General features: G+C 62.0%; 110 protein-coding genes, 1 tRNA gene and 6 pseudogenes (1 of these 117 cut by a window edge). 71 read left to right on the top strand and 46 right to left on the bottom strand.

The annotated features are described in order from the left end of the window. From X739_RS149385 to X739_RS149405, 5 genes are all read left to right on the top strand, one after another. Positions 1-377, top strand: the 3' end of a protein-coding gene (locus tag X739_RS149385; RefSeq protein ID WP_023771579.1) for a LysR substrate-binding domain-containing protein. Its footprint begins 520 nt before the window's first position; the window shows 377 of its 897 coding nt (coding positions 521-897); the start codon falls outside the window, past its left edge; its stop codon occupies positions 375-377. Between the two features lie 122 nt (positions 378-499). Next, positions 500-1,594 carry an ABC transporter ATP-binding protein gene (locus X739_RS149390; protein WP_023771580.1) on the top strand — a complete coding sequence of 365 codons (1,095 nt, stop codon included), beginning with the start codon at positions 500-502 and terminating at the stop codon, positions 1,592-1,594. 70 nt (positions 1,595-1,664) lie between these two features. Further along, positions 1,665-2,777, top strand: a complete 1,113-nt coding sequence (locus tag X739_RS149395) for an ABC transporter substrate-binding protein (RefSeq protein ID WP_023771581.1) — start codon at positions 1,665-1,667, stop codon at positions 2,775-2,777. A gap of 22 nt (positions 2,778-2,799) precedes the next feature. Further along, entirely contained in the window at positions 2,800-3,633 is an 834-nt protein-coding gene (locus tag X739_RS149400; protein WP_023771582.1) for an ABC transporter permease, read from the top strand. Beyond that, positions 3,633-4,448, top strand: a complete 816-nt coding sequence (locus tag X739_RS149405) for an ABC transporter permease (protein ID WP_023771583.1) — start codon at positions 3,633-3,635, stop codon at positions 4,446-4,448. The genes X739_RS149400 and X739_RS149405 overlap by 1 nt, the downstream gene beginning before the upstream one ends. Here X739_RS149405 and X739_RS149410 read toward each other — a convergent pair. Next, a complete protein-coding gene (locus X739_RS149410; protein WP_023794921.1) occupies positions 4,445-5,233 on the bottom strand; it encodes a fumarylacetoacetate hydrolase family protein in 789 nt (262 codons plus the stop codon). The two genes, X739_RS149405 and X739_RS149410, sit on opposite strands and share 4 nt — an antisense overlap. Before the next feature lie 322 nt (positions 5,234-5,555). Here X739_RS149410 and X739_RS149415 point away from each other — a divergent pair, with 322 nt between their 5' ends. The 14 genes from X739_RS149415 (at position 5,556) to X739_RS149480 (ending at position 21,089) form a co-directional block, all read left to right on the top strand. Beyond that, positions 5,556-5,963, top strand: coding sequence for a DUF3168 domain-containing protein (locus tag X739_RS149415; protein ID WP_023771584.1), 408 nt, complete (start codon positions 5,556-5,558; stop codon positions 5,961-5,963). Between the two features lie 171 nt (positions 5,964-6,134). Next, positions 6,135-6,434, top strand: a complete 300-nt coding sequence (locus X739_RS149420) for a hypothetical protein (RefSeq protein ID WP_023771585.1) — start codon at positions 6,135-6,137, stop codon at positions 6,432-6,434. Positions 6,435-6,511: 77 nt separating this feature from the next. Continuing rightward, a complete protein-coding gene (locus X739_RS149425; protein ID WP_015318627.1) occupies positions 6,512-7,177 on the top strand; it encodes a response regulator transcription factor in 666 nt (221 codons plus the stop codon). Next, on the top strand, positions 7,161-8,594 hold the full coding sequence (locus tag X739_RS149430; RefSeq protein ID WP_023771586.1) for an ATP-binding protein: 1,434 nt from the start codon (positions 7,161-7,163) through the stop codon (positions 8,592-8,594). The genes X739_RS149425 and X739_RS149430 overlap by 17 nt, the downstream gene beginning before the upstream one ends. 187 nt (positions 8,595-8,781) lie before the next feature. Beyond that, positions 8,782-9,222 carry a hypothetical protein gene (locus tag X739_RS149435; protein ID WP_023771587.1) on the top strand — a complete coding sequence of 147 codons (441 nt, stop codon included), beginning with the start codon at positions 8,782-8,784 and terminating at the stop codon, positions 9,220-9,222. Between the two features lie 123 nt (positions 9,223-9,345). Next, complete coding sequence (ccmI, locus tag X739_RS149440; protein ID WP_023771588.1) at positions 9,346-10,482, top strand: c-type cytochrome biogenesis protein CcmI; 1,137 nt, start codon at positions 9,346-9,348, stop codon at positions 10,480-10,482. 8 nt (positions 10,483-10,490) lie between these two features. Further along, complete coding sequence (gene ccmE, locus X739_RS149445) at positions 10,491-10,934, top strand: cytochrome c maturation protein CcmE (protein WP_015318623.1); 444 nt, start codon at positions 10,491-10,493, stop codon at positions 10,932-10,934. A gap of 32 nt (positions 10,935-10,966) precedes the next feature. After that, complete coding sequence (locus X739_RS149450; RefSeq protein WP_023771589.1) at positions 10,967-12,952, top strand: heme lyase CcmF/NrfE family subunit; 1,986 nt, start codon at positions 10,967-10,969, stop codon at positions 12,950-12,952. Further along, positions 12,949-13,413: a cytochrome c-type biogenesis protein gene (locus X739_RS149455; protein WP_023771590.1), complete on the top strand. Its 465-nt coding sequence runs from the start codon at positions 12,949-12,951 to the stop codon at positions 13,411-13,413. Before X739_RS149450 ends, X739_RS149455 begins: the two co-directional genes overlap by 4 nt. A 132-nt stretch (positions 13,414-13,545) precedes the next feature. Next, positions 13,546-15,096: a Do family serine endopeptidase gene (locus X739_RS149460; RefSeq protein WP_023771591.1), complete on the top strand. Its 1,551-nt coding sequence runs from the start codon at positions 13,546-13,548 to the stop codon at positions 15,094-15,096. A 350-nt stretch (positions 15,097-15,446) separates the two neighbouring features. Beyond that, positions 15,447-16,121 (top strand): response regulator transcription factor, encoded by a 675-nt coding sequence (locus X739_RS149465; RefSeq protein WP_023771592.1) that lies wholly within the window; start codon positions 15,447-15,449, stop codon positions 16,119-16,121. Between the two features lie 8 nt (positions 16,122-16,129). Next, positions 16,130-17,605, top strand: coding sequence for an ATP-binding protein (locus tag X739_RS149470; RefSeq protein ID WP_023794920.1), 1,476 nt, complete (start codon positions 16,130-16,132; stop codon positions 17,603-17,605). Beyond that, entirely contained in the window at positions 17,605-20,565 is a 2,961-nt protein-coding gene (locus X739_RS149475; protein ID WP_023794919.1) for a bifunctional [glutamine synthetase] adenylyltransferase/[glutamine synthetase]-adenylyl-L-tyrosine phosphorylase, read from the top strand. Before X739_RS149470 ends, X739_RS149475 begins: the two co-directional genes overlap by 1 nt. Positions 20,566-20,615: 50 nt before the next feature. After that, positions 20,616-21,089 carry a hypothetical protein gene (locus X739_RS149480; RefSeq protein ID WP_023794918.1) on the top strand — a complete coding sequence of 158 codons (474 nt, stop codon included), beginning with the start codon at positions 20,616-20,618 and terminating at the stop codon, positions 21,087-21,089. Between the two features lie 45 nt (positions 21,090-21,134). Here the strand turns inward: X739_RS149480 and X739_RS149485 are convergent, their stop codons facing one another. Beyond that, positions 21,135-23,456, bottom strand: coding sequence for a PAS domain-containing sensor histidine kinase (locus tag X739_RS149485; protein ID WP_023771595.1), 2,322 nt, complete (start codon positions 23,454-23,456; stop codon positions 21,135-21,137). Between the two features lie 195 nt (positions 23,457-23,651). Continuing rightward, positions 23,652-26,373, bottom strand: a pseudogene (gene pepN, locus X739_RS01000000166190) (aminopeptidase N). Positions 26,374-26,521: 148 nt separating this feature from the next. On the opposite strand from pepN, the gene X739_RS1000000171190 reads away from it, so the two are divergent. Then, complete coding sequence (locus X739_RS1000000171190) at positions 26,522-26,647, top strand: hypothetical protein (protein ID WP_023794917.1); 126 nt, start codon at positions 26,522-26,524, stop codon at positions 26,645-26,647. Further along, complete coding sequence (locus tag X739_RS149490) at positions 26,644-27,609, top strand: DMT family transporter (protein WP_023794916.1); 966 nt, start codon at positions 26,644-26,646, stop codon at positions 27,607-27,609. Before X739_RS1000000171190 ends, X739_RS149490 begins: the two co-directional genes overlap by 4 nt. Here the strand turns inward: X739_RS149490 and X739_RS149495 are convergent, their stop codons facing one another. From X739_RS149495 to X739_RS149505, 3 genes are all read right to left on the bottom strand, one after another. Further along, positions 27,610-28,422: a helix-turn-helix transcriptional regulator gene (locus X739_RS149495; RefSeq protein WP_023771599.1), complete on the bottom strand. Its 813-nt coding sequence runs from the start codon at positions 28,420-28,422 to the stop codon at positions 27,610-27,612. A gap of 53 nt (positions 28,423-28,475) precedes the next feature. After that, on the bottom strand, positions 28,476-29,342 hold the full coding sequence (locus tag X739_RS149500; protein WP_023794915.1) for a uracil-DNA glycosylase family protein: 867 nt from the start codon (positions 29,340-29,342) through the stop codon (positions 28,476-28,478). Positions 29,343-29,432: 90 nt separating this feature from the next. Beyond that, positions 29,433-30,077: a hypothetical protein gene (locus X739_RS149505; protein WP_023794914.1), complete on the bottom strand. Its 645-nt coding sequence runs from the start codon at positions 30,075-30,077 to the stop codon at positions 29,433-29,435. 220 nt (positions 30,078-30,297) lie between these two features. On the opposite strand from X739_RS149505, the gene X739_RS149510 reads away from it, so the two are divergent. Both X739_RS149510 and X739_RS149515 read left to right on the top strand, forming a co-directional pair. Then, a complete protein-coding gene (locus X739_RS149510) occupies positions 30,298-31,977 on the top strand; it encodes an electron transfer flavoprotein-ubiquinone oxidoreductase (protein WP_023794913.1) in 1,680 nt (559 codons plus the stop codon). A 137-nt stretch (positions 31,978-32,114) separates the two neighbouring features. Beyond that, positions 32,115-32,711: a DUF922 domain-containing protein gene (locus tag X739_RS149515; RefSeq protein ID WP_023794912.1), complete on the top strand. Its 597-nt coding sequence runs from the start codon at positions 32,115-32,117 to the stop codon at positions 32,709-32,711. Positions 32,712-32,774: 63 nt separating this feature from the next. On the opposite strand, the gene X739_RS149520 is transcribed toward X739_RS149515, so the two are convergent. The 4 genes from X739_RS149520 to X739_RS1000000169965 all read right to left on the bottom strand — a co-directional run bounded on the left by X739_RS149520 (position 32,775) and on the right by X739_RS1000000169965 (position 35,899). Then, the gene (locus X739_RS149520) at positions 32,775-33,785 is read right to left on the bottom strand and encodes an endonuclease/exonuclease/phosphatase family protein (RefSeq protein WP_023794911.1); all 1,011 of its coding nucleotides are present in this window, start codon (positions 33,783-33,785) and stop codon (positions 32,775-32,777) included. Between the two features lie 145 nt (positions 33,786-33,930). After that, the gene (locus X739_RS149525; RefSeq protein ID WP_245273873.1) at positions 33,931-35,391 is read right to left on the bottom strand and encodes an AMP nucleosidase; all 1,461 of its coding nucleotides are present in this window, start codon (positions 35,389-35,391) and stop codon (positions 33,931-33,933) included. A gap of 117 nt (positions 35,392-35,508) precedes the next feature. Then, the gene (locus X739_RS149530; RefSeq protein ID WP_015318605.1) at positions 35,509-35,703 is read right to left on the bottom strand and encodes a hypothetical protein; all 195 of its coding nucleotides are present in this window, start codon (positions 35,701-35,703) and stop codon (positions 35,509-35,511) included. A gap of 40 nt (positions 35,704-35,743) precedes the next feature. Further along, positions 35,744-35,899 carry a hypothetical protein gene (locus X739_RS1000000169965; RefSeq protein WP_023794910.1) on the bottom strand — a complete coding sequence of 52 codons (156 nt, stop codon included), beginning with the start codon at positions 35,897-35,899 and terminating at the stop codon, positions 35,744-35,746. Between the two features lie 675 nt (positions 35,900-36,574). Here X739_RS1000000169965 and X739_RS149535 point away from each other — a divergent pair. Continuing rightward, positions 36,575-38,338, top strand: coding sequence for an AAA family ATPase (locus X739_RS149535; RefSeq protein WP_198026147.1), 1,764 nt, complete (start codon positions 36,575-36,577; stop codon positions 38,336-38,338). A 105-nt stretch (positions 38,339-38,443) separates the two neighbouring features. Then, positions 38,444-40,054 (top strand): AAA family ATPase, encoded by a 1,611-nt coding sequence (locus tag X739_RS149540; RefSeq protein ID WP_084056321.1) that lies wholly within the window; start codon positions 38,444-38,446, stop codon positions 40,052-40,054. Positions 40,055-40,110: 56 nt separating this feature from the next. Here the strand turns inward: X739_RS149540 and X739_RS149545 are convergent, their stop codons facing one another. The 3 genes from X739_RS149545 to X739_RS0134460 all read right to left on the bottom strand — a co-directional run bounded on the left by X739_RS149545 (position 40,111) and on the right by X739_RS0134460 (position 42,361). Continuing rightward, on the bottom strand, positions 40,111-41,088 hold the full coding sequence (locus X739_RS149545) for a DUF4238 domain-containing protein (RefSeq protein ID WP_023794907.1): 978 nt from the start codon (positions 41,086-41,088) through the stop codon (positions 40,111-40,113). Positions 41,089-41,109: 21 nt separating this feature from the next. Next, a complete protein-coding gene (locus X739_RS149550; protein ID WP_023794906.1) occupies positions 41,110-41,748 on the bottom strand; it encodes a DUF4145 domain-containing protein in 639 nt (212 codons plus the stop codon). 214 nt (positions 41,749-41,962) lie between these two features. Beyond that, positions 41,963-42,361 carry a hypothetical protein gene (locus tag X739_RS0134460; protein ID WP_156939871.1) on the bottom strand — a complete coding sequence of 133 codons (399 nt, stop codon included), beginning with the start codon at positions 42,359-42,361 and terminating at the stop codon, positions 41,963-41,965. Between the two features lie 30 nt (positions 42,362-42,391). On the opposite strand from X739_RS0134460, the pseudogene X739_RS149555 reads away from it, so the two are divergent. The 3 genes and pseudogenes from X739_RS149555 to X739_RS149560 all read left to right on the top strand — a co-directional run. Further along, positions 42,392-42,780 (top strand): annotated as a pseudogene (locus X739_RS149555) (IS5 family transposase); the annotation flags it as partial. A 22-nt stretch (positions 42,781-42,802) separates the two neighbouring features. After that, positions 42,803-43,326, top strand: a pseudogene (locus X739_RS1000000169345) (IS5 family transposase); the annotation flags it as partial. Between the two features lie 389 nt (positions 43,327-43,715). Continuing rightward, on the top strand, positions 43,716-43,979 hold the full coding sequence (locus X739_RS149560; protein ID WP_023794901.1) for a hypothetical protein: 264 nt from the start codon (positions 43,716-43,718) through the stop codon (positions 43,977-43,979). A gap of 136 nt (positions 43,980-44,115) precedes the next feature. Here the strand turns inward: X739_RS149560 and X739_RS149565 are convergent, their stop codons facing one another. From X739_RS149565 to X739_RS149590, 7 genes are all read right to left on the bottom strand, one after another. Beyond that, positions 44,116-44,655, bottom strand: coding sequence for a cell division protein ZapB (locus tag X739_RS149565; RefSeq protein ID WP_023794900.1), 540 nt, complete (start codon positions 44,653-44,655; stop codon positions 44,116-44,118). Positions 44,656-44,744: 89 nt separating this feature from the next. After that, complete coding sequence (locus X739_RS149570; protein WP_156939869.1) at positions 44,745-45,482, bottom strand: hypothetical protein; 738 nt, start codon at positions 45,480-45,482, stop codon at positions 44,745-44,747. Positions 45,483-45,495: 13 nt separating this feature from the next. Then, a complete protein-coding gene (locus X739_RS1000000167110; protein WP_023794898.1) occupies positions 45,496-46,071 on the bottom strand; it encodes a hypothetical protein in 576 nt (191 codons plus the stop codon). A 216-nt stretch (positions 46,072-46,287) separates the two neighbouring features. Then, entirely contained in the window at positions 46,288-46,740 is a 453-nt protein-coding gene (locus tag X739_RS149575; protein WP_156939868.1) for a hypothetical protein, read from the bottom strand. Between the two features lie 136 nt (positions 46,741-46,876). Further along, the gene (locus tag X739_RS149580) at positions 46,877-47,794 is read right to left on the bottom strand and encodes a ParB/Srx family N-terminal domain-containing protein (RefSeq protein ID WP_023794896.1); all 918 of its coding nucleotides are present in this window, start codon (positions 47,792-47,794) and stop codon (positions 46,877-46,879) included. Between the two features lie 832 nt (positions 47,795-48,626). Further along, entirely contained in the window at positions 48,627-50,162 is a 1,536-nt protein-coding gene (locus X739_RS149585) for a recombinase family protein (RefSeq protein ID WP_023794894.1), read from the bottom strand. 54 nt (positions 50,163-50,216) lie between these two features. Continuing rightward, positions 50,217-50,558, bottom strand: coding sequence for a DUF2147 domain-containing protein (locus tag X739_RS149590; RefSeq protein ID WP_023794893.1), 342 nt, complete (start codon positions 50,556-50,558; stop codon positions 50,217-50,219). 439 nt (positions 50,559-50,997) lie between these two features. Between X739_RS149590 and X739_RS149595 the strand changes: the two genes are divergently transcribed. Both X739_RS149595 and X739_RS149600 read left to right on the top strand, forming a co-directional pair. Further along, positions 50,998-51,264, top strand: a complete 267-nt coding sequence (locus X739_RS149595; protein WP_010915070.1) for a sel1 repeat family protein — start codon at positions 50,998-51,000, stop codon at positions 51,262-51,264. A 425-nt stretch (positions 51,265-51,689) separates the two neighbouring features. Then, complete coding sequence (locus X739_RS149600; RefSeq protein WP_023794892.1) at positions 51,690-52,811, top strand: branched-chain amino acid ABC transporter substrate-binding protein; 1,122 nt, start codon at positions 51,690-51,692, stop codon at positions 52,809-52,811. 77 nt (positions 52,812-52,888) lie between these two features. Here the strand turns inward: X739_RS149600 and X739_RS149605 are convergent, their stop codons facing one another. The 7 genes from X739_RS149605 to X739_RS149635 form a co-directional block, all read right to left on the bottom strand. Then, positions 52,889-54,874, bottom strand: coding sequence for an acetyl/propionyl/methylcrotonyl-CoA carboxylase subunit alpha (locus X739_RS149605; protein ID WP_023794891.1), 1,986 nt, complete (start codon positions 54,872-54,874; stop codon positions 52,889-52,891). A gap of 49 nt (positions 54,875-54,923) precedes the next feature. Next, positions 54,924-55,298 carry a hypothetical protein gene (locus X739_RS149610; RefSeq protein WP_023794890.1) on the bottom strand — a complete coding sequence of 125 codons (375 nt, stop codon included), beginning with the start codon at positions 55,296-55,298 and terminating at the stop codon, positions 54,924-54,926. A gap of 120 nt (positions 55,299-55,418) precedes the next feature. Next, complete coding sequence (locus X739_RS149615) at positions 55,419-55,949, bottom strand: O-acetyl-ADP-ribose deacetylase (RefSeq protein WP_023794889.1); 531 nt, start codon at positions 55,947-55,949, stop codon at positions 55,419-55,421. 1 nt (position 55,950) lies between these two features. Continuing rightward, positions 55,951-57,558, bottom strand: coding sequence for a carboxyl transferase domain-containing protein (locus X739_RS149620; protein ID WP_023771612.1), 1,608 nt, complete (start codon positions 57,556-57,558; stop codon positions 55,951-55,953). Position 57,559: 1 nt separating this feature from the next. Further along, entirely contained in the window at positions 57,560-58,723 is a 1,164-nt protein-coding gene (locus X739_RS149625; RefSeq protein ID WP_023771613.1) for an isovaleryl-CoA dehydrogenase, read from the bottom strand. 74 nt (positions 58,724-58,797) lie between these two features. Beyond that, positions 58,798-59,445: a TetR/AcrR family transcriptional regulator gene (locus X739_RS149630; protein WP_023794888.1), complete on the bottom strand. Its 648-nt coding sequence runs from the start codon at positions 59,443-59,445 to the stop codon at positions 58,798-58,800. Between the two features lie 60 nt (positions 59,446-59,505). Beyond that, entirely contained in the window at positions 59,506-59,790 is a 285-nt protein-coding gene (locus tag X739_RS149635) for an acylphosphatase (protein ID WP_023771615.1), read from the bottom strand. A 141-nt stretch (positions 59,791-59,931) separates the two neighbouring features. On the opposite strand from X739_RS149635, the gene X739_RS149640 reads away from it, so the two are divergent. Continuing rightward, a complete protein-coding gene (locus X739_RS149640; protein ID WP_023771616.1) occupies positions 59,932-60,237 on the top strand; it encodes a winged helix-turn-helix transcriptional regulator in 306 nt (101 codons plus the stop codon). On the opposite strand, the gene X739_RS149645 is transcribed toward X739_RS149640, so the two are convergent. Beyond that, positions 60,234-61,346: a pyridoxal phosphate-dependent aminotransferase gene (locus X739_RS149645; RefSeq protein WP_023771617.1), complete on the bottom strand. Its 1,113-nt coding sequence runs from the start codon at positions 61,344-61,346 to the stop codon at positions 60,234-60,236. The two genes, X739_RS149640 and X739_RS149645, sit on opposite strands and share 4 nt — an antisense overlap. 598 nt (positions 61,347-61,944) lie before the next feature. Between X739_RS149645 and X739_RS149650 the strand changes: the two genes are divergently transcribed. Together X739_RS149650 and X739_RS149655 are read left to right on the top strand one after the other, a co-directional pair. Then, positions 61,945-62,035: transfer RNA gene (locus X739_RS149650), tRNA-Ser, on the top strand. A 309-nt stretch (positions 62,036-62,344) separates the two neighbouring features. Next, a pseudogene (locus X739_RS149655) lies at positions 62,345-62,677 on the top strand (tyrosine-type recombinase/integrase); the annotation flags it as partial. Between the two features lie 58 nt (positions 62,678-62,735). On the opposite strand, the gene X739_RS149660 reads toward X739_RS149655, so the two are convergent. Continuing rightward, the gene (locus X739_RS149660) at positions 62,736-63,623 is read right to left on the bottom strand and encodes an alpha/beta hydrolase (RefSeq protein WP_023794887.1); all 888 of its coding nucleotides are present in this window, start codon (positions 63,621-63,623) and stop codon (positions 62,736-62,738) included. Between the two features lie 107 nt (positions 63,624-63,730). Next, complete coding sequence (locus X739_RS149665; protein WP_023794886.1) at positions 63,731-65,761, bottom strand: lytic transglycosylase domain-containing protein; 2,031 nt, start codon at positions 65,759-65,761, stop codon at positions 63,731-63,733. Between the two features lie 410 nt (positions 65,762-66,171). On the opposite strand from X739_RS149665, the gene dapA reads away from it, so the two are divergent. The 3 genes from dapA (at position 66,172) to X739_RS149680 (ending at position 68,468) form a co-directional block, all read left to right on the top strand. Further along, a complete protein-coding gene (gene dapA, locus X739_RS149670; protein ID WP_023794885.1) occupies positions 66,172-67,053 on the top strand; it encodes a 4-hydroxy-tetrahydrodipicolinate synthase in 882 nt (293 codons plus the stop codon). Between the two features lie 151 nt (positions 67,054-67,204). Further along, a complete protein-coding gene (gene smpB, locus X739_RS149675; RefSeq protein WP_006202221.1) occupies positions 67,205-67,684 on the top strand; it encodes an SsrA-binding protein SmpB in 480 nt (159 codons plus the stop codon). 73 nt (positions 67,685-67,757) lie between these two features. Beyond that, complete coding sequence (locus X739_RS149680; RefSeq protein ID WP_023771622.1) at positions 67,758-68,468, top strand: GH25 family lysozyme; 711 nt, start codon at positions 67,758-67,760, stop codon at positions 68,466-68,468. A 61-nt stretch (positions 68,469-68,529) separates the two neighbouring features. On the opposite strand, the gene X739_RS149685 is transcribed toward X739_RS149680, so the two are convergent. Continuing rightward, positions 68,530-69,447 (bottom strand): DMT family transporter, encoded by a 918-nt coding sequence (locus X739_RS149685; protein ID WP_023794884.1) that lies wholly within the window; start codon positions 69,445-69,447, stop codon positions 68,530-68,532. A 145-nt stretch (positions 69,448-69,592) separates the two neighbouring features. On the opposite strand from X739_RS149685, the gene X739_RS149690 reads away from it, so the two are divergent. Continuing rightward, a complete protein-coding gene (locus X739_RS149690) occupies positions 69,593-70,066 on the top strand; it encodes an Lrp/AsnC ligand binding domain-containing protein (protein WP_023771624.1) in 474 nt (157 codons plus the stop codon). A gap of 33 nt (positions 70,067-70,099) precedes the next feature. Here the strand turns inward: X739_RS149690 and X739_RS149695 are convergent, their stop codons facing one another. After that, positions 70,100-70,756 carry a uracil-DNA glycosylase gene (locus X739_RS149695; RefSeq protein WP_023771625.1) on the bottom strand — a complete coding sequence of 219 codons (657 nt, stop codon included), beginning with the start codon at positions 70,754-70,756 and terminating at the stop codon, positions 70,100-70,102. Positions 70,757-70,767: 11 nt separating this feature from the next. Next, a complete protein-coding gene (locus X739_RS149700; RefSeq protein ID WP_023794883.1) occupies positions 70,768-71,349 on the bottom strand; it encodes an NYN domain-containing protein in 582 nt (193 codons plus the stop codon). A gap of 320 nt (positions 71,350-71,669) precedes the next feature. Here X739_RS149700 and rpoZ point away from each other — a divergent pair, with 320 nt between their 5' ends. The 19 genes from rpoZ to X739_RS149785 all read left to right on the top strand — a co-directional run bounded on the left by rpoZ (position 71,670) and on the right by X739_RS149785 (position 89,999). Continuing rightward, complete coding sequence (rpoZ, locus tag X739_RS149705) at positions 71,670-72,071, top strand: DNA-directed RNA polymerase subunit omega (protein ID WP_023794882.1); 402 nt, start codon at positions 71,670-71,672, stop codon at positions 72,069-72,071. A 129-nt stretch (positions 72,072-72,200) separates the two neighbouring features. Continuing rightward, entirely contained in the window at positions 72,201-74,429 is a 2,229-nt protein-coding gene (locus X739_RS149710; protein WP_023771627.1) for a bifunctional (p)ppGpp synthetase/guanosine-3',5'-bis(diphosphate) 3'-pyrophosphohydrolase, read from the top strand. Positions 74,430-74,453: 24 nt separating this feature from the next. Continuing rightward, positions 74,454-75,032 (top strand): orotate phosphoribosyltransferase, encoded by a 579-nt coding sequence (gene pyrE, locus X739_RS149715; protein ID WP_023771628.1) that lies wholly within the window; start codon positions 74,454-74,456, stop codon positions 75,030-75,032. A gap of 13 nt (positions 75,033-75,045) precedes the next feature. Then, entirely contained in the window at positions 75,046-75,426 is a 381-nt protein-coding gene (locus X739_RS149720; RefSeq protein WP_023771629.1) for a VOC family protein, read from the top strand. Between the two features lie 334 nt (positions 75,427-75,760). Further along, entirely contained in the window at positions 75,761-76,360 is a 600-nt protein-coding gene (locus tag X739_RS149725; RefSeq protein WP_023771631.1) for a DUF2062 domain-containing protein, read from the top strand. After that, the gene (acpS, locus tag X739_RS149730) at positions 76,357-76,770 is read left to right on the top strand and encodes a holo-ACP synthase (RefSeq protein ID WP_023771632.1); all 414 of its coding nucleotides are present in this window, start codon (positions 76,357-76,359) and stop codon (positions 76,768-76,770) included. Before X739_RS149725 ends, acpS begins: the two co-directional genes overlap by 4 nt. A gap of 78 nt (positions 76,771-76,848) precedes the next feature. Then, positions 76,849-77,598 carry a signal peptidase I gene (gene lepB, locus X739_RS149735; protein WP_023794881.1) on the top strand — a complete coding sequence of 250 codons (750 nt, stop codon included), beginning with the start codon at positions 76,849-76,851 and terminating at the stop codon, positions 77,596-77,598. A 75-nt stretch (positions 77,599-77,673) separates the two neighbouring features. Next, positions 77,674-78,390: a ribonuclease III gene (gene rnc / locus X739_RS149740; protein WP_023771634.1), complete on the top strand. Its 717-nt coding sequence runs from the start codon at positions 77,674-77,676 to the stop codon at positions 78,388-78,390. Beyond that, entirely contained in the window at positions 78,387-79,307 is a 921-nt protein-coding gene (gene era / locus X739_RS149745; protein WP_023771635.1) for a GTPase Era, read from the top strand. Before rnc ends, era begins: the two co-directional genes overlap by 4 nt. A gap of 750 nt (positions 79,308-80,057) precedes the next feature. After that, positions 80,058-81,221, top strand: coding sequence for a porin (locus X739_RS149750; RefSeq protein WP_023771636.1), 1,164 nt, complete (start codon positions 80,058-80,060; stop codon positions 81,219-81,221). Between the two features lie 131 nt (positions 81,222-81,352). Continuing rightward, positions 81,353-82,129: a DNA repair protein RecO gene (recO, locus tag X739_RS149755; RefSeq protein ID WP_023771637.1), complete on the top strand. Its 777-nt coding sequence runs from the start codon at positions 81,353-81,355 to the stop codon at positions 82,127-82,129. Positions 82,130-82,211: 82 nt separating this feature from the next. Beyond that, positions 82,212-82,463 carry a PaaI family thioesterase gene (locus X739_RS1000000170555; RefSeq protein WP_245273872.1) on the top strand — a complete coding sequence of 84 codons (252 nt, stop codon included), beginning with the start codon at positions 82,212-82,214 and terminating at the stop codon, positions 82,461-82,463. 47 nt (positions 82,464-82,510) lie between these two features. Then, positions 82,511-82,636, top strand: a complete 126-nt coding sequence (locus X739_RS1000000171185) for a hypothetical protein (protein WP_263486561.1) — start codon at positions 82,511-82,513, stop codon at positions 82,634-82,636. 82 nt (positions 82,637-82,718) lie between these two features. Beyond that, the gene (locus X739_RS149760) at positions 82,719-85,472 is read left to right on the top strand and encodes a DUF2339 domain-containing protein (protein ID WP_023771638.1); all 2,754 of its coding nucleotides are present in this window, start codon (positions 82,719-82,721) and stop codon (positions 85,470-85,472) included. A 162-nt stretch (positions 85,473-85,634) separates the two neighbouring features. Continuing rightward, entirely contained in the window at positions 85,635-86,153 is a 519-nt protein-coding gene (locus tag X739_RS149765) for an RNA polymerase sigma factor (protein WP_023771639.1), read from the top strand. Next, on the top strand, positions 86,150-86,941 hold the full coding sequence (locus tag X739_RS149770) for an anti-sigma factor (protein WP_023771640.1): 792 nt from the start codon (positions 86,150-86,152) through the stop codon (positions 86,939-86,941). The genes X739_RS149765 and X739_RS149770 overlap by 4 nt, the downstream gene beginning before the upstream one ends. Positions 86,942-87,149: 208 nt before the next feature. Then, entirely contained in the window at positions 87,150-88,247 is a 1,098-nt protein-coding gene (locus X739_RS149775) for a peptidase C39 family protein (RefSeq protein ID WP_023771641.1), read from the top strand. Continuing rightward, a complete protein-coding gene (locus X739_RS149780; protein WP_023771642.1) occupies positions 88,247-89,710 on the top strand; it encodes a RimK family protein in 1,464 nt (487 codons plus the stop codon). Before X739_RS149775 ends, X739_RS149780 begins: the two co-directional genes overlap by 1 nt. Positions 89,711-89,726: 16 nt before the next feature. Then, complete coding sequence (locus X739_RS149785) at positions 89,727-89,999, top strand: DUF3303 family protein (protein ID WP_023771643.1); 273 nt, start codon at positions 89,727-89,729, stop codon at positions 89,997-89,999. Between the two features lie 15 nt (positions 90,000-90,014). Here X739_RS149785 and X739_RS149790 read toward each other — a convergent pair whose 3' ends face one another. Beyond that, a complete protein-coding gene (locus tag X739_RS149790) occupies positions 90,015-90,932 on the bottom strand; it encodes a LysR substrate-binding domain-containing protein (protein ID WP_023771644.1) in 918 nt (305 codons plus the stop codon). Between the two features lie 110 nt (positions 90,933-91,042). On the opposite strand from X739_RS149790, the gene X739_RS149795 reads away from it, so the two are divergent. Then, positions 91,043-91,933: a fatty acid desaturase family protein gene (locus X739_RS149795; protein ID WP_023771645.1), complete on the top strand. Its 891-nt coding sequence runs from the start codon at positions 91,043-91,045 to the stop codon at positions 91,931-91,933. Positions 91,934-91,949: 16 nt separating this feature from the next. Here X739_RS149795 and X739_RS149800 read toward each other — a convergent pair whose 3' ends face one another. From X739_RS149800 to X739_RS149810, 3 genes are all read right to left on the bottom strand, one after another. After that, on the bottom strand, positions 91,950-94,091 hold the full coding sequence (locus X739_RS149800) for an EAL domain-containing protein (protein WP_023771646.1): 2,142 nt from the start codon (positions 94,089-94,091) through the stop codon (positions 91,950-91,952). A 65-nt stretch (positions 94,092-94,156) separates the two neighbouring features. Next, positions 94,157-94,792 carry an HD family hydrolase gene (locus X739_RS149805; protein ID WP_023771647.1) on the bottom strand — a complete coding sequence of 212 codons (636 nt, stop codon included), beginning with the start codon at positions 94,790-94,792 and terminating at the stop codon, positions 94,157-94,159. Beyond that, entirely contained in the window at positions 94,792-95,652 is an 861-nt protein-coding gene (locus tag X739_RS149810; protein WP_023771648.1) for a folate-binding protein YgfZ, read from the bottom strand. Before X739_RS149810 ends, X739_RS149805 begins: the two co-directional genes overlap by 1 nt. 76 nt (positions 95,653-95,728) lie before the next feature. On the opposite strand from X739_RS149810, the gene X739_RS149815 reads away from it, so the two are divergent. From X739_RS149815 to X739_RS149825, 3 genes are all read left to right on the top strand, one after another. Continuing rightward, positions 95,729-97,060 (top strand): dihydroorotase, encoded by a 1,332-nt coding sequence (locus tag X739_RS149815; protein WP_023794879.1) that lies wholly within the window; start codon positions 95,729-95,731, stop codon positions 97,058-97,060. Between the two features lie 83 nt (positions 97,061-97,143). Beyond that, positions 97,144-97,350, top strand: coding sequence for a hypothetical protein (locus X739_RS149820; RefSeq protein WP_245273871.1), 207 nt, complete (start codon positions 97,144-97,146; stop codon positions 97,348-97,350). Between the two features lie 69 nt (positions 97,351-97,419). After that, positions 97,420-98,157, top strand: coding sequence for a nucleotidyl transferase AbiEii/AbiGii toxin family protein (locus X739_RS149825; protein ID WP_023771650.1), 738 nt, complete (start codon positions 97,420-97,422; stop codon positions 98,155-98,157). A 53-nt stretch (positions 98,158-98,210) separates the two neighbouring features. On the opposite strand, the gene X739_RS149830 is transcribed toward X739_RS149825, so the two are convergent. The 4 genes from X739_RS149830 to X739_RS149845 form a co-directional block, all read right to left on the bottom strand. Then, on the bottom strand, positions 98,211-98,996 hold the full coding sequence (locus X739_RS149830; RefSeq protein WP_023771651.1) for a hypothetical protein: 786 nt from the start codon (positions 98,994-98,996) through the stop codon (positions 98,211-98,213). Between the two features lie 70 nt (positions 98,997-99,066). Beyond that, positions 99,067-99,324 (bottom strand): hypothetical protein, encoded by a 258-nt coding sequence (locus X739_RS149835; RefSeq protein ID WP_015318556.1) that lies wholly within the window; start codon positions 99,322-99,324, stop codon positions 99,067-99,069. A gap of 350 nt (positions 99,325-99,674) precedes the next feature. Beyond that, the gene (locus tag X739_RS149840; RefSeq protein ID WP_023771652.1) at positions 99,675-100,052 is read right to left on the bottom strand and encodes a TIGR02301 family protein; all 378 of its coding nucleotides are present in this window, start codon (positions 100,050-100,052) and stop codon (positions 99,675-99,677) included. Between the two features lie 129 nt (positions 100,053-100,181). Further along, positions 100,182-100,604 carry an NUDIX domain-containing protein gene (locus X739_RS149845; RefSeq protein WP_023771653.1) on the bottom strand — a complete coding sequence of 141 codons (423 nt, stop codon included), beginning with the start codon at positions 100,602-100,604 and terminating at the stop codon, positions 100,182-100,184. A gap of 128 nt (positions 100,605-100,732) precedes the next feature. Between X739_RS149845 and X739_RS149850 the strand changes: the two genes are divergently transcribed. After that, positions 100,733-101,494 carry an SOS response-associated peptidase gene (locus X739_RS149850; RefSeq protein WP_023771654.1) on the top strand — a complete coding sequence of 254 codons (762 nt, stop codon included), beginning with the start codon at positions 100,733-100,735 and terminating at the stop codon, positions 101,492-101,494. A gap of 75 nt (positions 101,495-101,569) precedes the next feature. On the opposite strand, the gene X739_RS1000000168065 is transcribed toward X739_RS149850, so the two are convergent. Next, on the bottom strand, positions 101,570-101,725 hold the full coding sequence (locus tag X739_RS1000000168065) for a hypothetical protein (RefSeq protein WP_023771655.1): 156 nt from the start codon (positions 101,723-101,725) through the stop codon (positions 101,570-101,572). 414 nt (positions 101,726-102,139) lie between these two features. Between X739_RS1000000168065 and cysS the strand changes: the two genes are divergently transcribed. The 8 genes from cysS to rarD all read left to right on the top strand — a co-directional run bounded on the left by cysS (position 102,140) and on the right by rarD (position 109,097). Then, the gene (cysS, locus tag X739_RS149855; RefSeq protein WP_023784356.1) at positions 102,140-103,591 is read left to right on the top strand and encodes a cysteine--tRNA ligase; all 1,452 of its coding nucleotides are present in this window, start codon (positions 102,140-102,142) and stop codon (positions 103,589-103,591) included. 177 nt (positions 103,592-103,768) lie between these two features. Continuing rightward, positions 103,769-104,167 (top strand): endonuclease domain-containing protein, encoded by a 399-nt coding sequence (locus X739_RS149860; protein ID WP_023784357.1) that lies wholly within the window; start codon positions 103,769-103,771, stop codon positions 104,165-104,167. Continuing rightward, positions 104,164-104,550, top strand: coding sequence for a VOC family protein (locus tag X739_RS149865; RefSeq protein WP_023771658.1), 387 nt, complete (start codon positions 104,164-104,166; stop codon positions 104,548-104,550). The genes X739_RS149860 and X739_RS149865 overlap by 4 nt, the downstream gene beginning before the upstream one ends. A gap of 6 nt (positions 104,551-104,556) precedes the next feature. Continuing rightward, entirely contained in the window at positions 104,557-105,048 is a 492-nt protein-coding gene (locus X739_RS149870) for a GFA family protein (RefSeq protein ID WP_023771659.1), read from the top strand. After that, entirely contained in the window at positions 105,045-105,521 is a 477-nt protein-coding gene (locus tag X739_RS149875; RefSeq protein WP_023794878.1) for a GFA family protein, read from the top strand. Before X739_RS149870 ends, X739_RS149875 begins: the two co-directional genes overlap by 4 nt. Further along, positions 105,518-106,468, top strand: a complete 951-nt coding sequence (gene pip / locus X739_RS149880) for a prolyl aminopeptidase (protein ID WP_031252064.1) — start codon at positions 105,518-105,520, stop codon at positions 106,466-106,468. The genes X739_RS149875 and pip overlap by 4 nt, the downstream gene beginning before the upstream one ends. Next, complete coding sequence (gene cimA, locus X739_RS149885) at positions 106,465-108,087, top strand: citramalate synthase (RefSeq protein ID WP_198026146.1); 1,623 nt, start codon at positions 106,465-106,467, stop codon at positions 108,085-108,087. The genes pip and cimA overlap by 4 nt, the downstream gene beginning before the upstream one ends. Before the next feature lie 83 nt (positions 108,088-108,170). Beyond that, complete coding sequence (gene rarD / locus X739_RS149890) at positions 108,171-109,097, top strand: EamA family transporter RarD (RefSeq protein ID WP_023794876.1); 927 nt, start codon at positions 108,171-108,173, stop codon at positions 109,095-109,097. Here rarD and X739_RS149895 read toward each other — a convergent pair. The 3 genes and pseudogenes from X739_RS149895 to X739_RS149900 form a co-directional block, all read right to left on the bottom strand. Further along, a complete protein-coding gene (locus X739_RS149895) occupies positions 109,075-110,073 on the bottom strand; it encodes a transporter (RefSeq protein WP_023794875.1) in 999 nt (332 codons plus the stop codon). The genes rarD and X739_RS149895 overlap by 23 nt on opposite strands. Before the next feature lie 105 nt (positions 110,074-110,178). Next, positions 110,179-110,960: pseudogene (locus X739_RS01000000166170) on the bottom strand (glucose 1-dehydrogenase). 158 nt (positions 110,961-111,118) lie between these two features. Next, complete coding sequence (locus tag X739_RS149900) at positions 111,119-111,409, bottom strand: muconolactone Delta-isomerase family protein (RefSeq protein WP_023771667.1); 291 nt, start codon at positions 111,407-111,409, stop codon at positions 111,119-111,121. Between the two features lie 117 nt (positions 111,410-111,526). Between X739_RS149900 and X739_RS149905 the strand changes: the two genes are divergently transcribed. Continuing rightward, positions 111,527-112,414: a LysR substrate-binding domain-containing protein gene (locus tag X739_RS149905; protein WP_023794874.1), complete on the top strand. Its 888-nt coding sequence runs from the start codon at positions 111,527-111,529 to the stop codon at positions 112,412-112,414. 50 nt (positions 112,415-112,464) lie between these two features. Here X739_RS149905 and X739_RS149910 read toward each other — a convergent pair whose 3' ends face one another. Further along, positions 112,465-113,076: a TIGR00730 family Rossman fold protein gene (locus tag X739_RS149910; protein WP_023784364.1), complete on the bottom strand. Its 612-nt coding sequence runs from the start codon at positions 113,074-113,076 to the stop codon at positions 112,465-112,467. 127 nt (positions 113,077-113,203) lie between these two features. Between X739_RS149910 and X739_RS01000000166165 the strand changes: the two are divergent. Further along, positions 113,204-113,413, top strand: a pseudogene (locus tag X739_RS01000000166165) (peptigoglycan-binding protein LysM); the annotation flags it as partial.

Below are 113,413 nucleotides of genomic sequence, written 5' to 3'. Positions count from 1 at the left end.
AGGTCGGCGGCTTTTCCCGGCCGGCGGACGTGCTGCGCGCCAATCTGCTCCATCTCGACGACACCGAGGATTGGGCACGCTGGCTGGCGCTGTCCAAGGTCGAGAACCCGGACACCGAAGGCGGCATCGTCTTTTCCGACATGAACCTCGTCTTCTCGGCGGCGATTGCCGGGCAGGGGATCGCCATGGGTGACGAACTGACCAGCCGCCGTGCGCTGAGCGAAGGCCGTCTGGTCAGGCCTTTCGACATCGCGATCAATTCGCCGCGCTCCTATTTTCTGGTCTCCGAACACGCCAAGGCCTCGCACCCGGTCCTGCAAGCGTTCGCGGGATGGCTGAGGTCGACTCTCTCCGAGAACCGCATTCAGCCTTATTGAGAGGCAGGGTGGCGCCAGCCCGCCATAGATGAATGAAATTTGCCGATCAGGCGAAAACTATTTGGTTGCGGTGAGCTTCGGCCCTGCCTACGATTTGGCTCAACGGTAAGGATAGAGGCAGGATGCAGCAACCCGGCCGGGCCGCAGAGATCAAGGCAATCGGGATCGGCAAGAGCTTCGGCTCGTTCCGTGCGCTGGACAATCTGACGCTCGACATAGGCCGCGGCGAATTCCTGACGTTGCTTGGGCCCTCCGGCTCCGGCAAGACCACCTTCCTGATGATCCTGGCCGGCTTCGTGCAGCCGACCGAGGGCAGGCTTTTCAGCGACGGCGCCGATATCACCCGCCGCCCGGCCGAGCAGCGTGCCGCCGGCATGGTGTTCCAGGGCTATGCACTTTTTCCGCATATGAGCGTCGAGGCCAACATCGCCTTCCCGCTCAAGGTCCGCAAGAAATCGGCCGCCGAGATCAAAAAGCGTGTCGGCGAGATGATCGAGCGCGTCGGTCTGGTCGGCCACGAGAAGAAATTGCCCTCGCAGCTTTCCGGTGGCCAGCAGCAGCGCGTCGCGCTGGCCCGGGCGCTAGTGTTCGAGCCGGGCGTGCTCCTGCTCGACGAGCCGTTTTCGGCGCTGGACAAGAGCCTGCGCGGCCAGATGCAGGCAGAGATGAAGCGCCTGCACCAGGAGACTGGCACCACCTTCGTCTTCGTTACCCACGACCAGAGCGAGGCGCTGGCGCTGTCTTCGCGCGTGGCCATCTTCAATCATGGCAAACTGCTGCAGGTCGGCGCGCCGGACGAGGTCTACGACCGGCCGGACAATCGCTTCGTCGCCGAGTTCCTCGGCGAGATCAACATGCTGCCGCTGAAAGGGGTTAAGCCCCTCGACAACGGCTCGACCGGCCTCTGTGAGGACCGCGCGGTCAGCATGCACTGCAAGGCTGAGAAGGTCCGTGGCGACGCCATCCTGGCGATCCGGCCCGAACACATGTCGATAGCGCGCGAGGCCGCCGCCGGAGAGAACGGCATTGCCGCGACGGCAATCGCCTCGACCTACCTGGGGGCGGCGACCAAGCTCGACCTCACCACGCGCCAGGGTGCCAAAGTCACCGTCTCGGTGCCCAACGAGGTCGCGGCGGCGGCGCTCAGCAAGGGCAACTCCGTGTGGCTGACATGGCCGGCGGAAAAGGGTTTCCTCCTTCCGGACGGAGGACAATGAGCGCCGGCGCGGCCTGATCCGCCGCACCGGCTTCCGGAATTAAAATCAACGAAAACAAAGGGGAACTGACATGAACGACACCAAGAAACAGGCCATCGAAACGCTGTCCGAAAGGACGAGGCGCGGCGAGATCTCGCGTCGTCAATTCACGCAACTCGCTGCCCTCGTGCTCGCCGGCACGCCGATGCTGCTGCGCTCGACCGGCGCCTTTGCCGCAGCGAAGGAACTTGTGCTGGTCAACTGGGGCGGCGATGCCATCACGGCCTACGACGCGGCCTATGGCCAGGCCTTCACCAAGGACACCGGCATCACCGTCAAGATGGACGGCTCGGGCCCGACCGAAGGCGCTATCGCCGCGCAATCCAAGAGCGGCGCCCCGACCTGGGACCTGGTCGACGTCGACCCGTTCTCGGCCATTACGCTCGGCGCCCAAGGCATGCTCGAGCCGATCGACTACAACATAGTCGACAAGAAGAAGATGCGGCCGGGCTTCGGCTGGGACTATGCCGCCTCGACCTATTTCTTCTCCTATGTCATCGCCTACGATTCCGAGAAATACGGCAAGGATGCACCGACCGGCATGGCCGATTTCTTCGATGTGAAGAAATTCCCGGGCAAGCGTTCGCTCTACAAATGGGGCGTGTCGAGCTGGGAAGCGGCCCTTTTGGCCGACGGCATCGCGCCGGCTTCGCTCTACCCGCTCGACCTAAAACGTGCGCATGACAAGATATCGGCCTTCAAGGAAAACGTCGTCGCCTATTGGGGCGGCGGCGCCGAGAGCCAGAGCGTGCTGCTCAATGGCGAAGCCTCGATGGCGATCGTCTGGTCGACGCGCGCCTCGCTGATCGAGCAGGATTCCGGTGGCAAGATCAAGTTCATCTGGGACCAGGGCCTGATCTCGCCCGGCGCGCTGGCCGTGCTCAAGAACAACCCAGGCGGCAAGGATGCGGCGATGAAGTTCATCGCCAGCGCCCAGGATCCGGAAAAGCAGCTCGTCATGTTCGACAAGCTCGGCCAGGGCCCGGCCAATCCGGCGACTGACGCGCTGATCCCCGCCGACAAGAAGCGCATCAACCCCGTCGATCCCGAGAACATGAAGAAGCAGATCGCGCTCGACATGGACTGGTACGCCAAGAACTATGGGCCGGCGCTCGACGAATACACCAAGATCATCTCCGCCTGAGCGGCGGCGATGCTGATCTGACATGAGAGGCGTTCTCTCCGACAGGATGGGCGCGGCGCTGTTGATGGCGCCGCTGCTCCTTTTTCTCGGCCTTGCCTATGCCTGGCCATTTCTCGGCGTGGTGAAATGGAGTTTCACCTTGCCGACGCCCGGGCTTGGCCAGTACCAGGCATTGCTCACCGACGATCTGGTCCAGTCGGTGTTCATCCGCACGCTACGCATCGCCGCGATTGTCACTATTGTGTCGGTCGCCGCCGCCTATGCCATCACGCTCGTCTGGGTTCGCGGCAGCCCGGCGCAGCGTCTCATGGCCGAATTCTGCATCCTGGTGCCGTTCTGGATCTCGGTGCTGACACGCGCCTTCGGCTGGGTGGCGCTTCTGTCCAATCGCGGCCTGATCAACACCTGGCTGCAGTCGATCGGTTTTATCTCCGAACCGCTGACTTTGGTGCGCAACGAATTCGGCGTCATTGTCGGCATGACGCATTTCCTCATTCCTTTCGCCGTCTTTCCGCTGGCTTCGGCCATGCGCAGCCTTGACGACCGTGTGCTGCTCGCCGCGCGCGGCCTCGGCTCCAGCCGCATGCGCACCTTCTGGACGGTGTTCGTGCCGATGACGCGCTCCGGCATTATCGGCTCCGCGATGATCGTGTTCGTCTTCTCGCTCGGTTTCTTCGTCACGCCGGCGATTCTCGGTGGCGGGCGCAGCGTGATGATCGCCGAACTGATCTATCTCAGGATCTTCCAGAGCCCGGACTGGGGGCTGGGGGCTGCGATCAGCGTCGTGCTGGTATTGTTCGTCGGCGCGCTGATGGCGCTCTTGTTCCGTTATGTCAGACCGAAGCAGCTGATCTGATGCCGACTTATCGCCCCGGTCCTGTCTCGCTGGTTATCGCCGCCCTGGTGGCGCTGTTCCTGCTGTTGCCGCTGCTTGCCGTCATTCCCGTGTCGCTAACGCCGAGCCGCATGCTGGCTATGCCGACCGGGGAATTGTCGTTGCGCCACTACCGATCGCTGATCGAGGATCCGCGCTGGCTCCAGTCGATCCTGCTTTCGATCCGGATCGGCATCGTCAGCAGCGCCATTTCAACTGTGCTGGCGCTCTGCTTCAGCCTCGGCGTCTGGATGTTCCAGCCGCGCTTCACCGCGACCCTGGTCGGCTTCGTGCTGTTGCCGATGGTGGTGCCGCCGGTGGTTTCGGCGGTCACGCTGTATTTCCTGCTCACCTCGATCTCGGGCGTCAGTTCCTTCTTTGGCTACGACACCTGGCTTGGCGTTGCGATGGCGCATTCGGTGATGACGGTGCCGTTCGCGACGGTGCTGATCCTGGTCTCGCTTAGCCAGCTAGACCGACGCATCGACCTTGCCGCGCGGGGGCTTGGCGCAAGTGTCTGGGAGCGCGCCACGCGCGTCATCATGCCCAACATCAAGTTCGGCATCGTCACCGCGGCACTGCTGTCTTTCGTGCTGTCCTGGGAAGAGATCGGCGTCACCTTGTTCATCACCTCGGTCAACGCCATCACGCTGCCGCGCCTGATGTGGATGGGACTACGCGACAACATCGACCCGGCGATCGCCGCACTTTCCGTGATTTTGATCATCATCACCGTGCTGGTTCTGGCGGTGAGGAGCGTCGTGGTCAGGCTGAACCGGGGGAGCAGGCCGCTCTAGACGAACCGCACCGAGACTTTGCCAAACCTGCCCAAATCGCCAATGACTTCGTCACCGGCGGCGACGCTGATCGGTGTCACGCAAGTTCCGGTGATCACCACCTGTCCCGGCTGGAGCGCTATGCCAAGCCCCGACAGCTCATTGACGATCCATGTGAGCGCGATACGCGGGTCTCCCAATACAGCCGCGCCCGTTCCATCGTGCCGCGACTTACCCGAGACGAGACCGGTCACGGGGTGCTCCGCGAGGTTCACGTCGCGCCAATCACCTTCCGCGGGCTGGCCGATGACAAACAGATTGGCGCAGGCATTGTCGGCGATCAGCTGCGGCGCGCCGACAGCGCGGAAATCATCATATCGTGAGTCCGGTATTTCGATCGCCGGATGCAAGGTCGCCACGGCGTCCATGACTTGAGCGATTTCATAAGGTGCCGCGCGAGGTGGGATCTGGCGGCTGAAACGGAACGCGAATTCGACCTCGGCGACCCGCATCTTGCTGGTCGCGAGCGAGACGATCCCGCCGATCTCGACCGCTTTTTCTGCAAGCAGACGCCCGGCCATCGGGCCGTCGACATTGATATGCCTTTGACCGGCCAGGCTGGTTGCCGCGATCTTCCAGCCGAAAAGCGGGGCCGCCGAACGCTCCATGACATGCGACTGGATGGCGTAACCTTCGGTGCGTGTTTTCGGCCGCTGTTCCTCGGGTATGGCGTTGAGATGGGTGCCGTTGTCCCAATGGCCTACCAGCAGACGTGACGCGGCCCTGGCCTTTTCTGTATCGAGCATGGTCAGCTCCGGAAACCGGGAACATGCCTTCTGTCCGGCCAAGCCGGCAAGGAACATTCCGTCGCATGGACCAGCCTATATGGGGCAAGATCGCGTGACCAGACAATCGGAGGCAAGCTCATGGTCAATCTGCCAGGCTCTACCGCGCCGGCTGACGAGATTGTCGGCAAGTCGTATTTTCGAGATCATCGGCGTTCATAATTCTGATGACGAATCGCCATCGTCTTCGCGTGGCGAACCGCTATATCTGAGAAGGGATGCGGACATGGGCAGGCTTTACGAAAAGCATTGTCGATGGCGCAACGGCTTAAGGAAATGGACGATGACCGCGCCCGGCGATTTGCAGCAGGCCCTGTTTCTGAGACTGAAAAGCGATGCGTCGCTATCGGCGCTGCTGGGCGGCGCCGGACTGCTCGAGCGGGCAACCGACAACGTAGCCTTTCCCTACGTGACTTCAGGCCAGACGTCTGCCTTCGAATGGGACACCGGCGCCGAGAACAACGACGACCAGCTGATCACGCTGCATGTCTGGTCGAAGGCGCATCGCGAGGACGAGACGCGGGCGATCATGGATGCCATCAAGGCGCGGCTTGCCGGAGCGGTGTTGGTTATAGGCCCGCGTGGCCAGACGCGGCTGTCGCTGGAATTCAGCGAGGCGCGCTATGATGAGGAACTCCTTGTCCACCATGGGCTGCTGCGATTCCGTGCGCTGACGCAGGAAAACGCGTGACGCACTTTCAATATCACCGAAACGGAGTCTAGATTGAGCTTTCGCGGGTCTCACTGGCGGGGCGGTGAAATCCAAGGTGTCTGTCTCGCGTTGCAGAGGGGTGGCGAGCATGGTTTCAGCGCGGTTCACTGTTCATTTCACGTTCAGCACCGATGCGTTACAACGCGGGTCATGAAAACGCTTCGCTTCCATTTCCGAACCGCGACCCTGGCGCTTAGTGCCGCCGGGCTGTTTGCGTCGCAGGCAATGGCGATACCGGTCATCGAGCCCGATCAGGCCAGCCCGATCGTCCTGGCTGCATCCGACTGCTATGCGATCGGTCAGCAGGTGGCTCAGCAGAATGGCGGAACGCTCGCCAAGGCCTCGGCATCGACGCGTGGCGGTCAGCCGGTCTGCGTCATCGTCGTTCTCGTGCCCGGCAAGGACGGACAACGTCCGCGCCGCTCCGAAATCGTCGTTCCACAGAACTGACCGGTCTCCCTCCGTTTCCCAGGCCGGCGGAATCGGCCTATACCTGAAATCTTCAATCAACAGGCATTGGTCCCCGTATGCGCGTACTCGTCGTCGAGGATGACAAGGATCTCAACCGGCAGATCTCGGATGCGCTGGTCGATGCCGGCTATGTCGTCGATCGTGCCTTCGATGGCGAGGAGGGCCATTTCCTCGGCGACACAGAGCCTTACGATGCCGTTGTGCTCGACATCGGCCTGCCGCAGATGGACGGCATCAGCGTGGTCGAGCGCTGGCGTCGCGGCGGCCGCAAAATGCCGGTGCTGATCCTGACCGCTCGTGACCGCTGGAGCGACAAGGTCTCCGGCATCGACGCGGGCGCCGACGACTACGTCACCAAGCCGTTCCACATCGAGGAGGTGCTGGCGCGCGTCAGGGCCCTGATCCGCCGCGCGGCCGGCCACGCCTCGTCGGAACTGACCTGCGGGCCGCTGCGTCTCGACACGAAGGCTTCGAAGGCCGATGTCAACGGCGTGCCGCTGAAATTGACGTCGCACGAATTCCGGCTGCTTGCCTATCTGATGCACCACATGGGCGAGGTCGTTTCGCGCACCGAACTGGTCGAGCATCTCTACGACCAGGACTTCGACCGTGATTCCAACACCATCGAGGTCTTTGTCGGGCGGTTGCGCAAGAAGATGGGCATCGACATGATCGAAACGGTACGCGGCATGGGCTACCGCATGCGTGAGCCGGAGGCGTAAGGCGGAACCGCTCCCCACCAACCCGACCGTGGACGGACGGCTCTCGCTGCGCGCGTGGCCGCGCTCGCTGACGTTCCGCGTCATCGCCTTCTCCACGGTATGGGCGATCCTGACCCTGGTCGTTATCTTCACCCTGATCACCACCCTCTACCGGCAGGCCAGCGAGCGGGGCTTCGACAGCCTGTTGTCGGCGCATCTGTTCAACCTGATCGGCTCCATCGGCATCTCCGACAGCGGCGCGTTGACGGGCTCCCCCGATCTTGGCGATCTCCGTTTCTCGGAACCGAATTCGGGCTGGTACTGGTCCGTCGAGCCCGCCTCGGAAGGCGTTCACGGCGATCTCCACTCGTCGTCCATGACCCGGACCATCCCGTCGCCGGACGTGGCGGATGTTCCCTTCAACGCCAATTTCCAGCGCAGCTATGCCGCGCAAGGCATCAATGGCGAGGAACTGGTGGTATTCGAGAGCGAATTCGTTCTCGATGCGAAGAACCGCGCCGCGCGCTTCCGCGTCATGGGCAACAAGACCGAGTTGGAGCAGGAAATAGGAACGTTCCAACGCCGCTTGCTGACCTATCTCAGCCTGTTCGGCATCGGCATGATCGCCATCAACGCCATTGCCATCCTGCTCGGACTGCAGCCGCTGCGCCGGGTCCGGAACGCGCTTGCCATGGTGCGGGAGGGCACCGCACAGAAGCTCGACGGCCGCTTCCCGGCCGAGATCGAACCGTTAGCCAACGAAACCAACGCGCTGATTGAAAACAACAAACGCATCGTGGAGCGCTCTCGGACCCAGGTCGGCAACCTCGCCCATTCCCTGAAGACACCGCTCGCCGTTCTGCTCAACGAGGGCCGGGCGCTTGGCGGCGCCAAGGGACAGTTGATCGCCGAGCAGGCCGCCTCCATGCAAAAGCAGATCGACCATTACCTGCAGCGTGCCCGCGTCGCGGCGCAGCGCGACAGCGTCGTCTATCGCACGCCGGTGGCACCGCTGGTGCAGCGCATGGTGCGCGTTTTGCAGAAGCTGAACCCGCAGACCAGCCTTTCGCTGTCGCTGCCGGCTACCGAGATCGTCTTTGCCGGCGAACGCGAGGACCTCGAGGAACTGCTTGGCAATCTTCTCGAAAATGCGGTGAAATGGGCAAGGAGTGCTGTCGCGGTCTCGGTCGTGCCCTTGGCCGGCAAGGATGAGAGCCTGTTCGAGATCAGCATCGAGGATGACGGACCGGGTATTCCCGAGGACAAGGCCCGTGAAGCGCTGAAGCGGGGGCGGCGCCTCGATGAGACCAAGCCTGGGACAGGCCTGGGCCTTGCCATTGTCGCCGATCTCGTCAACGAGTATGGAGGCGCCCTGGCGCTCGATCGGTCCGGCATGGGAGGACTGAAGGCGGCGGTGCGATTGCGGAGCCTGCAGTAATGCTACCCAAGCCAATCGGCAGCAATGGAAGGCGCATGTTGTGGCGGCATATCGATTGACCCCGGAGCAGCCGCCAGCGGCCAAATTTCCGACAAATATCAACACTATCGCCACGCCTACTTTCTCCGATGACGCGGCCCCCGGCGCATCCATGGCAGGCTCCAACTCAAGAAAACCGGTTGTTGGCATGAAGATTCGCGTCGCGCTTGTTTCCGCATTGCTGGCCGTGTCGGGCTGCACCACCTTCAGCGGCAAGGGCCCGACCGTGGCGGCGACACCGGCCTCGACGCCTCCGGCCGGCGGCAAGGTCGTCACCAAGTCGATCATTTCCGCCATGGGCGGCGGCCTCATTGGCGGGTCGATCGGCAACGGTCTGAGCGACACGGAGAAGCGCAGCGCGCTCGAGGCCGAATACAAGGCGCTCGAATACAACACCAGCGGCCAGAAGGTGACCTGGAAGGGCGATCAGGCCTCGCGCTATGGAGAGGTCGTCCCAGCCCAGCCTTACCGCGTCGGTTCGCAGGATTGCCGCCAATACACGCAGACGGTGTTCGCGGGCGGCGCCAGCGTCACGGCGCACGGAACAGCCTGTCGCAATGCCGACGGCAGTTGGACGCCATTGACCTAGCCAACCGGGTCCCGTTGCGATCCGGCCGGTGGATTTCGATCGCGACATTCGGCGCGCGTGCCGTCAAAGCGTCGCAGGATGCCTGTGTTGGCAGGGCAGGGCTCTGCCGTTATTGGAAGAACCATGCTGTTCTGGGTCATAGCCGCAATTCTCACGCTGGGCGCCAGCCTGGCGGTGCTTTTGCCGTTGGCCGGTGCCTCCGAGGGCGCATCATCGAGCGGCGATCACGATCTGGAAGTGTATCGCGATCAACTGTCCGAACTCGACCGCGATGCCGCGCGTGGCTTGATAGGGCCCGCCGAAGCCGCGGAGGCGCGCGCCGAGATCGCGCGCCGCATCCTTCGCCTGGGCAACGCGGACCTGGCGGCCAAGACGTCCGGCAGGCCATCGGGCAGCGTGCGGCTTCTCGCGACCGTTGCGGTGCTGGCGGTTCCGTTGGTCAGTTGGGGCCTCTACAGTCAGATCGGCTCGCCTGACCTGCCATCGCAGCCGCTCAGCGAGCGGTTGGCCAAGAACCCCGCCGACAGTTCGGTCGATGAGCTGGTGGCGCGAGCCGAGGCCCATCTTGCCGCCAATCCTTCCGACGGCAGGGGCTGGGACGTGTTGGCGCCGGTCTATCTGCGTATGCAGCGCTTTGCCGACGCCGCGGCGGCCTACCGCAACGCCATTCGCCTCGACGGCGACAGCGCTGTCCGTCAGGCCGGTCTCGGCGAGGCGATCGCCGGTGCGGCGGGCGGCATTGTTTCGGCCGATGCCCAGGATGCCTTCGAGGCGGCCTTGAAGCTTGACCCGGCCAATGCGAAAGCCGGCTTCTATCTGGCCATGGCACTGGCGCAGGAGGGCCGTGCCAAGGAAGCGGGGGCGGCCTGGCAGGCAATGCTTGGTACTCTGCCGCCGGATTCGCCATGGCGCGGCGCTGTCGAACAGGCGCTGGCCAAATCCGGCGGCCCGGAAGTCGCCTCTGGCACGGCCGCGAAAGGCCCCGATGCCGCCGATGTCGACGCGGCGTCCTCCATGTCGCAGCAGGACAGGGAAGCCATGATCAACACCATGGTCGCCGGCCTGGACGACAAACTTCGTCAAAATCCGCGCGACCCGGAAGGATGGATGCGGCTGGTTCGTTCCTATGTCGTGCTGGGCAAGGCCGATCAGGCGCGCGATGCGCTGGGCCGCGCCATTGCGGTCTTTGGGGTCGATAGTGACGAAGCCAAGAAATTCACCGCCTTTGCCGCCTCGCTCGGCTTGACGGCGACGGAGTAGAATTGGGTATGACGCGCAAGCAGAAACGATTGTCGGTGATCGCGGGCGGATTGGTTTTTCTGGGTGCAGCCACCGGGCTGACCTTCTATGCGCTTGGCCAGAAAGCGTCCTATTTCTACATGCCGGCCGATCTGACCACGGCGAGCGTTCAGCCGGGCCAGCGCATCAGGCTCGGCGGTTTGGTCGAAAAAGGCACCATCCAGCGCGGCCAGGGCGCAACGGTTGCCTTTTCGGTCACCGACACCCACAAATCGGTCAAGGTGACCTATACCGGCATCTTGCCCGACCTTTTCCGCGAGGAGCAGGGTGTCATCACCGAGGGTACCTTCGGCCCTGACGGCGTCTTTGTCGCCGACAGCGTTCTGGCCAAGCACGACGAGCGCTATATGCCCAAGGAAGTAGCCGACGGCCTGAAGGCCAAGGGCGTCTGGCAGGAGAGCAAGAGTGAATAACTCTGGCAGAACAGCAAGCGTGAGTCGCGCGAATGGTTGAAACCGGACATTTCGCCCTGGTTCTGGCGTTCGCGCTTTCACTGGTGCAGACGATCGTGCCGCTGTTTGGCGCGCGGCTGAACAACCAGCGCCTGATGGCGGTTGGCGGTCCGGTCGCGGTCACCGGTTTCGCGTTGACGGCGTTGTCCTTCGCGGCCCTTGCGAGCGCCTATGCAAGCTCTGATTTTTCCCTGGCGAACGTCTGGGAGAATTCGCATTCGCTGCAGCCGCTGATCTACAAGATCACCGGAACCTGGGGCAATCACGAAGGCTCGATGCTGCTCTGGGTGCTGATCCTGACCTTCTTCGGCGCGCTTGTCGCCGCTTTCGGCTCCAACTTGCCGGCGACGCTGCGCGCCAATGTGCTCGCCGTGCAGGGCTCTATTGGCGCTGCCTTCTTCCTGTTCATCCTGGTGACCTCCAATCCTTTCATCCGGCTCAATCCGGCGCCGATCGAAGGCCGCGATCTCAACCCGATCCTGCAGGATCTTGGCCTCGCCATTCATCCACCGATGCTCTATCTCGGTTATGTCGGCTTCTCGATCTGCTTTTCCTTCTCGGTCGCCGCCCTCATCGAGGGTCGCATCGATGCCTCCTGGGCGCGCTGGGTACGGCCATGGACGCTGGTCGCCTGGATGTTCTTGACCGGCGGCATCGCCATGGGATCGTACTGGGCCTATTACGAACTCGGCTGGGGCGGTTTCTGGTTCTGGGATCCGGTCGAGAACGCTTCCTTCATGCCGTGGCTGGCGGGCACCGCGCTGCTGCATTCGGCCATCGTCATGGAAAAGCGCTCGGCGTTGAAGATCTGGACGCTGCTGCTCGCCATTCTCACCTTCTCGCTGTCGCTGCTCGGCACCTTCCTGGTGCGTTCGGGCGTCCTGACTTCCGTCCACGCCTTTGCGACCGATCCGACGCGCGGCGTCTTTATCCTGTGCATCCTGACGCTGTTCATCGGCGGCTCGCTGGTGCTGTTTGCGCTGCGCGCCTCGAAGCTGACGGCAGGCGGCCTGTTTCACCCGGTTTCGCGCGAAGGCGCGCTCGTCCTCAACAATCTGTTCCTGACCACGGCGACCGCCACGGTGCTCGTCGGCACGCTCTATCCGCTGGCGATCGAGGCTTTTTCGGCCGACAAGATTTCGGTCGGAGCGCCGTTCTTCAACCTCACCTTCGCCCCGCTGATGGTGCCGCTGCTGGTGATGGTTCCCTTTGGGCCGCTGCTGGCCTGGAAGCGCGGCGATGTCTTCGGCGTCGCGCAGCGTCTGATGGCCGCGTTCGCGGCCGCGCTTCTTGCGACGCTGGTTACGGTCCTGTTCATCGACGGCGCTTCGGTGCTTGCCGCGGTTGGCGTCGGCCTCGGCGTCTGGCTGATCCTCGGCGCGCTGACCGACCTTGCTATCAAGGCGGGGATTGGCAGTGTCGCAACGCCGACAATGGTCAGGCGTCTGGTTGGTTTGCCACGCTCGGTTTTCGGGACCGCTTTGGCGCATCTTGGCCTCGGCCTGACCGTGCTCGGCATCGTTGGCACGCTCTGCTTCGGCACGGAGAAGATCCTGTCCATGCATGCCGGCGAAACCGTCGAAATCTCCGGCCGCATGGTGCGGTTCGTCGGGCTCTATCCTGCGCAGGGACCGAACTACAACGAGGATCGCGGGCGTTTCGAGCTGATCGGCGTCAGCGGCAGCCCTGTCAGCGAAGTCAGCTCCGCCAAGCGTTTCTATCCGGTGCGGCAGATGACGACGACGGAGTCCGGCATCAAGACCATTGGCCTTTCTCAGCTCTACATTTCGCTCGGCGACGAGGGCAAGGACGGCTCGGTCGTGGTGCGTCTGTGGTGGAAGCCGCTGGTGACACTGATCTGGGGTGGCGGCCTGGTGATGATGGCGGGTGCGGCGATGTCGCTGATGGACAGGCGCCTGCGGGTCGGCGCGCCATCGCGCCGTCGCAAGCAGGCGGTGGCGCCTGCAGGCCTGCCATGAGGGCAAGGCTTTCGTTGACGTCGATAGTCCTGTTGCTGGCGTTGTTCTTCGCCGGAACGGCAATGGCGGTGAAGCCCGACGAGATGCTGGCCAACCCGGCACTCGAGGCGCGGGCGCGGGCGCTGTCGGAGGGCCTGCGCTGCATGGTCTGCCAGAACCAGTCGATCGACGAGTCCGATGCCGACCTTGCCAGGGACCTGCGTATCCTGGTGCGACAACGCCTTGTCGCGGGCGATACCGACCGCCAGGTGATGGATTATGTGGTTTCGCGTTATGGCGAGTTCGTGCTGCTGAAGCCACGCTTCGATCTGCGCAACGCGATGCTGTGGGGCACGCCGGTTCTCCTGCTTTTGGCCGGCGTGTTCATAGTGCTCAGTGCACGGTCACGCCGGCTTCCAGCAACGGCAGCGCTTTCGGTCGAAGAGCAGGCGGCATTGGATGCGATCCTCCGCCGCGACTGACGGTTGCCGTCGCCCGCCAACATTACCAAAGTTTCATGTGCCGGAAATGGCGTCGTAATGTGCGCTTCCCTAATTGTTGTTCCTTGAGGATGCCGATCAAGGCGCGTCCGTTTGAAAGAGGATAAGAGATCCATGAATATTGCCCCCGATTCATATTTCCGCACCCGCAAGCGTCTTCTGGCTGCTGCCGCGTCTGTCGCGGTCGCCGGTGCGATCGGCGTTGGCGCGTTGACCAGCGGAACCAGCCCCGTTCTCGCTGACGCCGTGCGCGTCGAAGCCCCGCAGGTTCTGAGCTTCGCCGATGTCGTGGAGCGTGTGTCGCCGGCCGTGGTCAGCGTCAAGGTCAAGGCCAAGATTCAGCCGACCGCCGATGATGGCTCCGACGATCAGGACGGCCTCGACAATCTTCCCAACAATCCGCAGCTGCGTCGTTTCTTTAAGGAATTCCGTGGCTTTGGCGACCAGGGCGGCCAGAACGACGAAGGTCATCGTCGCTTCGGTCATCGCGATCGCAACAACGGCGAGCCGCGCCCGGTAGCGCAGGGCTCCGGCTTCTTCATCTCCGAAGACGGTTACCTCGTCACCAACAACCACGTCGTCGAAGAGGGCACCGCCTTCACCGTTGTGACCAATGACGGCAAGGAACTCGACGCCAAGCTGGTCGGCACCGATCCGCGCACCGATCTCGCCGTGCTCAAGGTCGATGGTGGCGGCAAGTTCACCTATGTCGACTTCGCCGACGATTCCAAGGTTCGTGTCGGCGACTGGGTCGTGGCTGTCGGCAATCCGTTCGGTCTCGGTGGCACCGTCACCGCCGGCATCGTCTCGGCGCGCGGCCGCGATATCGGCGCCGGCCCCTATGACGATTTCCTCCAGATCGACGCCTCGGTCAACCGCGGCAATTCAGGCGGCCCGACCTTCAATCTCAACGGCCAGGTGGTCGGCATCAACACCGCCATCTTCTCGCCTTCGGGCGGCAGTGTCGGCATCGCCTTCGACATTCCGGCCTCGACCGCCAAGCAGGTCGTGGGCGACCTGATGAAGAGCGGTGCGGTGCAGCGCGGCTGGCTCGGCGTCGAAATCCAGCCGGTCACCTCCGACATAGCCGAATCGCTCAGCCTGAAGTCCAACAATGGCGCGTTGGTGTCCAGCGCCCAGGACGATGGCCCCGGCAAGAAGGCCGGCATATCAGCCGGCGACGTGATCACCCAGGTCGACGGCAAGGACGTTGCGTCCCCGAAGGAACTCGCCCGCCTGATCGGCGCCTATTCGCCGGGCAAGTCGGTTGATGTGACGGTTTGGCGCGACGGCAAGAGTCAGACGGTCAAGGTCGATCTCGGCAAACTGCCGGCGAGCGACAAGCAGGCCTCGAACGACCAGCAACAGCAGCCTGCCGCTCCCGCAAAGCCTGACACGCTGGCCGATCTTGGCCTCACCGTCACCAAGTCTGAAAACGGCAAGGGTCTGGTGGTGACGGACGTCGACCCCGACAGCGCCGCCGCCGATCGCGGCATCCAGCCGGGCGACGTCATCACCGCGGTCAACTCGGCGGAGGTCAACGGCACCGAAGACGTCACCAAGGCCATGGCCGATGCGGTCAAATCCGGACGCAAGGCGGTGCTGATGCAGATCACCCGTGACGACAACAACCGCTTCGTCGCGGTGCCGGTGGCCAAGGGCTGAGACGACTTTTCCAATGCGGCGGTTTCAACACCCCCGAGTCGCCGCATGGGAAAGTAGGAGGAGAGCCCGTTAGTCAGTCATCGTGCTCTTTCTCAGCGGCAGCGGGCTTCCCATCGCCCGTTGCCGCGCCCGCATGTGGCTGCCCACTCAGGCCTCGTGCCCGATGCCGGTTGGTCCCGGTTGCAGGTAACGACATGACCGGAAACTGGCATGTTCGGCCTAACGACGCCACGGAACAAAGATTTTGTCGCGTACGCTCTCGATCGTCTTGATCGCGATGCGCTTTGGCTAAGGCTAAAATGCAGATGCCGGCTACTCAACCTTCAAGCGAAATCGCGTATAACGGCCCTATGAAGATTCTCGTCATAGAAGACGATCGCGAGGCTGCGGATTATCTGCAGAAAGCCTTCACCGAAGCCGGTCATACCGCGCATGTTGCGGGTGACGGCGAGACCGGCTTCGCGCTTGCCGATGCGGGTGACTACGATGTGATGGTCATCGATCGGATGATGCCGCGCCGCGACGGCCTGTCGGTCATTGCCGCTCTCCGCTCCAGGGGCAACACGACGCCGGTGCTCATCCTTTCGGCGCTGGGCGAAGTCGATGACCGGGTCACCGGCCTCCGCGCCGGCGGCGACGATTATCTGACCAAGCCCTATGCCTTTTCCGAACTTCTGGCTCGTGTCGAGGTGCTCAACCGACGCGCCAGCGCCAAGGAGGCCGAGACCGTCTACCGGGTTGGCGATCTTGAACTCGACAGGCTCTCGCATTCTGTCCGCCGGGCGGCGCGTGAGATCACGCTCCAACCGCGCGAATTCCGCCTGCTCGAATATCTCATGCGCCATGCCGGCCAGGTTGTGACGCGCACGATGCTGCTCGAAAATGTCTGGGACTATCATTTCGATCCGCAGACCAACGTCATCGACGTCCACGTCTCCCGGCTGCGCGGCAAGATCGAAAAGGGCTTCGACAAGCCGATCCTGCATACCGTTCGCGGCGCCGGCTACATGCTGAAGGGCGGCTAGGCGGCGGCATGGCGCTTTCCGTGCCCGCCATCATGAAGACGACGGCCGCGCGGCTTTCGGCGCTATATCTCTTGCTCTTCGCGCTCTGCGCGGTGCTGCTCGTCCTCTATATGACTTCGCTTTCGGCGCGCATGCTGACCGGGCAGACGCAGGAGACCATCAACGACGAGGTGCTCGGCCTTGCCCGCGCCTATCAGCGCGGTGGCCTTCCGGTATTGGTCCGCGTGGTCGAGGCCCGCTCGCGGCAGCCCGGCGCCAATCTCTATCTGATCGCCGATGCCAACGGCCAGATCCTGACCGGTAACGTGCAGAGCCTCGAGCCGGGCGTTCTCGAAAACGAAGGCTGGACCACCAGCCCATTTTCCTATCAGCGCTTTGGCGAGGGAGAACTCGATCGTCTACGCAACTTGCCTGCCGACAAGGGGACCGCACAGCCCGACCAGAGCGACACGCAAGCGCAGGGCGAGAAGGGCCACAACGCCATTGCCCTGGTGCTTCGGCTGCCGAACCAGATGATCATGCTGGTCGGCCGCGATCTCGGGGAACCAGAGCGGTTCCGTGCCGTCATACGCCGTTCGCTGATGCTGGCGCTCGGCATGATGGCCCTGGGTGGCATCCTGATCTGGTTCTTTGTCGGCCGCGCGGCGCTGAAGCGTATCGATGGCGTGTCGGAGGCAAGCCGGCGCATCATGGGCGGGGATCTCTCCGGCCGGCTGCCGGTGACCGGCACCGGCGACGAGTTCGACCGGCTTTCGGAAAACCTCAACGCCATGCTGGCCAGGATCGCCACGCTCAACGAAGGCCTTAAGCAGGTTTCCGACAACATCGCGCATGACCTTAAGACGCCGCTGACCCGGCTGCGCAACCGGGCCGAAGCGACGCTTTCCGGCAAGCAGAAGACATCGGACTACAGGCAGGCGCTGGAAGGCACCATCGCCGAGTCCGACCAGCTGATAAAGACCTTCAACGCCATCCTGATGATCTCCCGGCTGGAGGCGGGCTATTCTTCCGAGCACACCCACCGCGTCGATCTGGCGGCGGCCGTACGTGATGTCGTCGAACTCTATGAGCCGGTGGCCGAGGAGGCTGGCGTTTCGCTGGACACCGACGTGAATGGTGTTTTTGTCGTCGACGGCAACCGCGAGCTGATCGGCCAGGCGCTCTCCAACATCGTCGACAATGCGATCAAGTACTCGACCGATTCGACGTCCAAGCCGGCGGTCCGTGTAAAGCTCGAACGCACGCACGGCGAGATCAGGCTTTCCGTCACGGACAATGGCCAGGGCATTCCAGACGACGCCGATCGCGCCCGGGCGACGGAGCGCTTCGTGCGGCTGGAGAAGAGCCGTTCGCAGCCTGGTTCTGGCCTTGGCCTCAGTCTCGCCAAGGCGGTCATGACATTCCATTACGGGCGGCTTGACCTGCTGCCTGGCAATCCAGGACTATCCGTGGCCATGAGTTTCCCGGCGCGCGAGGATCACTGATGGAGGCCGTCGCCAAGCGGAGCAAGACAGACTGGCTGCTCAGCCTGGAAACCCCGCTTGTCCCGCTCGACGAGGCCCGGGCACGACAGGAGCTCACCGAAATCGCGGACGCAGCGCGCGAAGAGGGGCTGACACGGGTGGCCAAATTCCTGGCCGGCAAAGGCAAGGCGCAGGATCTCCTCGCCGCTGTCTTCGACCTTTCGCCATTCCTGCGCGATACGGCGCGCCGCCGGCCCCAAATCCTGGACGGGCTGTTCGACCTGCCGATAGAGGCCCGTCTGAAGGCGATCACCGCCGCGATCGACAAGGCGCCCTTGGCCGAAACAGTCTCGGAATCCGGCCTGATGATGGAGCTGCGCCGGCATAAGGCCGAGGCACATTTCCTGATCGCGCTCGCCGATCTTTCGGGCGAGGCCGAAACCTCGCTGACCGTAAGGCGGTTGAGCGATCTCGCCGACGCCTGCACCCGCGCGGCAGTCGATTTCCTGCTGCGTGACGCGCATGGCTTGGGCAAGCTCAAGCTGCCCGACCTCGACAACCCCTCGCATCGATCGGGCTGGATCCTGCTCGGCATGGGCAAGCTCGGCGCGCATGAGCTGAATTTCTCGTCCGACATCGACCTCGTCGTGTTCTTCGATCCGGAGGCACCCGCCGTGGTCGATCCTCTCGACGTCACCGACCTGTTCTCACGCCTGACGCGTCGGCTGGTTCGCATCCTGCAGGACCGCACCGAGCACGGCTATGTCTTCCGTACCGATCTGCGGTTGCGTCCCGATCCCGGCTCCACCCCGCTGGCTATCCCGGTTGAAGCCGCGCTTCGCTATTACGAAGCGCGTGGCCAGAACTGGGAACGCGCCGCGATGATCAAGGCGCGCCCGGTGGCCGGCGATCTCGCCGCGGGCGATGCATTCCTCAAGGAACTCCAGCCCTATATCTGGCGCAAATACATGGACTACGCGGCGATTGCCGACGTCCATTCGATCAAGCGCCAGATTCATGCCCACAAGGGCCATGGCGAGATCGCCGTGAAAGGGCACAACGTCAAGCTTGGGCGCGGCGGCATCCGCGAGATCGAGTTCTTCGTCCAGACCCAGCAGCTCATCGCCGGCGGCCGCTTTCCGGAGCTGCGCGGCCGCGAAACCGTGCCGATGCTCGGTCAGCTCGCGGCCCGAGGCTGGATCACATCGGACGCACGAGACGCACTCGCCCTCCAGTACTGGTTCCTGCGCCGGGTCGAACACGCCATTCAGATGGTGGCCGACGAGCAGACGCACACGCTGCCGGAAGACGATGAAGGGTTGGAGCGCATCGCCCGCATGCTGGGCTTTGCCGGTGCCGCCGAGTTCGCCGGGGCCTTCCGTGCCTCGCTGCAGCAGGTCGAGCGCCACTATGCGGCGCTGTTCGAAACCGCGCCCGAGCTTTCGGCCGGCATCGGCAACCTGGTCTTCACCGGTGACGTCGACGACCCGGACACGCTGCAGACCCTGCACGGCCTCGGCTTTCAGCGGCCGAGCGATATCTGCCGCGTCATCCGCGGCTGGCATTTCGGCCGCTATCGCGTCACCCAGTCGGCGGAGGCGCGCGAGCGGCTGACGGAACTGACGCCGGCACTGCTCAAGGCCTTTGGCCAGACGCGCCGGGCCGACGAGGCGCTGGTCCGTTTCGACGAGTTCCTCGCCGGCCTGCCGGCCGGCATCCAGCTGTTTTCGCTGCTGCAGTCGAATCCCGCACTGCTCAAGCTGATGGCGACGATCATGGGCGCGGCACCAAGGCTGGCGGCCATCATCACTCGCCGGCCGCATGTGTTCGACGGCTTGCTCGACCCGGCGTTGCTGACCGAGCTGCCAGACCGCGCCTATCTCTCGGGGCGGCTTTCCGCCTTCCTCGAGGGCGACAGGGCCTATGAGGACGTGCTCGACCGCTTACGCATATTTGCTTCCGAGCAGAAATTCCTGATCGGTGTGCGGCTGCTCGCGGGCTCGATCGATCCGGCCCGCGCCGGCCGTGCTTTTTCAGATCTTGCTGACCTGACCATTGCGGCGGCCTTGCAAGCGGTGATGGCCGAATTCGCGGTGCGCCACGGCACGATCGCCGGTGGCGTGGTTTCGCTGCTTGGGATGGGCAAGCTTGGCAGCCGCGAATTGACGGCCGGATCGGATGTCGATCTCATCCTGCTTTACGATCACGACGCGGACGCCGAGGACTCTGATGGCGAAAAGCCGCTGGCGCCGTCGCATTACTACACCCGCTTGACGCAGCGGCTGATATCCGCGGTATCGGCACCGACGGCGGAAGGGGTGCTTTACGAGCTCGACCTGCGTTTGCGGCCGTCCGGCAACAAGGGACCGGTCGCCACCCATATCGATGCCTTCAAGAAATACCAGCGCAAGGAAGCCTGGACCTGGGAACACATGGCGCTGTCGCGGGCGCGGCCGATTGCTGGCGACGCCGGCCTCTGCGCCGAGGTTGAAGCGGAAGTCGCCGCGCTGCTCGGCCAGCCACGCGACGCGGCGAAGGTGAAAACCGAAGCTTCCGACATGCGCGCCATGATCGAGCAGGAAAAACCGCCCCGCGACCTGTGGGACATCAAGCTGATCCCGGGCGGTCTGATCGATCTCGAATTCATCGCCCAGGTGGCTGTCATCACTGGGCAGGTCGAGGCCGGGCCGCGCGCCACCGGTACGGCCGAGATCCTGTCTCGTCTGACGCCCCGTTTCGCCAATGCCGTGATCAGTCAGGACCTCGGCGAGGCTTACACCCTTTATCTGGCACTGACCCAGATGACGCGGCTGTGCCTCACCGGACCGTTCGAACGTGACGACGTTCCGCCGGGGCTTTCGGATCTGCTTCTGGCGGTCACCGACCTGCCGGATTTCGGTGTGCTGGAAGCACATCTCAAGGAGACGTCGCAAAAGGTTAGGAAGGATTTCGACCTTCTGCTTCGTACCGGAGGGTCGTGACCAACGACCGTTCGGCCGCATCGGGGGTGACGATGCAACAGGAGAAAACCATGAGAAAGACAACCAAGCTTGCACTTGCCTACATCGCCCTGGCCGGAGCCGTCGGCGGCGCGGCCTATGGCGAGAACCTCGACAGCGCCAACGTGCGTGAGCGCACCATGATGCGGCTCGACAAGGCAATGAAGGACAATGACGGCAAAATCACCTTCGAGCAGTTCTCCGATGTCATGGACGCGCGGCTCAAGAAGCTTGTCACTGACAATGGCGGCAAGCTGACTGTCGCTCAACTCGCCGACGCGCTGGAGAAGGCGCGCTTCGAACGCATGGCCAGACGCATCATCGCCCGTTACGACAGCAAGGGCGACGGCACGCTGACATCGGATGACATCACCGGCCGCGAAAAGAAGCTTTTCGCGATACTCGACAAGAACAATGACGGCAAGATCGAGAAGGGCGAACTGCCGAAGGACGGGCGCGATGACCGTCAATGGGATGACGAAGGCAACGACGGGGGCGTGCAGTAAGATTTGGTTGAGGCGGGCTCCGAGTCGTCGACCGGAGCCTGTCGCTCAGGCCGCGGCCTTGACCGCCGTTGGCGCCTTCTTCACGGGAATGCGCACCGATACGATCGTGCCGACACTTTCGGTCGAGCGGATCTTCAGTGCACCGCCTTGCAACTCGGCCAGCGAGCGCGAAATGGCAAGGCCAAGGCCGGAGCCGGCATGGTTCTTGGAAAACTGGTTCTGCACCTGCTCGAAGGGGCGCCCCAGTTTGCCGAGGGCTTCCTTCGGGATACCGCATCCATTGTCCTCGATCGTCAGCACCAGCGCGCCTGATGTGTTGCGGGCCCTGACCGATATGTGGCCGCCCTGGCCGGTGAATTTCACCGCGTTGGACAGGAGATTGATGACGATCTGCTTGATCGCCCGGCGATCGGCAAACAAAGTCAAGGCGTCGGCAATGCGCGTTTCCACGGTGATCGCCTTCTGCGCCGCCTGCAGCGAGACGACACGCACCGTCTCGCTGATCAGCGGACCGAGGTCGATCTGTTCCTGGTCCAGCGAGAACTGGCCGGCTTCGATCTTGGACATGTCGAGAATGTCGTTGATGACGCCGAGCAGATATTTGCCGCTGCTGTTGATGTCGGTGGCGTACTCCTCGTAGCGCTCCGAGCCCAACGGACCGAACAGCCCCTGTTCCATCAGCTCGGAGAAGCCGATGATGGCGTTGAGCGGTGTGCGCAGCTCATGCGACATGTTGGCCAGGAATTCGGATTTGGCGCGGTTCGCCGCTTCGGCGCGCTCGGTTTCCTTCATGTATTTGCGGTTGAGGTCGACCAGTTCGCGCGCCCGTTCCTCTTCGGCCCGGCGGGCGAGGCTGAGATCATGGATCGTCGCCATCAGCCGGCGTTCGCTGTCGACGAGTTTCTCCTGGTGCAGTTTGATCTGGGTGATATCGGACCCGACCGAGACGATGCCGCCGTCCCTGGTCCTGAGCTCGTTGACCTGCAGCCAGCGGCCGTCGGACAGCTGCCGCTCGAACGTGGCGCCGCCCTGCGGACCGTTGGTATTGGCCAGCCGGCGTTCCGAAGCGAAGGCCAGCATCCGCTCTTCCAGGGAAGCGCGCGTCACACCCGGCATCACGTCGCGGTCCGAGAGCCCGTTGTCCTGCTGGTATTTGGAATTGCACATGATCAGGTTCTGAGCCGAATCCCACAGCACGAAGGATTCATTGATGTTCTCGATCGCGGTCCTCAGGCGAAGATCTGCCGCTTCGGAGCGCAGCGCCAGATGGCGCTGCTCGGTGACGTCGACGGCGATGCCGATGAGCTGGATCTCCGGCGCTTCCGGGTCCATGACCTGGGCGCGGGCGCGCATCCACACCCACTGGCCATCGGCATGCCGCATCCGGAACACCTGGTCGATGTGGTCGATCTCGCGCGCGACGATCCTGTTGGCGAGTTCGAACAGGTCGCCGTCCTCGGGATGGATGATCTCGTCGACCTCGCCGAAGGACAGCATCGCCTCGCAGGGCTCATAGCCCAGCATGTCGTACATCGAGCGTGACCAGTACATCTTGCCGCGCACCATGTCCCAATCCCACAGGCCGCACCGGCCGCGAACCAGCGCCATGTCGATACGCTGATGCGCTTCGACATAGATGCGGTCGGCTGCTTGCGCGCGCGCCGCCTGACCGAAATAGGCATAGAGAATGATGATCAGCACGCCGGCCGTCAGCACGAACAGGGTGACGTTGAGCGAGACGGTCTTGCGCCACGTGTCGAAGACCGCCTCTTGGGGGACGAGCGCCGCCGCGGCTCCCTTCCTGTCCTTGCTCAGGCTGACCGCCGCGTACCAGTCCTGCCCGCCAATGTTGACCTCCATGACGCCAGCCCGGTCGCCGAACATGAACAGAGGTTGGCCGCCCTGGACGAGGCCGTCGAGCGAATGGCCTTGCCAGGGCACCGAACGCGGCGTCACCGCGGTGATCCTGAAAGCGCTGTCGGTGACGACCAGCACATGGCTGCGGCCCATGGCGCCCTGGCGGCTGGTGGTCTCCAGCAGGTCCTGCGTGGCGCCCGGCAGCGTGTCTGATGTGGTGGCGAGCGAACTGGCGAGCTGCGCGGCCGCCAGCGTCAGGATAGCCTTGGCATCGCGCTCCACGTCGTCGCGCTCGTTCATCAGCGAGATTACACGCAGCGCCGCAATGACGAGCAGGAAGATGACGATGAGGGCCGGTATCGACCGGCGCAGCAGCGGTTCGGCCGCCAGAAGCCGCTTGTAGGCCGGTTCGGCAATGAGCCGCGTATTCCCGGCAAGGCCGTCGCCGCGCGTCTCGCGACGCGCAAAAACCATCCCGCCGGGCGCGCCCCACGCGTCCGCCTTTGCCATAAATGGCACTCCCCGATTTCAGTATGCCGCATTTCTATGTGCTGGTGATCCGGCAACACCGCACTTCCGAATCGCCATTAAAGAATCAAAGGTGATTCGCCTTGTCCAGTGGTCCGGCGAAAAAAGATTAAAAATCGACTAAAATAGTGGGCTTTTGAACCCGGCCTTCTCCCGCGGGGAAGAAGGCGGGAGCGCCTAAGCCAGCGTGCGCTCGACGATGTCGCGCAGATCCGCCGACAGATTTTCGGCATTGGCGATCGAAACCAGCACTTCTCGGGCCTTGGCTTGCCGGCCCGGTTCGAGCGAGCGCCATGACCTGAGCGCCGTCGCCAGCCTTGCCGCCACTTGCGGATTGCGCTTTTCAACCTCAAGCACCGTTCGTGCGAAGAAGCGGTAGCCTTCGCCGTCGGCGCGGTGAAAGCCGGTCTGGTTGGCGCTGGAGAATGTGCCGATCAACGAGCGCACCCGGTTCGGATTGCCCATAGAGAAGCCGGCATGAGCGGTCAGGGCGCGAACCGTGTCCACCGCCTGCGGCCCAGGCACGCTGGCCTGGATCTGGAACCATTTGTCCATCACCAGCGGGTCCGACGCATATGTCTGTTCGAAAGCCACCAGCGCCTCGCCTGCCTCCGGCGATCCGTGGTGACGATGCGCAAGCACGGCCAATGCGGCTGCCCGGTCGGTCATGTTGGTCGCGGAGTGGAAATGCCCGGCAGCCAATGCTGCTCCACCCGGCAGCAGCGAGAGATAATCCAGCACAATGTTGCGCAAGGCGCGCCGTCCCGCACTCGCCGCATCCGGGCTGAAAGCGCTCTTGTCGGCAAGGCTGTCGTAGAGGCCGGAAAAGGCCTCGCCATTGGCCATGCCGATCGCCCGCGCAAGCGCCTGTCGGGCCGCATGGATGGCATCGGGATCGATGTTCTTGCCGATGTCGCGGGCGATGTCGGCATCCCCCGGCAGCGCCAGCGCCAGGGCCCGGTAGGCTGGCTCCAGCGTCTCGTCGCTGGCGATGCTGCCGGCAAGCTCGGTCAGCCGTGGGGCGAAGTCCGGCTGTTTGCCGCCGAGGATCTGGCGGAAGGCAGCGATCAGCGCATCGGTCAGCAACGTGTTGAAGGCCTGCCAGCGCGAGAAGGCGTCGCTGTCATGGCGGGCGAGGAAGTACTGGTCGGCCGCCTTCTGCTCGACCGACAGCGTCACCGGCGCCGAAAAGCCACGGTTGAGCGACACCGCCGGGCGCTCGGCCACGCCCGAGAAACGCACCACATGGCGACGCTTGCGGACGTGGATGACGCCGTCCTCGACGCTGGCGCCCTCGACGTCGCTATATGCGACAGGTTTGCCGCCGGCGCCGATCAGGCCGAAGGCGAGCGGGATATGCATCAGCCGCTTGCGGCTTTCGGAGGGTGTCGGCGGCACCGACTGCTCGATCTCGAGCGTGAATTCCTGTGCGGCCGGATTGTGGGTCGAACTGACCGTAAGGTTGGGTGTGCCAGCCTGATGATACCAGAGCGCGAATTGTGACAGGTCGCGGCCGGACGCGTCCTCGAACACCTTGATGAAGTCCTCGATGGTCGCGGCCTCGCCGTCGTGGCGTTCGAAATAGAGGTCCATGCCGGCGCGAAAGACTTCGGGTCCGAGAATGGTGCGGATCATGCGCACCACTTCGGAGCCTTTCTCGTAGACCGTCGCCGTATAGAAATTGTTGATCTCGCGGTAGCGGCGCGGCCGCACCGGATGCGCCAGCGGGCCTTGGTCCTCGGGAAACTGGTGGGCCCGCAGCGTGCGCACCTCGGCGATGCGCTTGACCGCGCGCGAGCGCTGGTCGGCGGAGAACTCATGATCGCGGAAGACCGTTAGCCCTTCCTTCAGGCAAAGCTGGAACCAGTCGCGGCAAGTGATTCTGTTGCCTGTCCAATTGTGGAAATATTCATGCGCGATGATCGCCTCGATATTGGCGAAATCGGCGTCCGTCGCCGTCTCCTGGTCGGCCAGCACGTATTTGTCGTTGAAGATGTTGAGGCCCTTGTTCTCCATCGCGCCCATGTTGAAGTCCGACACGGCGACGATGTTGAAGACGTCGAGGTCGTACTCGCGGCCAAACGCCTCCTCGTCCCATTGCATCGACCGCTTCAGCGCGTCCATCGCGTAGCCGGCGAGCGCCTCCTTGCCGAGCTCGACATAGATGCCGAGCTCGACCTTGCGGCCGGACATAGTGATGAAATTGTCGGCGACCTGGCCGANTGCCGAGCTCGACATAGATGCCGAGCTCGACCTTGCGGCCGGACATAGTGATGAAATTGTCGGCGACCTGGCCGAGATTGCCGGCCACCAGGGCGAACAAATAGGACGGTTTGGGGAAGGGGTCGTGCCATTTGGCGTAGTGCCAGCCTTCGGCGAGATCGCCGCTCTCGACCGGATTGCCATTCGACAGGAGCAGCGGCGCCTCGTCGCGTCGCGCCTCGATGCGCACCGTGTAGACCGACAGGATATCGGGGCGGTCGAGGAAATAGGTGATGCGGCGAAAACCCTCCGCCTCGCATTGCGTGCAGTACACGTTATTCGAGCGGTAAAGGCCCATCAGGGCCTCGTTGCCGGCTGGGGCCAGCTCGGTTTCGATCAGCAGTTGGAAACGAGGTGCCGCCGGCGGTTTGAGCAGGGTAAGTTGGTCGGGGCTCGCCAGCAGATCCGCCGGTCTCACCATCTTGCCGTCGACCTCGATGCGTTTGAGCGTCAAACCATCGCCGTCGAGCACCAGCGGAGCCGACGTGGATATGTCCTCGCGGCGTTCGACGATCAGTATCGCGGTGACGACCGTTGCCTGCGGCGAAAGACGGAATTCAAGGTGGGTTTCCGGAATGAGGTAGTCGCTGGGGCGATAGTCCTCGAGTTTGAAGACCTGGCCGGTATCGGTGCGCATTCCCTGGCTTTTCCTGTCTTTTCCGGGGACCGGACATGATCTGACTGGTCCAAAAATTCGAAGTCCGCGCTCTTTACACGAAACACTCCCTCGACAAAACTGTGGCGGGGCCTAATTCAGGTCATCCTTTCCTTGTCGCGAGGCAGTCATGACGGCCGTCACACCGAAATTCGGGATGGGCGCTTTCGTTCGGCGCGCCGACAATTTCCCGTTCTACCGTTCCGAGAGCCGCAACGTGCCCTCGACCGCGGGCAGAGACGCATTGCCAAAGTGACATCAGGAGCGGGGGCGCAACCAGAGACGACGGGCGGCCACGGTACGCTGAGAGGCATCGTGCTGAAGATCGTCTCCGTTGCGGTTTTTGTCGGCATGCAAACCTGTATCAAGGCGGCAGGCGATGTGCCTGCCGGGCAGATCGTCTTCTTCCGTTCCTTCTTCGCCATCTTCCCGATCATTGTCTTCCTGACGTTGAAGGGACATCTGGCCACGGCGTTCGTCACGAAACGCCCCTTCAACCACGTCGCGCGTGGCGTCGTCGGCGTCGGTGCCATGGGGCTCGGCTTTTTCGCGCTCACCAGGCTGCCTCTTCCCGAGGCGATCACCCTGAACTATGCACAGCCGCTGTTGGTCGTGGTGTTCTCCTCGGTCTTCCTTGGCGAGACGATCCGCGTCTATCGCTGGAGCGCTGTCGCCATCGGCCTCATTGGCGTGCTCGTCATTTCCTGGCCGGAACTGACGCTGCTCAATTCGGATGAAGGTCTCGACGACCAGGAGGTCCTGGGCGTCATGGCCGCGCTGGCGGCCGCGGCAATCTCGGCTGTCGCCATGCTACTCGTGCGCAATCTGGTGCAGACGGAGAAGACGGCGACCATCGTGCTGTGGTTCTCGTCGACGGCAAGCGTGCTCTCATTGCTGACGCTGCCCTTCGGCTGGCAGTCGCTGACGTCGATACAAGCCACGTTGCTCATCCTCGCCGGCTTTTGTGGCGGCCTCGGCCAGATTTTGATGACCGCGGCCTATCGTCATGCCGAAGCCTCGGTCGTGGCGCCTTTCGAATACACCTCGATGATCCTCGGCGTCGTCGTCGGCTATTTCGTTTTCGGCGACGTGACCTCACCCGGCACGCTGGTCGGTGGCATGATCGTGGTCGCCGCCGGCATCTTCATCATCTGGCGCGAACGGCAGCTGGGTCTGGAACGAACGCGCACCCGCAAGGCTGCGCTGCCGCAAGGGTGATCAGGACCGTTCCGACCGCTCGTTTGCCAAGCGTACCAGCACCACCCGTGTCTGCTCATCGGCCGGGAAAAAGGATTCGATCGCCAGTTCCGAAAGGGTGACATCCAGTGGCGTGCCAAACACGGTAATGGTGCTGATGAAGGAAAGCACCGTATCCCCATGGGCAAGCCGCAGCGGATGCACGATCGCATTCGGCTCGACCGGCTTCGGCCGGCTGCTCTGCAGGCCAGAGGGATAACCGCGAAGCTCTTGCTCCAATGCCACCAGCACCGGGTCACCGGCGGCATCGTTCTGATGTTTCAGCCGTTCGAGCAGGTGGGTGCGCCATTCCTGAAGGTTCACGATGCGCGGCGCGACACCACCTGGGTGCAGGCTGAGCCGCAGCACATTGACGGGTGGCTGGAGCAGCGAGGGTTCGGAAACATCGGCCAGGAATGGCCCGATCGCCGTGTTCGCCGCAACCAGGTTCCAGTGCCGGTCCACCGCCAATGCCGGAAACGGCTCATGCCCCTTGAGCACCATCTCGACCGCCGCCATTGCCGGTGCCAGCGTCGTATCGGTGAGCGGCCGTTCGCTGAAGCTCGGCGCGAAGCCCGCGGCCAGCAGCAATTGATTGCGCTGCCGCAGCGGGATCGCAAGCTGCTCGGCCAGATGCAGCACCATGTCGCGCGAGGGCGCGGCACGCCCGCTTTCGACGAAGGAGAGATGCCGTTGCGAAATCTCCGCTTCCATGGCGAGGTCGAGCTGACTCATGCGGCGGCGCGTGCGCCATTCGCGGATCAAGCTACCGGCGGAGGCTTGGGGCGTTGTCATGCAGGACGACTAGGCTGACGCTGAATGCATTTCAATTACCCGCGAGGTCATCGCTAGCTCACTTCCCGCAGCTTCGCCTTCACTTCGAGAAAATCCCGCCATGCCAGCTTCTTGTGCGCGGGCGTGCGCAAGAGATAGGCCGGGTGCAATGTCGGCATGGCCGGGATGGCAACTCCGGAACCCGTTGTGTGGACGCGCCAGTTGCCGCGCAGCCGCAGGATTCCTTCCGAGGTGTTGAGCAAGGTCTTGGCCGACGGGCCGCCGAGATTGATCAGCACCTTGGGATTGACCAGTTCGATCTGGCGCTCGATGAACGGCCGGCAGATCTCGGTCTCGTGCGGCGTCGGCGTGCGGTTGCCGGGTGGGCGCCAGGGAATGACATTGGCGATGTAGACCGAGCTGCGGTCGAGGCCGATCGCGGCCAGCATCCGGTCGAGCAGGCGGCCCGAGCGGCCGACGAAGGGCAGTCCTTCAATGTCCTCGTCGCGGCCGGGGGCTTCACCGACCAGCATGACAGCGGCTTGCGGGTTGCCGTCGGCGAAAACGAGGTTCTTGGCGGTGGCCTTGAGATTGCAGCCCTCGAAAGCGGCCATGTGCTGGCGTAATTCGTCCAGCGACATTGCCGCGTTTGCCAGCTGGCGCGCCAGTGCCGCCTGCGCTTCGTCGGGCACGGCCGAGGTGGGCGGGCGCGGGGCCGGAGCATCTGGCACGGCGCGCCCATCGAGGCGGGGCGGAGCTGTGCGCGGCTCCGGTGCGCTGCTTTCGCGTAGCGCCGTCGGCATGCGCTCCGCCGGCTTCGGCACGGCCTCAGCGAACCGATTGACCGGCACATCCTCCAAAGCCTCGTCTACACCCGCGCTAGCGTAGAAGGCGAGCAGATCGGCCAAATCGACCGGATTGTTGGGAGAGGCGGCAGTCATGGCCGCACCATCGTCCGGGCCGGATCAATTTGCAACCTCGGCGAAGTCGGTGGCGGCAGCCAATCCCGCTTGCCAAGGCGAGGTCGCGGTCTAGCCAGTGGGTATGCGTGGATCCTGCACCAGATAGAAGGTCCATCGCGGCGTGTAGTCGGTCATCAGGAATTCGAAGCTGGCGGTCTTCAGCGGGTCCACCTTGCCGTTTTTGAACAGCAACCGGTCATAGGGCTCGAAATCGCGGTCGAAATCGGCGAAATTGCTCGACCAGATATTGTCGGGCGTCTTGTTGCGCTGGTCGAACGAAAGCCCGTCTCCGAACACGCTTGGCTGGTCCAGTATTTCCTGAAGCTCGAACTGGAACTCGATCCAAGCCTGGCCGCTGTTGTTGAGGACGTCAATGCGCATATACATGATGCCGTTGGCGAACTCGCCTGCTCTGCCGAATGCCTGGATCGGCTTTGTGGTGCGGATGGTCAGCGTCACGGGTGTCGCCGAATTCAGCTCTTCGGTGATGACCAGCGGATCGTCCTTGGTTCCGATGCCGGAGGCTCCGGTGATGCGGAAACCGCCAAGCTCGTCGGAGAACGAGTACGCGCCTGTCGCCCAGACCTTCACTTCATCCGCGACGGCATGATCCGGGCTCAACGCCAGAAGGGCCAAAGTAAGCGCCCGGCAGGCCCGGCCGGGCGTTGATGGAAAGCGCGTCGAAGAGAAGCCGCCTGGCCCGGGAATGCGCATGGCGGGAAGTATGGCCGATAAGCAAGCCGTCGAACAATAAAAAACGCAAGCCTGGCGGGTCGCGCCGCGCGGAAATGGCTTCTCTGCCGCGCAAAGCGCGACTTTTTGGCCAATTCGGCATTGTCACGTATGCGCCGGTTTCCTGTCGCCAATTGATGCGCTATGCAGCGCAGGAGCCAGCAAGATACGCCAACGGCGGCAAGCCAGTGCGGAGGGGTTGATGAGCGATATCGAACGCGAGAGCATGGAATTCGACGTGGTCATCGTCGGCGCCGGACCGGCCGGCCTCGCCGCGGCCATCCGCCTCAAGCAGGTCAATCCCGAGCTCTCCGTCGTCGTGCTGGAAAAGGGCGGCGAAGTCGGCGCCCACATCCTGTCGGGTGCCGTCGTCGATCCGATCGGCATCGACCGGTTGCTGCCTGGCTGGCGCGAGGAGGATGGTCATCCCTTCAAGACGCCGGTCACGGCGGACCATTTCCTGGTGCTCGGCCCCGCCGGTTCGTTCCGCCTGCCCAACATCTTCATGCCGCCGCTGATGAACAACCACGGCAACTATATCGTCTCGCTCGGCAATGTCTGCCGCTGGCTGGCTGGCAAGGCCGAGGCGCTCGGCGTCGAGATCTACCCGGGCTTTGCCGCGGCCGGCCTGCTCTACAATGAAGAAGGCGCCGTCACCGGCGTCGTCACCGGAGACATGGGCGTCGAGAAGGACGGCACGCATGGTCCGGGCTTCGCGCCGGGCATGGCGCTGATGGGCAAATATGTGCTGATCGGCGAAGGCGCGCGCGGTTCGCTGGCCAAGCAGTTGATCGCTAGATATAAACTCTCCGATGGCCGCGAGCCCGGCAAATACGGCATCGGCCTCAAGGAACTCTGGCAGGTCAAGCCGGAGAACCATCGGCCGGGTCTGGTGCAGCATTCCTTCGGCTGGCCGCTGGACATGAAGACTGGCGGCGGTTCGTTCCTCTATCATCTGGAGGACAACCAGGTGGCGGTCGGCTTCGTCCTCCACCTCAATTACAAGAATCCCTATCTGTCGCCTTTCGAGGAATTCCAGCGCTTCAAGACCCATCCGGCGATCGCGGGCACGTTCGAGGGCGCCAAGCGCCTGGGCTACGGAGCGCGCGCCATAACCGAGGGCGGCTGGCAGTCGGTGCCGAAATTGTCGTTCCCGGGCGGTGCGCTGATGGGGTGCGCGGCGGGCTTCGTCAACGTGCCGCGCATCAAGGGCTCGCACAATGCGGTGCTGTCGGGGATGCTGGCGGCCGAGCATGTCGCCAAGGCGATCGGCGCCGGCCGTGCCAATGACGAGCTTTCAGCCTATGAGGATGCCTGGCGGGCGACCGACATCGGCAAGGACCTGAAGAAGGTGCGCAACGTCAAGCCGCTCTGGTCGCGGTTCGGCACCATCATCGGCGTCAGCCTGGGCGGCCTCGACATGTGGCTGAACACGCTGTTCGGCGTCTCGCCCTTCGGCACGCTAAAGCACGGCAAGGCCGACTACGCGACGCTCGAGCCTGCCGCCCAGCACAAGAAGATCGTCTATCCAAAGCCGGATGGCGTGCTGACCTTCGACCGCCTCTCCTCGGTGTTCCTGTCCAACACCAATCACGAGGAAAACGAGCCGGTCCATTTGCTGGTCGGCGACATGGACCTGCAGAAACGCTCGGAACATGATGTCTTTGCCGGACCTTCCACACGCTATTGCCCGGCCGGCGTCTACGAATGGGTCGACAAGGACGGCAACGCCGCCGCCGATCCGCGGGCGAAGGACGTGCGCTTCGTCATCAACGCGCAGAACTGCGTCCACTGCAAGACCTGTGACATCAAGGACCCGAACCAGAACATCAACTGGGTGCCCCCGCAAGGCGGTGAAGGCCCGGTCTACCAGGGTATGTGACCCCTGCGCGCCGGGCCGTCCAGGGCGTGGCAGCAAAATTGAAGCGGAGTTCTGGCTGCAAGAGCATGCAGCACAGCAGAACCGTTGAAACTATCACCGGCTTATGGTTCCCTTCTCCGGGGACAAGGAGAAGGCCGATGCGCCGGACAGTTCTGACATGCCTCATCGTCATCGGGACACTGTGCGCGCCGGAGGCCCTGGCCGGCACCAGGGCAATCGTCCAGACGCGGACCTACGACATCACGGGAAGCTCGGGTACGGCCTTCATCGACGCGATGGACAGCAAGGGCCCCAAGCATGGCTTCATGACGCATGCCATCGCCACAACCGCCTATACGGTCGACTGGGATCTCGGCGGAGGCCAGGAGAACGGCGTCTGCCGGCTGCGGCGGGTCAACGGCACGCTCAATCTGTTCTACACCTTCCCTCGCGTAGGCTCGCCCATGGCGCCGACGTTGAAGAGGCGTTGGAACAGATTTTCCGCGGGTGTTCGCGCCCATGAGGAAACACATGGGCGCATCGCCAGGGAGATGATGCGCGTGACAGAAAGGTCGATAACTGGCCTGCGGGTCGCCAACGACCCATCATGCAACAAGGCGCGCCGCGAGGCTCGGCTTCGCATCAAGACCGTTTATGCAGAATATGAGGCGAGACAAAACGCCTTCGATCGGCGCGAGCATAGCGATGGCGGCCATGTCGAACATTTGATCGCTGCCTTGATCGGGAAACCTTGAACGAGTGATCCGTTCGCCATCTCAACGCTTCGCCGCGGCGCGGGTGCTCCATTCGTTGACGCGTCAGCTGTGCGGCTCAGCAGGCAAATCGTGCGCCGCGAGCGCAGTGGCGTGCCCATCGTCAGGCTGCTTCTCATCGGACCGGACCGAAAATTCGACCAGCACCGGCAGGTGGTCGGAGCCGGTATCTTCCAGCCGCGTCGAAGACAGGATCGTCACGCCGCCTTTGCTGAACACCTGGTCGATCGGCAGGCCTGCATAGCGGCGCAGGAAGTCCGGCAGTGTCCGGTGGATCCAGGTCGGGCCGGCGGAAGGCATGAGTGTCAGACCGCCGAGAGCCGCGACCCGCCGCACCGCGGCACTCCACGGCACGGCGTTGCAATCGCCCGCCATGATCGCGGTCTCGGCGAGCGCGGCGAGTGGCTGCGCCAGTTCGCCGATCTGCCAGTATTGCTCCTTCGGCCAGGGCCAGCTCAAATGGATCGCGGCGACATCGACATCGGTGCCGCCGAAGTCGACCGTGGCGATAGCCATCGCGCCGCGCGGCTCGCAGCGCGGCGCGGCGTCGGCGGCAAAGGGCCGGCGCGACAGCAGCGCCACGCCGAACATGCCGTTTGGGTAGGGGCAGAGGATTCGGTAGGGGTAGGCGGTGGCGATGTAGCCAAGCTCGGTCGTCCACATCTGCGACACCTCGTCGAGCGTGATCACGTCCGGATTGGTGCGGCCGATCAGTGAGAGCACTTTCTTCGGTGTCGGGTTGTTGAAGCGAAGATTCATCTGCAGCAGGCTGTAAACGATCTGGCCGGTCGGCTTGGCGGCCGCCTGTTGTCGCCACCCTTTGGGCAGCGCACCCGTCGTTGTGGCCAGGCAGGAAATGGCAAAAAGCAGCCCGGCCGCCGCTTGCAGCCGAAACGGGCTGGCGAGCAGCGGCAGCGCCAGAAGTGCCATCAGCACGCTGAGATGAATACGGAAATGCGAGAAGGAATCGAACGCCGGGTGCAGCGCGCCGAAAAATCCGGCCAACAAAGCGGCGGACAATGCCGTCATCGCCAGGAATGCCAGCCCAGCCGTCATATTCAAGCGCGCGCCTGTTGTCATTGAGGTCGTGTCTGCGAGGTCGTATCCGCTGAATGTCGCCTGTCGGTCCGTTCGATCTGATATCGGCCAAATTGCGGCCTGAGCAAGACGACGAATTGCCTCGCCGAGGCTTCGCGGTCGCCTACTGGAATGCCGTTTCCGAAAAGCTCCGGAGCTTGCGCGAATGCAGCCGCTCCATCGGCATCTCCGCCAGCTTCTCCATCGCCCTGATACCGATAGTCAGGTGCTGCGCCACCTGCCGCTTGTAGAACTCGGTCGCCATCCCAGGCAACTTCAACTCGCCATGCAGCGGCTTGTCGGAAACGCACAGCAGCGTGCCGTAAGGGACGCGGAAGCGGAAGCCATTGGCGGCGATAGTCGCCGATTCCATATCGAGTGCGATGGCGCGCGACTGCGACAGGCGCTGCACCGGTCCGCGCTGGTCGCGCAGTTCCCAGTTGCGGTTGTCGATGGTGGCGACGGTGCCGGTACGCATGATGCGCTTCAAATCATAGCCCGACAGGCCGGTGACCTCGGCGACGGCTTCCTGCAGCGCGACCTGGATCTCGGCCAGCGGCGGGATCGGCACCCAGACCGGAAGATCGTCGTCCAGCACGTGGTCCTCGCGCACATAGGCATGCGCCAGCACATAATCACCCAGCGCCTGGGTGTTGCGCAGCCCGGCGCAGTGACCAAGCATCACCCAGGCATGTGGCCGAAGCACTGCGATATGGTCGGTGATGGTCTTGGCGTTGGAAGGACCCACGCCGATGTTGACCATGGTGATGCCGCCATGGTTCGGCTTCTTCATATGATAGGCCGGCATCTGCGGCAGGCGCTGTGGCGCTACGCCTTCGCTAGGCGCGCTCTGTCCGGCCCGGGTGATAACGTTGCCAGGTTCGACAAATTCCGTGTAGCCGTCACCACCCTTTTCCATCAGGTCGCGGGCGCGGGCGACGAACTCGTCGATATAGAACTGATAGTTGGTGAACAGCACGAAGTTTTGGAAATGCTGCGGGCTGGTTGCGGTGTAGTGCGTCATGCGGTGCAGTGAATAATCGATGCGCTGCGCCGTGAAAGGCGCCAGTGGCCGGGGCTCGCCGAAGGCCACTTCGAACGTGCCATTGGCGATCTGATCGTCGGTGCCGTCGAGATCCGGCACATCGAACAGGTCGCGGATCGGCCGCTTGATGCGTTCGGCGGCGGCGCCGTCGACATAGGTGCCTTCCAGAAAAGCGAAATGCAGCGGGATCGGCGTGGTCGATTCCGAGACGGTTACCGACACGCCATGATTGCGCATGATCAGCCGAAGCTGCTCGATGAGGTAGGTCTCGAACAGGTCCGGCTGGGTAACCGTGGTGGCGAAATGCCCTGGTGTTGGCATGTGGCCATAGGCCTGGCGCGAGTCGACCTGGGTGAACGAACTCGTGGTGACGCCGATCTCGGGGTAGAAGGCCCGGTAGCGCTTGCTGCTGTCGCCGCCGGCGGCTAGGGCCGCGAAGGAATCGCGCAGAAACTTGGTATTGCGTTCGTAGAGCACCTGCAGCGCGGCAACGGCCTTCTCGGCGTTATCGAAGCTTTGCCGGCCAAAAGGCTCGGGCATGACGACAGATTCGATGGCCTGGGGATAGATTCGCTTTTCCATGGCTCAATATAGAGACTTGGACGGGCGGTTGGGAGGGGGCTCGCCGCCGAAGGCGCTCAAAGCGCCCTTTTTTCTTCAACCCCGCTGCAGGCTGACCAGCAGTACGAACCCGACGCCGGACTTTCTGAGCGCCGGCGCCTCGATCGTCGAGCCGCTATCGGCGCGCATCATCGGCACCGCCAGGACCGGGGCGGCCAGCAGTATCAGGATGAGCGCCGCCCGCGGCAGGAGCCGGAGGGTCTTGGAGAGGTTGGCGGCGATGCGGTTCATGATCTCTATGCTTTTCTTTTCGAGGTCCGGGTTCTCTGTTTCAGTGACGAAAATCGGTCGGGCAGGCGAGGTGGCACATTCTGTTGGCTTCGTCCCAGGAGCGCGGGGAACGGCCCGCTTCGGCGACGAGGATGGCGAAGAACATTCCAAACAGGCTCGTCAGCAGGCAGACAATGGTGAAGCGGCGAGCAAGCATTGGGTCCGTGTCTCCTTCACACACGTATGAGAATGCCCTGACGCCTCTGAACCGGCTCTGATGCCGGCGTTCATCTGCCGTTCAAATTGATTGAAGAGATGTTGACTGGGTTGCGGGCAACCAGAATGCCGACCGAGCGCTGCCTGCTCGTCGACAACACGAAAACGGGGCCCGCCGGGCCCCGTTGGAGATCACAAGGAAATGGTCGCTTAGAGCTTGTGCCAGACTTAGCTTTTATTTTACGGAATGTGTTGGACGCATAGCTCTGCCGCGACGTTCCAGCTCTGCAAATCCCGTGTAGCAGCTTCATGGGAAATCTATTCTGCGGATAAGAGCCTCTGACGCCTGCTGGCGACCTTGCGCGACAAGGCTTTGTGCGCAGTCCGATGTCCCGTGATGTACATGTTTTTTGCACTTACTCAGGTACCCTACGGGGGGAGTTGCGGCTCCCTCATGTATGTAATACGCAAACGAATTTTTTGAAAAAATGGTCGCCGTCGAAGCCTAATGTCTGATGACGCTCCCCTCTAAGCATCCAAACAGTGCAGGCGAATCTCATCCATTTCTAGGCAAATCGAGAGAGGCGTTCATTTATTGATCCACTGTATAGACTGTGGAAACAGCGGTACTGCTAGGCTGTTGAGCTGATTGGCAATCCTACTGGGGAGTCTCCAAGTGCGCATCGCACGATTAGAAATAGAAGGTTTTCGTTCAATCAAATCCTTGGGCATTGAGATTCCCAAGATTTGCGCTTTGGTCGGCCCAAACAACGCTGGCAAGAGCAACATTCTGGAGGCGATTCGCCGAGTCCTTGGCTTCGAGTTTGGTCCGCGCACATCGAATTTTACAGAGGATGATGTCTACCTACGCGATCCTGAAGGAGACATCGAGATACGCCTGACCTTCGATAAACCAATTGAGTTCCGAAAGCTCCAGAAGGCGGACCCGGTTGGCATCGATACTCTTAGCTTTAGCTGGACCCGCTACAAGGTGACCGAAAGGAAAGGCCAACGGCGGCTGGAGCAAAGCTGTCTCCGCAACGGTAAGGTGCCGGTAGTTCAAACAGGTTGGGGCAAGGCCGGACGAGGACCTGTCTTCGAGCCTGTAGTGGGCATACCGGCGGACGTGCGCGATCAAATTCCTTTCATCCACATCGGGATCGACCGATCACTTAAGGAACAGCTCCCGAGCGCTCGGTGGTCTCTACTGCGGCGCGTGTTCGAGGACATTGATAGAGGGCTCAATGCCTCAACTGAGCTGTTGGATGTCCCGTCCCACGACGGCTCCCACCCTCCTGTCCGCCGTGTAGATCGCTTCAGAGAACTCATGAGGGAAGCCATGAAACTCCTACGCACCAAGGAGTTCGATACGCTTGAGGCGTCCATAAAGAAGCATGCCCTAGAACAACTGGGCATGGACGACGAGGATGGGGCGATCGATCTCTACTTCACGCCGATGGATACCATGGATTTCTACAAGTCGCTCTCTCTTGTGGTGAAGGAGAGCGGTTTCACGACCAACGCAGCAGAGATGGGTGGAGGGATGCAGAACGCAATCGTCTTGGCTGTGCTTCGGGCCTTTGAGGAAACTAGGCGTCAGGGCGCAATCATTTTGATCGAGGAACCCGAGATGTTCTTACACCCGCAGATGCAGCGGAGTCTCTATTCAGCCATTGAGCGGTTGGGGGAGACCAATCAGGTAATTTATACGACGCACTCGCCGCACTTCGTCTCAATTCCCGACTACCGCAATGTTGCCCTCGTTCGCAAGAAAGAGGCGGTTGGGACGACGGTGGTGCAGTCGCATCTCCAAGCCACTGCTACCCGCCTAGAGAAGCTTCGGCAGTCCATAGACAGCGAGCGGGGGGAGCTGTTCTTTGCGAAACGCGTCCTAGTCGTTGAGGGAGATACTGAGAAGTTGGTAATCCCTGCGTTTGCCCGCAGGATAGGTGTCGACCTCGACGCGGCCGGGGGGACCATTGTTGAGGCAGGTGGCAAGCGCGCGCTGATCGACTTTGCCGAACTAGCGATCTCTTTCGGTATACCAACCGGCATAATCTATGACCGAGATAGCAAGGAGATCACCAACAAAGAGGAGGAGGGTATTTATAACGCTCGCCTCGATGGGATGGCCAGCGCCGATGGCCAAGCGCGGGTTTGGTGCCTCGACCCTGACTATGAGCAAGCGATAATTGCCGAGATGGGAGAAACGAAGTCTCGCGAGATTTTGGACCGGTATCCTCCCTCCATCTATGGAAAGGGTAGGGCACGACGCGCACGGATGGCTGCGACTGATTCCGAGATGCGCGCTCCGCCAAAGCTAATGGAAGCAATCCGGTGGCTGGGCGCCGTTAAGCCTAAGCAACCGCACGAGCCTAAGCCCATGACACCTGAAGACCGCGAATGGGAAGCGGCGGCCCGTGGAGAAGGGCTTGGCTAGAAAGGAAAAGGAAGGGCTGGAAGCCGAAATGCGGCAATCTTTCCGGTATTCTCGCACTATCACCGTCAGTCGCGTTCGAAACCTCAAATTTTCAGCAGGTACAGTATGCCATTTAATTTTGATGTTCCCGGCGAGCGTGGACCCACGCGCCTGTCGGCAAGCTCAAATCGGCCGTTGCTTATCATTGGCCGGAACGGAACGGGAAAATCTGCAATAGTGCAACTTCTAGTGTCGAACTTGGGTGATGAAGCGATTTATCTGCCTGGTTCGAGACCAAGCTATTTTGATAGTGAAAGCCTATCTCTGACACCGGCTAGTCGCCGTCAACTTGGGGATCGATTACGCAGTTGGGATCGCCAAACAGACGTTCGCTGGAAATCTCACGCTGGCACTTCGAGAAACGAAAAAGCCATTCACGACCTCACTGCTGCCGAAACTCAGTACAAGCTTGACGCAGCCAACGAGATCCAGCGCTACGGGAAGGAGTCAGCTGCTATAGCAAGATTGCAGGGCAGCGATTCGCCGGTGGACAATGTCAACGTGCTTCTTGCCCAAGCAAATTTGCCTTTAAGGGTTGTTGTTGAGAAGGCCGAGATAAAGGCTTCCCAAAACGGCTCGACTTATAGCGTCGCACGGATGTCAGATGGTGAGCGCACCGCATTGGTCACGATTGCAGAGGTGGTATCAGCACCTGCTGGCGCAGTGTTTGTCATAGACGAGCCAGAGCTGCATTTGCATCGGGCGATTATTGTACCACTTATCAAATCCCTAGTCGTGAAGAGACATGACTGCACATTTGTCGTAAGCACACATGAGCTTGACCTTGCTGCCGAGCTGCCGGGCGTAGAGGTGGCAATTGTCCGAGGCTGCCACTGGAAGGATGGAATTGTCTCCACTTGGGACATCGATTTGATCCCAACAACCAGTTCGATCCCCGAAGACGTCAGAGTTGACGTTCTTGGGTCGCGGCGGAAAATTCTCTTCATAGAGGGTACCGTCTCGAGCCTCGATCATCCGATGTATGCGTTACTTTTTCCGGCAGTGTCGGTGCGTGCCCGGGAGAGCTGCCGCGAAGTCATGAGAGCGGTGGCTGGCTTGCGAGGCACCGAGGACCTTCATAGGGCCCGCGCTTTCGGCTTAATTGACAGCGACGGAATGGACAATGGGCAGGTGAGTACCTTCGAGGCGCAGGGCATCTACCCGCTAGGGGTATTTTCTATAGAAAGCCTATACTATTCCCCTGAGCTTATTAACGCATTGGCAGAGCGGCAGGCCGAGACGGCTGCAACCGATCCCCAAGCATACATAGACGATGCAAGGGCGAGAGGGTTGGTCGCACTGACATCTGGAGATAGACCTCAATACCTGGCAAGCCGCGTCGCTGAGAGGAAGCTGCGGGACGCGTTCTTGTCCGCACTGCCAGTCCGCGAGGAATTGACCTCGGGAAATCTGGCGGAAATTTCCGTGTCTGTCCCTTCGACCTACCCGGCTGAATTAGATCGACTGAAGGAAATGGCGTCGACTGGCGATTTGGATGCTGCAATAGAGCGTTATCCGGTACGAGAGTCCGGCGTTCTCGATGCGATTGCCAAAGCCCTCCATTTCCCAAGTCGTGCAGATTATGAAAAGGCAGCGTTGGCGCGTTTGTCAGTCGATTCTGATCTTCTCGCTGCAATGCGTTCGAAACTGGGGGCATTGGCAACGGTATTGCTATAGGAGGCGGGCCGCCCATGGAGCAGTTGCCGGGTAACCTTTGCGAGAGTCAGACCGGGTTATTTAGAAGTTTCGGACAAACCAGGAGCTGTTCGAATCCTTCCAACCGTGGTTTCGCTTTTTCGGAGCACCAGTTCGCGCCTGCGGCTTTGTAGTCGGTCCAAATAGGACGGTCGCCGGTCTTTACCGATTCTATTTTCAATGAACCGGAATTGACTTTCATCCCGCCCATAAACGAGGTCATTAGCATTCCCTACTACGGCTCGATTCACGAAAGTCGCGAGCTGTTGATAGGTCATTCTTCTGAGCTTCCGTGAATGGTTTGGGTCTTGCACGGCTGCGAACAGGTGTCGGGGACCGACCGGCAGCAGAATGTGTGAATCCGGCCGTTTCAGTTGTTCCGTCATAATTACTGGCCGGTCAGACGTGAGAAGCTGAAACGGTGATTTCTCGAGTTCCACGAGAGACCATTTCATGTCTAGGATTGTGCGAGCGACGTTCTGGTGTCCGATCATCCGCATTGCAATATCCATAGCGGACTGCTCGTAAACCGAGTTCTCTTGCTGATCGAGGAAGTCCACAAGTGACTCCGGGTCAGTTTCGCGTCTGACCTCGGCGTACCGTTCCTGCATGTCGGGCACTGAAAGAATCCAATCGTCGCGGACGTTCGCCTTCAACTTTCGAATATCGTCCGGCATCCGAAATAGCAGGCTGAGGATAAAGCGTGTCCAGGCGAGCCGACGACCTGCCTTCCATGGATCGCCAGCTTTGAACTCAAGTATCTGCTTCAGCGCATCGGCAGCCTGGCTATCAACTGGCGAGAAAAAGGTTTCTTCAACCTTCTGGGCCAACTCCGGAGAAAGGCCGCGTATTTCATAGAGTCTCTTTATGAAGCCAGTAGCCTCGGGGTGTACAAACCGGGTCTTCAGCTTGTCTTTATACGGTCTGCTGAATTCCACGAGTTTTCCATCGGATTCGCGGGCCCAGGCTTTTAGGTAAAAAACGGGTAGAAAATGATGTTTATTCGGCTTGCCCATTGGCTGACTCACGCAATCCCGTCACGTCCCGTATTTCCCCTTTGTATCGATCAGCCTCTGTACCTTCGCGTCGATAGCCGCTTTTTCTCTCCCGTAAAAATTTCGCAGCCAGTAGTCATAGACTTCGTATGCATCAAGTAGCGCTTCTCGGCTCACGTCGTCATCATGACTTCCAACGTTTCCGACCCATCTGAGAGCTTCCAAAGTATCTTTTTGATCGGGATACTTTTGTGCGAACCTTTCAATCCGTGGGGCCAACCTAAATCCGAGTTTTGGAATGCCCTCGTGGTCAAGAATGCGCTCGACGCTCATCCGAAGGCGATTGGCTGCCGCAGCGCGGTCGCTCCAGAATACCGAGAATGACGAGACAATCGCCGCCCTAACCGCATCCGGTGTCTGGCGGGGAATCTTTATGATGGGCGAGCCGGGTATCATGCTCAGCGGGTTTAGCTCCGCAGACTCGATCAGGTCCCCATCGTTGTCGTGGAATTGCTGAAAAGTGATATTGCCGGTGAGCGCAACCACCTCGGCGCAATGAGGTTTATCGCAAATCAGAAGGCAGGAGAATCGCGCACGCTGGAACATCGGATCGAAATCGTCATCGCTGACGTATGGAAACCTTTTTAAGTATGTTTCCTTGTCCCTTTTCAGAATCCCCATGTTGCATGTTGGACACGGGAATTTTGGCAACGCGTTTTCGCCGTATCGCCCTCGCCAAACGCCACGATTAAACATGTTCCTGCCCTGAGTGTCTCTTTCAGCTCACCGACTCTTGGCAGGTTTCCATGTGAATTCCCAGCCGCAACGGACTAGATCGTAAACTCATAAATGCGGTATGACCGAGAGGGGTGGGAAGCAGAGTAAAGGGGTTGGTTCAGCCATCCACTTCCCATTTTAGTTGGCTGGCATCGACGGCGTCTGATCCCATATGCTCAACAAAAAAGTCTCGTATCCTCTGGCGATGCCGATCCCATCTTGGAGACATTCGCTCACTCTCATTCTCGTACTCAGCTAGAAATACCCATTCGACGAATTGATCCGCTGTAACATGACCGGATTGAGGAATAAAATCCCTGACATCCATGAACTTGTCGCCGTGCATTCCTCCACAATAGCCATGACCAGCACAGACCGCGTGCATGAGCGAGTAGAATCTCTTATTTTCTTTCATGAAACATGCGCGATGGTGAAGCGGAATGCCTACGCGCGCTGCCTCAACATATCCTTCTTGGGCGTAGGTCCGCAATGGGCCGTTTTCGACCGAGACTTTCATATTGCGGCGGAATCTGATTCAGGCTCAGCAATGAGCCGATATGACCTGACCGATTTCGAATGGCGCGTGATCGAGCCCCTGTTGCCCAACAAGCCGCGAGGGGTGCCGCGCGTAGATGACCGGCGGGTGCTGAACGGCATCTTCTGGGTGCTGCGATCCGGTGCGCCATGGCGCGATCTGCCAGAGCGATACGGCCCACGCACCACCTGCCACAATCGCTTTGTCCGATGGCGGAAAGCAGGTGTGTGGGACCGCCTCATGGCCAACATTACCAAAGCCCATGACGGCACGGTGCAGATGATCGACACCTCCATTGTTCGCGTCCATCAGCAGGGCGCGACGGCAAAAAGGGGGATCGAGATCATTGTCTCGGTCGTTCCCGAGGCGGCCTGACAACCAAAATCCATGCTCTTGTCGACAGATCGGAAGAGCACACGTCNCAAAGCCCATGACGGCACGGTGCAGATGATCGACACCTCCATTGTTCGCGTCCATCAGCAGGGCGCGACGGCAAAAAGGGGGATCGAGATCATTGTCTCGGTCGTTCCCGAGGCGGGCTGACAACCAAAATCCATGCTCTTGTCGACGCCCAAGGCAGGCCGATCAAGCTGACGCTCACGGCTGGCCAGATGAGTGACATCGCCTCCGCAGCGGACTTGATCAAGGAATTGCCGGAGGGTGCCATGCTTCTCGCCGACAAGGGCTATGATGCCAACGCCTTGCGCAATGCTGTCACCGAGCGAAAGGCATGGGCCAACATCCCGCCCAAGGCCAACCGCAAGGACCCGATCTGCTTCAGCCCCTTCCTCTACAAGGCTCGCAACCTCGTCGAGCGCTTCTTCAACAAGGCCAAGCAGTTCCGCCGTATCGCCACCCGCTACGACAAGCTGGCTGAGAACTACCTTGCCGCCCTCAAACTCGTCTCAATCCGCATCTGGTTGCGCGGTAATGAGTCTACGTCCTAGGGGACTTCAGGGGCGAGAATGCATATACCAACACGGTTGGTAGAGGGACAGTTATCTCAGTAGCGTCCACTCCAAATTCGCCTACGTAGCTGGATAAGTAAGCCCAACCACTGAAGAACACGATCGCAATGGGTAGCACGTCGGTCAGCGCGCCTCTGATCCCATTCATCTTGATCCCCCCGTGAAACGTTTAGCATTTTCGTTTCGTTCGGACTACAGATAGATGATAGAAACGCCGTTACTATCCCTTACTGGTCATTCACCTCGCAAATGCCTTCGTTAGCGTAGATTTTCCGCTATCAGGACGTCTGCGCAAGAACCTATTTTTTTGGGAGTTGATTTGTGAAACATGGGCATCGGCAATCATGCCATTGTGGAAAGCCGATGCTATGACAAACTTCAAAATCGTATTTTTTGGGAACCACGGCCAGATTGTTGCCCAACGCACCGTCCCTTGCGAAAGCCATTGGGACGCCTGCCAGTGGGGCTGGAAGAATATGCCGTCAACAGCAAGGGACTTTCACGCCGAAGAAGCCTCCTCAGAAGAGATTTTAGAAGAGACCGACAGGGAAGACGACAAGGTCATCCTCAGGGCATTCCATATTCTTAGAAAACGGGCTGGGTTGACCAAGCCTCTACCGCAGAGAGATTGATGGACGCACGCCCATGCGCAAACCGCAAGTTACACGCATGGGGACAAGAATTGCGGCGTCACGTCCTGCCTCCTTCGAGACCCTTAAGACAAGAAGGATGGGCAGGACGGGACAGCTTTATCTTGACCGCTACGACTTAGTTGCCGGTGGCAAGGTCCAAGGCAGTCTTGTGTTCCGACAGATGGGCATCGAGCAGGGCGTCGGCGGTGACCGTCACGTCTACCTCGGGGCCACTGAGGGACGGGAAGAAAGACGCCAGTTCCGTATCGGTCACCTTGGGTGCCCCGGCGGCCAAAACGCGCTGTGGTCTGGTGTCGGCGGTATACGGCAAGCCGGTTGCGGGATCATGGGTGCCCTTCTGGACGCCAAGCCGCACCGTGGTCAATTCAAGGCGACTGGCCCGTGCCGCTGCTTCTTGCATCTCGGCATAGCCAGGGCGATCCGCGCTGAGTGGACGGGTCTTGATGTCCACCGTGCGGAGCGCGTCGCGAATGATCTGGACGGCGTCCCGTTCCTGCTTAAGCTGACGCTCAAGCTCCCGGCGCTGAGACACGAGGGAGGTATTCTCCTCGGTTAGTCGAGACACCTCGGCATTGAGCCTGTTGATTTCGGTGGAGTTGTCGAGGGTTTCGAGTTGAGCGAGGAGTTCCTCGCGGGTCGTTGGCTTCTTGGCCATGGTGGCTATTCCTTTCGTTAAATGAGTGAGTAGAGGCAGAGGCCGCATATCGATGCGACGTACAGGACAACGGTGAGGTTCAGCATCGATCAGCCCTCGGCGTCGGGCAGCGACTGGAACCAGAGGTCATAGGCGTTCGCCAGTCGGGTAGGGTCCAGCCGCCCGGTGACCACATCCGAGACGATGCGACGGGCCAAACGGTCGTCGGTTCGGGAGGCCGCATACAGCATGGCATGCCAGCGGTCCTCGCCGATCTGTTCACACGCAATGGGGGCGGCTTCCATCACGGTTGTTTCGACAAGGGTCGACGCCGTGGCCGCATCCACCCCGGTGGCCTCGGAGAGCCGAGCAATCGTGTCGTTGAAGTCGCCCGTCTCCACCATGGTCTCCACGCCATCCACGAAGGCCTCGGGGGTGAAGCATTCGGCGATGGTGTCGAGGGTTGCGGACAGTGACGGGGCTTCGTCGTCATCCTTGATCTCAAGTTCCTGCTGGAGGGCCTCAAGGTCTGCGTCGGACAAGTCGTCAATGGCGATGTCTTCAAAGGGATCATCACCGGCAGGGATGGCGCGGGGATCGAAGACGGCTTGGGCGGCTTCCGGGCTCTGACCACTCAGGTTGCCCTGAGGGGCCATGAGGCCAAGCTGTTCGGCAATGTCGAGATCGACGTAAGTGTTCATGCCCGGAACAAACACCTTGCCCTCGGGTGCAGGACCGGCAGCGGAGCCGGTGGCATAGTTGGGGTTGTCGGAGCGTTCGGTCCAGCCAGAGCGGCTGTCCATGGGGTTGGGCAGACGGAGCATTCCGTCATCGTATGAGTAGGGCATGTGATTGGTTTCCTTAAAGGAGACCAGCGGCCTTGAGGGCTCGCTTGGTGCAGTCGAGGATGGTCATGGATTGACCGTCATGGGTGGAGACGGCTGAGGACCAGAAGTCCTTGCCGTAGATGTGTTGGGCGTGTCGGACGAAGTCGCGGCCAAGGTGCCTATGGGTTGCGCCTGAGGCCTTCTTGATGAGCGCGGTAGTGCCGATGGTCCTGCGAAAGTCACCCATGAGGGCACCCGCGCGGGTCTCAAGGAACCTCTGGTGGTTCACCCAGAGGCCCCCGGCAGGACCGGGATGGAAATAGACTTGCATCCACCCAATCAAGGCCACAGTGCGGATGACTGCCTCGGTATAGGTGCGCTTGTCCTTATGCTGCCAGTTGGCCAGGAGACCCTTGGCCTTGGCGATGGCCGGGAGCTTAGGGTGCAAGTCAGCGACACCGAGGCAGAAGGATTGAGGCAGGACCATGCGCCGCTCAAGGGACCTGAGGTCGAACGCCACACGCGCGGCGAACTTGGGGTCCGTGTGTATGTAGATGCCGATAGCCTTCTTGAAGATGGCAAGTTCGTTACGAGCCGGAAGGCGAGCCAAGGGGTCACCCCGAGAACTCGCGGCATCCCGGTGAGGTCCACAGTAACGGGAGACCCCGGAACGCTTGCGAGCGCAGCCGGGACAATCGCAGGGTCTCGTTTCGTTGAGGACTTGACGGCACCGCAGCTGGTGACCGTGGTCAGGAGATTGAATGCCCACACGCCAGTCGCGCGGGTGTCCCCGAGTGACGGGAGATGCCATGGGGTTTCCTTGGGTTTACGTGAAGGCGCCGTAGCCCTTGAGGCCCGACGAGGTGATGTCCATGAGCGAGGCCATGGGGTTTGGACGCAGGCTGTTGATAGTCTGCTGGGTTTGCATCTGCTGGGACTTGCCCGCCATCACATAGTTGGCTTTTGCACCCTCACGATGGTCCTTGGCGTTGGCGATGGACAATGCGGTCTGGCGGGACTGTTCGGCCACACGCAGGCCGGGGGCTGCGCCGGTCATGCCAGCGCCCGACGCGACCGCAAGGGATTTCGCGCGGTCCCCCTCAAGGGTCGCCTGATAGCCCTCCTTGTTTGCGGCATTGGTCTTGACGATGAACTCGCGTTCATTGACGGCTTGGTCAAGCTGGTAGTTGGAGAGAGCAATCTCTTGTTTCTTGCTCGCGGTAGCTACCTCGCTGGCAGCACTTGCGGCCCCGGCAGCTAAGCCGAGGAACATTCCCATGTCACACATGGTGTTTCCTTTGGTTGGATAGAAAGAGGCTACGAGGATACTCGGGGTGGCAACTGGGGTGTTGGGAAGATGCACAAGGGCTAAGGGTGTGCATCCCATACACCGTGCAAATGCACACCCTGAGTGGTTAGTAGTCGTCGTGCGTGGCATTGCCGTCGAGATACGAGGCGGCAGCCAGTGAGGCCTCGGTATCCTGCTCATCCCGCAACGCGATCACTGCGTCGTGGAAGGCTTCACGCCATGCTGCTGTCTGCATGAGTGCTGCCGGGAACCGTTCATCCGAGCGAAGCAACGCCAGGGCGAACGCCTCGGGGTCCGTGTGGGGTTTGTTGCCGAGTGCCTTGTAGAGACGGTCCCTGTAGATGTCTGCCCGTCTCGTGATTGCTTCGTCGTGATCATAATTCGACGCGTCAAACGTGATGCCACGCGCCAGTGCATCGCACCGCTTCCATCCCCACACCAACAGATCTTCCAGGCAGTTCTCGGGGTCGGACAAAAGCGCGGCTTTGACTATGCGCATGTTCGCGACGGTGCGCTTGGCGCAGGACGATGCCTGGGCAATCTTCGTTTTAGACAGATCGGTAAGCAGTTCGAGACGCCAAGCATAGTTCAGCTTGTCGGTCTTGCTCATCGGCAGACGATCCTTGGAGTTGGCCAGCCCTGAGAAGGCCATTGCGTCGTCAAGGGACCCTGCGAAGGCACGGCAGGGGATAGCGTCTCGAACAGCGCGAGCAGCGTAAGCTTCAAGACGATGGTGACCGTCGATAACATACCAGCGGTCCCCACCCCACCAAACCGTGATGCGATCGAGATAGTGAGGCTTACTTGCGTTCCTTCCGATGGCATCTGCGAGCGATGCAATGTGTCGCTTGTCGGCCACGTACATCCGGTCCAGGTCGCGGGGCTGGAAGATTTCGGCCATCATGGAAATCTCTTTCCGGTTGAGGCTGAGATCGGTGTTAGGGGTAGGCGGCGTGGAGCCGTGTTTGTCGAGAGCCGAGCGGATGAATTCGAGGGCTTCGGTAGCTTCGATAAGACTGCTCATGGAAATTCCTTTACTGGATTGGATAGGCCCTCCTCGGGTCACAGGTGACTCAGGACAGGCGATAGCATTTGATGGGCATAGGAAGGCGGGGTGCTGTGACGGCACTACAAGGCGCGTCCGCAACTCGAGGAGACGCTATGCGTCATTGCCGTCCCGAAAGACCTTGAGTTCATCTACTGAGTAGCGGCGGGTGAACCACTGGGGCATGAGTTCTTGCGTGTCCTTGGGGCGGCGGGTGCCGGTCGTGACGAACTCCGCTATCTGTTCATACTCCAGATAGTTGGTGTCCGATGGGAGCCACCCGAGGAGGCGGAAGGCCCAAAGCGTGGTGAGGACGCCCTTTATGCTTTCAACGTTGAGCCGGTGATTGTCCCGGATACGTTGAAGGTCTCTGGGAGAGCAGCCCTCGGGAGCCATGGCCCCACAATGGGCCGCCCTGCGGGCAGTTCGGGTGTAACGCACGGGCAGCGGGGCATGTCGGCTTTGATGCCAGTGGCGGGCGAGTGGGAACGTTGAGGCAAGTGAGGGGACTTTGGGAGCCGAGCGCATAGCGTCAACGGCAGCGGCGATGTCTGCGGTGTAGGTCATGTGTCCAGATATTGTATGTGATGCGCGATATAGCGCGAGATATAGACGAGGGGCCTCGGCGGACAGAACGCACCACCGAGACAAAAACAGGGAACAGAGAGGGAAAGGAGTGAGTGAACGTGAGCGAGGCCGTTCGCATGTATCTATATGAGGCGGTAATTACTCGCGGGTGGTTCGCATGTCTCTATATGACGACTCTAGACGTCGCTAATGTTCACTTTCTATTACCTGAATGGGGCTCTGATTATGCCGGCTCTCCCGTGTCATCGAAAACGAGTGCGTGGGTGTAGCCATTCCGCATGGTGACTGAGGCGCGGCGCAACCCCTTTCGAGACCGGGCGCTTAGGTCGTCGCTCTCAAGGTCAATGCGTGACACAAGATTGGAGATGAGTTTCTGTGCTCCCTTCCGGTCTTCCTTGGCCAGCCGCCCAATCTCTTCCTGGTACTCCTCAAAGTCGATGACAGCCGCCGCGCTCTCACGGCACCGCGCGTCATTCTCGCGGATGGCTATGATCTCCCGACGCTTGGCCTCCATCTGGCGGGTGAGTTCATCGGCCTTCCCCGAGAAAGCCTTACGGGTTTCGGCGGTTTCAGCGTCGAGGGCACCAGCAAGGGCGTTCTCGCGCTTGGCCTCAAGGGCACCTATGGTTTCCTCAAGTCCCTTCGACAGATCGGGGGCCGTTTGGTCCTGCGGTATAGGAACGGCAAGGAAGCCGAGACGGTCGAGCATCTCCCGCTCGAATTGGTCATAGCGCCAGTTGGGCGCGGTGCAGACCCTACTCTTGAACGCCTTGCCTGTGCAGATGAAATAGCCCCACGATACACCACCCTTCTTGGAGGACGTGAGGGCCATTGAGGAGCCGCAATGGCCGCAATGGACCATGCGAGAAAACAGGTTTGACGTGCGTCCAACCTGTCTGCTGTGCAGCCGGGCTTTGGTGCGCTGACGTGTGGCCAACCATTCCGTCTCACTGATCAGGGCAGGGAAGTAGCCCGGCACCTCCTCGCCCTTGAGGACAAGGCACCCGTAGGCGGCTGGAGAGCGGAGGACATCGCCGACCACAACCTGAGCCCAAGAGTTCCCTGCGGGTGATGGGATGCCGCGAGAGTTCAGAATTTGTGTGATGGCTTGCTGGCCGTGGCCTTCCTTAGCAAGCTCGAAGATCAGCCGCGCGTCGTCGGCACGGGCGTTGAGGCCGTAGGTTTCCCGGTCGATCCAGAAGGGCAGCTTGGCAACCTTGACCCTACTCGCGCCACTGGCGACTGCCTCACGGGCCTTCTCTGCCTTACGCGACCACGCCGCGCCCACTCGATCAGACAGCTTGGCGCTGTACTCATAGGCCGCCTGCATGGACATGAGGGACATCATGATATGCATCGTGTTGTCTGCGTAACCAACGCGGGTATGCACACGCTCGTCTTGAAGGGTTACCAAGGTCAGGCCGGTCTTGAGCAGTTCCAGCAACACAGGCAGAGCATCAACGGGATTGATGCGGGTGAAGCGGTCGAGGTTCTCAAGTATCAACACGACATTGCTGGGAATCTTCCCTGCCTTCACATCGCTTATGAACTGGCCAAGCCTTGCCTCAAGGTTCAAACCTTTGAAGGCAGAGATGCCTTCATCAACAAGCTGGTCGTCCAGGGTGAGCCCATAAGCCGAACAGAACTTCTTGGCGTTCTCCGACTGTCGCGCCGCGCTGTCGCCCTGGGACTGCTTGCCGGATGACCAGCGAGCATAGGAAATCGCGTTGCGTCCCTTGAGGTCTCTGGGCTGAAGCATGGCTGGACGGTCTCCGTTGGCACCTTGGAAACCGTCCGATAACACTATGCAGAGTTACAGTCTATGCCAGGTCTGGCTCTTGCAGATCAATCCGCCGAGCACGCAACCGCTCATCTTGAGCGACGCGCCCGACAAGGTTGCCTTGCCCGAATAGGTCTTGTCATTTGCCGGATCGGTGATGTTGCCGGTGTATTTGTTGTCCCCGGCCGCCTTGAGCGAGCCAATGGTCTTGCCGGCATATTTGCCTGACTTGAGCGTGATGGAGAACGAGCTGCTGCCGGAAATGGCAGCGGTGTCGCCGGCTTGCGTTTTCCAGTTGCCCTCGATTGGATCGGCCCACGCCCCTCCGCTCAGGATCAAAGCGGCCGCCAGGGCCAGGCTCACTTTTCGAAACATGTCTTACTCCCTTTGGATAGCCAGCCGGATGCTCCGCCTCGCCGGTCTGCCGCTTACGCAAACGTAAGCTAATCCAGCTTCCGTCAAAACGAAAGCGGTGCCGCGACGGAAGGCTTTGGCATTTCGAAAGCGCCTGAATTCGCCCTGTTGGCCCGGAAATGAAAACGACCGGCGCCTCGTGTTTGTTTTCTAGGGTTAGCAGAGTGTTGACCGCGCGCTCGAAAATTTTCCTCAAATTTAGCGAAAAACAGCTGAATTGCTGGCTTCGTATCCTTAACGAATTTACGCGTTTACCTCTTGTTTTAGCTTTGTTTTCCTCAAATTAAGCACGCCATTTAACGACGGATTCAAGCCTGAGCGGCATTCTCGAAAGCATCGAAAGAGCGGCCCGGACAAGACGAACGGAGGCAGCTCTCGGGAGCCAGACAGGGGACTAAAAATGGCACGTTTTGAAATGCTTGAAGCAGGCTTCGGCGCCATGGGGGCAACTGCCCAGGCCGACATTCTCTTCGAACTGGGCATGATGTATGCGACCGGCCGCGATTGCGAAACCGACGTCGTTGCCGCCCACAAATGGTTCAACATCGCCGCCATCAAGGGTTCGGCCCGCGCCGCCGAACTGCGCTCGGAACTCTCGGCGGCCATGTCGAAGGTCGAGATCGCCAAGGCGCTGCGCGAAGCCCGCGAATGGATGACCATGCACTGAGTTCCGCCAGACGGGGACGCTCCGGCCAAGACCGCAGAAGACGGTCGGGCCAACAGGGACAAGGCTGCGCAGACAGCCAGGCCACGGCCATCGACAACGAGAACGCGGCACGCCGACAGGTCCAAGCCGCGCAACGAACCATGATCCCGAACACTCCGGTTTCGCAACGATCATGGTCAACAGGAAGACAGGGAAGGTGGGTTGGGTTCACAGCGCGGGGGCGCTGGGGAAACAGCCTGACAGGCAAAAAAGCCATGACCAGCCGAAACAAGGCTGGGGTGGCTTTTTTGCGTGGATGAGGCCACGCAGGCCCAATCGAGTGGCGCCAATGCGCCTAGACAGGTCCGATGAAGGATGAAATTGTCCCGCCTCTCTGGAAGAAGCGCGGCCGGGCGGCCGCGCGTGAGTGGAGGAGTTCTATCATCATGAAAAAAATGAGTGTTTTGAGCGCGGCCATTTTCGGCCTGATGATGAGCGCGCCGGTCGCGTTCGCCGATGACATCACCATCTCGGTGGTCGGCCCGATGACGGGACAGCTCGCCACCATCGGCGATCAGTTCAAGCAGGGCGCACAGGCCGCCGCCGCCGCCATCAACGCGGCTGGCGGCGTCAACGGTTCCCAGATCAAGCTCGACATCGAGGACGACCAATGCGATCCCAAGCAGGCGGTGTCGGTCGCCAATCGCATCGTCGCCAACAGCGTCAAGTTCATCGACGGGCATGCCTGCTCGGGTTCGAGCATTCCGGCCTCGGCGGTCTATGCCGAGGCCGGCGCGCTGATGATGAGCCCGGCTTCCTCGAACCCGGTGCTGACCGATGCGGCCGCCAAGTCCGGCTGGTCCACGATCATGCGTCTCTATACGCGTGACGACGCACAGGGCGCCTTCATCGGCCCGTGGATCGCCAAGAAATACGCCGGCAAGAACGTCGTCATCCTGCACGACAAGAGCGCTTACGGTCAGGGCGTGGCTGATGCCGTCAAGGCAACCATGAATACCGGTGGCCTCAAGGAGGTCTATTATGACGCCATCAACCCGGGCGAGAAGGACTATTCGGCGCTTGTCACCAAGCTGAAGGATCTCAAGGCCGACGTCGTCTATTTCGGCGGCTACCACCCTGAGGCGGGTCTGATCCTGCGCCAGTCGGCCGAACAGAATTTCAAGTTCCAGCTGATCATGCCGGATTCCATCGCCTCGCCGGAGTTCTGGCAGGTTGCCGGCCCGGCCGGCGAGGGCACGATGTTCGTGTTCCCGTCGGATCCGCAGGCAAAGCCGGAAGCCAAGGCAGCCGTCGAGAAGATCAAGGCCGGCGGCTTCGTGCCGGAAGGCTTCACGCTGTTCTCCTATGCGGTGGTCCAGGCATTCGCCGAAGGCATCAAGCGTGCCGGCAGCGACGATCCGGCCAAGGTTGCCGAGGCGCTGAAGAATGGCACGGCGATCAGCACGGTTGTCGGCGACGTCACCTTCGACGAGAAGGGCGACCTCAAGAATGCCAGCTACGACATCAACCAGTGGCATGACGGCAAGTACGCGCCGATCGCGCAGTAATCGCCCTGGCAGTCGAGTAAACGGAATGGCCGGGTTCGTCCCGGCCATTTCCTTTTGCGATACGCGGTGCGCTCCTTCTATCCGCCGGCAGCCGCGGTGGATGCGCTCTGGTCCTCGACGAACCGCACCAGCACCGTGCCGTCGGTGACCTGCGCTCCTTCACCGGCGATCTCGGCGATCACCCCATCATGCGGGGCGGCGATGATGTGCTCCATCTTCATCGCCTCGAGGATCAGCAGAGGTTGCCCTTTGATCACAGCGTCGCCTTTCGCCACGCGCACAAGCTTGACCAGACCTGGCATCGGCGCGCGCAGGCTGCCGGTGGCGGCGGCCGCTTCATCGCTCCTGGCCAAGGGATCCGGCACCGCGAAAGTATAGCCGACGGCGCCTTCGAACACCGTGATATGGCCAGGCCAGCGGGCGAGGCGGGGAACGGCGCGAAGATCATGCGAATTGGTGCTGTCATAAGGCGCATCGAGCGCCACCTGGAAGCGCCCGTCCGATCGCACTGAAATCCTTGCCTGAATGGCTTCGTCACCGAACTTCAGCCGCATGCGCCGCGCCACGCCGTGGAAATGCGCATAGCCGGCGAGTGACGACCATGGGTCGTTCGACGACGGCAACGCTCCGGCACCCGAGGCCGCCATGGCGGCAGCCGAGATGATTTCGCCGGTCGGCGGCGCGACCGCCGTCAACGCCTCCCGGTGTCTGCCGATCAGGCCGGTATCGATGTCTTCAGCCACAAAATCCGGATCGGCGGCAAGAGCGGCAAGAAAAGCGGTGTTGACGGTGGAGCCGGCAATCTCGGTTTGTGCGAGCGCGGTGCGGAGCGCTTCCAGCCCCGCCAGTCTGTCTCCGGCATGAACGACCAGCTTCGCGATCATCGGGTCGTAATAGGGCGAGATGGCATCGCCAGCCCGCACGCCGGTCTCGATGCGCATCGCGGCGCCTTCGGGGGCAACGTCCGGAAATTTAAGGTGGTGCAGCGTGCCTGTCGCCGGTAGAAACCCCTTGGCCGCATCCTCGGCATAGATGCGCGCCTCGAAAGCATGGCCGGAAAGCGTGATCTCGCTCTGTGTCTTCGGCAGTTTCTCGCCGCAGGCGACCCGTAACTGCCACTCGACGAGATCGGTGCCGGTGACCATCTCGGTGACCGGATGCTCGACCTGCAGCCGGGTGTTCATTTCCATGAACCAGAAGCGGTCGGCCTCGAGGCCTTGCGAGGCATCGACGATGAACTCGATGGTGCCGGCGCCGGAATAGTTGATTGACTTGGCGGCTTTTACCGCCGCCTCGGTCATTGCCTTGCGCAAAGCCGGCGTCATACCGGGGCCGGGGGCCTCCTCGATTACCTTCTGGTGGCGGCGTTGCGCCGAACAGTCGCGCTCGTAGAGATGCACCGCATTGCCGAAATTGTCGCCGAACACCTGCACCTCGATATGCCGCGGCTTGTCGACATATTTCTCGACCAGCACGCGGTCGTCGCCGAAAGCGGCCTTTGCTTCGCGCCGGGCGCTGGAGAGTGCCTCGGAAAAGTCATCGGGGTGCTCGACGCGGCGCATGCCCTTGCCGCCCCCGCCAGCGCGCGCCTTGATCAGTACGGGATAGCCGATCTCGCGGGCTTTTGACGCAAGCAGCACGATTTCCTGCGCCTCGCCATGATAGCCGGGAACGACCGGAACGCCGGCTTTTTCCATCAGCCGCTTGGCGGCGTCCTTCAACCCCATGGCGCGGATCGAGGCCGCCGACGGGCCGATGAAAACGAGGCCGGCCGCCACCACCTGGTCGACGAAATCGGGGTTTTCCGACAGGAAGCCGTAACCGGGATGGATAGCCTGCGCACCCGTGGTCAGGGCCGCGGTGACAATCCTGTCACCACGCAGATAGCTCTCGCCGACAGGCGAAGGACCGATATGGACCGCCTCGTCGGCCATCTCGACATGCAGGGATCTCGCGTCGGCATCCGAATAGACGGCGACAGTGTGCACGCCGAGCTTGCGAGCCGTGCGGATGACGCGGCAAGCGATCTCGCCCCGATTGGCGATCAGGATTTTCGTGAACATGGAGCCTCCCGGGTCAGTATCGGGCGGCGCCGTTTTGGCAGGCACCGGCCTATTTCGAAGCGGCGATCTCGCAGGCGCCGCCGGTGGTTACCTTGTAGTGCGTGCGCGTGGCCAGACAGGATTTCATAGCCAGTTCTTCCGCTGCCTTCTGTGACGGCGCGTTCAGATGCCCGCCGCAGATTATGTATGATGACATGATCCGGGCATAGGGCGTGGTGGCGTAGGCCGAATGGCCGCCGGCCGCCACATACGCCTTGTAGGCCTTGGTACATGGATCTTTCGAGTTTCGTGGCAAATAGGGCGGGAAACGTTTGTCTCCCTCGCTTCCCGTCAGCGATCCGGCCACGCCCAAACCGTACGAGGCGGCTAGCAGCAATGCCGAAAGTATTAAAGTAGACACATTCCGTGAATATTTCCGTTTCATTCTCACCCCATCCCAACTGCAAAGTGCAGGAGGAGCGATAGCGAATATTCTCCGGCGCCGCCAGAGCCGCGGGATGAGCTCGCGATTTCGTGAGCGAACGAAGGGCCTGGTCTATAAAATTCAATATTCACCCAATATCGCAAGATGCCGTCGGTATAGTTTTGCCATGGCTTCGTCGAAGCAGCAGAGCACAACGATTTCGGGAAGCACGTTGTGCTTGATGAAGTCATTGACCTCATAAACGGCAACTTTGGCCGCGTCATCTTTCGGATAGCGGTATACACCTGTCGAGATGGCTGGGAACGCAACCGAGCGGCAATCATTGGCGACGGCTAGTTCAAGCGAACGCCGGTAACAGGACGCCAGCAGCTCGGCTTCGCCCTTGCCACCGCCCTGCCAGACGGGCCCGACAGTATGGATGACATGTCGAGCCGGCAGCTTGTAACCCTTGGTTACCTTGGCATCGCCGACTTTGCAGCCATTCAGCATCCGGCATTCGAATTCAAGCTCGCGGCCTGCCGCGCGATGAATGGCGCCGTCGACGCCGCCGCCACCAAGAAGCGAAGTGTTCGCGGCATTGACGATGGCGTCTACATCGAGCTTCGTGATGTCCCCGGTGTGGACTTGGATCCTGTCTTGGGCCTTGCTCATCTCACATCCTGAACACGCCGAAGCGTGTCTCCTCGATCTCGGCGTTGAGCGCGGCGGACAGGCTGAGCGCCAGCACCTCGCGTGTCCTGGCCGGATCGATGATGCCGTCATCCCAGAGCCTTGCCGAGGAATAGAGCGGATGGCCTTCATGCTCGTACTTCATCAGGATCGGCTTCTTGAATTTCGCCTCCTCCTCGGCGCTCCATTCCCCGCCCTTGCGCTCGATGCCTTCCCGCTTGACCATGGCCAGCACCGTCGCCGCCTGCTCGCCGCCCATCACCGAGATGCGCGCGTTCGGCCACATCCACAGGAAGCGCGGTGAGTAGGCGCGGCCGCACATGCCGTAATTGCCGGCGCCGAACGAACCGCCGATGATGACGGTCACCTTTGGCACCTTGGCGGTCGCCACTGCCATCACCAGCTTGGCGCCGTCCTTGGCGATGCCGCCCGCCTCGTATCTCCGGCCGACCATGAAGCCGGTGATGTTCTGCAGGAAAACCAGCGGAATCTTGCGCTGACAGCACAATTCGATGAAGTGCGCGCCCTTCAGCGCGCTTTCGGAAAACAGCACTCCATTGTTGGCTATGACGCCGACCGGCATGCCATGGAGGTGGGCGAAACCGGTGATCAGAGTGGCGCCGTAGTTCTGCTTGAACTCATCGAATTCGGAGCCGTCGACGATGCGCGCGATCACCTCGCGCACGTCATAGGGCTGGCGCAAGTCGGTCGGAACAATGCCGTAGAGTTCGTCCGCTGGATGAAGCGGCGGAATCGGTTTCTGCAAATTGAGGCTTACAGCCTTGTTCCGATTCAGGTTCCTGACGATGCGCCGGCAAATGGCGAGCGCATGCTCGTCGTCCAGCGCGTAGTGATCGGCGACGCCGGAAAACCTGGTGTGTACATCCGCGCCGCCCAATTCCTCGGCGCTGACGTCTTCGCCGGTGGCCGCCTTCACCAGCGGCGGTCCGCCGAGGAAGATGGTCGCCTGGTTGCGCACCATGATCGTCTCGTCCGACATCGCCGGCACATAGGCGCCGCCAGCGGTGCAGGAGCCCATGACGCAGGCGATCTGCGGAACGCCGGCAGCCGACATGTTGGCCTGGTTGTAGAAGATGCGGCCGAAATGCTCGCGATCGGGAAAGACCTCGTCCTGGTTGGGCAGATTGGCGCCGCCGCTGTCGACCAGATAGACGCATGGCAAATTGTTCTGCAGCGCGATCTCCTGCGCGCGCAAATGCTTCTTCACCGTCAGCGGATAGTAGGTGCCGCCCTTCACCGTGGCGTCGTTGACAACGACCATCACCTCGGTGCCCTCGACGCGGCCGATGCCGGCGATCAGGCCGGCCGACGCAATCTCCTCGCCATACATGGACCAGGCCGCGAACTGGCCGATCTCGAGGAAGGGCGAGCCGGTGTCCAGCAATTGCGCCAGGCGTTCGCGCGGCAGCAGCTTGCCACGCGAAACATGGCGCTCGCGCGCCTCTTCCGAACCGCCGCGCTCGACAGTCGTGGCCTTTTCGGCGATGTCGGCGACCAGAGCCCGCATGCGTTCGGCATTGGCGCGGAAGGTATCGGAGGAGGGCGAGATCTTGGTCTGGAAGACGGCCATGCTACACCCCCTCCGTCATGATCTCGCGCCCGATCAGCCAGCGACGGATCTCGCTGGTGCCGGCGCCGATCTCGTAGAGCTTTGCGTCGCGCAAAAGCCGGCCGGTCGGATAGTCGTTAATATAGCCGTTGCCGCCAAGCAGCTGGATGGCGTCGAGTGCCATCTGCGTCGCTTTCTCGGCGGCGAACAGCACGCAGCCGGCTGCATCCTTGCGGCTGGTCTGGCCGCGGTCGCAGGCGGCGGCGACGGCGTATACGTAGGCACGCGCGGCGTTCATCGCCGTATACATATCGGCAAGCTTGCCTTGCACCAGCTGGAATTCCCCGATCGGCTGGCCGAACTGCTTGCGCTCGTGAACATAGGGGATCGCTACGTCGAGGCAGGCCGCCATCAGGCCGATCGGGCCGCCGGCAAGCACGGTGCGCTCATAGTCGAGGCCGGACATCAGCACCTCGACGCCGCGTCCTTCCTCGTGCAGCACATTGTCGAACGGCACCTCGACGTCCGAAAAGACCAGTTCGCCGGTGTTGGACCCCCGCATGCCGAGCTTGTCGAGTTTCTGCGCCACCGAAAACCCCGGCATCGCCTTTTCGACGATGAAGGCGGTGATGCCGCGAGATTTCCGGTCCGGGTCGGTTTTGGCGTAGACGACCAGCGTTTCGGCATCCGGGCCGTTGGTGATCCACATCTTGGTGCCGTTGAGCACGTAGCGGTCATTGCGCTTTTCGGCGCTCAACTTGAGTGACACCACGTCGGAGCCGGCGCCGGGTTCCGACATGGCCAGCGCGCCGACGTGCTCGCCCGAACATAGCGGCGGCAGGTATTTTTCCTTCTGTGCCGGCGTTGCCCAGCGGTTGATCTGGTTGACGCAGAGATTCGAGTGGGCGCCGTAGGAAAGGCCGACCGATGCCGAGGCACGCGAAATCTCCTCGACCGCGATCACGTGGGCGAGATAGCCCATGCCGCTGCCGCCGAAATCGGGATCGGCGGTTATGCCGAGCAGGCCAAGAGCGCCGAGTTCTCCCCATAGATGCGCCGGGAATTCGTTCTCGCGATCGATGTCGGCGGCTATCGGCGCGATTCTGTCCTGGGCGAAGCGCCGCACAAGGTCGCGCAGCGCCTCGATGTCCTCGTCATGCCCGAAGCTGAGCGTGTTCGTGTACATGTCGTTCCTCCTGCCGCATGCCTCTCGAAAGCCGACTTCGATTTTCGGAAAGGATCCCGCGCGAAATCAAAATGCTACAGCATCCTTTGCACATCCGAAGGGACGCGCGACGCTGTAGTATCGGTAGCCATCTTCGCGCCGACCAGGCGCATTGTCATCGAAAGGTATGTCTGCGTGACCTCGGCGATCGACAATCGCTCGCCCGGCCGGAACCAGACGATGACGCCGGTCATCATCTGGATCAGAGCCATGGCCGTCAGGCCGGTGTCCTCGATGCTGAAAATACCCGCCTCGGCGCCATCGCGCAGGATCGAACGAAGTTCCTTTTCGTAGGCCGTGCGCATGCGCAGGATCTGTGTAAGCCTGTCGGGCGACAGGCTGCGCAATTCCATGTTCGACACATGCGTGGCATGGCGGCGCTCGATATGAAAGGCGATGTGGTTGCGCACATAGGCGGCAAGCTGCCGCGCCGGATCCGCGCCAGCCGGCCTGGAGTGCTCCCAGGCTTCGCGAAGCCCTTGCATATGTTCGCGCATCAGCGTGAACAGCAGGCCTTCCTTGGTCGGGAAATAGCGGTAGAGCGCGGCGGCCTGCACGCCGACCTCGGCGGCCAGCTGGCGCATCGACATTGCTTTATAGCCGTAACGCGCAATCAGGGTGACCGCCGCTTCGCGGATAGCCGCCTCGGTTCGGCCGCCGTCTGATCCCGTGGTGCGTGCCATTGTCACCTCACTGAACGTAATAAAACGAACGTTCAATTAATTCAAGTGGCGGAAATCGGTCTATGCTATGATTCTGAAGTCTCCAGGGGTGGTCCAGGTCTCCAATTCGTCCACATCGATCCACGAGACAGATGCGCACGGCGGGCCTTGCCGCAGCCGTTCAATCATGGCCGCAATCGCCGCGTCGCCGCCGGTGAGCCATGCCGTCACCGAGCCGTCTCTTTCGTTGCGCACCCAGCCCAATAGCCCGAGCCTTGTCGCTTCACCGCGTGCCCACGCCCTGTAGCCGACCCCTTGGACCGTGCCGAATATGTGCGCCTGCACTGCCCTTTTCCGGTCATTCATGGCTCGCTCCGTTGCATTGAGTCTGGCGCGGCATCGAACGAAGGCAACGGCTTGACAGAGTGACCGCGATGAAATCGACCGGCTTCCGTCTATTTTTGGTCGAGGCGCGGGTGCTGTTCAAGCTCGGCCGTCGCTCCTGCCATGGCGCCAATCGCCCGGGACCTCCAGGTGGAAGCCGCCTATGTTGCGAGAATCATCCGCACATTTTCTGCCGCCGGCCTGACCGAGATGTGCACCGGTCCCGCGCCACTCCGGCCGCGCGTTCTTTCGCCCACCGCGCGCGGCCAGGCCGCGCTTGCGGCACTTGATGCGGCCACGGATCGTGATCTCGCCCGCCTGACCGCTGACTTGAATGACAGGGAAGCCGCGGAATTTTCGGATGTGCTGGCGCGTGCCGCGCATCTGCTCGGCGCCGCGATGGCTCCCGAGCGCCGCGGAGTGCCCTAGTTTCCGCGCGCCGCTGCCAAGGCGCCAGGCAATTCCTCGGCGAAGATGTCCAGTTCGTGGACGAGACCGACACTGACCCGGATGCAGCGGTCGAGCCGTGGCGCCATCGGCTTGCGGATGAAGACGTCGCGCGACAACAGCCCCTGCAGCACTTTCAGGGCGAAAGCACCGTCATGGCCGCAGTCGATGGTGACGAAATTGGTCGCCGAGGCCAGCGGCTTCAACCCGTTCTGTTCGGCGATGTCAGCAATGCGCCGACGTCCGGCGGCGACCCGGGCCACCACCGTCTCGAGATAGGCTTGGTCGGCGAGCGCCTCGACGCCGGCGATCTGCGCCATGCGGCTGACACCATAGTGGTTGCGGATCTTCTCGAAATCGCTGATCACTTGCGTCTCCGCGACGGCATAGCCGCAGCGTATGCCGGCAAGTCCATAGGCCTTCGAAAAGGTTCGCATGCGGATGACGTTCGGCCGCGAGATGTCGATCGGCGGCAGGGCCGAGGCTGGTCCCAATTCGCCATAAGCCTCGTCGAGCACCAGCATGGTGGTTTCCGGCAAGGCTTCGATGAAGCGGATGACCTCGTCGGCTTCCCACCAACTGCCCATCGGATTGTCCGGGTTGGACAGATAGACCAGCGGCGCCTTCTCCCTGACGACTGCCGCGAGCAGACTGTCCAGGCTTTCCCTGTCATTCTCGTAAGGGACGGTCACCAGCCGGCCGCCGACACCGGCAATGTGGAAGTTGAAGGTTGGATAGGCGCCGAGCGAGGTGACCACGGCATCGCCGGGCGCCACATACATGCGCGCCACCAGGCTGAGCAGACCGTCAATGCCTTCGCCGACCACGACGTTCTCGACAGCCACATTGTGATGCTCGGCGACCGCGACCTTCAGATCGTAATTGTCCGGGTCGCAATACATCCACTGGTCGCGCGCGACACTCTCCATGCGGGCGATGACGCGCGGCGAAGGACCAAAGCTGCTCTCATTGGCGCCGATGCGGGCACGGAAAGCGCGCCGGCGCTCACGCTCCTGCGCTTCGGGACCGACAAACGGCACGGTCGACGGAAGCGCGGCGATGAGTGGTGAGAGGGCAGGGCGTTGAGGCATGTCCGGAAGCTCGCTTGGAAGGGGGCTTCTTGCTAACGTGCGCCACCGGTCGGTGCAAGCTGCGCGATAGAGCATCGCTATAAATACAAAAAGCCCGGCGGTTGCCCGCCGGGTTTCGATTTCAACAAGCCGAAATGTCTTAGAACGAGCACTGGAAGCGGAGAATGCCGCCGATATTGCTCTTCTTCTCGGCGCCGTCCCAGGCCCGCGTCAGATCATCGCTAACGACGTTCTGATAGTCGACCTCGGCCGTGACCGTAAAGCCGGGAACAACGTCATGAGCCGGTGGCGTTCAACCACGATGGTACCGGCGAAAGGGCTGTCAGGCTGCCATCCCCCAGCGTTGTTGCGCAAATGACACCAATTTGGCCTCACTCAGAAAGCTCTCGTTAACCATCGGACCCGCCGCAACCGGCTTTCCAACCGAATCCGACGAACCGGCCCGCGGAATCAAGAGAAGGTCGCCAGTCAGTCGCCAGCGATTTGCCGCATAACCGCCGCATAGGGGACGCCTCTGGGCCGGCGCGCTGTTATTTTTCCATATAATGGCGCAGGCTTGTTGATTGTGCCGGCGCTTTTCTTTATCCAGCGGCGCAACGGAGAGGTGGCCGAGTGGTCGAAGGCGCTCCCCTGCTAAGGGAGTAGAGGTCAAAAGCTTCTCGTGGGTTCGAATCCCATCCTCTCCGCCACCCTACGCCCTGCGGAGTTCTGCAGACCGAGCCTCGCTAACCGGCCCCCAGATCATCTGTCCGGAATAAAAAAGAAAACGGCTCGTCTGGCTGCTTTTCGTCGGCCTTCGCTCACGATTCTGACTGGAGGTCAGAAGATGAACATCAAGAGCCTTCTTCTCGGCTCCGCTGCGGCCCTGATCGCGGTTTCCGGTGCGCACCCGACGCAACGCGACCATCAATCGAAAGATGGCCGCTCTCAGCAAACTGCTGCGCAAGGCTTACAAGATGGGAGATATTCCACAGCCTGCCCGAGTTTCGCCGCCAGAAGGTGCCGACGACCAGGTCGTGCCGCACATCCTGGGCCACACCTGCGCTTCGCGTCTTGTCCAGGGCGGCATCGACATCCGCAGCGTGCAGATGTGGCTTGGCCACCAGCCCTTGTCGATGACCATGCGCTACGCGCATTCGGCCACCAATGATCTCGATGGCTGCGTTGTCGTGCTGGAGAAGCCTCGCGGCGAGCAAGCGGCCGGCAGCGCGGAAAGCTCGCTGTTTTCGTCGCCGGTGACGACGCCGTCGGCGAAGCGGAAGCAGACGGATGAGGGCGCTTCGGCGAAGGCGCAGCCAAAAGCGACCCGCAAAAGCTCTAAGGCCAATTAGTTCCGACAGTTTGCCTTTGCTGCCGTAACAGCCCCGGGATCTGATCTGGTCTTGGGGCTTATTGCCTCTCGGCGCGATCGAGAAAAGCAGCAACGGTGCTGGGCAGGCTGCCGGTCTCGAGGAAAGGCGCGTGGCCTTGGCCCTCGACCGTGATCGCTTCGAGTTTGGGGTGGCGCTTCTTCATTTCTTCAAGCGTCTCGACGGACAAAAGTCTGGAGTTGGCGCCGCGTATGACAAGCATAGGCATGGCGGCCAGCGCCTCGAACTGCCTCCACAGATCCGGCAGTTTCTTGCTGAGGTCGAGGACGGCCAGCGTTTCAACCAGCCTCGGGTCGAAATCCGGCATCAGCCCCTGATCCGTCTCGCGATAGAGCGCTGACGCCATCCGCTCCCAATCCGCCGAAGCGAGGGCGGGAAAGTCGCCGCCATGGGTGTCGCGCTGGGCGTTGACAGTCTCGGCACGACTCTTCGGTTTTGGCACGGGATCGAGATAGGTGCGGATGTGGGCAAGGCCGGCGGGTTCGATCACTGGCCCAATGTCGTTGAGCACGATGGCTTTCAGCGCCGCCGGCTGCATCGCGCCAAGCACATGGATGATCAGCCCGCCGCGCGAGGTGCCGATGAAGTCCGCCTGTTGGATGCCGAGCGCCGTCAGCCCGGCAAGGATGTCCCCCGCCTCGACGCCGACATTATAGTGACTGACATCGGGATCGTAGGCCGACTGCCCGCGTCCGCGGTAGTCGAAGGCGATGACCTTGCGCGCTAGGGCGGATCGCGTTGAGAGATAGAGCGCCAGCCCGTGAAAATCCCGCGCATTACGTGTCAGGCCAGGCAAGCAGACGACCGGCCAATGAGCGGAATTCGCTTCGCCATAGACGCGCGCGTGAAGTCTCAGCCCATCTGGCGCGGCATGGAAGAAGTCGGAGAAACCTGGGTTGCTCGACACGGGACGGGCTCCTTAGCCGAAGGATCGTCCACGTCTGCTATAGGCGGAGCGCGGGAGGGTCAAATGGGAAAGGCTCCTCCTTGTCGTCACGAGGAAGAGCAAGAGCCTCAGCTGCGCCCGTTCACGAGATCGCCGACGATGTCGTACTTGCCGGAGATACGCATCTTGTAGACCTCGTAATTCTCCATTACGCGCTGCACGTAACTTCTTGTTTCCGTGTAGGGAATCCGTTCGATCCAGTCCACCACCGCATCGATGTCCTTGCCGCGCGGGTCACCATATTTCGCCACCCACTGGCCGGCCCGGCTCGGGCCGGCATTGTAGCCCGCGAAGGTCAATACGTACGAGCCGTTGAAGCGATCGAGCTGTTCGCCGAGGAAGGCCGAACCAAGCGTTGCATTATAGGCGGGGTCGGTTGTCAGCCTGTTCTGCGAAAACTGCAATCCAGCCTTCTTCGCCAATTGCCTGGCGGTTGCCGGCATCAGCTGCAGCAGCCCGCGCGCGCCGGCACTGGATATGGCGCCAATATTGAATTCGCTTTCCTGGCGGGCGATCGCGTAGGCCAGCGCCTTGCCGGAACCGGAAATATTGGCCGAATCAGGGATGACACCGAGCGGATGCGACAGCGCTCCGACGTCGATGCCCCGCGCGCCGGCGATCTTGCCGATCTTCAGAGCCATGAAATGGTTGTCCTGCTTTTCCGCCAGGACGGCGAGCAGTGCCAGTTCACCCGGGCTGGTCAACTGCCCGGCAAGGTCGCGGTAGAGCGTTTCGGCATAGCGGTCGTAGCCCGCCTCCTGCAGGCGCTTGATGGCGGAGACGGCTTCGCGGCCGGCAAAGCTCTGCCGGTCGGCGGCACTTGGCTGGGGATAGACGATGTTGAGTGCCTGCCGGCCGACACGTTCGGCGGCGAGCTGGCCGTAAAACGTGGTGCCGTAGGTCGCCGCACGTCCAAAATAGTCCTTGGCATAGCCGGGGCCCCCGACTTCCGCGGCGCGGCCGAGCCAGTAGTAGGCGCGCGACAGGGTCATCGGTCCCTGGGCAAGGTCGGCGATGCGCGTGAAATGCATCGCCGCGAGCTTGGGATCGTTCAGGCCGCGCAGCGCGTACCAGCCGGCATGGAACTCGGCTTCCGCGGCATTGGCCGCGCTTTCGGCGGCATGCGTGGCGACTATCTTGTATGCCGTCTTCATATCGCCCTGGTCGACCAGTTCGCGCGAGAGCACCCGGCGTTCGACCCACCAGGCATCCGGATCGACCAGGGAGTCACGGTCCGCCGGCGCCTTCATGACAACCGCCGCGGCGCCCGCAAAATCCTGCTGCTTGCGCAGATACTCGGCCTGCGCGAAGAAATAGCCGGCCGAATGCTGCGCGGCCGGCACGGCCTTCAGCAGTTTGGCGGCATTCTTGTCGCCCCTGTCGGCCGCCGCCCAGGCGTCGGCAAGCTGCTGGGCGCCGGCGAGCCCGGCGACACGCAAGGCGGAATTCACCCGGTCGGCATAGAACATGCGCTCCATGCGAAAACGGTGATCGGCGGCAGGAACAACGCTGCCGAACTCCTTGATCAGAGCCGTCTCGTCCTTGGCTTCCAGGATCGCGGTGCGCCAGAACGGCGACAGCACCGATCGCGCCGCCTTGGCGTTGCCGGACGACAGATAGGCGCGCGCGAGAACCATCACGCCTTCGAATGTCTGCGGCTGGCTGCCGTCGAATGCCTTGACGACGACGTCCGCCGCCGGGTTTTCGCGGTAGAGCGCGCGCTCGCTGTTTTTGCGCAAGGCAACGGTGCCAGGCCAGTTGGGCAGCATCTTCGCGGCCGCCGCGATGTCGCCGCTCGGAACCTTGTCTCCGCCGTAAAGCGCGATCGCCCACGCCAATATGTGCTGGTCGAGCGATTGTGCGGGCAGTGCATCACGCACACCGCGCGCGCCGGCAATATCGCCTGCCGCCAGCGCATCCAGCCCACTTTTCAACAGCGCGACGCTGGGTGAGGGGGCCTGTTGCGCCTTGTCCTGTACACCAGCCACCGGGATGGCCGAGGTGACCCGCACATCGACGCTGCCGCTGATCGCCACGCCGGGCATCAGCGCGGCCATGGCGCCAAGCAGCGCGAACAGATGAGGCCGACTGGTCGGCATGATGACGTGTCTTTCCTTAATCCAGCATCTTACCGGCGGGCGAAGAAGCCTTGAAGCCTAGACTTAGGTCGTGAAGGGCTCGTAAACAAAGGGTTATCGAGGCCGTTGGAATTACGCTTGCTGGCACCATGGCAATGCTTGCCGCGCAACAATGTCGAGACTATGGTGCGCGGCTTCGCTTTCGGTTAGAAGGCGCGCACCACGAAACGCCGATGCATGGCGCCCAAAAGTGGATACCGGTTTTGGGCTAACGACATGCATAACCAACAAAGTGCATGGCGCCCAAAAGTGGATACCGGTTTTGGGGTAACGACATTGCATTACCAACAAAGTGCATGGCGCCCAAAAGTGGATACCGGCTTTGGGACAACGACATGCGTGAACCAAGAAGTCCCAAGGAGTTGGACGACATGCTGAGAGGCTCGCTTACCGCGCTCGTGACACCGTTCGAGAAGAGCGGGCGTTTCGACGAGAAAGCCTTTCGCGTGTTCGTCGACTGGCAGCTTGGCGAGGGCACGACGGGCTTGGTTCCTGTCGGCACGACCGGCGAATCCCCGACGCTGTCGCATGACGAGCACCGCCATGTCGTCAAGGTCTGCGTCGAGGTGGCCAAGGGCCGCGCCCCGGTGGTTGCCGGCGCCGGTTCCAACAACACCGAGGAAGCCGTCGGGCTCGTGCAGTATGCCGAAAAGGCCGGCGCTGATGCCGCCCTGGTCGTCACGCCCTATTACAACAAGCCGACACAGCGCGGCCTCTACGAGCATTTCGCCGCCGTCGCCAGGGCGACCAAGCTGCCGATCATCATCTACAACATCCCGCCGCGCTCGGTCATCGACATGACGCCGGAGACGATGGGCCGGCTGGTACACGACTTCAAGAACATCGTCGGCGTCAAGGACGCTACCGGCAAGGTCGAGCGAGTGTCGGAGCAGCGCATGACCTGCGGCAAGGATTTTATCCAGCTTTCGGGCGAGGACGCTTCCGCGCTGGGTTTCAACGCGCATGGTGGTGTCGGCTGCATCTCGGTGACCTCGAACGTCGCGCCACGGCTCTGCGCCGAATTCCAGGCAGCAACGCTTTCGGGCGACAGTGCGAAGGCGTTGGAGCTGCAGGACCGTCTATTGCCGCTGCACAAGGCAATCTTCATCGAGCCCGGTGTATCCGGCGCGAAATATGCACTGTCGAAGCTTGGCAAGGTCGAGAACGTGCTGCGTTCGCCGCTGGTGACTGTCGAGCCGGCAACGGCCGAGAGGATCGATGCGGCCATGAAGCACGCCGGCTTGATCAATTAGCGAGCCCGTTTGGGAAGTCTGCTCCCACGGTGATCTGAAGGCGCCACCTGCGCTTCCGGTGCTCCCGTACTATATGTACGCTCCGCTCCGGTTCTCGGTAGCGCCACCATCTGGCTCGCGGGAGCGAGTTTCGAAACGGACTCTAGACCTCATGAACCAAGTCAGAAAAGCCGATCCCAACAACAAGACCGTTGCCGAAAACCGCAAGGCGCGGTTTTCGTATGAGGTGCTCGACACGATCGAGGCCGGCCTTGTGCTGACCGGAACCGAGGTCAAGTCGCTGCGTCAGGGCCAGGCCAACATCCAGGACAGCTATGCCTCGGTCGAAGGCGGCGAGATCTGGCTGATCAATTCCTATCTGCCGGAATATCTGCAGGCCAACCGTTTCAACCACGAGCCGCGCCGCCGCCGCAAACTGCTGCTCAACAAGCGCGAAATGGCCAAGCTGTCGCAGAGCGTGGACCGCGAAGGCATGACGCTGGTGCCGCTGAAAATCTATTTCAACGATCAGGGACGCGCCAAGCTGCTGCTTGCCGTCGGCCGCGGCAAGAAACTGCACGACAAGCGTGAGACCGAAAAGCAACGCGACTGGTCGCGCGAAAAAGGCCGGCTGCTGAAGGAACGCGGGTGATCGGGAGATAGCCTGGAAAGCCAACGATCGGGTTTTCAACCTCGAACACCGGCAAGTCCAACAGGGGATGGTCTTGAAGAAGCGGATTGTTCTCTGGGGCGTGGCCACTCTTGCCTTGGCATGTGTCATTGCTTTGGGGGGAGTGGCCTATTTCCGCACCTACTCTCCCGACCGCGACCGATATCCGCTCAGAGGCATCGACGTCTCCCATCATCAAGGCCGGATCGACTGGCGGCGTGTTGCCGCGGATGATGTGGCTTTCGTCGTCATCAAGGCGACTGAAGGCGGCGACCATGTCGACGACGCCTTCGGCGGCAATCTGCGCGAGGCCCGCGCCGCCGGCCTCGCCGTAGGCGCCTATCATTTCTTCACCTTCTGCCGGCCGGGCGCCGACCAGGCGAGGAATTTCATCTCGGTGGTGCCGCACGATCAGCCGCTGCTGCCGCCCGTGGTCGACATCGAGTTCGGCGGCAACTGCCCGCGGCGACCGTCGCCCGAACAGTTGAATGCCGAACTTCAGGCCTTCCTCGGACCTGTCGAGGCGGCATTCGGCAAGCCGGTGATCGTCTATCTGACGGATGAAGCCGAGGCCGCTTATGGCGGGCAAATCGCCGCTCGCCCACTCTGGCTACGCTCACTGCTCATGGAACCGGACCGCCGTGACTGGATCTACTGGCAGTACCACAACAGGGGGCGCGTGAACGGCATCGAGGGGGACGTCGATCTGAACGTTTTGCAGGGCGGGCCGGAGAAGTTGGCGGCGCTGCTCGCCTCCACACCTTGATGAACAGGCCCGATCTGATGCCGGTCCGGTTCTTCGGCAGCCTGCCATGCCCTGAAACCATTCACGATCCAGCTGATGTCGAGACAGCCAGATTTTCCCGGCGTCGACCCATCGCCGAATAGCCCATCCCGGCGGCCATGATGGCGATGGCCACGCATTGGATAGCCAGCGGGGTCTCGCCAAGCACGACCATGCCGACCATCACGGTGGCCACCGGCACACCTGGGAGGAATAGCGATGCGGCTTGTGAGCCCAATCGGTCGACAATGTAAGTGTAGAGGAACATTGCGGCAGCGCCCGCGAGAAGACCTTGAATGACGATTTGGCTGGCGATTTCGGCGCCTGCGGCGGCATGTAGGCCGCTTGGCGCAAAGACATAGAGAAGTGGCAGCGGTAGGCAGGACAAAAGCACGACGCTCGCGGTCGCCGTGACCGGGTCGACACGCCATCGCTGCACAAGGACGGCGTATGTGGAAAACATCGCGCCCGATCCGATAAACAGCAGGTCCCCGAACAGGACATCGCTGGCGCCGGTGCGCGCCGGCGCTATGAACAGCAACAAGCCGGCGATGATCGTGACGACACCAATGATTCGCCGACGCGACGCGCTTTCCCTGAACAGCGACAATAGGAACGAAAAGAACACGATCGAGGCCGGGCAGAGCGCCGCGGCATGGGCGGCGGGCGCGTGGGTCAGGCCCCAGTTGATGATCAGCGGATAGGGCAATCCGGCCAGTGCCGCCAACGTCAGTCCACGCCGCCAGCCCAGCGCCTTCATGGTCGCCAGGCCGCGCCTCCAGACGATCGGCAGGAACACCGCGCCGGCACCGGCAAAGCGCAGGCCGGCCATGTCGGTGGCCGTCAGATGCTCCCTGAGGCTGAAGCGGGCGGCCACGAACTGCGCTGCATAGATGGCGATCATGACAAGACCGGCGATCACCGCCAGTCTTGTGTCTCCGGTGTCTCGTCCGTCGGCCATGTCAGTTCCGCCGCATGTTCATGCCGCCAGGACGCGACAGCCCCGACCTTGCGATGAAGCGGAGCCTATTATCGAAAGGGCCGCGACAAAATACGCTGTTTTTCACAATTTGAAGTGAAATTCACGCAAATAGGATGGCTTGAACGTGAATCCTGAACCAGTCGACCTAGACGCCGTCGACCGCGGTCTTCTGCGACTGTTGCAGGAAGATGGACGCCGCACCACGCTCGACCTGGCAGCGCGCGTCGGCCTGTCACCGACCGGTGCCAGCCAGCGCGTGAAACGCCTGTTTCGCGACGGCTTCATCACCGCCGTCAGGGCGGTGCTCAATCCGGCAAAGATTGGCCGCGGCATGCTTGTCTTCATCGAGGTGCGGCTCGATCACGCGGCCCCGCATATCTTTGACCGCTTCGCCGAGGCGGTGGCAAAGGCGCCCGAGGTACTGGAATGCCACATGGTCGTCGGCGGCTTCGACTATCTCGTGAAGGCCCGCATTGCCGAGATGGCCGACTATCAGGACTTTCTCAAACGCGTCATCCTGCCGCTGCCGGGGGTGAAGGAGACACATACCTATGCCTCGATCGGCGACGTGAAGCCGGATGCCTTGCTGCCGGTGTGAGCAGGCACCGCGGACCGCACGGTATCCGAGAGCTCAGTTCTTCAGGAATGCCGCGATCTCGCCAAACACCCTGACGAACATGTCTTCGGTCAACACACCCGTATTGGTGTTGTAACGCGAGCAATGGTAGCTCGAAAACAGCATGATGCCGCCGGCTTCCAACTGGCCGCCATGTTTGAACGGATAGGCGGCGACGCGCCCGCCCAGTGCCCGCACGGTCGACTGGTGCGCGATCGATCCCAGCGCCAGCACGGCGCGCAGGTTTGGAAAGCGAGCGATGGTCGGCACCAGGAATGTCCGGCAGGTGGCGATCTCGGCACCGACCGGCTTGTTCTCCGGCGGCACGCAGCGCACCGCGTTGGTGATCGCCGTGCCGACGAGCTCCAGCCCGTCATCGGGCCGCGCCTTGAACTCGCCGCGTGCGAAGTCGTGGGCAATCAGTGTCGAATAGAGCAGGTCGCCGGCATAGTCGCCGGTGAAGGGGCGCCCGGTGCGGTTGGCGCCCCGCAGGCCAGGCGCCAGACCGACGATCAGAAGCTGGACGGTATCTTCGCCGCCCAGTGGCAGGAAGGTCGGCACCGGGGCGTTGAACCATGACGGCTCGCGCTGCCGCCATTCGGCGATGAAATCATGCAGCCGCGGGCAGAGCGGGCAATCGCGGCTGGGTTCGGAAAGCGAGAGGGCGGTCAAGTCGACCGGCCTCAGTAGTCGTCCTCGTCGACTTCAGCCGGTTCGGGCCGCCGTGCCGGCCGTTCGGAGGGGTCGCGGCCAACTTCGTTCTTCAGCGACGCCAGGTCGATGAAATGGTCGGCCTGCCGGCGCAGGTCGTCTGAGATCATCGGAGGTTGAGAGGACATGGTCGAGACGATCGACACCTTGCGGCCACGCCGTTGCAGCGCTTCGACCAGCGTTCGGAAATCGCCGTCTCCGGAGAATATGACATAGTGGTCGACGACATCGGCGAGTTCCAGCGCATCGACGGTGAGCTCGATGTCCATGTTGCCCTTGATCTTGCGGCGGCCGGTCGAGTCGGTGAATTCCTTGGCGGGCTTGGTGACCACCTTGAAGCCGTTATAGTCGAGCCAGTCGATCAGCGGCCGGATCGAGGAGTATTCCTGGTCCTCGACCAGCGCGGTGTAATAATAGGCGCGCAACAGGTAACCGCGCTTGTGGAAGCTCGCCAGGAGCTTGCGATAGTCGATGTCGAACCCGAGCGCGCGCGATGTGGCGTAGAGATTGGCGCCGTCGATGAACAGGGCGATTTTTTCACGAGGGTCGAACATGGAAATAGTCCTTTTCGAAAAAACGGCCGTCTAAACGAAATGCGGTAGCGACTTTCGGTCAGGCTCATAATAAACCGGCCGACCTTGGACCCACCGAGATAACGCCAGTTTGGTGGCAATCCAAGGGCATGTGGCGCACTGCAAGCAATTGTGATCGTGGCGCCGAACCCTGGACCCGGCTGGCTTTGCTAGATCGGGAGTTCGATGTTGAGATTGAGTGCCCTGTGGGCCCGCATCGCCATGATGCTTGTATTTTGGCCGCGTTCGGGTTAAGGACCGCGCCTGTTTTCCATCAAATCCAGGCATGAAAGGGGCAGTCCATGGCCCGCGTAACCGTTGAAGATTGCATCGACAAGGTCGATAACCGCTTCGAGCTGGTGCTTCTGGCCGGCCACCGCGCCCGTCAGATCAGCCAGGGCGCGCAGATCACCGTCCCGCGCGACAACGACAAGAACCCGGTCATCGCACTGCGCGAGATCGCCGACGAGACGCTGTCGCCCGACGATCTCAAGGAAGATCTGATCCATTCGCTGCAGAAGCATGTCGAGGTCGACGAGCCTGAAGCCGATGGCGAAGTGATCGCCGATCAGACCGGCGGCGCTGTTGCGACCGCCGAAACCGACGACGCCGAGGAGAACGTCACCTTCGACCGGATGACCGAGGAAGATCTCCTGGCTGGCATCGAAGGCCTGGTGCCCCCGGAAAAGAGCGACGACTACTAAGTCGGCCGTCCGTTCCGGCGGTCGCTGAATCTTCCGGCACTTCCGTCCCGGCGGTTTCGTGGCTATCTATGACATGCGCCGTACAACAGTGCGGCGCATGATTCATTTCATCGCCGAGAGATTTAGCCCATGATGCGTCAGTATGAGCTTGTCGAGCGCGTCCAGCGCTACAAGCCTGACGTCAACGAGGCGTTGCTCAACAAGGCCTATGTCTACGCCATGCAGAAGCATGGCCACCAGAAGCGCGCTTCCGGCGATCCCTATTTCTCGCATCCGCTCGAAGTCGCCGCCATCCTCACCGAGATGCACATGGACGAGGCGACCATCGCCGTCGCCCTGCTGCACGACACCATCGAGGACACGACGGCGACGCGGGCCGAGATCGACGATCTGTTCGGTCCCGAAATGGGCAAGCTGGTCGAGGGCCTGACCAAGCTCAAGAAGCTCGACCTCGTCTCGAAGAAAGCCGAGCAGGCGGAGAACCTGCGCAAGCTTTTGCTGGCGATCTCGGAAGATGTTCGCGTGCTGCTGGTCAAGCTCGCCGACCGTTTGCACAACATGCGCACCCTTGATCACATGCCCGAGGCCAAACGCCTGCGCATCGCCGAGGAGACGATGGATATCTACGCGCCGCTGGCCGGGCGCATGGGCATGCAAGGCATGCGCGAGGAGCTGGAAGAGATCGCCTTCCGCTTCATCAATCCGGAAGCCTACCGGGCCGTCACCGCCCGGCTCGCCGAGATATTCGAGCGCAACAAGGGCGTTCTGACCGACATTGAAAAGGCGCTGTCGGCCTTGTTCGAGAAGCACGCCATCAACGCCGGCGTGAAGAGCCGGCAGAAGAAGCCATGGTCGGTGTTCCGAAAGATGGAGGCCAAGGCGCTGTCCTTCGAGCAACTGTCCGACATCTTCGGCTTCCGTGTTGTCGTCGACAGCGTCGAGGACTGCTATCGCGCGCTGGGTGCCATCCACACCACTTGGTCGATGGTGCCCGGCCGTTTCAAGGACTACATCTCGACCCCGAAGCAGAACGACTACCGTTCGATCCACACCACCATCGTCGGCCCTTCGCGCCAGCGCGTCGAGCTGCAGATCCGCACCCGCGAGATGAACAAGATCGCCGAATACGGCGTCGCCGCCCATTCGATCTACAAGGACACCGGCGGCAAGACGAACGGCGCCGGCCATGCGATCTCGAAGGAGACCAACGCCTACGCTTGGCTGCGTCGTACCATCGAGCAGTTGGCCGAGGGCGACAATCCCGAGGATTTTCTCGAGAACACCAAGCTTGAGCTGTTCCAGGACCAGGTGTTCTGCTTCACGCCGAAAGGCATGCTGATTGCCTTGCCGCGGGGCGCCACGCCGATCGATTTCGCCTATGCGGTCCACACCGATGTCGGCGACACCTGCGTCGGCGCCAAGGTCAATGGCCGCATCATGCCGCTGATGACGGAACTGAAGAATGGCGACGAGGTCGAGATCATCCGCTCCAAGGCGCAGGTGCCGCCAGCCGCATGGGAATCGGTCGTCGTCACCGGCAAGGCGCGCGCCGCCATCCGCCGCGCCACCAAGAATGCGATCCGCAAGCAGTATTCTGGCCTTGGCGCGCGTATTCTGGAGCGTGCCTTCGAACGAGCCGGCAAGACCTTCACCAGGGAAAGCCTCAAGCCCGTGCTGCACAGGCTCGCACGCAAGGACATCGAGGATGTGCTGGCATCCGTGGGCCGCGGCGAACTGGCGTCGACGGATGTCATGAAGGCCGTGTTCCCCGACTACAAGGACGAGCGCGTCACGCCGGCGGCGCCCAAGCAGCGCGAGGAAGGCTGGTCGAAGATCCGCAATGCCGCAGGCATGCTGTTCCAGATACCTGGCCGGGCCGCGCGCAAGGACAAGGACCAACCAGGCGCCGGCGCCGTGCCGATCCGCGGCGTGCGCGGCGACCTGCCGGTGCGCTTCGCGCCGGAAGGCGCGGTCCCTGGCGATCGTATCGTCGGCATCGTCCAGCCGGGCACCGGCATCACCATCTACCCGATCCAGTCTCCGGCGCTGCAGGCCTTCGACGATCAACCGGAGCGCTGGATCGACGTGCGCTGGGACATCGACGAGCGCACCAAGGAGCGGTTCCCCGCGCGCGTCTCGGTCACCGCCATCAACGCGCCGGGTTCGCTTGCCGATATCGCCCAGGTCGTCGCCTCCAACGACGCCAACATCCATACGCTGTCGATGGTGCGCACCGCGCCCGATTTCACCGAAATGCTGATCGATCTCGAAGTCTGGGACCTGAAGCATCTCAACCGGCTGCTGTCGCAGCTCAAGGACAATTCGAGCGTCAGCGATGCGCGGCGCGTCAATGGCTAGCGATAGCCGACCATGGGGGACGAGATGAATACCGACGAAGTGCTGGACATATTCCGTGAGGCTGGCGCTGTTCTGGAGGGTCATTTTATCCTGACGTCGGGCCTGCGCAGTCCAGTCTTCCTGCAGAAGGCACGCGTCTTCATGCATGCCGACAAGACCGAGCGGCTTTGCAAGGCGCTGGCCAAGAAGATTCGCGCCGCCGTGCCAGGCAAGATCGACTATGTCGTCGGGCCGGCGATCGGCGGCCTGATCCCTGCCTACGAAACCTCGCGCCACCTTGGCGTGCCAGCGATCTGGGTGGAGCGGGAGGGGGGCGAGTTCCGCCTGCGCCGCTTCGAGATCGATCGAGGCGCCCGCGTCGTCATCGTCGAGGACATCGTCACCACCGGTCTGTCGATCCGCGAAACCATCGATTGCCTGCGCGACGTTGGCGCAGAGGTGGTCGCGGCCGCCTGCATCATCGACCGTTCGGCCGGCAAGACCCATGTCGGCGTGCCGTTGATCGCGCTTGCCGAATATGAAGTTCCAGCCTATCCGCCGGACAGGTTGCCGCCGGAGCTTGCCGCCATCCCGGCCATCAAGCCCGGCAGCCGCAACATCTGACGAGGAGGTCGAAATGATCGCCGGCATCGACCATTTCGTGCTGACGGTCCGCTCGGTTGAAGCGACCTGCGACTTCTACCGGCGCGTGCTTGGCATGCGGCGCCTGGATCAGCCGAACCGGCCGACAGCGCTTCTGTTCGGTTCGCAGAAGATCAACCTGCACGAAGTCGGCCGCACTTTCGAGCCAAAGGCAAGGACGCCGACGCCGGGTTCTGGCGATTTCTGCCTCGTGTCGGCGGTGCCTCTCGCCGAAATCCAGGCCGGCCTCGCGGCCGAAGGCGTTGCCGTCGAAGTCGGTCCGGTCGAGCGCGTCGGCGCGCAAGGAGCTATGATGTCGGTCTATTTCCGCGATCCCGACGACAATCTGGTCGAGGTCAGCGAATATCTGAAGTAGGCGCCGTGCCGGAAGGCTATCGTCTGGCCCCTGATGGCGACCTTGTCGAAGTCGGTCGGAACCCCTGGCCGCATATCGGTCATCCGGCTGCGACAATTAGCCGAAACCACTTCTCAAATTCGCCGCGATTATCCGATGTGGAGGAGATGGATCCGAGCAAAAACCTGGCGCTGCGGACGCTGAGCGTAAGGCCTTCGGTTGTCGTTGGGCTTGCGGATGGCTATATCAAAGTCGCGATTGCCTTCTGGCGACCGTAAAGCGCAAGATGTGGCAGTCGAAACCTGGCTGGAAACAGCCGGCGTGTAAGCTGTGAATTGTCTGGAATAGGAATAGAGTGCTTTTTCGTCGCCGCAAGCCTGATGGCCTTTTCGAGCGGGTGCGTACCTATCTGTGGCCGCGCCGTTCGTTTTCGCGCTCGCTTCAATATTTCTCCAAGCGCATTCTGCGGCTGAAGGCCACCCCGCATGCGGTGGCCGCGGGTGTCGCGGCGGGTGTCTTTGCTTCGTTCTTCCCCGTCGGTTTCCACTTCATCATTGCCGCCGTTCTGTGTTGGGTGATCGCCGGCAATCTGGTGGCCGCCGCTCTCGGAGCCGTATTCTTCGGCAATCCGCTTACTTTTCCGCTCTTGTGGGGCGCATCCTGGGAAACCGGCAAGCTCATCCTGCACGATCGCTTGCCGACACACGGTCCGCCGGCGCATCTGGGCGAGATGCTGCACACGCTTTCCTTCGCCAAACTATGGCATCCCGTACTGGAGCCGATGCTGATCGGCGCGGTGCCGCTCGGGCTGGTGTTCGGCCTGGTGTTCTACGGCATCACGCGCTGGGGCATGAATGTCTTCCGCGAACAGAGGCGCAAGCGGCTGGCCGAGCGCGCGAGACGCCGTGAGCATTCGCCTCATTCCGGCGGAAGCGTCGGTTCTGCCGCCCAATGATCATCGGCATTGGCAGCGACCTGATCGACATCACACGCATCGAGAAATCGCTTGAGCGTCACGGCCAGCGCTTCATCCAGAGGATCTACACCGAGGTGGAACAGGCGCGTTCGGAGAACCGGCGCGCCCGCGCGGCTTCCTACGCCAAGCGCTTTGCCGCCAAGGAGGCATGCGCCAAGGCACTGGGCACTGGTCTGGCACAAGGGGTCTTCTGGCGTGACATGGGTGTCGTCAACCTGCCAAGCGGTGCGCCGACGATGGCGCTGACCGGCGGGGCGCTGGCGCGGCTGGAAGAGATCGTGCCTCGAGGCCATCGGGCAGCGATCCACCTCACCATCACGGATGATTTCCCGCTCGCTCAAGCCTTTGTGATCATAGAGGCGCTACCGGTCGAAGAAGCGCCACATTGATTGCATCTGACGACCGGCATGGACGTTGCCCAGCGCGCGCCGAGACTCTATACCATCCAACGCACAATCGAGGACGACATGAGCGTGGCTGAAAAATCTCAGAAGAAATCCGGCGGGCTTGGCGAAACCGTCAGCGTCATCGTCCAGGCGCTTTTGCTCGCCCTGGTCATTCGCACGCTGCTGTTCCAGCCGTTCTCGATCCCGTCGGGCTCGATGCGGCCGACGCTTCTGGAAGGCGACTATCTGTTCGTCACCAAATGGTCCTACGGCTATTCACGCTATTCGCTGCCTTTTGGACCGGACATTTTCTCGGGCCGCATCTGGGGCTCAGTGCCCAAGCGTGGCGACGTGGTGGTGTTCAAGTTCCCGCCGGATCCGTCCGTCGACTATATCAAGCGCGTCATCGGCCTGCCCGGCGACAAGATCCAGATGAAGGATGGCCAAGTCTTCATCAATGGCGTCGGCGTGCCGCGCGTCAAGACCGGCCAGATCGACAATCCCGACATCACGGAAAAGGATTATCCGATCGACGTCTATCGCGAGACGCTGCCCGATGGTGTCAGCTACGACACGCTCGACCTGTCGCCGAACTCGATTGGCGACAACACCCGCGAATTCGACGTGCCCCCCGGCCACTATTTCATGATGGGCGACAACAGGGACAATTCCGCCGACAGCCGCTTCACCGTCGGATATGTTCCAGCCGAGAACCTGGTCGGCCGCGCCAACCTTGTCTTCTTCTCGATCGCCGGCAAGGCAAGCCCGCTCGAAATCTGGAAATGGCCGTCGCTGATGCGCGCTTCGCGCCTGTTCCACTTCGTCAACTGATGGCGTTGAAGCGCCCNAAATCTGGAAATGGCCGTCGCTGATGCGCGCTTCGCGCCTGTTCCACTTCGTCAACTGATGGCGTTGAAGCGCCCGACAGGCGAGACTCTGGCCGGTTTGGTGATGGCCAAGACCGGGCATGTTTTCAGGGATATCCGCTTACTTGAGACGGCCTTGACGCATTCCAGCGCGGTCAAGGCGACAAGCAACAATCAGCGTCTTGAATTCCTCGGCGACCGCGTGCTTGGTCTTGTCGTCGCCGATATGCTTTTCGAGAAATTCCCCGATGCACCGGAAGGCGAAATCGCGCCCCGTTTCAATGCGCTGGTCGATGCAAAAACATGCTCGGAAGTCGGCATCGAGATGCAGCTGGAGAATCTGGTTCGGGCCGACGCCGCCTTGAAGACGCGATCGCGCGGCTACGGCGGAAACTATCTGGCTGATGCCGTCGAAGCCCTAATCGCGGCAGTTTACATCGATGGTGGTATCGACGCCGCGCGGCGGTTCGTTCTGCGTTATTGGGAGCCACGTTCGAGCACGGTTGTGACGAAGCCACTTAATCCGAAATCCGATTTGCAGGAATGGATTGCCAAGTCGAGTGACGCGCGACCCGAATATGTGATCGAAAAACGCGAAGGGCCCGACCATCAGCCGGTCTTCACTATTTCTTTGCAGGTTAGCGGCTTTGCACCTTCCATCGGTACCGGCGGCTCCCGCAGAGCGGCCGAAGAAGCGGCGGCTTCGGCATTTCTCGTGCGCGAAGGCGTGTGGGCCAATAAAGGGAGCGCGGCATGACCGCAGAAGATACTGCAGCCGCTCCCGTCACGCACTCCGGCTTCGTTGCGCTGATCGGCGCGCCCAATGCGGGCAAGTCGACGCTGGTCAACCAGCTGGTCGGCGCCAAGGTCTCGATCGTCACCCATAAGGTGCAGACGACACGTGCCATCGTGCGCGGCATCGCCACGCACGACAACGCGCAGATCGTCTTTGTCGACACACCGGGCATCTTCAAACCCAAGCGGCGGCTCGACACCGCGATGGTGACCACCGCGTGGGGAGGCGCCAAGGACGCCGACATCGTGCTGCTGCTGATCGACGCCGAGCGCGGCATCAGGGGCGATGCAGACGCCATCCTCGAACGGCTGAAGGACGTGCGCCAACCGATGGTGCTGATTCTCAACAAGGTCGATCGGGTCAAGCACGAGGCGCTGCTGGCCCTGTCCGCGGCAGCGAACGAGAAAGTGCCGTTCCAGCGCACCTTCATGGTCTCCGCGCTGACCGGTTCCGGCTGCAAGGACCTCCTCGACTATCTGGCGCAGGCGCTGCCGGCCGGTCCCTGGTACTATCCGGAAGACCAGATTTCGGACCTGCCGATGCGCCAGCTGGCAGCCGAGATCACCCGCGAAAAACTCTATCTCAGGCTGCATCAGGAACTGCCCTATTCCTCGCACATCGAAACCGAGAAATGGGAAGAGAAACAGGACGGCTCGGTGCGCATCGACCAGACCATCTTTGTCGAGCGCGACAGCCAGAAGAAGATCGTGCTTGGCCACAAGGGCGAGACCATCCGCGCCATCGGCCAGGCCGCGCGGATGGAAATATCAGGCATACTGGAACAGAAGGTCCACCTGTTCCTGTTCGTGAAAGTGCGCGAGAACTGGGGCGATGACCCCGAGCGCTACCGCGAGATGGGGCTGGAGTTCCCCCGCTAAGGCCGAAAAATCCTGGCACGTCATCGGCGCGGTGCTGGCCGACCACAAGCATTGGGCGTGAGGCCAACGCATGTCGCCCGGAAGTGTCCTCGGTTCCGGGACAACGACATGCATAAAATCGGAAGCTTACAGCAGGTCGGCGAATCCGATTCGCCGCTACGAGCTGTAGAGCACGCCGCGGCTTTACGGGAACCGCTCCCCGGGTGCCGGAAAGCAGCTAAGGCGAAGCGCCGGTTCCTCCACGCGGGCCCGCCATGGCGCGAGACCAACTCAGATTCTTGGCAAGCCGCCAACGAAGCGGCGACGCGCCATGAGGCCGGCTTTCAGCGCGGTGATCTGGAGCCGCTGATGGTGTTGTTTTCGCGCCGACAGCGATACGAGGACAGAAATCGCAGATTTATCGAGCTATCTTAGATTTATACTTTTAGAAGACTGTAATCCACAGAATTGACCGGCAAATGTAGAAGGATAAATCTAATTATTACAAAAATATGACGACGTTCCATTTGTGCCGTTTAAAAAACTCAAGCCAGCATCGCCTAGTGTTATTTGTGCAACACGGATTTAATCTGTGGCGAGAATCCAGCGCATTTATGGAATTGTCATTGAAGGTGGACGATTGGTGGGTATGTTCGCCGCGAAAAGGGGACGCGGTGCGGGCCTTTTTCATTGTGGGGGTGAGGCGGGAAAACATATCCGCCAGCCACAATTCAGAAGCCATTTTTCAAACTTGACTGGAGAGGTCAGAAAATGAACATCAAGAGCCTCCTTCTCGGCTCAGCCGCGGCTTTGATCGCGGTGTCCGGCGCGCGCGCCGCGGACGCGGTTGTCGTCGCCGAACCGGAACCGGCCGAATACGTCAAGATCTGCGACGTCTACGGCGCCGGCTACTTCTACATCCCGGGCACCGAGACCTGCCTGCGCATCGGCGGGTATGTCCGTTACGACATCGGCGTCGGCGATGCCGGTTCGTTCGATGGCGTCAACCACGTTCCGGATCACCAGGACGGCAGTACACATTCGACCTACTACAAGAACACCCGCTTCACACTGAAGACCTGGACGGGGCAGGAAACCGAACTCGGTACCCTGAAAACCTACACGGAGACCCGCTTCAACTACGGCAACAGCTCCGGCGACTACATTAATCAAGGCGCCTCCAACGCCGACGATTGGCAGGGCCGTAACAAGTCTCTCTCGCTGCGCTTCGCCTGGATTCAGCTCGGCGGTCTGCGCGTCGGTAAGGACGATACGGCTTTCGATACGTTCATCGGCTATGCCGGCAACGTCATCCAAGATACGATCGTCCCCTATGGCGGACAGGAGAGCAATGTCGTTCAATACTACTTCGACGCGGGCAACGGCTTCTCGGGGCTGGTGTCGCTCGAAGAAGGCGCTGGCAAAACCGGCACCATCGACAGCTATGTCCCGCATGTCGTCGGCGGCTTGAAGTACAAGGCCGACTGGGGCGCGATCACCGGTGTTGTCGCCTATGACAGCAATTATGAGGAAGTGGCCGGCAAGGTTCGTCTGGACGTCAACGTCACCAAGGAACTGTCGCTGTTCGTCATGGGCGGCTACGGCACCGATGACAACCTCACCGATCCAACCAACTTCATCAACGCCAAAGGTCGCGGCTTCTACAAGCAGTGGGGCGGCAACTGGGCAGTCTGGGGCGGCGGCACCTACAAGTTCAACGCCAAGACTTCGTTCAACGCCCAGGTCTCTTATGACGACTGGAAGAACCTCGGCATCGCCGCCAACATCGCTTATACTGTTGTGCCCGGATTCACGGTCACGGCCGAAGTCGATTACCAGAACGTCGGCAATGACACCCCGGCCAACTCCGTTTGGGCTGGCGCGACTAAGAAAAGCAACGTTGGCGGCATCCTCCGCTTCCAGCGCTCCTTCTAAGGCTTGGACTGACCTCAGCAACCGCCCGCGGCACATCGCTGCGGGCGGTTTTTTTGCCTCGTTGCGAGAGCCGGCACAGGCGCCAGACCCATACCTTGATTTCGCCACCCGTTCGGTGAAAAGCTTCTAGTATGGAATGGCGCGACGAGGGAATCATTCTCGGCACCCGCAGGCATGGCGAAACCAGCGCCATTCTCGAGGTGATGACGCGCGCCCATGGCCGCCATCTCGGCCTCGTGCGCGGCGGCCGCTCCCGCAAGCAGCAGCCCGTTCTCCAGCCAGGCAATCGTGTCGATCTCTTGTGGCGCGCGCGCCTTGACGAGCACCTGGGCACCTTCCAGGCCGAAGCGATCGAGATGAACGCCGCCCGGCTGATGGACAGTGCCATTGCCGTCTACGGCCTGCAGACGATGGCGGCGCATCTGCGCCTGCTGCCCGAGCGCGATGCCCATGGCGGCCTCTACGAGGCGCTTTCGGTGATGATCGTGCACCTCGACGACGCGGATGCCGCCGGCGAACTGGTGGCGCGTTTCGAGCTTCTGATTCTCGATGAACTCGGCTTTGGCCTCGATCTCAGCCAATGCGCCGCCACCGGCACAAGGCAGGATCTGGCCTATGTCTCGCCTAAGTCCGGGCGCGCGGTGTCGCGTGAAGCCGGGGCGCCATGGCACGACAAGATGCTGGTGCTGCCCGCCTTCCTGCAGCGTGGCTCCGGCCAGCGCGCCAATCAGGCGGCGATCGCGGACGCCTTCCGCCTGACCGGCTTCTTCTTCACCCGCCACGTCTACGAGCCGCGCGGCATCGATCAGCCCGACGCGCGCGCCGGCTTTCTGGCCGCACTGCGCAAGCACCACGCAACGCAGAGGCCCATCGCCGGAGAGAGCGCGGCCAGAGAAATCATCCGGTGAGCGAAGTCGAACTCTATCCGGGCCGCCGCTCGGCCTCGGCACCATTCCTCATGCCGACGTCCTGAAATACACCGGCCTGGAATTGCTGCAGCGAATCGTCGACGGCAAATACCCGGCACCACCGATCTCCCTCCAGCTCAGCTTCGCGTTGACCGAGGTATCGGAAGGTCGCGCCTTGTTCCGCGGCGTGCCGAATGAACGCCACCTCAACCCGCTGGGCGGCGTTCACGGCGGCTGGGCGGCGACGCTGCTCGATTCAGCGTTGGCTTGCGGGGTGCGGACCCTGCTTGAGAACGGCGAGGCTTACACCACTGCAGAGTTCAAGGTGACTTAACGCGGCCGATCACGCCCAGGACCGGTGAGGTTGTCTGCGAAGGCAAGGTGGTTCACAAAGGCCGCACGCTTGCCGTTTCGGAAGCGACGCTGAAGGATGCCGGCGGCAAGCTGCTGGCTTTCGGTACCGAGACATGTTCGATATTTCCAGCCGCCAATCTGGCGGCACGTTGAATTTTCAGCCGTTTAGCCGCCGTAATTGAATGTCAGTGAGATGAAGCGTCAGTGAAAACTGGCCTGGTTTGGGGGAACCGCCATGTTTGAGAGCCTGATCGGCCTCGTCGCCATCATTGCCTTGTTCGTCATCATTTCGCGTCAGCAGGGCCGCATCGGCCTGATCGAGCGCGAGCTTGGCGCACTGCGCAGCCTCGTGCTTTCGGGCGCGGTATCGCCCACGGTCAAGCCATCGGAACTGGAAGTGGCGCAGGGCACGGCCGACACGGCTCCGGTGGCCGCGCCTGCCGACATCGCCCCGGCAGCAATCGGCGAGCCGGCACCCGCACTACAGGCCACGGAGTCGGAAATTCCGGCAGGAGAGAGTGTGCCCGGCCCTTGGAGCGCGCCCGAGATCACACCGAAAACGCCAGAGGTCGCGCCGGCCGCGGTCGCCAAAGCCGCTCGCCAGTCCGACGTCGAGACCGCGCTCGGCACGCGTTGGGCGGTCTGGGTTGGTGGCATTGCGCTGGCTCTGGGCGGCTTGTTTCTGATCCGCTACACCATCGAGGCCGGCATTTTCGGGCCCGGCGTGCGGCTCACCATGGCGGCGGTGCTCGGGTTGGTGCTGGTCGCCGGCGGCGAGTTCATTCGCCGCACCGGCTTCAAGGTACCGGTGCAAGGTATTGCGGGCGCCTATATTCCGGCGATCCTGACCGCGGCCGGCGCCTTCATCCTGTTCGGCACCGTCTATGCCGCCCATGGCGTTTACGGTTTTATCGGCCCGGCGCTTGCCTTTACGCTGCTCGGTGCGATCGGCATTGCCACCATCGCCGCCGCTCTCGTCCATGGCCAGGCGCTGGCCGGCATCGGTCTCGTCGGCGCCATGGTGACGCCGGTGCTGATCGCTTCGCAGGCGCCCAATCCGTGGGCGTTGTTCGGCTATCTCGCCATCGTGCTCGCCGCCACTGGCGTGATCGCCCGCATGCGCGACTGGAATGCCCTGATGGCGGCCGCTTTTTTCGGCACAGGCGTCTGGACCATCCTCTACATGACCGACGCACCGGGCGCGAACCTCTCCGCCATCTTGCTCATCGACGCCGTGACGCTGGCTGTGCTCGCCCTTGTCTGGCTGAGCAGTCGTGGCGGCCAGACCGGACAAGCAGGGACTTTCGACTGGCCATCCATCGTGCCTGGACTGTTCGTCGCCTTCTCGGCGCTTGGCCTCTCGGTTGACCCGGTCTTCGCCGCTGCCGGTGATGCTTTGCCGGGCGCGGTGCTGCTTATCGTGATGGTAACGGTCGCCCTCTACCGCCCACTGGCGCTGCCACTACTTTACGCCGCTGGACTGGTGACGGTGCTTATCTATCTCGGCATCATCCCGCCAACGTCTATCGCTTCCGACTTTTCGGGCGGCGCTTTGGGTGTTGATGGAGCGCCCGTGGCCAGCGCCAACGCGCTAAGCTTGCGTATCGGTATTGGCCTCGGTCTGGTTTTCGTCGCCGCTGGTTTGTGGGCCGCGCGCCGCTTCGTCGCCACGGCGCAGATCCGAGCAGCCTCTTGGGCTGCATGGGGTGTCATCGTGCCGCTGGTCATCCTGCTGGCGCTCTGGTTCACCTTCGGCAATCTCGACCGCGACTTTGTCTATGCCGCCGTCGCGGCCCTGCTGGTCCTGGCCTTCGCCGCCGGCGGCGAGTGGATCGCGCGGGCTGAGGAACCGTCGCTCAAGGGCGGAGCCGCAGTGTCGTTTGTTTTGGGCGGCGCGGCAGTCGCCGGCCTCCTGATGCTGCATATGGCTTTTGATTCCGGTTGGACCACCATCCTGCTTGGTGCCGCCGCGATCGTGCCGGCGCTCGCCACGCGCTGGCGCTCCTATCCTGTGCTCGGCTGGATTTCGGTCGCCGCTGTCATCGTGGTGCTTGGCCGCGCCGCCTTCGATCCGACGATCGTCGGCGCCGAATTCCTGTCGACGACACCGATCTTCAACTGGTTGCTGCCGGGCTACGGCGTGCCGGCGCTCGCCTTCGGCTTCGCGGCCTGGCAACTCGCCCGAACCACCGATGGCCGTCCACGCCTGGCCATGGAAGCGGCGGCGGCACTGTTTGCGCTGCTGACGCTCGCCATGCTGGTGCGTCACGCAATGCATGGCGGCGCCATCAACAGCGATGCGCCGACGCTCGCCGAACAGGCGATCTACACGCTGATCGCCATCGGTGCCGGCGCCATCCTGATCGCCATCGACAGGCGCTCGCCAAGCTCGGTGCTGCGCTATGGTTCGATGGCGGTGGGCGTGCTTTCGGCCGCCTTCATCGTCATCCAGCATTTCCTGGTGCTCAATCCGTTGTTCACGGACGAATCGACCGGCCGGATCCCGGTCTTCAACCTCTTGTTCCTCGCCTATCTCCTGCCCGCCGTCGCCGCCGGTGGTCTGGCGCTCTATAGCAGGGGCAAGCGACCGAAATGGTATTCGGCCATGCTGGCGCTGATGGCGGCGCTGCTTGCCTTCGCCTATGCCACGCTTTCGGTCAGGCGCCTGTTCAAGGGCGAGTTCATCGGCATGTGGAGCGGCCTTGGGCAGTTGGAGACCTATACCTATTCGGCGCTCTGGCTGGTTATCGGCGTGGCGCTGCTCACGGCTGGCGTCTGGCTGAAATCGCAGGTGCTGCGCATCGCCTCCGCCGCGCTGATCGCGGTGGCCGTCCTGAAGGTCTTCCTGTTCGACATGTCGGAACTGGAAGGGGTGCTCAGGGCGCTGTCCTTCATCGGGCTCGGCGCCGTTCTGATCGGCATCGGTCTGTTCTACCAGCGGCTGCTGACGCGGGCGGCAAAGGAGAAATTGCTGGCCGGCGAACAATAATAGCCGGAATTCAACGCTGTGCGGGAATAAACCGCCATCCGCCGGCGTTATCTCAATGCTTGGGTGACCGGAGCGGTGGACCGCTTCGCGCTGGCTGCTTGCGCCGTGCCGGGAAGGCGCGTTCTATCGGGATCAACAAGGGCGACCTCAGAACCAGCGGTCATGGACGAAAAAAAGGCAGCAATCCTTGGCGAAATACCGCGCCTGCGCCGCTACGCACGCTCGCTTCTGCGCGGCCGTGATGCTGCCGACGACCTCGTTCAGGACTGCCTCGAGCGTGCGCTGTTGCGGCTCGACAACTGGCAGACGGGAGAAAGCCCCAGGAGGTGGCTGTTTACGATCATGCATCATTTGTTCATCGACCAGATGCGCAAGGTGAACCGCCGCGGCGAAGCGGCGATGCTGCCGCTGGAGGCGGGCGAGGCGGTTGCCCAGCCGCCCCAACAGTTGGATGGCATCGCTTCGCGCGAGATCATGGACGCGTTGCAGGCGCTCAGCCCCGATCGCCGCGCGGCCATTGTCATGGTTGCCATAGAAGGCTTTTCCTATGCCGAGGCTGCCAACATTCTGGGCGTTCCCGCCGGCACGCTGATGTCGCGCATCGCGCGGGGGCGTGAGGAATTGCGCGGGCTGCTGGACGACACAGCGCGCCGCCGCGCCATAAGGATCGTCGAGAAATGATCCGCCGCGATTTTTCCGAACGGGACATCCATATGGCGCTCGACGGCGAACTGCCGGCCGATGAGCGCGCCGCCTACGATGCCTGGCTCGACGCCAATCCCGAGATGAAGGCCAGGAGCGCCCGCTTCACCGCCGACCGGGAGGCGTTGCGCTCGGCCTTTGCCGGCGTGCTGGACGAGGTGGTGCCAGTGCGCTTGCGCAAGGTGGTCCTCGGTGAAGCGCCTGTTAAGCTTGCTGCGCCACGCTCACGCTGGTGGCTTGCCGCCGCCGCGGCCGTCCTTCTCGCCACGGGCGGATTTGGCGGCTACTTTGCGGGTATCGGAAGGATCGGGCAGGAGGATCCGGCGGAGGATCAGCTCGCCGAACAGGCGATCGCCGCCCATGTCATCTATGCCGCCGAGAAGCGGCACGCGGTGGAAGTGCCGGCCAGCGACAAGGATCATCTGCAGACTTGGCTCTCCAACCGGGTCGGCCTGAAACTGGTGGCACCGGACCTAAGCGCGAACGGCTTTCAGCTGGTTGGCGGCCGGTTGTTGCCGGCGGGGGAAAGCAAGGCCGCGATGCTGCTCTACGAAGACGATAAGGGCGAGCGCATATCCCTCTTCGTGACGTCGGAATCGACCGAGAATGCCAAGGGCACCTATGCTTCGGCGCAGGACGGTCCGCGGGCCGTCTACTGGCTGGATAAGGGCTATGGCTGTGCCGTCGTTGGTTCGCTGCCGCGCGAGCAGTTGGCGGCCGTGGCCAAGAGCGCGTATGGCCAGCTTCTGGCCGGTCTGTCCAGCTGAGCCGGCAGCGATCTTGCGCGGCCGGCTGGCATGAAAACAGCGGTTCCGTTCAAAGCTTGCCGGCTTCCCTGCCGTCGCGGAAGCTGTCACAATTCGGCCCTAATCAAGGAGCGATAGCGCTTGGTGAATACCGGCGCTTCGGCCGGTGTCTGCGACGCTTTTCGACCGGGGCCGTTGCCGCAACGCAATCGAGGTTTTCTCAAGCCGCATGCCTGCCGAGATCCGCACGGCCCGCGCGTCTGACGTCGATGACCTCGCCGCCATCGAGAAAGCTGTATTCTCGAGCGACCGCATTTCCCGCCGCTCCTTCCGCCTGTTCATCGAGCGCGAGACCGCCGAGACGCTGGTCGCCGAAATCGATGGCCGCGTCGGCGGTTATGCGATCGTGCTGTTTCGCAAGGGCAGTGGGGTGGCACGGCTCTATTCGATCGCCGTTGGACCGTTTTTCGGCGGGCTCGGCATAGGTCGTCAATTGCTGGCCGCGGCCGAAGAGACAGCCTTCGAACACGGCCGCATGATGCTGCGTCTCGAAGTGCGCGAGGACAATGGCCGTGCCATCAGCATCTATGAACAGGCCGGCTACCGCAAGATTGGCCGCGAGCCCGGGTACTACGAGGACGGCGCGACGGCACTGCGCTATGAAAAAACCCTGCGCGGCGACCTTCCGGTCGCCACCAGGGTGCCATTCTATCAGCAGACCTGCGAGTTCACCTGCGGCCCATGCTGCCTGATGATGGCCATGGCCAATTTCGATCGTGGCTTCGTGCCCGACCCCGTGATGGAAATCCGACTCTGGCGCGAGGCGACGACCGTCTTCATGATGTCAGGACCGGGCGGCTGCGAACCATTCGGCCTGGCTGTCTCGGGCTACGAAAGCGGGCTTGCGGCGGAGATTTACGTTTCGTTCTACGGCGCATTGTTCCTGCAGTCGGTGCGCAGCGAGGACAAGCGCCGGGTCATGGAACTGGCACAGGTCGACTTTCGCCGCCGCGCGGAACTTTACGGCATCCCGGTGAATTACCGTCCATTCACCATCGACGATATCAGGGCGGCTCTCGCCGGGGGCAAACTGGTGCTGGTGCTGATCAGCGGCTTCCTGATGTTCGGCAAGAAGGTGCCGCACTGGGTGCTGGCCATCGGCGATGATGGCGATCATATTCTGATCCACGATCCGTGGGTCGAGGATGAAAGGCAGGAAACCATCCTTGATGCCGCCAACATTCCCGTGCCTTACGGCATCTTCATGAACATGGCGCAGTTCGGCCGCGACGGACTGCGTGCCGCCATCACTTTGGGAAAGAGATAATGACCTGGGTCATTCTTACCGGCAGGCAGAGCGATCTCGACCAGGTGGCGACGCCGCACAAGATCATCACCAATCGCGACTATCTCGCGCATCCCTCGCTGTTTCGCGGTCAGCGGCCTAAGGTCATCAACCTGTCGAACAACTACGGCTATCAGAGCCGTGGCTACTATGCCTCGCTGCTGGCGAGTTCGCGCGGCCACAAGGTCATCCCGACGGTCGAGACGATGATCGACCTGTCGGAGCGCAAGCTCTACGAGCACGCCTTGCCGGAACTGGAACTGGCGCTCAACAAATGCCGCAAGGATCTCGGCGGCGTATTTCCGGCGAAGGTCTGCATCTTCTTCGGCATCGGCCCGTCCAAGGTCTGGGACCGTTTCGCCAAGCTGTTGTTCGACTGGTTCCGGGCGCCGGCGCTCGAAGTCCATATCAAGGACAGCGCCGAATGGGCTTCGATCCGCAAGATCGGCTTCCACCCCCTGGCTCGGATGACGGAGGACGAGGAAAAAAGCTTCATCCAGTGCCTGGAGACCTACACCAACCGCGAGTGGCGCGACACCAAGGGCCGCACGCCGGCGCGTTACACCTTCGCCACGTTGGTCGATCCGCATGAGGAATTGCCGCCCTCGGAAATCTCTTCGCTGCGCTACTGGGCCAAGATCGCCGAAAAGATGGGGGTCGAAATCGAGCCGATCACCAGAAAGGATCTGGCCAAGCTCGCGAATTACGATGCACTGTTCATCCGCGAGACCACCTCGATCTCCAACCACACTTACCGCTTCGCTCGCCGCGCCCAGCAGGAAGGCATGCCGGTCATCGACGACCCGCTGTCCATGATCCGCTGCACCAACAAGGTCTATCTCAACGAACTGATGGCCTACAACAAGGTGCCGGTGCCGCCGACGGTGATGATCGCCGGCACCTCTGACCTCGAACTGGCCGCACAGACGCTGGGTTTTCCTCTCGTGTTGAAGATCCCGGATTCGTCCTTTTCTCGCGGCGTCAAGAAATGCGAGAACCTGGAGGAGTTGACGCGGCTCGCGACCGAATGGCTGGAGGAATCTGACCTTCTCATCGCGCAGAAATTCATCCCGACCGAATATGACTGGCGTGTCGGCGTGCTCGGTGGCCAGCCGCTGTTTGCCGTGCACTATCTGATGGCCAAGAAACATTGGCAGATCGTCAACCACAAGGCCAATGGCAAGCCCGACCAGGGCGGCATCAAGACCTTCACGCTGAAGGAGACGCCGGCCCATGTCGTCGAGACCGCCGTCAAGGCGGCGCGTTGCATCGGCGACGGTCTCTACGGCGTCGACCTCAAGGAGACCAAGGACGGTGTCTTCGTCATCGAGGTCAACGACAATCCAAACCTCGATCACGGCTGGGAGGATTCCGGCGAGAAGGACGAGGTCTGGGTGCGGCTGACGCAGTGGTTCCTGGAGCGGCTCGACAGGCCTGGGCGGTAATTCATCCGAGGGGAATATGCAGTTCATCGTCATCGAGGATTTCACCGGCTGCGACCGCAAGGAAATCTACCGCCGGTTCCGCGACCGCGGCCGACTGAAGCCGGAGGAGCTTGTCGTGCATCACAGCTGGATCGCGGCTGATATGAGCCGATGTTTCCTGCTGGTGGAGAGCGATGACGTCACGTCGCTGCAGCGCTGGGTCATCGAATGGGCTGATCTGGTCGAGTTCGAGATCGTGCCCGTGGCGACCAGCAAGGATATGGTGGCGGCCTTGAGCGGGCACCTCTGACCATAACCCTCCCGGTCAGCGCAGCGCCGGCGAGCCAACCGCGTGCTGGCATTCGTTGACCAGCCAATCGCGGAACGCGGCAACGACATCGCGCCTTGCGCTTCGCTCTGGAACCGTCAGGCAATAGGGCTGGCGCAATGCAATCGCGCCGACGGCCGGCCGGACCAGCCTGCCATCCTCCACCGCTTCGGCACAATAAATCCCTTGCGCCAGCGCCACGCCCAACCCCGAAATGGCGAGGTCTAGGGCCGCGCGCGACGAATTGGCCGAAAGGCCGCGCCGTGCCGCTCGGCCAGGGTGAGCACCCGCGACCTCGAACCAGTTGGGCCAGGACGGAAACGATGCGCCTGTCGGCCCCCAGTCGGTGTGGATGAGCGGCAGCCCGGCGAGCGGCTCGCCACCCGCCTTGGTGATGCCGGCAAGCCCTGGCGCGCAGACGGGATAGACGGCGTCCCGGGCGATCTCCTCGGTCGGGTGCTCGCGATAATGCGGACCATAGGAAAGCCTGATGTCGATCAACTCGCGGTCGAACGACACCGGGTCGTCATCGCCCCGGAGCGATATGTCAGCGGCGCCGTGGCTTGCGACAAAGCCGGCGAGGCGGCGCGAGAGCCAGCCCATGGCCATGGATGGCGGCACCGACACCACCAGGCGCGGGCGGAATGCATCGGCGCCCAGTTCGCGCGAGACACTGCCGATCTCCTGGAAGGCCACCGTCAGCCGAGGCAGCATTTCCACGCCGGCCTCGGTGAGGACAACGCGGCGGTTGACCCGATGAAACAGCTTGCGCCCCATCTGCTCCTCCACGGTTCGGATAAGCTGGCTGACGGCGGCGGCCGAAACCGAAAGCTCTTCCGCCGCCGCGGCAAAGCTGCCGGTGCGCGCCGCGGCCTCGAAAGCCTGAAGCCCTTTCAGGGATGGGGATGAGACCATGATCGCTGATAGCTAAGGTAAGCTTATCCAAATCGCAGGAATCGTCGTTTCTGGAAAGCTTTTTCGTCGACTAGAATGGCTTCATCAATCTTCAGCCTGGATCGAAGCCAATGGACCATCGCGACATCATTGCGTCATTAACACCGGAAGAGCGCAACCGCTTGACGGCCAAGTCCGATGTTGCGGGCATGGTCCAGCTCTGCGCTCACTTGGGTGCGATTATCTTCATTGGATCTTTGATCGCGGCCGAGGTCCCATTCTGGCCGTTGCTGATGCTGCCGCAAGGCATCCTGATCGTGTTCCTGTTCACGCTGCTGCACGAGACGGCGCACCGGACGGCTTTCGAAACACAGTGGCTGAACGACGGCGTGGCGCGGCTGTGCAGCCTGGCGATCGCGCTGCCGGCCGATTGGTTCCGCTACTTCCATTTCGCCCACCACCGGTACACGCAGGATCCCGAAAACGACCCCGAGCTTGCCTTCCCGAAGCCCGAGACCCTGCGGCAATACATTGTCCACGTCTCGGGGCTTCCGGTGTGGTGGGGCCATCTCAAGACACTCTACGCCAATGCGATTGGCGGTAGTCAGGAGAACTATGTACCGCCGAAAGGCCGACGCAAGGTGCGGACCGAGGCGCGCGCCATGATTGCCTTCTACGCTGTCCTCATTCTGCTCGCCGTGTATTTCCGGCTCACCGTGCTTTTCTATGTCTGGATCGTTCCCGCTCTGCTCGGACAGCCATTCCTGCGCCTCTATCTGCTGGCCGAGCACGGCCGTTGTCCGTTCGTGGCCAACATGCTGGAAAACACCAGGACGACGCTGACCAGCTGGGCGGTGCGCAAGCTCGCCTGGAACATGCCGTTCCATGCCGAGCATCATGCCTATCCCGGCGTTCCGTTTCACCAATTGCCGCTGTTTCATGCGCTGATCGAGCGGCATCTCAAGGTGGTCGAGCCCGGCTATGTCAGCTTCCATGAGAAATACCTGGAAACGCTGCGCTGACCTTGCGCTGACGCCATCAGCCGGTCTGACTGCGTGTCGCACGCGACTTCAGCAGGCGCTGGATGTCGGCCGGCTTCGACGGCACGCCGATCAAATAGCCTTGCGCCTCGATACAGCCATTGTCGCGCAGCATGTCGAGTTGCGCCTCGGTCTCGACGCCTTCGGCCGTGACGACGATGCCAAGCTCGGCACCCAACCCGATGATGGTCCGAACGATCGCCGCCGTGTCGCGGTTGCCCATGTCGCGAATGAATGATCGGTCGATCTTGATCTTGTCGACCGGAAAACGCCTGAGGTAGCCGAGCGAGGAATAGCCGGTGCCGAAATCGTCCAGGGCGATGCGGATGCCGAGCTCACGCAACTGGCGCAGCGTTTTCAGCACGGCCCTGCTTTCGTCCATCAGCACGGTTTCGGTGATCTCCAGCTCCAGCCGTCCAGCCGGAACGCCGGAAAATGCCAGCGCCGAGATCACGCCGCGGGCAAACCCGTTGCTTTTGAGCTGCACGGCCGAGACATTGACCGCAATACGCAAGCCGGGTGGCCAGCTTGCGGCCTCTGCGCAGGCTTTCCTCAGCGCCCACTCGCCGAGCGGCACGATCAGCCCGGTCTCTTCGGCGACCGGAATGAAATCGTCCGGCGCGACAGTGCCACGCCCTGGCGAATGCCAGCGCATCAAGGCTTCCGCGCCGGTGATCTCGCCGGAAGCGATGTTCATGATGGGCTGGAAATGCAGATCGAACTCCTGGCGCGGCAGTGCTGCCTCGAGGTCTACTTCAAGCGCCCTGCGGGCCTGCACGACAGCATCCATTCCGGGCTCGAAGAAGCGATAGAGGTTGCGTCCTTCGCTCTTCGCCCGGTAGAGCGCCGTATCCGCGTTTTTCAGCAGCGTGTCGGCGTCCTTGCCGTCGCCGGGGAAAACGGCAATGCCCATGCTAATGCCGACATGCATGTCCCGGCTCTTGTCTCTAAATGGTTTTGCGATTGCGTCGACGATGCGCTTCGCCAGTTTTTCGGTATCGCCAATGCCCTTGAAATGGAACTGCATGACGACGAATTCGTCGCCGCCGAAGCGGGCGACGATGTCTGTTTCGTTGCGGACGCAATGCCGCAGTCTCTCGGCGACGCTTCTCAACAGCCAGTCGCCCGCAGGGTGTCCCCAGGTGTCGTTGACCGCCTTGAAGCGGTCGAGATCGAGCGAGAAGATCGCCAACGGCTTGGCTGCCGCGTCCTCCAGCGCAAGATCCAGCCGCTCGCGAAACATCGAGCGGTTGGGCAGTCCGGTCAGCGTGTCGTGATGCGCAAGATGGGTCATGCGCTCTTCGGTCCGGCGGCGCTCGGTCACGTCGTCGAAAGTCACCACCCAGCCGCCGCCGCTCATCGGCCTGCGTGTGACCAGAACCGTCCTGCCGTCGGTCAGATGCCGGTAGGCCGAATGCGTCTTTGCCGCCGCCAGACAGGCTTCGGTTTTGGCGACTTCGCTGTCGACGTCGATCTTCATGTAGATGCCGAGTTCCAGCAATCGTTCGAGCGCGTTGCGGTGCGTCGTTCCAAGCGGGAAGTCCTCCGCGGAGACGTTATAGAGCTCCAGAAAACGTCTGTTGCGCACAATCATCTTGCCGTCGGCGTCGTACATCAGCAGGCCTTGCGACATGTTGGCGAGTGCCGCGTCGAAACGGCGATGCTGCTCCTTGAGATCCTGCTCGGCGCGCCGTTGTTCGGTTATGTCCTCGTAGATCGAGACCCATCCACCCAGGGCCAACGGACGGTGCGAGATGTTGATGATGCGGCCATCCGACAGAGTCTCTTCATAAGTCGAAGGTTTTGCCTGGTCGATATAGGGCTTGCGGATGGCGTAGAGTTCTTCGGCGCTTTGCGAGGCAACGCCGATATCGACGCTGTGCCGCAGGATGTCGACGAAGCAGATGCCCGGCCGTACCACTTTGGCGTCGAGGCGGAAGATGTTGAGATAGTTGCCGTTGCAGATGATCATGCGTTCGTCGGCATCGAACATGCACAGGCCATGCGACATGTTTTCGACAGCAGCTGAAAAGCGTTCGTTCTGCTCGCGCAGCTCATCTTGCATGCGGCGCTGATGTTCCATGCCTCCGGCCGCCCGTTCCGGGACGACCGAACCACCTTTGACATCCAAGACGGGCATGAGGCGCCCCTGCGATGCTTGATCGAACATCACACTGTTGACGCTTCCGGTTAATTTAGCGTTTTCTACCCAAGCGCGGATGTCGGAACGTGATGCCGCGACTTCTCGATCACCGAAAACCGCTTCAGGAACGCATTCTGCGCTGAGGTCACCGAGCGTGGCGCGAAGTCGAAGCGCTCGGCGGAAAAACCGCGCGGCCGGCCGAAGAACTCGGTCGCCTCGGCGGTCGAAAACCCGGCAAGCAGCGTCGCCTCGAAATAGGCGGCGATCTGGTCGGCGCGCTTGATCTCCTTGCGCAGGATGGCAGCCGGTTCCGGCGGCAGCGAGAAGCGCAGATGGATGGCGCGCTGCAGGCGCACTTCGCAGTCCCTGTAGCTGCCGCCCATCACCGACTTGAATGGCGAGATCATGTCGCCGATGACATATTCGGGCGCATCGTGCAGCAGCGCAGCCAATTGGTCGTCGGCCGAAGCCCGGGGCGCCAGCTCGTTGAACAGTGCCTCGACCAGCAGTGAATGCTGGGCAACCGAAAAAGCGTGCTCGCCGCTGGTCTGGCCGTTCCAGCGGGCGACGCGGGCAAGCCCATGGGCGATGTCCGAGATCTCGATATCGAGCGGCGAAGGGTCGAGCAGGTCGAGCCGGCGGCCGGACAGCATACGCTGCCAGGCCCGTGGCGGCGCACCGGCGCGGTCTGCCGCCATTAGGCTTCCTCCACGCCGGGCGTTTCTTGCGGAAAGCCGAATTTGGCCCAACTGGGGATGGTGAGCGTCACCGGTATGTCACCCGCCAGGATCGGCTGGCCGGCATCAAGCGCCGCCTTCACCCTGTCGATGCGGGCGATGGCGAGCCCTGTCACGGTAGCACTCGAGCCGAGCGTGCCGACCGGCCGCCCACCGACAGTTAGCTCGGCACCCGCAGCGGGCAGGGGAAGCCCAGCCTCGACAATCAGCACGCGCCGCCGGGCGGTGCCTCGATGCTGCATGCGCGAGACGACCTCTTGGCCGACATAGCAGCCCTTCTTGAAACCGACACCGCCCATTTCGTCGAGCAGAACGTCATGCGGGAACGCATCGCCAAGTGCATAATCCGCCCCGCTCTCGGCGACGCCGTGGCCAATGCGGAAGGCCTGCCACGCGCCAATGTCGCCAGCGTCTGGGGCGCCGGCATCGAAGCGCGTGACGCCTTCGTCGCCAAAGCGCCTGTCGGCAAGCGCGGTTGAATCGCTTTCTGAGGCGATTGACTCTTTTCCCCAGGCAACTGTGACAACTGCCTGCGCCAACTTGGCAATCTCAACCTTGGCGCGAAGTTTGTAGAGCATCAGCCGGCGAATGAAATCGTCTGAAATGTCGGCACGGCATTCGATGCGGAAGGCGTTTTCGCCTGCCCGCGAGATCAGGAAGTCGAACAGGATCTTGCCTTGCGGCGTCAAAAGCGCGCCCGGCTTTGCCTCGCCATTGCCAAGCGTATCGAGATCGGTAGTCAGGATGTTCTGCAGAAAATGCTCGGCATCCGGGCCGGAGACGGTGATGAGCGCGCGATCTTTCAGCAGGGCAAAGGGCATGGGGCGGATTAAAAGCCTGATCTTGCAAAACGGTTGGCCATTACGTAAGCCGCTGACACTCCCCCCGCAAGAGAGCATCACCATGACCTACGACCTCATCCTGACAGGCGGCACAGTGGTCAATCATGACGGCGAAGGACTGCGCGACATTGGTGTGAGGGGCGGGCGCATCGCCGCGATCGGCGATCTGCGCCAAGCATCGGCTGGCGAGACGATCGACTGCCGGGGCCTGCATATCCTGCCCGGTGTCGTCGACAGCCAGGTGCATTTCCGTGAGCCGGGACTGGAACACAAGGAAGACCTGGAAACGGGATCGCGGGCCGCGGTGCTGGGCGGTGTCACCGCCGTGTTCGAAATGCCCAACACCAATCCGCTGACTACCAGCGAGGCAACGCTTGCCGACAAGGTCCGGCGCGGCAGCGGCCGCATGCATTGCGACTTCGCCTTCTGGGTTGGCGGTACCCGCGACAACGCCAGGGACGTTGGCGAGCTCGAACGTTTGCCGGGGGCCGCGGGAATAAAGGTCTTCATGGGATCGTCCACCGGTGACCTGTTGGTCGAGGATGATGAAGGCGTCGCCTCCATCCTGCGAAACACGCGCCGCCGCGCCGCTTTTCATTCGGAGGACGAGTTCCGGCTGCGCGAGCGCGTTGGCGAGCGCATCGAGGGCGATCCGTCATCGCATCCGGTCTGGCGTGATGAGATCGCGGCTTTGCGCTGCACCGAGCGGCTGGTGCGCATCGCGCGCGACGTTCGTGCCCGCATCCACGTCCTGCACATCTCGACCGCCGAGGAGATCTTGTTCCTCGAACAGCACAAGGATGTTGCGACCTGTGAAGCCACGCCGCATCATCTGACGCTGAGCGCCGACGACTATGCGCGGCTTGGCACGCTGATCCAGATGAACCCGCCGGTGCGGGACAAACGCCATCGCGACGGCGTCTGGGATGGCATAGCGCAAGGCATCGTAGACGTGCTCGGCTCCGACCACGCGCCGCACACGCTGGCCGAGAAGGCAAAACCCTATCCGGCCTCGCCCTCGGGCATGACCGGCGTGCAGACGCTGGTGCCGATCATGCTCGACCATGTCAACGCCGGCCGGCTGACCCTGCAGCGCTTCGTCGATCTCTCCAGCCATGGCCCGCAGCGCATCTTCGGCATGGCCAGAAAAGGCCGCATCGCCGCCGGCTATGACGCCGACTTCACCATTGTCGACATGAAGCGGCGCGAGATCATCACCAACGCGCAAGCCGGCTCGAAAGCCGGTTGGACCCCCTATGACGGCAAGCAGGTCACTGGCTGGCCGGTCGGCACGGTCATTCGCGGTCAGCGCATTATGTGGGACGGTGAAATCGCGACGCCAGGCCTGGGCACGGCGGTGGAGTTTTCCGAGGCGTTGCCGGGTTAGCCACCTGTGGCTGTGCGTCACGTCTTTGATTTTTAAGCGTTCCGCACTATGTTCAAGGCATAATGCAGACACATGTCGCGCCTATGATTGACCCCGCCGAGTTTCCAGAGCTGCAAGCGCTCTTGTGGAATCGCGATGTCGCGCGACTGATCCCGGCCAACGAAGCATTTGCGTTGTACGAGCGCAATTGGCGCTTTGTCGATCAGACACGGCTTACGACGCGCGAGAAATTGCTTATCCAGAATCTCGCCAGGGAATTCGGTCACGGTATCCTTCTGACTGCCGGCTGAATTGTCCTCCCGTGCTCTTTTTCGCCTCGTATCTGCAACATTAAACCGGACACGTCGCGAGCGAAGGCCATGAAGGAAGTCAGAAAGCCTGAGCACAGGATTATCTCTGAAGCCCTCGCGCTTATGGACCGCGATTTCCTGACCGCGGCCCAATGCTGGTTCGGTGGCGGGACAGCGATAGTGTTGAAACTGGGCGAGTATCGTCGGTCGTTGGATGTCGATTTCCTGTGCGCGGATGCCGACGGCTATCGGCAATTGCGAACGTCAGCAGTCGAACGCGGGGTGAGGGCATTCTTTCCTGAACCAGTTGAGGCCATGCGAGATTTTCGCATTGATCAGTATGGCTTGAGGACCGTGGTGCGGTTGAAGGGGCAATTGATCAAGTTCGAAATTGTTCGTGAAGCCCGCATCTCGTTGCAAGGTCATTTCGATGACGATCTAAATGTACCTTCTTTGCTTCTCTCGGACATGTTCGCCGAGAAGTTATTGGCGAATGCCGACCGATGCCAAGACCGTGCTGTCGGCTATCGCGACGCTATTGACCTCGGAATGTTGGTCGGTGCCTATGGGCAGATCCCGAGTGACGCCTTAGCGAAAGCCCGGACTGCATATGGACAGGATATCCAACGCAAGGTTGCGTGGGTGGTCAACAAGCTTCGGGATGGAGAAGAGTTGAGTTACGCAGCCGAGATTCTGCAGATGGACGCTGATAAGGCTAGCGGTGCTATTTCGATTCTTCGAAACGAAAGCATTCGCATTTGGCCGGATGCCGCCATCAGTGCAAAACCTGCCGACCCGCTCAAATAGCAACATCGTCTACGATGCTGTTCGCATCCTGGCGCAAACCAGGCAGGGCACCTTCAGTCGCCGGCGACGAAAAAGGTCCACTGCCCGGCTGGCGTGATGCCGACGCGATAGAAGATGTAGGCTCCGAACTGCTTCATGTCGTCGAAATCGCCGGCGGTGACGATCTTGAACAGCTCGACCCGTTGCTTGGAGTCGAGTTTGTCCAGCGGCAGCGCGAAGAAATACGGCCAGACATAGAGGTCCTGTGGCGTGCCCGCATCCACATGGACGTAGCCTGCGGAAAGCACCTCCTCCAGAATGGCCAGGATCTCCTGACCGTCAGGGTCGCCGGACATCCCCTTGAGGAAGGTGATGGCGTCGCCTTCGATGTCGGCCAGCGACAGCTGGGTCATGCTATCGCCCTTGCCGATCAAGGGCCTGAGCTTCTCGATGTCGCCGCTCTTGCAGGCCTCGATGATCAGGTCATGCATGCGCCGCACGGGCTCGGGCAGCTTGCCAAGATCATAGACGACTTCCGGCGGAGGCGCCTCGGGATCGACGCGCGGCCTATTACTGCCGCCATCCGATGGGCTGTCCGGCTCAGCGGCGTCGGGACCGGCCGGCTGGCTGGCCGAAGGCGGCGTTCCCACCGGGTCAGGCATGGGAATCGCGCTTCCGGGCGGCGAAACATCGTCGTCCGACGGTGTGGCTGGCGCGGGGAGCTCTTCGCGTTTAATCTCGCTCAGTGCATGGGCCGGACTGCTAGCCAGGCAAGTCGTGAAGGCAACCGCGGCACAGCAAGCAGCGAGGCGGATGTAGAGGACCAAGCCCTTCGGCTTGCCTGACACCGGAAAATTCACTGCCCGTATCTCCCTACTTCCGGGCATGACGCCCGAACGGCATTCGATCGTCAGAGAACCTGATATCGGTTCAGTGCCGCAGCCGCTCAGGTTCGAAGGCGCCTGCGATCACCTTCTCGCGCATGCGGTCGAGCAGGGCAAGGGCCGAGGTTTCGCCGTTGGCGCGCAACATTTCACCGAATGCCGTCTCAAGGGCGGCCTCGGCGATGATTTCTGGCTCGATGCCGGCCGAGAGGCCTTCCGCCCAGGCTTCGCTGTGGCTCTCAACCGCCGTCAGGCGCTTCTCTTCCCTGACCAGCGCGTCGATGTCGTTGGCAGCATGTTCCATAAGCGATGTCCACCCTTCCAAGCGGCAACCCATCAGTGTGGATCAGGCTTGATCTGTTCCATTCATACGCAGCTGCAACTAAGTAACTGTAAATACGACATTTTTTTGATCATTATTTACAGGGACCAACTGTATTTGGCGAAGCTGCGTTTCAACCCGGATCGAACTTAGCCGATTAGGCTGGCCTGCGGGGCGAAAACCTTCAGTTTGAGTTAATTGCGCATTCGCGCGATAACGTTTGATTAACGCTGTGGCAAAAGTGCAACATCAGAATTGCACCAAGGTAAGGCGGGCACAAGCCGGATATATCGAGATCCCTGGCGACGGGCCGGATATCTGTTGATGAATGCTCAGTTGCCATACCGCGAGGCGATATCGCGCGACAGCGTCTCGCCTTCTTTCATGTAACGGCTGATGGCTTCAGTGGCCGAAGCGGTGCACTGGGTGTAAGTGCCGCCGAAAGAACGGTAGCCGCGATTGAAGCTGGCGATGAAGCGGGCGCGGCGCTCTGGGTCCGGGTTTTCCGAATCGAGCAGTTTTTCCATCTCACCACGCCACTGGTCGCCCTTCTCCCCGCACAGATTGCGCAGGAAATGCAGCGACCCAAGAACTTCCGCCAATCGCATCAGCCCCGGCTCGAACGGCGACTCGGCACTGAAGGCAGTCCGCGCCGGGACGACCGCGCTGACGGCAAGGCAAATGGCAAGGAGCATTGACGGACGGTTCATAAACCTTCTCTGCCCGACGGCTTAGGCCTTGTGGTCTGCCTGATGGCCTGAGACGTCGTGGCTGGCGAGACAACATAAGCCTTGTGACGAAACAATTTGTCGCCTGCAAGGCGGTTTTTCAGTGCTGCGTCAGCGGGCTTGAACGGGACCGAGGAGTTCCTGGGCGACCGCGAACACCGAGCCGGCGAGCGGCAGCAGCATCATCTCCTTGAGTGTATAGAAGGCGGCTGTCTCGGCGTCGTCGCTGGCCTCGGCCTCGCCACCGGCATAGGCGGCGCCGAAGACCGTGAGGAGATAATCGACCGGGTGGCTTTCGTGCCTGCCGTCGATGTGGATTTCCCGAAGCGGGCGAAAGCCGTCGGCGAGCAAACCGGTCTCTTCCATCAGTTCACGCCGTGCCGCGTCCTCCAGCGTCTCACCGGCTTCGACCTTACCACCGGGAAAGGCGTAGAGCCCTTGCGAGGGCGGACGCGCCCGCTTGACCAAGAGTACGGTGTCGCCGCGCACGACGGCTACCGAGACGGCCGGAAGTACCTTGCGTGCTGTGTTCATCGATCCCTGATCAACTCATTCGAGACAGGTCTTTTGTGGATCGACAGCATGGGCAAGCTTTAGCGGTTGCGCAACGCAGGTTCGATCGCCACTTTCAACACCGAGCTATTCGAAAGACACAGTCGATCATGTGCGGACGTTTTGCCTTGACCGCCACGCCGGAGCAGACCGCTGCCTCGCTGGGCCTTGCGGAGCTGGAGGATTTCCCGGCACGCTACAACATCGCACCGACACAGCCGGTCCTGATGGTGACCGCTGGCGTGCCGCGAGCCCCGGGCTCCAATCTGCCGGACAGGCAACCGATGCTGGTGCGCTGGGGCCTGATCCCAGCTTGGGTGAAGGACACCAGGGAGTTTCCGCTGCTGTTCAACGCGCGCTCCGAGGGTGCGATGGAGAAGGCCTCGTTCAAGGCCGCCATGCGCCATCGCCGCGCGCTGGTGCCGGCATCCGGTTTTTACGAATGGCGGCAGACCGGAGGCAAGAAGGGACAACCCTATTGGATCCGGCCCAGGCATGGCGGGTTGATCGCCTTTGCAGGTCTGATCGAAACCTATGCCGAGCCCGGTGGCTCGGAGATGGATACCGGCGCTATCCTGACCGTCAACGCCAACGCCGATATCGCCCATATCCATGACCGCATGCCGGTGGTGGTGGATATTTCTGACTTTGCCCGTTGGCTGGATTGCCGCACGCTCGAACCGCGCGATGTCGTCAATTTGCTGCGGCCGGCGCGGTCCGATTTCTTCGAGGCGATTCCTGTCTCCGACCTCGTCAACAAGGTTGCCAACACCGGACCAGAGATTCAAGAGAGGGGCGAAATCGGGCCGGAACTCGAGAACGTGAGGCGCCAGAAACCTGGCGCGGACGACAGTCAGATGACGCTGCTCTAGCGAAACCTATCTAGGTCTATGTTCAGGACGCCTGTTCGCGCGCCCATCGCCGGCGATTGCGCCAGCCGCGTCATTTCAGGCGGCGCGGGGCGATACGATCTTCTGCGCCGGCTTGTTCTTCTTCGCGGTGTGGAGAAGGGCGGCGACGATGGCGGCCGGGCCGATCGCGCGATAGTGGTTGGCCAGCGCCGGTTGCTTGGCGCGGTTGGCTTCCTGCTTGCTTCGAGGCATGTTTCTCTTCCCTGGTAACGTTTCCGTGTCTGCGTTTGCTGGTTGATTCCGACCAAATCGTGACGCGTGGTGATCTAGCCGGCGAATGTTTCATGACTGTGCCGACATGTTTAATAAAATGTTTCACTGACTGATTCCGTCTGATCGGGCGATGCTTTTGCTAGCCCTCGCTACCTTTTTCCCGGGATCAGCGACTTGACGGCAACACTGCTCAGGGCGATAAAGCCGCCGATGAAAACGTCTATCGCCATTTGTGGCATTTGCATTATTGGCTAGCCTCGCGCTGGTCCGGACGTTTTCGCCTCATCTTCCCCAGATTGGACAAACGCCCCGGCCAGCAGGCTGGAACCTGATTGGCGCCTCGGCGCTGGGCTGGCTCCATCCAGACAAGAAGTTCTGAACGGGAAGCATGGAATGTCTGACGCATCAAAGGGCCTGCGCCTCCACAACACGCTGACGCGCATGAAAGAGGGTTTCGTGCCGATCGATCCGCTTGACGTGCGCATGTATGTCTGCGGCCCGACCGTTTACGACTTCGCCCATATCGGCAACGCCAGGCCGGTGATCGTGTTCGACGTGCTGTTTCGCTTACTGCGCCATCTCTACGGCGAGACGCACGTCACCTATGTGCGCAACATCACCGACGTCGACGACAAGATTAACGCGCGGGCGCTCCGCGATTTCGGCGGCGAGATCGCTTCGGGAACCCTTTCGCTCAATGAAGCGATCCGACGGGTGACCGAAAAAACGGCCGGCCAGTTCCACAGGGATGTCGCCACGCTTGGCTGCATTGAGCCGACGGTCGAACCGCGCGCCACCGAATTCGTCGAACCCCGCGCCGACGGCAAGGCTGATATGATCACCTTGATCAAAAGCCTGATCGGACGCGGCCATGCCTATGTCGCGGCAGGCGAAGTTCTGTTCGATACGGCGTCGATGCCGGACTATGGTCAATTGTCGAAGCGCAATCTCGACGAGCAGCAGGCCGGTGCCCGCATCGCCGTCGACGCCCACAAGAAGAACCCCGGCGATTTCGTGCTGTGGAAACTGTCATCGCCGGAAGAGCCCGGTTGGCAAAGTCCATGGGGCAGGGGCCGCCCCGGCTGGCATATCGAATGCTCGGCCATGTCGGCCGCCTATCTCGGCGAGGTCTTCGACATCCATGGCGGCGGCCTCGATCTGATCTTCCCGCATCATGAGAACGAGATCGCCCAGTCGCGCTGCGCCCACGGGACCGATGTCATGGCCAATGTGTGGATGCACAATGGCTTCCTGCAGGTCGAGGGCCAGAAAATGTCGAAGAGCCTCGGCAATTTCTATTCGATCCATGAGTTGCTCGAGACCGAGACCTTCGGCGGCCGCAAATGGCCTGGCGAGGTGCTGCGGTTGGCTATGCTGATGACGCACTACCGCGAGCCGATCGATTTTTCCGTGCGCAAGCTTGAGGAGGCGGAGAATACGCTTCGCAAATGGAAACGGGCGTCGGACCTGGCGCCGGCTGCGGGAGGCCAGGTGCCGGCGGAGGTCGTGGAGGCGCTGTCGGATGATCTTGCGACATACGCGGCCTTCCAGCAACTGACCGAGCTTGCCGGCGAGGCGACCGACTTCAGCGGCGCTGGCGAGAATGGCGCTGCGGCTTCCTTGAAAACCTCGCTCGCATTCCTCGGGTTCGACGTCGGCGCGGCCAAGGTCGACGAGGCCGCGATTGCGGAAACCATCGCCAGGCGCCTGCAGTTCATCGCCGCCAAGAACTGGGCCGAGGCCGACCGCATCCGCGACGAACTCCTGTCGCAAGGCGTGCAGTTGAAAGACGGCAAGGATCCGGCCACCGGAGAACGCGTGACGACGTGGGAGGTAAAGCGGTGAGGGTGCCGCCAGGCACCCCCCTCCGCCCTGCAGGGCATCTCCCCCTCATGGGGGGAGATTGGCCGGCATTTGGGCTTTCGCCAATCGCCAATGTCACAGATTGTGCGCGACCGGCAAAGCTGCTGATCTACCCCCATGAGGGGGAAGATGCCCGGCAGGGCAGAGAGGGGGCTCGCGATGACCCATCATCGGGTATCTCCCTTCAATCGCGGCAACACGCGCAAGATGCGCAAGTCAATGACCGAAGTCGAGCTAAAGCTCTTGAAAGAGATCAGGGCCCATCGTCTCATGGGATTGGCTTTCAGACGTCAGATGCCAATCGCCGGCTGCATCGTCGATTTCGCCTGTCCGAACAAAAAGCTGGTGGTCGAATTGGACGGTTCTCAGCATGCCCAAGTCTCAGTCTCGGAATCGGATGCTGCAAGAACAGCGAGGCTCGAAGCACTCGGCTGGACCATTCTGCGCTTCTGGAACGACGACGTGATCCGCGATATCGACAATGTCTGCCAGCACATCGTCAACTCGGCCGGCATGGCCAACGTGCCGCAACCAGCAACGGAGGAGCTCGTTCCATGATCGACCATCTCGGCATCACGGTTTCCGATTTCGATGCCTCCAAGGCCTTCTATGACAAGGCGATGGCGCCGCTGGGTGGCTCGTTGCTTTATATGGTGCCGCAGGAATACACCGGCGGCGCCAAGGTCGGCGGCTATGGCCGCGACCGGCCGGTGTTCTGGTTGAGCGCGGCCGGGGAAAAGCCCCGAGATCATCAGCACGTCGCCTTCACCGCGCGCAACCGCGCCGAGGTCGACGCCTTCCATGCCGCCGCCCTTGCAGCCGGCGGCAAGGACAATGGCGGACCGGGCCTGCGCCCGCACTATCACCCCAACTATTACGGCGCTTTTGTCCTCGACCCCGACGGCAACAATGTCGAGGCGGTCTGCCATGATCCGGAGTGAAAACCGATGAGCCTCGACAACCGGCCGGTCTACACAGGCGGCTGCCAGTGCGGTGCGGTGCGCTTCCGCGTCGAAGGTGCGCTCGGCGACGCCTCGGTCTGCCACTGCCGCATGTGCCAGAAGGCCAGCGGCAATTTCTACCTGCCGCTGGTTTCGGTGCGCGGCGCCAAGGTCGAGTGGACGCGCGGCGAACCGAAGCGGTTCCGTTCCTCCAATGCCGTATGGCGCGGCTTCTGCGCCGAATGCGGCACGCCGCTGACCTTCGAGGCGCCCGACGGCATGGCTCTGGCGATCGCCGCCTTCGATGATCCGGCTGGCATCGCGCCGACCATCCAGTGGGGCACGGAAGCGAAACTGCCCTATGTGGACTCCATTCCGCGATTGCCGGGCGAGGACACGATGGCGGATATCGGCTCCGCTCCTTATCTCGCCGAACTCATCTCCTATCAGCATCCCGACCACGACACCGACCAATGGCCGCCGGAGGAAAGACCATGACCGAAACTGTCCGAACCGGCGGCTGCCAATGCGGCGCCGTGCGCTTCCGCATCAAGGGGGTGCTGGGACGCGCATCCATCTGCCATTGTCGCATGTGCCAGAAACAGTTCGGCTCCTTCTTCGGCGCGCTTGTGACGGTACCCAAGGATGGCGTCGAATGGACCCATGAAGAACCAAGTTATTTCCAATCTTCGGTCAACATCGATCGCGGCTTCTGCGCCCGTTGCGGCACGCCGCTGACCTATCGGCAGCCAGGCGGGCTCGAGATCGCCATCGGCGCCTTCGACGACCGCTCGGATCTGGCGCCGAGGATCCAGGTCAACTATGCGGCACGGCTGCCTTGGGTCGAGACGATCTTCGACCAACCTGTCCACCAGGATCCCGATTATTACGCGCGGCAGGAGCAGATCATCTCCTTCCAACACCCCGATCACGAAACGGCCAACCGGCCGCAACAGGGCCTGAAAATATGAGCTTGCGCACCCTCTACCCGGAAATCGAACCGTTCGACTCGGGGATGCTCGATGTCGGCGACGGCCATATGGTCTATTGGGAGCGGTCGGGCACCAAGGGCGCCAAGCCGGCCGTGTTCCTGCATGGTGGACCGGGCGGCACCATCTCGCCAAAACACCGGCGCCTGTTTGACCCCAACCTTTACGATGTCATCCTGTTCGATCAGCGCGGCTGCGGAAAATCGACGCCGAACGCTTCGCTGGAGGCCAACACGACATGGCATCTCGTTGCCGACATCGAGCGACTGCGCGAAATGGCCGGCTTCGAAGATTGGCTGGTGTTCGGCGGTTCCTGGGGCTCGACGCTGGCGCTTGCCTATGCAGAGACACACCCTGATCGAGCCAGCGAACTGGTGGTGCGGGGCATCTACACGCTGACCCGCGCGGAGCTCGAATGGTATTATCAATTCGGCGTCTCGGAGATGTTCCCCGACAAATGGGAGCGTTTCCTGGCACCGATCCCGCAGGCCGAGCGCGGCGACATGATGGCCGCCTACCGCAAGCGGCTGGTCGGGTCCGACCGAAAGGCGCGGATCGAGGCCGCCCGCGCGTGGAGCCTGTGGGAAGGCGAGACGATCACCCTGCTTCCTGAACCCGAAACGAGCGGTCCGTTTGGCGAGGACGACTATGCGGTAGCCTTCGCCCGCATCGAAAACCACTACTTCGTCCATGCCGGCTGGCTCGAGGAGGGACAGTTGCTGCGCGATGCCGGGAAGCTCAAGGACATCCCCGGCACCATCGTCCACGGCCGCTACGACATGCCGTGCCCGGCGCGCTACGCCTGGGCGCTGCACAAGGCGTGGCCGAAGGCGGACTTTCATCTGATCGAAGGCGCCGGTCATGCCTATTCGGAGCCCGGCATTCTCGACCGGCTGATCCGCGCGACGGACAAGTTTGCGGGCAAATGACGATGAACCGCGAGCGCCTCTATCTCTTCGACACCACGCTCCGCGACGGCCAGCAGACGCCGGGCATCGACTTTTCGGTCGAGGACAAGATCGCGATTGCCAAACTGCTCGACGAGTTCGGCTTCGACTATGTCGAAGGTGGTTATCCCGGCGCCAATCCGACCGACACTGCATTCTTCCAGCAGAAGCGCACGGCACGCGCAAAATTCGTTGCGTTCGGCATGACCAAGCGGGCTGGGGTCTCAGCCTCTAACGATCCGGGGCTGGCGGCGCTTGTCCAATCGAAATCGGACGCCATCTGCTTCGTCGCCAAGAGCTGGGACTACCATGTTCGCGTGGCGCTCGGTTGCACCAACGAGGAGAACCTCGACTCCATAAAAGTTTCCGTCGAGGCGTCGGTCGCTTCGGACAAGGAAGCGATGGTCGATTGCGAGCATTTCTTCGACGGCTTCAAGGCCAATCCGGACTATGCGCTCGCTTGTGCGAAAACGGCCTACGATGCCGGCGCGCGCTGGGTGGTGCTTTGCGACACGAATGGCGGCACGCAGCCCTCGGAAGTCCGGGCAATCGTCGAGAAGGTCATCGCCGCGGGCATCCCGGGCAAGCATCTCGGCATTCATGCCCATGACGACACCGGCCAGGCGGTGGCCAATTCCCTTGCCGCAGTCGAGGCCGGCGTGCGCCAGATCCAGGGCACGCTGAATGGCATCGGCGAACGTTGCGGCAACGCCAATCTGATCTCGATCGTACCCACACTGGCGCTGAAGCCGGCTTTCGCCGACCGCTTCGAGACGGGAATTTCAGCCGAAGCACTGACCGGCATTTCGCGCCTGTCGCGCGCCTTCGACGAATTGTTGAACCGCGCCCCGGAAGCGCAGGCGCCCTATGTCGGCTCGTCCGCCTTTGCCACCAAGGCGGGTATCCACGCTTCGGCGCTGGCCAAGGAGCCGGCGACCTATGAGCATGTGGAACCGCAAGCCGTGGGCAACCGCCGCCGCGTCATGGTCTCCGACCAGGGCGGCAAGGCCAATTTCCTCGCCGAGTTGAAGCGGCGCGGCATCGATGTGCCGAAGGAGGACCATCGGCTCGACGCCCTGATATCGGTGGTCAAGGAGCGTGAGGCCTCGGGCTATGCGTACGAGGGCGCCGACGCCTCCTTCGAACTCCTGGCGCGCAAGATGCTGCACGGCCTGCCGGAATTCTTCCACGTCACCTCGTTCCGCTGCATGATCGAACGCCGCTTCGATGCCAACGGGCAGTTGAAGACGGTGTCGGAAGCAGTGGTCAAGGTGCTGGTCGAGGGCGAGGAGAAGATGTCGGTGGCCGAGGGCCATGGTCCCGTCAACGCGCTCGACATTGCGCTCCGCAAGGATCTCGGCAGATACCAGAACGAGATCGCGGATCTCGAACTTGCCGACTTTAAGGTGCGCATCCTCAATGGCGGCACCGAGGCCATTACCCGCGTGCTCATCGAATCGCATGACTCGACCGGCGCGCGCTGGTGGACCGTCGGGGTCTCGGAAAACATCATCGATGCCTCGTTTCAGGCGCTAATGGATTCGATCGTCTACAAGCTGATGAAGAATCGCGAGATGGCGGGGTTGGTGGCGGCCGAGTAAGTTTGAACCATCAGCGAAAGTCCATTGATCCATCAGAACTTTGCGATGGTCTTGCCAAGATTACTGGGTCATAGCGTTGGGCCATGGCCACTGAAGCAATTACCCCCGATGCAGATGGAAAGGCCCGCCGCGGCTTCCTCCTGGCGCTTGGTGCTTATCTCTTGTGGGGGTTGCTGCCCTTCTACATGAAGGCAGTGGCGCATCTGCCGCTTGCCGAAGTGATTGCACACCGCATCGTCTGGTCGGTGCCGATTGCCGCGGCGGTCCTGGTCTGGACCGGCCGCACGGCCGACTTCAAGGTGGCGATCCGCTCGCCCCGCACCATCGCCATGGCGGCGCTGACGGCGGCACTGATCTCGGTCAACTGGGGCATCTATGTCTGGGCGATCGCCGTCGACCGCACCGTCGAGACAGCGCTCGGCTATTATATCAACCCACTGGTAAACGTCGTGGTCGGCGCGCTGCTGCTCGGCGAGCGGCTCGACCGGTTGCAGATCGCGGCGGTGGTGCTTGCGGCGGTCGCCGTCGCCGTGCTGACCGTCGACGGCGGCAAGCTGCCCTGGGTGTCGCTGGCATTGGCGTTTTCCTTCGCCGCCTACGGCTTCTTCCGCAAGACGTTGCCGATCGGCCCCAGCCAGGGTTTCCTGCTCGAAGTGCTTTTGCTGTCGGTACCGGCGCTGGGCTATATCGTCTTCCTGATCGCCACCGGACAGGACCATTTCGTCTCCAGCAATGGCACCGACACCGCGCTGCTCATCGGCTGCGGGCCGGTGACGGCCGTGCCGCTGCTGCTGTTCGCCTTCGGCGCCAAGCTGCTGCGCCTCTCGACCATCGGCATCATGCAGTACATAGCGCCGACCATGGTGTTTCTGATTGCCGTGCTGATCTTCGACGAGCCGTTCGGCACTACGCAGGCCGCCGCCTTTGCCCTTATCTGGGCGGCCCTTGCGGTCTATTCCTGGTCCATGCTGGCGACGGCGCGCCGGGCTACATCTGTCCGAGCCGCCTGACGAAAAGATAGGTCACGCCCGCGATCAGCAGCGACACGGCCGTGACCACCCAAAAACCCAATGGGGTGTTGACCAGCGGCAAACCACCGACATTCATGCCGAACAGGCCTGAGATGATGGTCATCGGCAACAGCACCGCCGTCATCACCGAGAGCACATAAAGCAGCCTGTTAGACTGCGTCGTCAGCTTGGCCATCAGCTCGTCCTGCAGCAGCCGCGTGCGCGCCTGCAACTGCTCGCCGTCATAGTGCAGCGTCTGGGCGCGATGCGAAAGCCGCGCCGCCATGTCGTTGATCGAATCCGGCAGGTCGTTGCGGTGCGAATGGTCGAGATGGCGAAACAGATTGGTCAGCGTCGCCATCTGTCGGTGGATGACCACCAGGTGCCGTCGTGCATCGACCAACGCCTGCCGCTCATTGTGCCATGCGTCGCAGACGATACGGTCCTCGATGCCGTCGAGACTGTCGCTGAGTGCCGCGAGTTCCGCCGCCATTCCGTCGAACGACTGGCCGACGACAGCCTCGATCAACTCGGCCGGCGAGCGGAACTTGCGCGATCCGTTTTCGATCGCCTTGCGGATGTTGTCGACCGATTGCAGCGGTTGCTTGCGGGCGCCGACAAGCATCGTGTCGTTGAGGGCGAAGCGGAAATGACCAAGTCCGCCGGCTTCCGCCGAATAGTCATGGCGCAGGTCCGGCAGATCGCCATAGAGCCAGTCATCCTCGAGGTCGATGTGGCAGCCATGGCTGGCGGTCAGGAAGGCTTCGCGCACCGGCGCCGGCAAGGCCTGATCGGCGCCGATCTCGTGGCGGGCACGCATGTCGGAAAGCTGGTAGCTGCGCCATGTCCAATGCGCGGCGGCGGCATCCCTGGTGCACACCCCTTCGGTGGTAAAATGATAGATGAAGAACAGCCCGTGCTCATCGGGCAGGTAAGGCGACAGGTCAATGCCTTCGGAGGGGATGGCGATGTTCATGGCGGCTTCGCCGGTCTCTGATGCGGTCGGGGTCGCGGGGGCGGTCAAGCGCGATTTCTAGCATGGCATCCCGGATTTAGTGTGACTGTTTCGTGACGGCGTGCCCTAAAGGACGCTGGTGATCCCGCCATCCACCAGCAGCGTCTGTCCGCTCACGAAACTGGCGGCGTCGGGCGCCAGGAACACGGCAGCGCCCGCGAGTTCCCTCACTTCGCCCCAGCGCCGCATCGGCGTGCGGCCGGTCAGCCAGGCGGAGAATGTCTCGTCGGCGACCAGCCCGGCGTTGAGCTCGGTCTTGAGATAGCCCGGCGCGATGGCGTTGACGCGCACGCCGTACTGGCCCCATTCGCCGGCCATCGACTTGGTCAGCATGGTGATGGCGCCCTTGCTCGCCGCGTAGGGCGTATCGAGGGGCGTGCGAGCACGCTCTGCACCGAGGAGACATTGATGATCGACCCCCTTTGGCGCGCGATCATGCCCTTTACGACGGCCCGGCTCACCTTGAACGCGCCGTCCAGGTTGGTGGCCATCAGCGCGTCCCAGTCGGCGTCGCTGAAGGTCTCCAACGGCGCCCGTCGCTGGATGCCGGCATTGTTGACCAGGATGTCGATCGGTGCGGTGCCGGTTTCCGCCGCTGCGATCGCCAAGTCGACCGACTGCGTGTCGGTCACGTCGATCACCGCTTCCGTGATCGAGTGGCCCGCGGCGCGCAGCTTGTCCGCGGCCGCTTTCAGATCGTCGGCCTTGCGGCCGCCGATCGTGACGCGCGCGCCGGCGCTCGCAAGCGCCTCCGCGAAGGCGAGGCCCAGGCCACGGCTGGCGCCGGTGATGAAGGCATGCTTGCCTTCGAGGCCGAACAGTTGGCCGAGATAGTCGGTCGAATGCAATTTGCACCTTCATCGATTGCGATTTATCGCCGTCAGTCGAAGGCTCGTTCGGCCCTTGGCAAGCGGCAGCGCCAGCGTGCCGCGTGGCTTGATGAGATGGAAGGCGCTTGTCGGCCTGGCGGTCTGGCTGACGACCACGATTGTCGCGGTCGTCGGCCTCAGCGCTTCGGCCCAAACCCCGGATAGGGATTGAGTGGTACGATCGCGGCAATGTCCATCATGCCGGCCTTGACCAGGGGCAAGGTGGCGAGATGGCCGCGCACATCGGCATCGCTGCCGACTTCGAACATGATGCCGCTGCCGGGAATGTCGCCGCGGTTCCAGATCTGGCGCACCGCGCCTTCGGCATAGAGGGTGCGACGCTGCTCGGCCTCGCCAGGCAGAAGGGGTGCGAAATCGGCATCGGTGAACTTTTCGGTGTTGCGGGTGAGAAGGGCAAGGAATTGCATTTCGATCTCCTGTTTGTCGGCGGTTGACCACAGGAGATATCGCGCCGGATAGTCAGACTGTCCAAGACTGATTAGGCTAAAGTTGAGACCCAAAAGGGCTTAACGTCGGAGGCAAAAATGTTCGACCTGCGCCAGATCAGATATTTCGTCACCGTCGCCGAAACCGGCAATGTGGGTCGAGCCGCCGAGCTGCTGCATATTTCGCAATCGCCGCTCAGTCGGCAGATCATGCAGCTGGAACAACAGCTTGGCGTCACTCTGTTCGAGCGGGCAAAGCAACGGGTTCATCTCAATGCCGAGGGCCGCGCCTTCCTGACCGAAGCCCGTGCGTTGCTGTCGAACGCGCGGCGGCTGGAGGAGCTTGGCCGCAACCTGGCCAGCGGTTCTGTCGGGCGCCTTGCCATCGGCTATGTCGAGGGTGCGGTCCATGCTGGGCTTGTCGCCGGCATGCTGCGTCAGTTCCGCCGCGACCGGCCGGATTTTCATCTGCAGTTGAGAAGCCTTCGCTCGGCGGCGCAGATGGAGGGACTTCGGCAACGGTCGCTCGATCTTGGTTTGACGTATGCCCCAGCAGCGGCCGACGATCCCGATATCGTCAGCGTGCCGCTGCGCCACGAGCCGCTGGTGCTTGCCATTCCTGAGGACGATCCGCTCGCCGATGTGGCTGATATCCAGCCGCGCCATCTCGACGGCCGCGTCTGGATCACCGTCGTGCGGCAGCCCGACGACACCAATCGTGGCCAGTTCCTCGCCGCTTGCGCCGAGGCTGGCTTCGTGCCCGACATTGCCTATGAAACAGCGGACCCGCTGACCTCGCTCGGGCTTGTCGGCGCCGGCCTTGGTCTCGCCACCGTGCAGGCGAGCCTGCGCACGGCCGCGCCGCCCTCCATCGTGTTCCGCGACATGCCATGGTTCGGCCGCATGGTTTCCATCCACCTCGCCTGGCGGCGGCAGGACCAGCGTGCGGTGATCGCCGATTTGCGGCAGGCTGCTCGTAGGGAGTAGGGGAAAGTGTACGCTCCGACACTGCAAACCTACTACTCTATTCCCGTACTTTACATCTTGTCGATCACCGACTGGACGCCCTCGGTCGGCGCGTCGACCGAGGAGCCGGCGACCATGATGGCGGCGACGATTGCCTCGGGGTCGTTGACGACCAGCGGCTTCACACGCTGCGCGGTATGAATGAAGCCTTCCGCCGCCATGTGATCAAGCAGCGCCGTCATCGGATCCCAGAATCCGTTGACATTGCCGAAGACGATCGGTTTGCGGTGATGGCCAAGCTGCGCCCAGGTCATGATCTCGACGATCTCCTCGACTGTGCCGATGCCACCAGGCAGCGCCACAAAGGCGTCGGATTTCTCGAACATCTTGTGTTTGCGCTCGTGCATGTTGTCGGTGATCGACAACTCGTCGAGCCGGTCAAGCGCGGTTTCGGTTGCTTCCTTGTTGATGAGGAAGCGCGGAATGATGCCCGTCACCTTGCCGCCGGCCTTGAGCGCGCCTTCGGCGACGGCGCCCATAACGCCTTTGGTGCCGCCGCCATAGACCAGCCGCAGGCCTGCCTTTGCAATTGAGCGTCCAAGCAGATGGCCGGCCTTGACATAGATTTCATCGTGGCCCGGAGATGAGCCGCAATAGACGCAAACGGATCGAATCGTGTTCATGCCGATGATTGGTGATTGGGTCTGAAAGCGCGGTCAAGCCCTAGGGTTGAGAAGGCCGGGCTTTTTCTTGTCGGTCATGGCAAAACACGCTAGACCGGCGTTAGGTGGCTAAGGGGCAGGGAAATACATGGCAATCAATCCATTGAAGGCGTTCTTGTTCGCGGCGGGTGGGACCGTCGCGGCCGCGGGAACCGCCTATGTATCGGGCGCACTCGACCCGTATCTTCATCGCACACCGCCGGCGGAAGTCGCGGCGTTGACGCCGCCCGCGGCGCCGAAGCCGGCCGATCCTGGCACGGAAGCGCGCCTGCCGGCTCCGGCGGTGCCGGCCGCGCCG

The sequence above is a fragment of the Mesorhizobium sp. LNHC209A00 genome (assembly GCF_000502915.1).
Taxonomy (GTDB): Bacteria; Pseudomonadota; Alphaproteobacteria; order Rhizobiales; family Rhizobiaceae; genus Mesorhizobium.
Note: the sequence above shows the minus strand (reverse complement) of the source record. Positions and strands in the feature narration are given on the sequence as shown.

Excerpts from the sequence above, each read along its gene's own strand:
- cysS (WP_023784356.1), top strand. The coding sequence starts at position 102,140 with ATGTCTGACGCATCAAAGGGCCTGCGCCTCCACAACACGCTGACGCGC.
- X739_RS149480 (WP_023794918.1), top strand. The coding sequence starts at position 20,616 with ATGAGAAAGACAACCAAGCTTGCACTTGCCTACATCGCCCTGGCCGGA.
- X739_RS1000000169965 (WP_023794910.1), bottom strand. The coding sequence starts at position 35,899 with ATGCTTGCTCGCCGCTTCACCATTGTCTGCCTGCTGACGAGCCTGTTT.
- rpoZ (WP_023794882.1), top strand. The coding sequence starts at position 71,670 with ATGGCCCGCGTAACCGTTGAAGATTGCATCGACAAGGTCGATAACCGC.
- X739_RS149495 (WP_023771599.1), bottom strand. The coding sequence starts at position 28,422 with ATGACAACGCCCCAAGCCTCCGCCGGTAGCTTGATCCGCGAATGGCGC.
- X739_RS149525 (WP_245273873.1), bottom strand. The coding sequence starts at position 35,391 with ATGCCCGAGCCTTTTGGCCGGCAAAGCTTCGATAACGCCGAGAAGGCC.
- X739_RS149760 (WP_023771638.1), top strand. The coding sequence starts at position 82,719 with ATGTTTGAGAGCCTGATCGGCCTCGTCGCCATCATTGCCTTGTTCGTC.
- X739_RS149455 (WP_023771590.1), top strand. The coding sequence starts at position 12,949 with ATGAGGGCAAGGCTTTCGTTGACGTCGATAGTCCTGTTGCTGGCGTTG.
- X739_RS149605 (WP_023794891.1), bottom strand. The coding sequence starts at position 54,874 with ATGTTCACGAAAATCCTGATCGCCAATCGGGGCGAGATCGCTTGCCGC.
- rnc (WP_023771634.1), top strand. The coding sequence starts at position 77,674 with ATGGCGTTGAAGCGCCCGACAGGCGAGACTCTGGCCGGTTTGGTGATG.
- X739_RS149475 (WP_023794919.1), top strand. The coding sequence starts at position 17,605 with ATGGAGGCCGTCGCCAAGCGGAGCAAGACAGACTGGCTGCTCAGCCTG.
- X739_RS149405 (WP_023771583.1), top strand. The coding sequence starts at position 3,633 with ATGCCGACTTATCGCCCCGGTCCTGTCTCGCTGGTTATCGCCGCCCTG.
- smpB (WP_006202221.1), top strand. The coding sequence starts at position 67,205 with ATGAACCAAGTCAGAAAAGCCGATCCCAACAACAAGACCGTTGCCGAA.
- X739_RS149785 (WP_023771643.1), top strand. The coding sequence starts at position 89,727 with ATGCAGTTCATCGTCATCGAGGATTTCACCGGCTGCGACCGCAAGGAA.
- X739_RS149790 (WP_023771644.1), bottom strand. The coding sequence starts at position 90,932 with ATGGTCTCATCCCCATCCCTGAAAGGGCTTCAGGCTTTCGAGGCCGCG.
- recO (WP_023771637.1), top strand. The coding sequence starts at position 81,353 with ATGGAATGGCGCGACGAGGGAATCATTCTCGGCACCCGCAGGCATGGC.
- X739_RS149575 (WP_156939868.1), bottom strand. The coding sequence starts at position 46,740 with ATGGGAATGTTCCTCGGCTTAGCTGCCGGGGCCGCAAGTGCTGCCAGC.
- X739_RS149520 (WP_023794911.1), bottom strand. The coding sequence starts at position 33,785 with ATGACGGCTGGGCTGGCATTCCTGGCGATGACGGCATTGTCCGCCGCT.
- pip (WP_031252064.1), top strand. The coding sequence starts at position 105,518 with ATGAGCTTGCGCACCCTCTACCCGGAAATCGAACCGTTCGACTCGGGG.
- X739_RS149585 (WP_023794894.1), bottom strand. The coding sequence starts at position 50,162 with ATGCTTCAGCCCAGAGACCTCAAGGGACGCAACGCGATTTCCTATGCT.
- X739_RS149700 (WP_023794883.1), bottom strand. The coding sequence starts at position 71,349 with ATGTTCGACCCTCGTGAAAAAATCGCCCTGTTCATCGACGGCGCCAAT.
- X739_RS149800 (WP_023771646.1), bottom strand. The coding sequence starts at position 94,091 with ATGCCCGTCTTGGATGTCAAAGGTGGTTCGGTCGTCCCGGAACGGGCG.
- X739_RS1000000168065 (WP_023771655.1), bottom strand. The coding sequence starts at position 101,725 with ATGCCTCGAAGCAAGCAGGAAGCCAACCGCGCCAAGCAACCGGCGCTG.
- X739_RS149805 (WP_023771647.1), bottom strand. The coding sequence starts at position 94,792 with ATGGCGGCAGACCGCGCCGGTGCGCCGCCACGGGCCTGGCAGCGTATG.
- era (WP_023771635.1), top strand. The coding sequence starts at position 78,387 with ATGACCGCAGAAGATACTGCAGCCGCTCCCGTCACGCACTCCGGCTTC.
- X739_RS149750 (WP_023771636.1), top strand. The coding sequence starts at position 80,058 with ATGAACATCAAGAGCCTCCTTCTCGGCTCAGCCGCGGCTTTGATCGCG.
- X739_RS149850 (WP_023771654.1), top strand. The coding sequence starts at position 100,733 with ATGTGCGGACGTTTTGCCTTGACCGCCACGCCGGAGCAGACCGCTGCC.
- X739_RS149710 (WP_023771627.1), top strand. The coding sequence starts at position 72,201 with ATGATGCGTCAGTATGAGCTTGTCGAGCGCGTCCAGCGCTACAAGCCT.
- X739_RS149840 (WP_023771652.1), bottom strand. The coding sequence starts at position 100,052 with ATGAACCGTCCGTCAATGCTCCTTGCCATTTGCCTTGCCGTCAGCGCG.
- X739_RS149470 (WP_023794920.1), top strand. The coding sequence starts at position 16,130 with ATGGCGCTTTCCGTGCCCGCCATCATGAAGACGACGGCCGCGCGGCTT.
- X739_RS149640 (WP_023771616.1), top strand. The coding sequence starts at position 59,932 with ATGGCGCCAATCGCCCGGGACCTCCAGGTGGAAGCCGCCTATGTTGCG.
- X739_RS149395 (WP_023771581.1), top strand. The coding sequence starts at position 1,665 with ATGAACGACACCAAGAAACAGGCCATCGAAACGCTGTCCGAAAGGACG.
- X739_RS149460 (WP_023771591.1), top strand. The coding sequence starts at position 13,546 with ATGAATATTGCCCCCGATTCATATTTCCGCACCCGCAAGCGTCTTCTG.
- X739_RS149860 (WP_023784357.1), top strand. The coding sequence starts at position 103,769 with ATGACCCATCATCGGGTATCTCCCTTCAATCGCGGCAACACGCGCAAG.
- X739_RS149500 (WP_023794915.1), bottom strand. The coding sequence starts at position 29,342 with ATGACTGCCGCCTCTCCCAACAATCCGGTCGATTTGGCCGATCTGCTC.
- X739_RS149825 (WP_023771650.1), top strand. The coding sequence starts at position 97,420 with ATGAAGGAAGTCAGAAAGCCTGAGCACAGGATTATCTCTGAAGCCCTC.
- X739_RS149665 (WP_023794886.1), bottom strand. The coding sequence starts at position 65,761 with ATGCCGACCAGTCGGCCTCATCTGTTCGCGCTGCTTGGCGCCATGGCC.
- X739_RS149900 (WP_023771667.1), bottom strand. The coding sequence starts at position 111,409 with ATGCAATTCCTTGCCCTTCTCACCCGCAACACCGAAAAGTTCACCGAT.
- X739_RS149620 (WP_023771612.1), bottom strand. The coding sequence starts at position 57,558 with ATGGCCGTCTTCCAGACCAAGATCTCGCCCTCCTCCGATACCTTCCGC.
- X739_RS149560 (WP_023794901.1), top strand. The coding sequence starts at position 43,716 with ATGACAAACTTCAAAATCGTATTTTTTGGGAACCACGGCCAGATTGTT.
- X739_RS149630 (WP_023794888.1), bottom strand. The coding sequence starts at position 59,445 with ATGGCACGCACCACGGGATCAGACGGCGGCCGAACCGAGGCGGCTATC.
- X739_RS149590 (WP_023794893.1), bottom strand. The coding sequence starts at position 50,558 with ATGTTTCGAAAAGTGAGCCTGGCCCTGGCGGCCGCTTTGATCCTGAGC.
- cimA (WP_198026146.1), top strand. The coding sequence starts at position 106,465 with ATGACGATGAACCGCGAGCGCCTCTATCTCTTCGACACCACGCTCCGC.
- X739_RS149780 (WP_023771642.1), top strand. The coding sequence starts at position 88,247 with ATGACCTGGGTCATTCTTACCGGCAGGCAGAGCGATCTCGACCAGGTG.
- X739_RS149720 (WP_023771629.1), top strand. The coding sequence starts at position 75,046 with ATGATCGCCGGCATCGACCATTTCGTGCTGACGGTCCGCTCGGTTGAA.
- X739_RS1000000171190 (WP_023794917.1), top strand. The coding sequence starts at position 26,522 with ATGACGGCCGTCACACCGAAATTCGGGATGGGCGCTTTCGTTCGGCGC.
- X739_RS149545 (WP_023794907.1), bottom strand. The coding sequence starts at position 41,088 with ATGGGCAAGCCGAATAAACATCATTTTCTACCCGTTTTTTACCTAAAA.
- pyrE (WP_023771628.1), top strand. The coding sequence starts at position 74,454 with ATGAATACCGACGAAGTGCTGGACATATTCCGTGAGGCTGGCGCTGTT.
- X739_RS149515 (WP_023794912.1), top strand. The coding sequence starts at position 32,115 with ATGCGCCGGACAGTTCTGACATGCCTCATCGTCATCGGGACACTGTGC.
- X739_RS149600 (WP_023794892.1), top strand. The coding sequence starts at position 51,690 with ATGAAAAAAATGAGTGTTTTGAGCGCGGCCATTTTCGGCCTGATGATG.
- X739_RS149510 (WP_023794913.1), top strand. The coding sequence starts at position 30,298 with ATGAGCGATATCGAACGCGAGAGCATGGAATTCGACGTGGTCATCGTC.
- X739_RS149770 (WP_023771640.1), top strand. The coding sequence starts at position 86,150 with ATGATCCGCCGCGATTTTTCCGAACGGGACATCCATATGGCGCTCGAC.
- X739_RS149580 (WP_023794896.1), bottom strand. The coding sequence starts at position 47,794 with ATGAGCAGTCTTATCGAAGCTACCGAAGCCCTCGAATTCATCCGCTCG.
- rarD (WP_023794876.1), top strand. The coding sequence starts at position 108,171 with ATGGCCACTGAAGCAATTACCCCCGATGCAGATGGAAAGGCCCGCCGC.
- X739_RS149835 (WP_015318556.1), bottom strand. The coding sequence starts at position 99,324 with ATGGAACATGCTGCCAACGACATCGACGCGCTGGTCAGGGAAGAGAAG.
- X739_RS149775 (WP_023771641.1), top strand. The coding sequence starts at position 87,150 with ATGCCTGCCGAGATCCGCACGGCCCGCGCGTCTGACGTCGATGACCTC.
- X739_RS149425 (WP_015318627.1), top strand. The coding sequence starts at position 6,512 with ATGCGCGTACTCGTCGTCGAGGATGACAAGGATCTCAACCGGCAGATC.
- X739_RS149450 (WP_023771589.1), top strand. The coding sequence starts at position 10,967 with ATGGTTGAAACCGGACATTTCGCCCTGGTTCTGGCGTTCGCGCTTTCA.
- X739_RS149625 (WP_023771613.1), bottom strand. The coding sequence starts at position 58,723 with ATGTACACGAACACGCTCAGCTTCGGGCATGACGAGGACATCGAGGCG.
- X739_RS149540 (WP_084056321.1), top strand. The coding sequence starts at position 38,444 with ATGCCATTTAATTTTGATGTTCCCGGCGAGCGTGGACCCACGCGCCTG.
- X739_RS149570 (WP_156939869.1), bottom strand. The coding sequence starts at position 45,482 with ATGCCCTACTCATACGATGACGGAATGCTCCGTCTGCCCAACCCCATG.
- X739_RS149550 (WP_023794906.1), bottom strand. The coding sequence starts at position 41,748 with ATGGGGATTCTGAAAAGGGACAAGGAAACATACTTAAAAAGGTTTCCA.
- X739_RS149905 (WP_023794874.1), top strand. The coding sequence starts at position 111,527 with ATGTTCGACCTGCGCCAGATCAGATATTTCGTCACCGTCGCCGAAACC.
- X739_RS149420 (WP_023771585.1), top strand. The coding sequence starts at position 6,135 with ATGAAAACGCTTCGCTTCCATTTCCGAACCGCGACCCTGGCGCTTAGT.
- X739_RS149415 (WP_023771584.1), top strand. The coding sequence starts at position 5,556 with ATGACCGCGCCCGGCGATTTGCAGCAGGCCCTGTTTCTGAGACTGAAA.
- X739_RS149610 (WP_023794890.1), bottom strand. The coding sequence starts at position 55,298 with ATGAAACGGAAATATTCACGGAATGTGTCTACTTTAATACTTTCGGCA.
- X739_RS149845 (WP_023771653.1), bottom strand. The coding sequence starts at position 100,604 with ATGAACACAGCACGCAAGGTACTTCCGGCCGTCTCGGTAGCCGTCGTG.
- X739_RS149435 (WP_023771587.1), top strand. The coding sequence starts at position 8,782 with ATGAAGATTCGCGTCGCGCTTGTTTCCGCATTGCTGGCCGTGTCGGGC.
- X739_RS149465 (WP_023771592.1), top strand. The coding sequence starts at position 15,447 with ATGAAGATTCTCGTCATAGAAGACGATCGCGAGGCTGCGGATTATCTG.
- X739_RS149765 (WP_023771639.1), top strand. The coding sequence starts at position 85,635 with ATGGACGAAAAAAAGGCAGCAATCCTTGGCGAAATACCGCGCCTGCGC.
- lepB (WP_023794881.1), top strand. The coding sequence starts at position 76,849 with ATGAGCGTGGCTGAAAAATCTCAGAAGAAATCCGGCGGGCTTGGCGAA.
- X739_RS149870 (WP_023771659.1), top strand. The coding sequence starts at position 104,557 with ATGAGCCTCGACAACCGGCCGGTCTACACAGGCGGCTGCCAGTGCGGT.
- X739_RS149400 (WP_023771582.1), top strand. The coding sequence starts at position 2,800 with ATGAGAGGCGTTCTCTCCGACAGGATGGGCGCGGCGCTGTTGATGGCG.
- X739_RS149635 (WP_023771615.1), bottom strand. The coding sequence starts at position 59,790 with ATGAATGACCGGAAAAGGGCAGTGCAGGCGCACATATTCGGCACGGTC.
- X739_RS149865 (WP_023771658.1), top strand. The coding sequence starts at position 104,164 with ATGATCGACCATCTCGGCATCACGGTTTCCGATTTCGATGCCTCCAAG.
- X739_RS149530 (WP_015318605.1), bottom strand. The coding sequence starts at position 35,703 with ATGAACCGCATCGCCGCCAACCTCTCCAAGACCCTCCGGCTCCTGCCG.
- X739_RS149685 (WP_023794884.1), bottom strand. The coding sequence starts at position 69,447 with ATGGCCGACGGACGAGACACCGGAGACACAAGACTGGCGGTGATCGCC.
- X739_RS149910 (WP_023784364.1), bottom strand. The coding sequence starts at position 113,076 with ATGAACACGATTCGATCCGTTTGCGTCTATTGCGGCTCATCTCCGGGC.
- ccmE (WP_015318623.1), top strand. The coding sequence starts at position 10,491 with ATGACGCGCAAGCAGAAACGATTGTCGGTGATCGCGGGCGGATTGGTT.
- X739_RS149645 (WP_023771617.1), bottom strand. The coding sequence starts at position 61,346 with ATGCCTCAACGCCCTGCCCTCTCACCACTCATCGCCGCGCTTCCGTCG.
- X739_RS149505 (WP_023794914.1), bottom strand. The coding sequence starts at position 30,077 with ATGCGCATTCCCGGGCCAGGCGGCTTCTCTTCGACGCGCTTTCCATCA.
- X739_RS149595 (WP_010915070.1), top strand. The coding sequence starts at position 50,998 with ATGGCACGTTTTGAAATGCTTGAAGCAGGCTTCGGCGCCATGGGGGCA.
- X739_RS149895 (WP_023794875.1), bottom strand. The coding sequence starts at position 110,073 with ATGAACATCGCCATCCCCTCCGAAGGCATTGACCTGTCGCCTTACCTG.
- ccmI (WP_023771588.1), top strand. The coding sequence starts at position 9,346 with ATGCTGTTCTGGGTCATAGCCGCAATTCTCACGCTGGGCGCCAGCCTG.
- X739_RS149390 (WP_023771580.1), top strand. The coding sequence starts at position 500 with ATGCAGCAACCCGGCCGGGCCGCAGAGATCAAGGCAATCGGGATCGGC.
- X739_RS149820 (WP_245273871.1), top strand. The coding sequence starts at position 97,144 with ATGATTGACCCCGCCGAGTTTCCAGAGCTGCAAGCGCTCTTGTGGAAT.
- X739_RS0134460 (WP_156939871.1), bottom strand. The coding sequence starts at position 42,361 with ATGAAAGTCTCGGTCGAAAACGGCCCATTGCGGACCTACGCCCAAGAA.
- X739_RS149615 (WP_023794889.1), bottom strand. The coding sequence starts at position 55,949 with ATGAGCAAGGCCCAAGACAGGATCCAAGTCCACACCGGGGACATCACG.
- X739_RS149875 (WP_023794878.1), top strand. The coding sequence starts at position 105,045 with ATGACCGAAACTGTCCGAACCGGCGGCTGCCAATGCGGCGCCGTGCGC.
- X739_RS149410 (WP_023794921.1), bottom strand. The coding sequence starts at position 5,233 with ATGCTCGATACAGAAAAGGCCAGGGCCGCGTCACGTCTGCTGGTAGGC.
- X739_RS149565 (WP_023794900.1), bottom strand. The coding sequence starts at position 44,655 with ATGGCCAAGAAGCCAACGACCCGCGAGGAACTCCTCGCTCAACTCGAA.
- X739_RS149810 (WP_023771648.1), bottom strand. The coding sequence starts at position 95,652 with ATGCCCTTTGCCCTGCTGAAAGATCGCGCGCTCATCACCGTCTCCGGC.
- X739_RS149795 (WP_023771645.1), top strand. The coding sequence starts at position 91,043 with ATGGACCATCGCGACATCATTGCGTCATTAACACCGGAAGAGCGCAAC.
- X739_RS149485 (WP_023771595.1), bottom strand. The coding sequence starts at position 23,456 with ATGGCAAAGGCGGACGCGTGGGGCGCGCCCGGCGGGATGGTTTTTGCG.
- dapA (WP_023794885.1), top strand. The coding sequence starts at position 66,172 with ATGCTGAGAGGCTCGCTTACCGCGCTCGTGACACCGTTCGAGAAGAGC.
- acpS (WP_023771632.1), top strand. The coding sequence starts at position 76,357 with ATGATCATCGGCATTGGCAGCGACCTGATCGACATCACACGCATCGAG.